The organism is Biostraticola tofi (assembly GCF_004343195.1).
Taxonomy (GTDB): domain Bacteria; phylum Pseudomonadota; class Gammaproteobacteria; order Enterobacterales; family Enterobacteriaceae; genus Biostraticola; species Biostraticola tofi.
The window spans coordinates 362,390-477,732 of sequence record NZ_SMCR01000002.1 but is presented as its reverse complement, the minus strand read 5'-3'; the positions used below and the strand labels follow the sequence as shown (position 1 = coordinate 477,732).

Here is a 115,343-nt window from a genome sequence, read left to right as displayed (position 1 = left end):
CCTTGCCGAGCCGGGTGGCAAGCTGTTCCACCAGCATGCTTTCCGCGCCGTGTTGCAGCAGCAGCAGTGCGCAATCGATACAAAGGCGGGTGATATCCCGTTGCCGTTGCTTTGGCATGATGCTGGTCATACAAACCTGCCTGTAAATGGTCATTGTCCGACAACAGACGACATTATTTTCAGCCAACCGGTGACATCATGTTACGTCAGCCGATGATTTCTTCTGCCAACCGGCGACGGTCAGCGCGCTGCATTATCGCTATATACACTAAACGCAATCCTGTGGCAGATCAGTTTTAGCGCATAAAAAAAGAGCATCGGCGATGCTCTTTCACGGCAGTCAGGCCACAGCGGTCAAGTCATGCGACGCCGGCCCCGTAGGGCCGGCGACCGCACTGGACTCAGTCGCCTTTCAACTGCTGATGCAGTTCCTGCACCGAAATCACCTGGGCGGTTGCATCGGCGGTTAACGACATCGCAGTGGCAAAGCCGCCGTTAAGCGTGGTGTCGTAGTGCACTTTATACTGCAGCGCACTGCGGCGAATCAGCTTGGAGTCTTCAATCGCCTGACGGCCGGCGGTGGTATTGACGATATAGGTGTATTCGCCGTTCTTGATGCGATCCTGGATATGCGGGCGGCCTTCATGCACTTTATTGACCAGTCGCGGGTTGATGCCCGCTTCGCCCAGTATCACGGCGGTACCGTGGGTCGCATCCAGTTCAAAACCATGCTTGAGCAGCTTGGCCGCCAGATCGACGACCCGGTGTTTATCGCCGGCGCGTACCGACAGCAACGCCCGGCCGCTTTTCTTCATTTGCGACTGACTGCCAAGCATCGCCTTGGCAAACGCTTCGGCGAAGGTCCTGCCGACGCCCATAACCTCGCCGGTTGAGCGCATTTCAGGCCCGAGGATCGGATCGACGCCGGGAAATTTATTAAACGGCAGCACCACTTCCTTGACTGAATAATACGGCGGGATGACTTCTGTCAGCATCCCCTGCTGCGTCAACGACTGCCCGGCCATTACCCGGGCCGCCACCTTGGCCAGCGGCACGCCGGTGGCTTTGGAAACGAACGGTACGGTCCGCGCCGCACGGGGGTTAACCTCGATCAGATAGACCTCATTGTCCTTGACCGCAAATTGCACGTTCATCAGGCCCCGCACCTGCAGTTCAAACGCCAGTTTCTCGACCTGCTGGCGCATGACATCCTGAATTTCCTGGCTGAGGGTGTAGGCCGGCAGCGAGCAGGCCGAATCGCCTGAATGGACGCCTGCCTGTTCTATATGCTCCATGATGCCGCCGATAAGCACCCTTTCGCCATCGCAGATGGCATCCACATCGACTTCTACCGCGTCATCCAGGAAGCGATCCAGCAACACTGGCGCATCATTTGACACGCTGACGGCATGCTGGAAGTAGCGCAGCAGATCCACCTCATCGTAAACGATTTCCATTGCCCGGCCGCCCAACACGTATGAGGGACGCACTACCAGCGGGTAGCCGATGGTGGCGGCTTTTTCCACCGCGTGGTCGATAGTCGATACCGTGGCGTTGGCCGGTTGTTTCAGCCCCAGGCGTTCGACCGCCTGCTGGAAGCGTTCCCGGTCTTCTGCCCGGTCGATGGCATCCGGACTGGTGCCGATGATCGGCACGCCGGCGGCTTCAAGCGCCCGTGCCAGTTTCAGCGGCGTCTGGCCGCCGTATTGGACAATGACGCCCTTGGGCTTCTCGATACGCACGATTTCCAGTACATCTTCAAGCGTTACCGGTTCGAAATACAGCCGATCGGAGGTGTCATAATCGGTAGAAACGGTTTCCGGATTGCAGTTGACCATAATGGTCTCGTAGCCGTCTTCGCGCAGCGCCAGGGAGGCATGGACACAACAGTAATCAAACTCGATACCCTGGCCAATCCGGTTAGGACCGCCGCCCAGCACCATGATTTTCTCTTTGTCCTGATGAGGATTTGACTCACATTCTTCATCATAGGTCGAGTACATATAGGCGGTATCAGTGGCAAATTCCGCCGCACAGGTATCCACCCGCTTGTAGACCGGATGCAGGTTAAAGTTCTCACGCAGCTTGCGGATCTCGTTTTCAGCCACCCCGGCCAGCGTCGCCAGCCTGGCGTCGGCGAACCCCTTGCGCTTGAGCTGGCGCAGGAACTCGGCGTCCAGGGCGGTGATGCCGCCCTCAGCTACCTGGGCCTCCAGTTTCACCAATTCTTTAATCTGCACCAGGAACCAGCGGTCGACGTTAGTCAGGTTGAAGACGCCATCCACCGACAGCCCGGCCCTGAAGGCATCGGCGATATACCAGATACGATCGCCGCCGGCGTCTTTCAGCTCGCGGCGGATTTTGGTCAGCGCCTCAGGATCGTCCTGGCTGACTTGCGGGTCAAAGCCGGTGGCGCCGACTTCCAGTCCGCGCAGCGCTTTTTGCAGCGACTCCTGCTGGGTACGGCCAATGGCCATCACTTCGCCCACCGATTTCATCTGCGTGGTCAGACGGTCGTTGGCGCCGGCAAATTTTTCGAAATTGAAGCGGGGTATCTTGGTAACCACATAGTCGATAGAAGGCTCGAACGACGCCGGGGTCCTTCCGCCGGTGATATCATTCATCAGTTCATCAAGGGTGTAACCCACCGCCAGCTTGGCGGCCACCTTGGCTATCGGGAAGCCGGTCGCTTTGGAGGCCAGCGCCGAAGAACGCGATACCCGCGGGTTCATTTCGATAATGATAAGACGGCCGTTTTTCGGGTTGACCGAGAACTGCACGTTCGAGCCGCCGGTTTCAACGCCTATCTCACGCAGCACCGCCATCGAGGCGTTACGCATGATCTGATATTCCTTATCGGTCAGGGTCTGGGCCGGCGCGACCGTTATCGAATCGCCGGTATGGATCCCCATGGCGTCAAAGTTTTCGATCGAACAGACGATGATGCAGTTATCATTTTTATCGCGCACCACCTCCATTTCATACTCTTTCCAGCCAATCAGTGACTCATCGATCAGCAGTTCTTTGGTCGGCGACAGATCCAGGCCACGCTCACAGATTTCTTCAAATTCTTCGCGGTTATAGGCAATGCCGCCGCCAGATCCCCCCATGGTGAAAGAGGGGCGAATGATGCAGGGAAAGCCAACATCAGCGGCGACCGCCAGCGCTTCCTCCATATTATGAGCAATACCGGAGCGGGCGGTGTCCAGGCCGATTTTCTTCATCGCCTTGTCAAAACGCTGGCGATCTTCGGCTTTATCGATGGCGTCCGCGGTGGCACCTATCATGGTAACGCCGAACTCCGCCAGAACGCCGTGGCGTTCGAGTTCCAACGCGCAGTTAAGCGCTGTCTGGCCACCCATGGTCGGCAGCACTGCATCGGGCCGCTCTTTTTCGATGATCTTGCGCACCACTTCCCAATGGATGGGCTCAATATAGGTTGCATCGGCCATCTCAGGGTCAGTCATGATGGTTGCCGGGTTGGAGTTAACCAGAATAACCCGGTAGCCCTCTTCGCGCAGCGCTTTACAGGCTTGTGCGCCTGAGTAGTCAAACTCGCAGGCCTGGCCGATGACGATAGGGCCGGCACCCAGAATCAGGATACTTTTTATATCGGTACGTTTTGGCATTCTTTACTCCTGATTATTTTGCCTGAGAACGGTATGACTTGATCAGTTCGATAAAGTGATCGAACAACGGCGCTGCATCATGGGGGCCGGGGCTGGCTTCCGGATGCCCCTGGAAACTGAACGCCGCCTTATCGGTACGGTGAATGCCCTGCAAAGAGCCATCAAACAAGGAAGTGTGGGTTACCCGCAGGGTGGCGGGCAGCGTGGTTTCATCAACCGCAAAGCCATGGTTCTGAGCCGTGATCATCACCCGGCCGGCATCCAGATCCTTCACCGGATGGTTACCGCCATGATGACCAAACTTCATTTTGACCGTCCTGGCGCCGCTGGCGAGGGCCAGTAGCTGGTGTCCCAGGCAAATGCCGAATACCGGGGTAGCGGTGGCGAGGATTTCCCGGATGGCGGTGATCGCATAATCACAAGGCTCCGGGTCGCCTGGGCCGTTGGCCAGGAACACGCCGTCCGGATTCATCGCCAGTACGGCGGCGGCAGGCGTCTGGGCCGGCACTACCGTCAGGCGGCAGCCGCGGTCTACCAGCATGCGCATGATGTTGCGCTTGATCCCATAATCATAGGCGACCACATGGTAGGGCAGCAGTGCGGCATCCACCGGCTCGGCCAGTTCATTTTCCAGCGTCCAACTGCCCTGGGTCCAACTGTACTGTTCAGCGGTGCTGACTTCTTTGGCCAGGTCCATCCCCTTGAGACCCGGGAACTGGCGAGCTTTTTGCAGCGCCAACGCCGCGTCAGGAGCATCGCCGGCGATGATGCAGCCGTTCTGGGCGCCCTTTTCCCGCAGCAGGCGCGTCAGTTTCCGCGTATCGATGTCGGCTATGCCGACCACATTGCTGGCCTTGAGGTAATCTGCCAGGGAGCCGGTGCTGCGATAATTGCTGGCCAGCAGGGGCAGATCGCGAATGACCAGGCCGGCGGCCTGTACCTGGGAGGATTCTTCATCTGCTGGATTGGTGCCGACATTGCCGATATGAGGATAGGTAAGAGTAACGATTTGGCGGGAATAGGAAGGATCAGTAAGGATTTCTTGATAACCGGTCATCGACGTATTGAAGACCACTTCCCCCACTGCCGTTCCTGTTGCCCCGATGGCCCGACCGTGGAATTGGGTTCCGTCTTCCAGAACCAATAACGCTGACTTTATCAAAACACCCTCCAAGGAATATTCAGTCAAGATATTTGCATATTAATTCAGATTTAACGATCTAAATCAACGCAAAAAACACCTTCAAGGTAGAATTTTGGCAAATTGGGCGCATTTTAATGATGAGTTGCACACTTGTCCACCCCAGTAGCCTTTTTTTTATCATATTATAACGCTTTTAACCGTTCATCCCGCTGAGCCGGCCAAAAACCGCCGAAAAATGGGCCAGCTAATCGTTTGCTATACCAGTTAGCGAACTTTACAGCTCAAGCAACCTGATTTTGCCCCATACCCTACAGATCAGGGCTAAAATGGTGGGAAAATAAGAAGAATTTATGGATTATTGGCTACTTATAGCAATGAACACGGCTAAATGCTCATTTTTGCACTAAATAAAAATCGCCTATATTCACACCTTAATATCAACAAGTTATAAAGAATATTTTTCAAAACGTGATGTGAAAATTTATAAACGTTGCAAATCCAGCACATCGCTCATGTCATAAAGCCCTTTTTCATGGCTCTTTACCCAGACAGCAGCGCGTATGGCGCCTTTTGCAAATGTCATGCGACTGGAGGCTTTATGGGTCAGTTCCAGCCGCTCGCCGATATCAGCAAACATTGCGGTATGCTCACCGACAATATCCCCAGCACGAACGGTAGCAAAACCTATAGTGCCGGGCTGGCGCTCGCCGGTATGGCCTTCGCGGGCATACACCGCGCAGTCATCCAGATTTTTTCCCAGCGCACCGGCTATGGCTTCGCCCATCGCCAAGGCGGTGCCTGATGGGGCATCTACTTTATGGCGATGGTGGGCTTCGACGATTTCTATATCACAATAGTCGCCCATAACAGCGGCGGTTTTTTCCAGCAGTCGCAGCAACACGTTGACGCCAATACTGAAGTTGGCTGCAAAAACGATACCGATATCTTCAGAAGCGGCGGCAATATGCCGTTTTTGCTGCTCATCCAGGCCGGTGGTGCCGATTATCATCGCCTTATGGTGGCGGCGGCAGAAGTCCAGATAGGCAATGGTGCCCTCTGGGCGGGTGAAATCAACCAGTACATCAAACTGGTCCTTGATGGCTTCAAGACTGTCGCTCACCAGGATGTGGCACCGGCCGATGCCGGCCAGCTCGCCGGCATCGGTGCCGGTAAGGCTTGAACCCGGACGCTCGAGGGCCGCCCCCAGCACCGCCTCAGCCGATTCGGCTGTCGCCTGGATAAGTTGCCGGCCCATGCGGCCGCCCGCGCCCGCAATCGCGATGCGAATTGGTTTCATGCTCATAATATCTCTCAGATTATAGCCCGGTGATTATGCTTTCAGGTTAACCGGCACAGTCCCCTGCCGCCAGCATAATTGATAACCGATTAGAAATTAATGCACAGCTGGCGCTGATATCAGCGTTGCCAATAGCCATTGCATAAACGTGCGCTTCGCGGGTTAAAGTTGAATGTTTATTCATTAATGTATTATCAGCTCACTTTTATGTCGTGCTTTATCAGGCTACACTGGGTTTACAGAGCCGGACGGTTTCCTATATCAGAGGACATGATGAGCCATTTTTTGAACACGCCCCTAGAGGCTCTCGGCGATTACCGTGCCGAGTTAGGTGAGACACCCGTTTGGTGCAGCAGAAGCCAATCCCTGCTGTGGGTAGACATCCTGCAGCGCCGCCTGCTGCGCTATTGGCCTGAAACCCAGAAGTTTGAGCAGCGGCAGCTCGATTGCCTGTTCAGTGCGGTGCTGCTGACTGAAGAAGAAGAGCAGTTCCTGGTGGTATCCCAGCAGGGGATCATGCTTTATCACTACGGGGTTGAACATCCCAGCCTTGATCTGATGTGCGAGTATCCAGAAGATCCGGATGCCACGCGTCCTAATGAAGCGGGTATCGCCCCCGACGGTTCGCTGTGGTTCAGCACCATGGACCTGAACGAAAAACTGCCCATCGGCGGCTGGTATCGCTATACCTCCGGGGCATCAGAACCGGAAAAGATGCTGGATAATGTCACTATCCCTAATACCCTGGCCTGGTTTGAAGATATCGTCTGGTTTGCCGACAGCGCAGAACAGCGTTTTTACTGCAGCACCGGTGACCGAATTGATCCCGAGCGGATGCGCAGCCATTCTGCCGATGATAAAACCCCGGACGGCTCGGCCCTGACCATGCGCGGCGAACTGATTACCGCCCGCTTTGGCCATGGCTGCCTGAGCCGCTATCAGATAGCGGCTGGTGAATTGAAACTGCAGGAAGATATTGCGCTGCCGGTGCTGCAGCCAAGCTGCTGCGCCTTCGGCGGACCGCAGTTAAACGAGCTGTTCATTACCTCAGCGAGAAAGCAGCTGGATGAGCCCGGCGAACTGGACGGTGCCGTGCTCCATGCCAAGACTACCGCCACCGGCGTGCCGGAGCGTCGATTCAGACTGTAATGTTTTGGCAAACGCCATAGCCGGTTTGGCGGCTGGAGACTGAAACCGGCGGCTGAAACGGCACTGAATGGCATCTATAGCACTAGGCGACTAACACGATAGTCACTCGGCGCAGCAGGCTGACTGCGTACGGCTGGCCCAAAGCGAGCGGCCAGATCAGTCGACCATTTTAACGTCCACACGTAACTCTTTCGGTACTTCAAACACGATATTTTCTTCACGGCCGATAAGCTCTTCAGCCCCAGCCGCGCCCAGTGACTGCAAACGTTCAATCACCTCGCGCACCAGGATATCCGGTGCCGACGCACCGGCGGTTACGCCGATGTGGTTCACACCCTGCAGCCAGCTTTCCTGGATATCGGTCGCGTTATCGATAAGATACGCCGGCTTACCCACCCGCTGCGCCAACTCGGCCAGGCGGTTAGAGTTGGAGGAATTTTTCGATCCTACCACCAGCACTACATCCGCCTGCGCCGCCAGGTTGCGAACCGCTTCCTGACGATTGGTGGTCGCATAGCAGATATCATCTTTACGCGGGCCGATGATCTTCGGAAAGCGCTCGCGCAGGGCATCGATAACGTCAGAGGTGTCGTCGACCGAAAGCGTAGTCTGGGTCATGAAGCACAGATTACTGTCATTCTTGACGCTGAGCTTCCAGACATCGTCAGGAGACTCGACCAGATACATTCCGCCATTGGGGTTATTATACTGCCCCATGGTCCCTTCTACCTCAGGGTGACCGGTATGTCCGATAAGGATAGCTTCGCTGCCCTTGCGGCTGGCGCGCGCCACTTCCATATGTACTTTGGTCACCAGCGGGCAGGTAGCATCGAATACCGTTAAATCGCGGCTTTTCGCTTCGGCTCTGACCGCCTGGGAGACGCCATGGGCGGAAAAAATCAGTATCGATCCATCGGGCACTTCATCGATCTGTTCAATGAAGATGGCGCCGCTGGCGCGCAGCGTATCCACCACATAGCGATTATGCACCACCTCATGACGGACATAAATCGGCGCGCCGTAGATTTCCAGCGCCCGGTCAACAATGCTGATGGCGCGGTCAACGCCTGCGCAGAATCCTCGGGGATTAGCCAGCAGAATACGCATTTGTGTCCTCCAGCTGGGGATTTATCGCCAAAACATCAATATCAAACCAGACTTTACGGCCGGCCAGCGGATGATTGAAATCGACCGTTACCGATTCTTCCGCCACTTCCCGGATAAGGCCCGGCATCTCGCTGCCATTGATACCGGTAAACAGCATAATGGTGCCTACCTCAGGCACCCCGCCGCTGGCGGCAAAATCCCGCGCTGAGAAAAACTGGATAAGATCAGGATTTACCGGTCCGAACGCGGCGTCCGCTTCCAGGGAAAAGGTTTTTTTATCGCCGGTATGCAGCCCGAGCAATTGCTGCTCGAGCGCCGCGGACAAACTGGTATCACCGAGTCTGAACAGCGCCGGTTTATTCTCGCGCCGGGTGGACTCGGCAAGGGTGCCATCCTCTAGCTTGAGATCAAAATGCAGCAGCACTGCGCTGTCGGATTGCACTTGCTCGGTCATAATTACCCTTTCTATTTTGCCGCCTTGTCGGCTGGACGCACAAAGCCTTCCAGCACCACCAGGATGGCGCCGATACAAATGGCGCAGTCAGCGACGTTAAAGGTCGGCCAATGCCAGTTGCCGACGTAGAAGTCAATGAAATCAATCACCACACCATGAATGAGGCGGTCAGACAGATTGCCGACCGCGCCACCGATAATCAGGCTATAGGCGCAATTGGTCATCTTCTGCTGCGCCGTGGATCGGTACATCATCACCAGCAGCGCAACACAAATAACCAGCGCGATGGCGGAAAAGAACCAGCGCTGCCAGCCGCCTTTGTCCGCCAGAAAGCTGAAGGCGGCGCCATAGTTGTGGGCATAGAAAAAGTTGAAGAACGGCATCACCGATACCGATTCATGCAGCATGAAGGTGTTCATGACCCATTGCTTGGAGCCAAGATCAACCACCAGTACCAGCAGCGCCAGCCAGAGCCAACGCAATCCTGTGGACATCAAAGGTCTACTCATCAGACAAATTTACGCTCTTCACCAGATCCTGCCACATTGGTAGCACAGCGACCACAGATTTCAGGATGCTCAGCATGCTGGCCGATATCCGTCTCGAAATGCCAGCAACGCGGACACTTGCTGCCTTCCGCTTTTGCCAGCCCGATCTTCAGGCCCCGTAGCGCCTCGCTTTGCAGGGCTTCATCAGGGGCGCTGGCATAGTCAGCTACTTTTGCCCGCGAGGTCAGCAGCGCAAAGTGCAGTTCGTCGCCTAGCCCATTCAGCTTCTGCGCCAGTTCGGCATCGGCAAACAGGGTAACGCGGGCCTCCAGCGAACCGCCGATTGTCTTATCGGCACGGGCCTGCTCCAGCACTTTGTTCACTTCACCACGCACCAGCAACAGCGTGTTCCAGTAAGCGTCGTTCATCTGCTGCTTTTCGTCCAGTCCGAACAGACCGTCATACCATTCTTCGGTAAACACAAACTCGGCGCGCTTGCCCGGCATGAAGTTCCAGACTTCATCGGCGGTAAACGACAGAATAGGCGCCATCCAGCGCACCAGGGCTTCGACGATATGGTAAAGCGCAGTCTGGCAGCTGCGTCGCGCAATACTGTCCGCCTTGGTGGTGTACTGGCGATCCTTGATGATATCCAGGTAGAACGAGCCCATTTCAATGGAGCAGAACTGCATCATGCGCTGCACCACATTATGGAAATCATAGCTTTCATAGGCGGCGATGATTTCCGCCTGGGCGGCTTTGGCCCGGCCCACGGCCCAGCGGTCCAGCACCACCATGTCTTCCGGCTTCACGCTGTGGACGGCGGGATCAAAGCCGTTGAGATTAGCCAGCAGGAAACGCGCGGTGTTGCGAATACGGCGGTACGCATCGGCTGAGCGCTTGAGGATTTCGTCCGATACCGCAATCTCGCCGGTATAATCGGTAGAACCCACCCACAGGCGCAGAATATCGCCGCCAAGCTTGTCCATCACCTGCTGCGGGCTGACGGTATTGCCGATAGACTTGGACATCTTGCGGCCGTCGCCATCGACGGTAAAGCCATGGGTAAGCACCTGACGGTAAGGAGCCTTGCCTTTCATCGCGGTGGACAGCATCAGCGAGGACATGAACCAGCCGCGATGCTGGTCGGAACCCTCAAGATACATATCCGGCTGCTGGCCTTCAAACTCCGGCCGTACGTCGACCACCGATGAATGGGTTGAGCCGGAGTCAAACCATACATCAAGCGTATCCGGCACTTTAGTATAGCCGGCGGCCTCTTCGCCCAGAATATCGGCCGGATCCAGATCCCACCACGCCTGGATACCGTCCTGCTCTACCCGCTTGGCCACCTGCTCCATCAATTCAAGGGTGCGCGGGTGCAGTTCTTCAGTATCTTTATGGACAAACAGCGCCATCGGAACGCCCCAGGTGCGCTGACGGGAAATACACCAGTCAGGACGGTTGGCGACCATATTTTCGATACGCGCCTGGCCCCAGCCCGGGATCCACTGCACACTTTTGATCTCTTCCAGCGACTGTTTACGCAGTCCTTGCTGATCCATGCTGATAAACCACTGCGGCGTGGCGCGGAAGATAATCGGCGTCTTGTGGCGCCAGCAGTGGGGATAGCTGTGCTGCAGCTTCTCCAGATGTATCAGGGCGCCGCTGTCGCGCAGCAGTCCCACCACCACGTCATTGGCTTTGAACACCTGCAGGCCGTCCAGCGCCGGGAAAGTGCCCGGCAGATAGCAACCGTCCGGTCCGACCGGGTTGGCCACTTCCAGGCCGTACTGCTGGCCGATAACGTAGTCGTCAGGACCGTGACCAGGAGCGGTATGCACTGCACCGGTACCGGCGTCAAGCGTAACGTGCAGGCCGAGGATCGCCGGCACATCGAAGCCCATGAACGGGTGGGTAAAACGCAGCAGTTCCAGGTCGCGCCCTTTACAGGTGCCCAGAACCCGCCACTCGGCGACGCCGGCGCGCTTCATCACGCTGTCGACCAGTTCAGCCGCCAGGATCCACGCCTGGCCATCCACCGCCACCAGCTGATAGTCAAAATCAGGGTGGACCGAGATAGCCCGGTTGGCCGGCAGCGTCCAGGGAGTCGTGGTCCAGATAACCAGCGACAGCGGGCCATTGAAGTCGCTGACGCCGAATTTGGCCGCCACATCGGCAGGCTGGCTGGCGCGAAAGGCCACATCAATCGACGGCGAGGTACGGTCATAGTATTCGACTTCGGCCTCGGCCAGCGCTGAACGACAGTCAATGCACCAGTGCACCGGCTTGGCGCCTTTATGCAGGTGGCCATTATGGATAACCTTGCCCAAAGCGCGGATAATATTCGCTTCGGTGGCAAAGTCCATCGTCAGATAGGGATGATCCCAATCGCCGAGCACGCCGAGGCGAATGAAGTCTTTCTTCTGCAGGGCAATCTGTTCGGCGGCATAACGGCGACAGGCTTCGCGAAACTGCGCCGGCGTCACCTTCTCGCCCGGCTTGCCGATCAATTGTTCGACTTTGAGTTCGATAGGCAGGCCATGGCAGTCCCAGCCGGGCACATACGGAGAGTCATAACCCGAAAGCCCCTTGGACTTGACGATAATGTCCTTGAGAATCTTGTTAACCGAGTGACCGATATGAATATTGCCATTCGCATAGGGAGGGCCGTCATGCAGAATAAAGGTTTTCCGACCTTTCTTGGCGTTGCGAATAATCCCGTACAGGTCCTGTTCATACCAACGTTGCAGCATGCCAGGCTCGCGCTTGGCGAGATCGCCGCGCATCGGGAACCCTGTGTCCGGCAGGTTCAGGGTATTTTTGTAATCACTCATTCGATTCTCGGTTCCGTTTTCGGTTAGAGCGTTTAAAGGGGTGCCTGCAGCCCGAAGAACTCCCGGGCGTTCACCACATCATTCGCGATTTGCCGTTTTAGCTCGTCAAACGAAGCAAACCGTTGTTCATTGCGCAGTTTGGCGCGGATTACCACCTCGATATGCTGACCATACAGGTCAAGCGTCATATCAAGCAAATGCACTTCCAGTCGCTGCACCGAACCGGCGACCGTCGGCCGGGTGCCCACGTTGGCGACGCCGGCCAATGGCCCTACGCCTATGCCCAGTACCTCGACCGCATAGACGCCGTTTATCGGCGCCGGGCGGCCTTTTAGCGAGACATTGGCGGTGGGAAAACCAATGGTACGCCCCAGGGCCTGGCCATGCTCAACGCGTCCGGAGAGGCGGTAAGGATGGCCCATCAGCATTTCAGCGACCACCAGATGATCGTTATTGAGGGCTTCGCGCACCAGCGTGCTGCTGATGCGTTTGCCGCCTTCGGTATAGGTCGAGGTACTCATCACCTCAAAGCCTGCCGCCTGGCTTGCCTGCTGCAGGAAAGCAAAGTCTCCCTGGCGACCGGCACCGAAGCGAAAGTCATCGCCGACGCAGAGGAATTTGACGCCAAGCTTATCCACCAGCAATTGCGAGACAAACGATTTGGCGTCCATCGCCGCAAAGCGCTGATTAAAAGTGACGCACAGCACAGCGTCGACACCGGCCTCAGCCAGGTATTTAACTTTATCCCGCAGCCGGGTCAGCCGTGCCGGGGCCGCCGCCCCCGCAAAGTGCTCCTGCGGCTGGGGTTCGAAAATCATCACCATCACCGGCAGGCCGCGACGGCGGCCTTCGGTCTGCAATTGAGCAATCAACGCCTGGTGCCCGCGATGAAAACCATCAAAATTGCCTATGGTCAGCACGCACCCTGGGTAATGCGCCTGAAGGTTGTGTATGCCGCGAATAAGCTTCATAGCAGGCCTAAGACAGTGGAAACCGGCGGGATTATACCTTGTACAGCGCCTAAGGTTAACCAGCGATTCTTAACTTTGGCAGTCATGCGCGAGAAAGCCCGGCGGTTTTAATGCCAATCATCGCTTTTTTCACCTTAAGCACTATATTCCGCCGGTCGAAACTGGTAGAATCCTGCGCCATCACATTGTAACAAGCGTTGTGCTTTAGAGCGCCGCTTATTTGCACAAATCCATTGACAAAAGAAGACCGAAAGGGCATATTCCTCGGCCTTTGAATTGTCTCATAGAACACGTTTGGGAGTTGGACCTTGGCTAATATCAAATCAGCTAAGAAACGCGCCGTACAGTCTGAGAAGCGTCGTCAGCACAATGCAAGCCGTCGCTCCATGATGCGTACCTTTGTCAAGAAGGTATACGCGGCTATCGCTGCAGGCGATAAAGAAGCTGCGCAGAATGCATTTTCTGCGATGCAACCTATTCTGGACCGTCAGGCCAGCAAGGGTTTGATCCATAAGAACAAAGCTGCACGTCATAAATCTAATTTAGTCGCGCAAATCAACTCAATGCAGTAATGCTTTAGTTGATGCTTGTTAAAAAAACCGGCTTCGGCCGGTTTTTTTGTTTCATGATGACTCCAGTACCGCAATCCGCTGGACTACGCCAAGGGTAAATAAAGAATTTTTATCAACCACTTAGGCAATTTCAACCTCTGTCGGTATTTCCGAAACTCGACCCGGCTCCCGAGCGACCTGGTCACAACTCACATCGACCGGCGCCCCTGTTCAACCGCTCCCGCTTTAAATTCAGCACTGTATTTCTTGCGTTTCATCACAAACACTCCTTTGCGTCCAGTATGACGCGTTTCTCAAGTGTCCGTCTTAGCGGGGGAGAACCCGGTGGTCGTATCACCGTTGAGACGAAATCTGCTTGGCGCTACGCCGATGATCCGCTTGAATGCGCGGCTAAAAGATGCTTCGGAATCGTATCCAAGCTGGTAGGCCACCTCCGTTATACGCATGCCATCACGCGAAATCCACGCCCGGGCTTGGTGCATACGCACTTCAGCTATATAGCGGGCAGGGGTCTTTCCCACTATCGCCGTGAATTTGTCAGCAAAACTGGAACGTGATGCTCCCATAACCTGGGCCAATTTCACGACATTCCAATCAAGCCCTGGATCCGAATGGATCGCCGCGAGCACCTTTCCGATCTGTGGGTCGCGAACAGCAGCGATCCATCCACCGCTATCGTGGCTACTTCTCTCTATCCATGATCGGATTATTTGTGCCGCCATGACATCAGCAAGTCGCGCAAGCATCCCGCTAGCGCCGACACGACTTAATGTGCATTCTGACATCATGGCATCCATAAGATGTGGGATAACTGGCTCGTTGGTCATCAAATCTGTCGCCCTCATCGCTTGCGGCATCATATCCATGAGTGGGTGGAGGCTATCAAGATTGAAGCGCATGCTGCCGCAGAAGAGCGTGGAAATTTCAGCAGGTCCAGACTCGGGAGCCGAGGCTCCATATATTTTCGCCGGATATGAGATGGGTTTGCGCTGGCGAAATGGAATTGGCGTGAGTTCAGGTGAACTAGCAAGTATGTGAGCCGAACCTCGGGGCAGCAGCACAGCATCACCAGCCGCAAGTTCGCTCCATTCTTCTTCTGTGGAAAACCAACACGTCTTGCCTGCGACAAAGTGGAAGTAGGCATTTTCCTGGGGCGGGTAGTAAAAGCTCCAGTCTCCTGCCAACAGGGATCGCTCGTAAGCGACCCCGTCTAAGCGGAGGCCACATAGGATCTGCGTCAAAGAGTCAATAGTGTCGGCAGGAGAGCGAATGGACGAATAGTCATGCATAGTGGCGTTTTAGCATGTAAACGCCAGTAGCGCAAGGTTAGTATATGGAGATAGATATCTTTTAATCTGTCTGGAGTGTTTTCATGCCACTTACAACCGAACTGGACACACGTACCATGCCCAGAGAGCGTGCTGCATGGCCCGCAGTTTATTCATTGGCGCTGGGCGCTTTTGTACTCGTGACAGCAGAGCTGCTTCCTATCGGCTTGCTGACACCAATGGCAAATGACCTAGAGGTATCGAATGGCGCTATCGGGCAGACCATTACCGCTGTTGGTATCGCCGCCGCTTTGGCGGGCCCACTGCTTATCCTTGCCGCCGGGCGCGTCAACCGCCGGCTAATACTGTGGACTTTGATGGGGGCCTTGGTAGTTTCCAGCATTCTGACAGGTCTATCGACCGACATGGTCATACTTCTTTCTGCTCGCGCACTGTTGGGCTTTGCGATTGGCGGATTTTGGGCAATGTTAACCATGCTGGCGATACGGCTTGTCCCATCTCAGCTCGTACCAAGGGCAATGGCCATAATCCTCATGGGAATATCGGCAGGAATTACCGTGGCGCCGTCTATAGGCGCATTTCTCGGATCATTATTGGGCTGGCGGGAAACATTCTTTCTGTCCGCCGCGCTTGGTCTTGTGACGCTTGTCATTCAGTTTTTTACGCTTCCGTCACTGCCCGCCACGTCCACCTCGGCAATTGAAAAGTTCGCAAAGGTTATTGCGCGCCCCAGCGTTCTTCTAGGAATTGCTACCGTACTGATAGGCATGTCCGGACACATAGCCGCTTTTACGTTCATTCGTCCATTCCTGGAAATCTCACCAGTTCTTCAGGTGTCGACAATATCGTTGGCACTGCTTGTTTTTGGCATTGGTGGGCTGATCGGGAATATGGTTAGCAGCAAAATTGCCGAGCACAGTCCGGCGATTGCAATCGCGAGCTCATCGGCACTAGTTGCACTAAGCATTCTGGTTCTAGCCATTGCAGGAACCCATCCGACTCTAGCCTTGATTGCCACAGCCATTTGGGGTTGCGCCTATGGTGGTTTTCCCGTTGCAACGACCATCTGGAATGCGCGCGCAGCTGCCGAAGCTGACCTTGCGGAGCCTGCCGGCGCACTTCACTCCACCGCCTTCCAAGTCGCCATAGCCTGCGGAGGCATCCTGGGAGGCCTGCTGATTGACGGAGTAGGCCTGACAGGCCTCTTTATCTATTCCTCAATAACCATGGCAATTGGAGCAGTGATCATGTTTTCGTTGGGGCGCTCCTTTGAGCGCAGGGAAGTCGCTGCAAGCGAATGACGCGCGCGGGAAAACTGTTTCTGGAACACAGGCCACGTGTGTTCACCGCCTTGCAGCAGGCTCAAGAGGAGAAGAGATCGCCGCCGAAGCTAGCTGATGATGCCGATTTTCGCTGGTGGTCATCCCTCGAACGCGCGGCCCAAGGTTGCGCGTTCTTCGTTCTGGAGAGCTGCGGCCCGAAATAGAGCTAAACCCGTGCCCCATATAGACTTCCGGCCATAAGGCTGTTTTCATAAAACGCATGACACCAAAACTTTTTTGTGTCCGCAAACTGCCTCTCACCCTTTTGACCGATCGCCTGGATTACCGAGGACCGCCTGAGTCAGGGGCAGCGCCAGGCGCAGCAGCACATATCCCAGCACTGCGGCAATCAGCGAGCCACCGAGTATCCCCATTTTGGCAAGAATGATCATTTCAGGATCGGCGCGACCAAACGCCAGGGTAGCGATAAAGATCGACATGGTAAAGCCGATACCGCACAGCACTGCCGCCGCCGCTATCTGGCGGAAATTAACCCCGGTAGGCAAACCGGCTAAACCGAGCTTGATTGCTCCCCAGGTGAATAAAAGAATGCCAATCGGTTTACCCAGCACCAGCCCGGCGGCAATGCCCACCGGCAGCACAGAGACCAGATGGGACGGCGTCACCCCGAGCAGCGATATGCCGGCATTGGCGAAGGCGAACAGCGGCAGCACCGCATAGCTGACCCAGGGCTGCAGTCGATGCTCAAGCGCACGTCCTGGAGAATGATCGGTACCTGGCAATGATAACGGGATCAGTGCCCCAACCACTACGCCGGCCAGGGTGGCATGTATGCCCGACATCAGCACACAAACCCACAGCACCAGCCCGACCAGCAGATAGAGGCCTACCGGACGGACATTGCTGCGGTTCATCACCAGCAGTACGCCGATAGCCACCGCCGCGCCGGCCAGCGCCATCAGGTTGAGGTCATGGCTATAGAACAGCGCAATGATCACAATAGCGCCCAGATCGTCGATGATCGCCAGCGCCAGCAGAAACACCTTGAGGCTGGTAGGCACCCGCTTACCCAGCAACGCCAGTACGCCCAGCGCAAAGGCGATATCGGTCGCAGCGGGAATCGCCCAGCCATCATGGTTGGCCGGTTCGCTGTGATTAATCAGCATATAGATAAGTGCAGGTGCAACCATGCCGCCCAATGCCGCGATAGCCGGAAATGCGGCTTTGGTGCGGCTGGCCAATGCTCCTTTCAGCAGTTCATATTTGACTTCCAGACCGACCATCAGAAAGAACACGGCCATCAGGGCGTCATTGATGACATACAGCAGAGAAAAATGAGACGGTGCCGAGGCCGCGGGATCCTGTGGAAAATGGATAATCGCGGCGTAAAGCGGCGCGGCGGGGGTATTGGCCATAATCAGCGCCACCAGCGCTGCCATGATCAGTAATACGCCGCTGGACGCCTCATGATCGAGGAATCGACGAAAAAATGACATCGGGAATACCGTCCTGGTTTTTGTAAATTTCCTGCATTGTGCGCGATGACGATCGACAGGTAAACAAAAAAGGGCGGTGGACGGAATGTATTAATTAACTTTACAAACCACACCACAAAAATAAAAAATCCCCGGTGGATAACACCGGGGATCTGCGGACGAATCAGCAATTACATAGTGGAATCAGCGTGTCAAATCGTCAAAGAATTTCTTCACGCCATCGAGGAAGCTCTTCGATCGGGGGCTATTCTGATCACCGCTCGGTCCACCAAAGCTTTCTTCCAGTTCTCGCAGCAGCTGTTTCTGCTTTTCATTAAGCTTGACCGGCGTTTCAACCACCACCCGGCAAAGCAGATCGCCCTGGCTGCCGCCGCGGACCGATTTGACGCCTTTGCCGCGCATGCGGAACAGCTTGCCGGTCTGGGTTTCAGCCGGTACTTTCAGCTTGACCCTGCCATCAAGCGTCGGCACTTCGATTTCTCCGCCCAGGGCTGCCATGGCAAAGTTAATCGGCACTTCACAATAGAGGTTGTTCTCTTCACGCTCAAAGATCGGATGCTTGCGCACCTGGACTTGAACATACAGATCGCCTGCCGACGCGCCCTGCTCGCCCGCTTCGCCTTCACCCGCCAGACGGATGCGATCGCCGGTATCCACCCCTGCAGGGATTTTGACCGACAGCGTCTTGGACTTCTCTACCCGGCCATGGCCGTGGCATTTGGTGCAGGGATCCTTGATGATCTTGCCTTTACCGTGGCAAGTCGGACAGGCCTGCTGAACGGCAAAGAAGCCCTGCCGCATTTGCACCTGGCCGGCACCATGGCAGGTAGGACAGGTGGCTGCTGATGTGCCTGGACGAGCACCGCTGCCGTGGCAGATATCACACTCTTCAAGTGTAGGAATACGGATTTCCCGCGTGACCCCGCGAACCGCTTCTTCCAGGGAGAGTTCCATATTGTAGCGCAGGTCGGAACCTCGGCTGGCGCGCTGACGGCGGCTACCGCCAAATATATCGCCGAACACGTCGCCAAAGATATCGCTGAAATCCGCACCGCCGGCACCGCCGCCGCCGCCTCCCTGTTCAAAGGCGGCATGGCCATATTGATCATAGGCCGCACGTTTTTGCGCGTCGGTCAGGATTTCATAAGCTTCTTTGATTTCTTTGAATTTGGCTTCGGCTTCTGCATTGCCTGGGTTGCGATCCGGGTGGAATTTCATCGCCAGGCGTTTATAGGCCTTTTTGATTTCGCGCTCTTCCGCTTCCCGGGAAACGCCCAAAATCTCGTAATAGTCTGCTTTCGCCATTGTTTTTTCCTACCCCTCAACATGCTTGCACGGGCGAAGGGTTTCCCCCGCGCCCGTGCCAGTAGCCAGCGGCGATAGTCATGACCGCCGCCGTGCCCGATCAAGGGCGATTATTTTTTATCTTTAACTTCTTCGAACTCGGCATCAACCACATCGTCATCTTTGCCGGCTTCGTTACCCGCGGCGCCTGCGTCGCCGGCCGCCTGCTGCTGAGCAGCTTCCATCAGCTTGCCGGAAACCTGAATCAGCGCCTGCATCTTAGCTTCGATTTCAGCTTTGTCTTCGCCTTTCAGCGCAGTATCCAGACCTTTCAGCGCTTCATCGATAGCGGTCTTGTCTTCTGCCGGCAGTGTGTCGCCAGCTTCTTCCAACTGCTTGCGGGTGCTGTGCAGCAGGTGATCCGCCTGGTTGCGGGTCTGTACCAGCTCTTCGAACTTGCGGTCAGATTCCGCATTGGCTTCTGCCTCGCGCACCATCTTCTGGATTTCTTCCTCGTTCAGACCGGAAGAAGCCTTGATAGTGATTTTCTGCTCGCGCCCGCTGTTTTTGTCTTTGGCGGATACGTGCAGAATACCGTCGGCATCAATATCAAAAGTGACTTCGATTTGCGGCGTACCGCGCATCGCGGGAGAAATACCGTCCAGGTTGAACTGTCCTAACGATTTATTATCGTTGGCGCGTTTACGTTCGCCCTGCAACACATGAATCGTTACGGCAGACTGGTTATCTTCCGCAGTGGAGAACACCTGGCTGTGCTTGGTCGGAATGGTGGTGTTCTTGCTGATAAGCGCAGTCATCACGCCGCCCATGGTTTCAATACCCAGCGACAGCGGGGTCACGTCCAGCAGCAATACATCTTTCACATCACCGGCCAGCACGCCGCCCTGTACCGCAGCGCCGATAGCCACTGCTTCATCGGGGTTGACGTCTTTACGCGGCTCTTTGCCAAAGAAGTCGGTGACCTTCTTCTGCACCAGCGGCATGCGGGTCTGCCCCCCGACCAGAATAACGTCTTTGATGTCGGATACGGAAAGGCCAGCGTCCTTCAGCGCGACTTTAAGCGGTTCCATGGTGCGGTTGACCAGGTCTTCTACCAGCGACTCAAGCTTGGCGCGGGTCACTTTCAGGTTCATATGCTTGGGACCGGTGGCATCTGCGGTGATATACGGCAGGTTCACGTCGGTCTGCTGAGCCGAAGACAGTTCGATCTTGGCTTTTTCCGCAGCTTCTTTCAGGCGCTGCATGGCCAGCGGATCGTTGCGCAGGTCAATACCCTGATCTTTCTTGAATTCATCAACCAGGTAGTTGATCAGACGACTGTCGAAGTCTTCACCACCCAAATGCGTGTCACCGTTGGTCGCCAGCACTTCAAAGGTTTTTTCGCCGTCAACATCATCGATTTCGATGATGGAGATATCGAATGTACCGCCGCCCAGGTCATAGACAGCGATAGTGCGGTTGCCGACTTCTTTGTCGAGGCCATAGGCCAGCGCAGCCGCTGTCGGTTCGTTGATGATACGCTTGACTTCAAGACCGGCGATACGACCGGCATCTTTAGTCGCCTGGCGCTGCGTGTCGTTGAAGTAAGCCGGAACGGTAATAACCGCTTCGGTAACCGGCTCGCCCAGGTAATCTTCGGCGGTCTTCTTCATCTTTTTCAGGATTTCAGCGGAAATCTGCGGCGGCGCCATTTTCTGGCCTTTGATATCCAGCCAGGCATCGCCATTGTCGGCACCGACGATTTTATAGGGCATGATGCTGACATCACGCTGCACTTCTTCATCCTGAAAACGGCGGCCAATCAAACGCTTGATGGCGAACAGGGTGTTTTGCGGGTTAGTGACGGACTGACGTTTAGCCGGCTGGCCAACCAGAATCTCGCCATCCTGCGTGTAAGCAATAATTGAAGGAGTGGTACGATCACCTTCACTGTTTTCAAGCACGCGCGGTTTGGTGCCTTCAATGATTGCGATACAAGAGTTGGTCGTACCCAAGTCGATACCAATGATTTTACCCATCTAAACATCTCCACTAAAAGGTCATTTTTCGTTGTGGTCGTATACCTGATATGCGTCCGGTAAGCTTGTTTTCAAGTCTCCCGGCGCTCGATTGTCTGCAGGTTAAACAACGTTGGTTGCAAATAAGATGGGGTCGCCAAGCTCTGCATCAAGGGGCGGCGTAAAAAAAAATCCACATTACTGATGCCGTTAAATCCCCCACTTCCTGATTAATATGGATATTAATTTGTAGCTCATTGATTTTAAATCTTTTTATTCGGCGGTCCGAACGCGGATGATCGGTTGGGGCGGTTGTTTTTTTTATTAAAAAAATTCCCGCCGGTCTGCGGTCTGCATTCCGGCGAGACCGGGAATCAACCGCCTGTCTATCGGCTGGCGGGTTTTCAGCCTGGAAGCTCACCCGCTTTGACCTGGGCCTCTAGAGCAGCACGTTGGCGCAGCGATGAAGGCAGGCACAGGCCAAGCACCATGCCCATCAGCGCCAGCCCAAGCACATACCAGGCCGGCGCCATTGGCGTGACCTTCATGATCATGGTGACCATTACCGGCGTCAGGCCACCAAAAATGGCATAAGCCACATTGTAGGAAAACGAGATACCGCTGAAGCGTACCGCCGCCGGGAATGCATGGACCATGACGTATGGCACGCCGCCAACCACACCAACACTGAATCCCGCCAAGCCGTAGGCCAGGAATAACTGTGCGGTATTGGATGTATCGCAGTGGTAGAACAGCCAGCTGAAGAGCGCCAGCAGCCCACAGCCGACGATGAAGGTTTTCCCTGCGCCAAAGCGATCAATCAGCAGGCCAGTGATAATGCAGCCTACCGCCAGGGCAATGGTCGCCAGGCTGTTGGCCTGCAGCGACACCGCCGGCGTTACCCCAGCCTGCTGCTGCAGCCATAGCGGGGCCATCAGGATCACCACCACAATCCCGGCCGACAGCAGCCAGGTGAGCAACATGGAAACCATGACCGCCATTTTATGATTGACGACCACTGACTTGAGCGGCAGTTCCTGCGCCAGGGTTTTACGGGCCTGCATCTCGATAAAGATCGGTGTTTCACTGAGCCAGCGCCGCAGGTACATTGCTCCGAGGCCAAATATGCCGCCCAGCAGGAACGGAATACGCCAGCCGCCATCGGCAATGGCCTGCTGACTGAGAAAGGTGTTAAGCAGCGTAGCGATAAACGACCCGAGAAGGATGCCGACCGTCAGTCCGGCGGTCAGCGTGCCGCAAGCGAAACCGATTCGTCTGGCGGGCACGTGTTCTGAAACAAATACCCATGCGCCCGGCACTTCGCCGCCGATGGCCGCGCCCTGCAGTATGCGCAGCAGCAACAGCAGCACCGGGGCCGTAATGCCAATGCTGGCGTAGGTCGGCAGTAGCCCCATGGCAAGGGTCGGCACCGCCATCAGCAGGATAGACAGGCTGAACATCTTCTTGCGTCCAACCTTGTCGCCAAAATGTGCCAGGATGATGCCGCCCAGCGGCCTGGCCAGATAGCCGGCGGCAAAAATGCCGAAAGTCTGCATCTGGCGAAGCCATTCAGGCATATCCGCCGGGAAAAATAATTTGCCCATCACGCCGGCAAAAAAAACAAAAATGATAAAATCGTAGAATTCCAGTGCACCGCCCAATGCCGCAAGCGAAAGCGTTTTGTAATCCTGCCGGTTTAACCGGCGATGTTTTTCGCCTTTCATAGTGGTTCGCGCTTAGCCAGATGAAGAGGGAAAAAATATATCATAGCTTGTAAATTTTTCCTTACTGAGACGGAAATATATTTGCACGGAAGGAAAGGATATTTTACTGGCGGCGGGCGCTTTTCGGCCTGAAGGCGCTTATCACCTCGGGGTGAGTTTCAATGTAAGGTCCCTCAAGCAATTGAATGCAATAAGGGACGCTGGCAAAAAGCCCAGCTGCCACCACCGCGCCGCTGCTGTCCTTCACTCCCTCCAGTGTTTCCTTGATCGATTTCGGCTGGCCGGGCAAGTTGATAATAAGCGCCTGTTTGCGAATGACGGCCGTCTGACGCGACAGGATGGCGGTGGGCACGAAGTGCAGGCTAATCTGTCGCATCTGCTCCCCAAAGCCCGGCATTTCACGGTCCGCGATGGCGAGGGTCGCATCCGGGGTGACATCCCGCCGTGCCGGTCCGGTGCCGCCGGTAGTCAATATCAAATGGCAGTCCAACTGATCTACCAGTTCACAAAGCACCTGCTCAATCAGCGGCTGCTCATCCGGCACCAGGCGGCTTTCAACTACGTAAGGCGTGGCTAAAGCGCTGCTGAGCCAGTCTTCAAGCGCTGGGATCCCTTGGTCAGGATAAACCCCTTGCGTGGCGCGATCCGATACCGACACCAGGCCTATGCGGCAGGTATTCATATTTAATTACTCGTCAGAAACAGGGCGGCATCAAGCGTTAATAGCTTATTAACCGCCCTGGGCAAGCCAAGGGCAAGAGCAGCCGGCCCGATGACCGGCCACCTCTGTCACGCGTTTTACAGCAGTTCGCTTATCATCGCTTCCAGCTTTTCCTGGTCTACGGCGAATTTTCGAATGCCGTCGGCCAGTTTATCGACCGCCATAGGATCCAGATTATGCTGCCAGTAAAATTCCGCTTCGGTCATTGTTTCCGGACGGGACTTCACCTGGCCTGTAAAAGATAGTTTACGTTCAACATTGCCCTGGGTTTCGGCCAGTTCTTTAAGCAGCGCAGGGGCGATGGTCAGGCGATCGCAGCCGGCCAGCGCCAGGATTTCACCGCTGTTGCGGAAACTGGCGCCCATGACCACGGTTTCATAGCCATGCTGTTTGTAATAGTGATAGATTTCGGTCACTGAAATCACGCCCGGATCTTCCTGAGGCGCAAATTCCTGCTGTTTGCCGTTGGCTTTATGCCAATCCAGGATACGGCCGACAAAAGGAGATATCAGATAGGCGCCTGCTTCGGCGCAGGCGCGAGCCTGGGCGAAAGAAAACAGCAGCGTCAGATTACAGTTGATACCGGCTTTTTCCAGTTGCTCGGCAGCGCGGATGCCTTGCCAGGTGGACGCCAGCTTGATAAGGATCCGGTCATTGCTGATGCCGGCATCGTTATACAGTTTGATAAGGCTCTTGGCCTTGGCGACGCTGGCTTCGGTATCGTAGGAGAGACGCGCATCGACTTCAGTAGATACCCGGCCCGGCACCAGTTTGAGGATCTCCAGACCGATGGTGACCGCCAGCTTATCGGCGGCATATTTTATCTGCTCGTCCTTGTCGCTGCTTTGGGAACGGGCCCAGCTGACCGCATCTTCAATATACTGGCGGTACTCAGGCAATTGAGCGGCATTGAGAATAAGCGAGGGATTGGTCGTGGCGTCCTGGGGCTGGTAGAGTTTAATGGCTGTGATATCACCGGTGTCGGCAACCACAGTGGTCATGTTACGCAGGGTACTCAGTTGATTACTCATATGGGCATTTTCTCATTGTTAATGATGTGTAATGCCGACGGCATTACAGCGCCTGTTTCGATAATACCACGGGGTATCGCCGCTGCAAGGGAACGGCAACTGTTCCTGACTGTTAATGCCATAGATAATCTCTTCGCCTAATTCGGAGCCATCGCAGCTACAATAGGCATAACAAACGGAGCCGGATGCAATGACAGGGACGAGGGAACCATGGCTGACCTGCTGGATTTTATAAATAACCTGATGTGGGATTCAGTGCTGGTTTATCTGTTGCTCGGCACCGGTATCTGGTTCACTGCCCGTTCCGGGTTTATCCAGTTCAGACATTTTACCCATCTGTTTACCATTCTCCACGGCGCGGCAGCGGAAGACCGGTCAGGTATATCGCCCTTCCAGGCATTATGCATTTCTCTGGCTGCACGCATCGGCTGCGGCAACCTGATGGGTGTCGCCCTGGCACTGACGCTGGGCGGCCCGGGCGCGATTGTATGGATGTGGCTGGCGGCCATGGCCGGCATGGCTACGGCATTTGCGGAAAGCACCCTGGCCCAGTTGTACAAGGTACGCGATGCCGATGGCAACTACCGTGGCGGGCCTGCCTGGTATATGGCCCATGGCCTGGGGCTACGCTGGATGGGGGTGATATTCACCCTGTTTATGCTGTGCGGCTACGGCGGTGTCTTCAGCTCGCTGCAGGCCAACGCCATTGCTCAGTCAATGGAATCTCTGATGGGTATCAGTCGGCCGGTCACGGGCCTGGCATTGCTGGCCCTGAGTGCGCTGCTGTTTATTTCCGGCATGCGTTTTATCTCGCGGTTATGCCAATGGCTGGTACCGGCAATGGCGATGCTGTATGTGCTGCTGGCCCTTTGGGTGATGGCCGCTCATGCAGAACGGCTGCCTGACGTCGCGGTTCTGGTGTTGACCAGCGCTTTCGGCTTTGAGCCGGCCGCCTCCGGAATCGCCGGCTTTGCCGTTGCCCAGGCGGTTTTTCAGGGCATTCAGCGCGGTTTGTTTTCCAATGGTGCCGGCATGGGTTCGATATCCAATATCAGCGCCGCCGCCAGGGCATGGCCTCCCCACCCTGCATCGCACGGCTATATCCAGATGCTGTCGGTATTTATCGATACGCTGGTTATCTGCGGCGCGACTGCCGCTATTATTCTGACCTCCGGCAGCCTGGACCGGGCCGGTGCCGATATGCAAGGCTTCAGGCTTATCCAGCAGTCCCTATTATCAGTCAGCGGCCACTGGAGCGTGCTGTTCGTTACCCTGGCGGTTTTTGTATTTTCATTTGCCTCGATAATCGGCAATTATGTCTGCGCCGAAAGCTGCCTGCATTTTTTCAGACTTCATCCCCGGCGGCTGGTGCCGATGCTTCGTTTGACCACGCTTGCGATGATCATGTACGGCTGCCTTGAGGAGATCCCGGTGCTGTGGCAACTGGCCAACCTGACGATGGGGTTGATGAGCCTGACCAACCTGATTGCATTATTGCTGCTGTCGCACACGGTATTGATGCTGGCTCGCGACTATAACAGCCAGCGCGGCGTCGGCAAGCTGCCGACCTTTTACCGGGCTAATTTTCCCGGTATCGCCGCACAGCTTTCTCCCGGAATGTGGGAAAAACCGGTAATCACCAAATAATCCTACCCCGCAGATACGGCTTGCTGTATCCGGGTGAATTACTGACAGGACATGAATACTATGTTGATGGTTGTCTCCCCGGCTAAAACGCTGGATTACCAAACTCCGCTGGCCACCCGCCGCTATACCCAGCCGGAGCTGCTGGCGCAGTCTGAAAAACTGATTGACCTCTGCCGCAAAATGACGCCGGCGCACTTATCTCGCCTGATGGGCATCAGCGATAAGCTGGCGGACCTCAACGCAGCCCGATTTCAGTCATGGCAAGCTGATTTCACACCGGACAATGCCCGCCAGGCCATTCTGGCCTTCAAGGGCGATGTTTACACCGGCATGGCGGCCGAAAGCTTCAGCGAGCAGGATTTTGATTTTGCCCAGACCCATCTGCGCATGCTTTCCGGGCTCTACGGCATCCTGCGCCCGCTGGACCTCATGCAGCCTTACCGTCTGGAAATGGGTATACGCCTGGCCAATCCCGCTGGCCCGGACTTATATCATTTCTGGGGAGAACGGTTGACAGAAATGCTTAACCAGGCACTGGCGGTCCAGGGCGACGATATTTTGCTGAACCTGGCCTCGCAGGAGTATTTCAAGGCGGTGAAGACCCGTCGACTGTCCGGTCGGATTATTACCCCGGTGTTCCTGGATGAAAAAAACGGCAAATATAAAATCATCAGCTTTAATGCGAAAAAAGCGCGCGGCATGATGAGTCGGTTTGTGATTAAACAGCGCCTGACCCGGCCAGAGCAATTGCGGGATTTTACCGAGGGTGGCTATCGGTTCCATGGCGAAGAGTCCAGCGACAGCGAATGGATATTCAAGCGTGCCGAACAACGCTAGTCCCATGAAAGGCCCGCCCCAGTGGGCGGGCTCACAGAGTTACTGCGGCAGGTCTAGCAGCACTTGGCGCAGTTGGCTGAAATCGGCCGATAACTCCCTGGAGAGCAGCGGCAGCGAGGCACGGATAGCCAATGGTTGCGGCAACGGCAGCGTCTGGCCGAGGATCTGATCCACCGATTCTTTGAACTTGGCCGGATGGGCGGTGCCCAGGAACAGACCGTACTCGCCGGGCTGCAACTGGTCGCGCAGCAAACGATAGGCAATGGCGGCATGAGGTTCGGAAATATACCCCAGCCCGGCCAGTTCGCGCAGGGTCGAGCGGGTGGTTTCGTCATCTACCGCACCATAGGCCAGGCTGTCCAAACGCCAGTTCTTGCGGCGGAACAGTTCTTCCACCCGCGGCCAGTTATTCGGCTGGCTGACGTCCATGGCATTGGACAATGTGGCGACCGTCACGTTGGGCAGCCAATCGCCGGCCGCCAGAAAACGCGGCACGGTATCATTGGCATTGGTGGCGGCGATAAAACGCTTTATCGGCAGACCCAGTGATTTAGCCAGCAGGCCGGCGGTCAGGTCGCCGAAATTACCGCTCGGTACCGAGACCACCAGCTGATTGCGCTGCTGCTGAGACAGCTGTGCTACCGCTTCGAAATAATAACAAATCTGCGCCAGCAGTCGGCTGATATTGATGGAGTTGGCGGAATTAAGCCCCAGTTGCTTTTTCAGCGGCTCATCATCAAACGCCTGCTTCACCAGCGCCTGGCACGCGTCAAAATCGCCTTCAATCGCCACCGTGTGGATATTGCCTCCCAAGGTGCAGAACAGCTTTTCCTGCAGCGGGCTGATTTTGCCCTTGGGATAAAGGATGACCACCCGCACGTTTTCCAGGCCATAGAACGCATGAGCTACGGCTGCGCCGGTATCGCCGGACGTCGCGGTCAGGATAGTGACCGGCTGGCCTTTAGCCACCTCAGTCAGCATCTGGGCCATAAACCGTGCGCCGAAGTCCTTGAACGCCAGGGTCGGGCCATGGAACAGCTCCAGTGCCGCGATATCTTCGCTGACGCCGACCACCGGTGCCGGGAATTCGAAAGCGGCGTTGACACGTTTCTCAATGACCTCAAGCGGGATCTCATCGCCAATAAAAGCCGACAGAATCCGCGCACTGCGCGTCACCAGGTCCAGTTCAAGCAACTGGTCGATTTCAGTCAGGCTGAATTCAGGTAAGTCCAGCGGAAAAAACAGTCCCTGCTGACGTCCCAGCCCCTGCTTGATGGCCTGGGCAAAGCTGACCTGCTCGTTGTGATCCTTGATATTATAAAGTTTCATAAGTTATCCCATCACTCGCGCGCCGGTGGTATCCAGGCGGCAGATATGAACAAAACCTTCATCATTTTGCAGGTAATGCTGTGAAAGCCAGTCGGCAGTGCGCCTGGCGGTGTCTTCCTGATCGCAGACCGCGAACAGGGTGGGGCCGGAGCCGGAAATGCCGCAGGCCAGCGCACCGATATCGGCGACCGCTTGGCGGGCCTGGGCGAAGCCAGGCAACAAGCGGGTGCGGTAAGGCTCGGCAATCACATCTTGCATCAGAGCCGCGGCCAGCGCCGGCTGCTGGCTATGGCAGGCATGGATAAAACCGGCAAGGTAGCGACCGTGGCTGATACAATCCTGACGGCGATATTGAGCCGGTAGAATAGCCCTCGCCTCGGCGGTAGAGACCTTGATGCCCGGATAAGCCATGACCCATAACCAGTCGGCAAAACCCGGCACCTGCTGGCTGATGATATCCTGCTGTTCCAGAATCAGTTGCATACCCCCCAGAAAACAGGGCGCCACATTATCGTAATGCACGCCGCCGGAAATGCGGCCTTCCATTTCTCCCATCAACGCCAGCATCTGGTTTTCGGACAGCGGATGCTCGCAGAACGTATTCATCGCGACCAATGCCGCCACCACCGAGCACGCGCTTGACCCCAGGCCGGAGCCGATAGGCATGTTTTTCTCAAGCCGCATGGCCACCGGAATGGTTTTTCCGATGGTTTGGCAAAAGCGCTCCCAGCATTGAAAAACAATATTCTCCCGCTCTTCGGCGGGCAATTTATCAACGAAACGCCCTTCATTCGCCAAACTGAAGGTCGCCGCTGCTTCAACCGACACGCAGTCGCCCAGCAGCGTGCCGTCAACCGGCGTCACCGCCGCGCCCAGAACATCAAATCCTACGCTTACATTGCCTATTGAAGCCGGTGCATACACCTTAACCATTTTATACTCCCAACTTCCATGACAGTGTGCGCAATAAATCGGCGAATACCCCTGCGGCAGTAACATCGTTACCGGCGCCGTAACCACGTAGCACCAGCGGCAGCGGCTGATAGTAGCGAGTGTAGAATGCCAACGCGTTCTCACCGTCTTTCACTTTATATAATGGGTTGTTGCCGTCCACCGCCTCGATTTTCACCGCACAACGGCCGTTATCTATGCTTCCCACGTAACGCAGCACCTTGCCGGCATCCCTTGCCTGGGCAACGTGGGTGGAAAAAGCATCATCCAGCCTGGGCAGGTTGGCCAGGAAATCGTTCACATCGCCATTGGCGGTGAATTCCGCCGGCAGCACAGGCTGGACGTCGATATCGTCTAACTCCAACTGATAGCCCGCTTCCCGCGCCAGGATAAGCAGCTTGCGCGCGACATCCATTCCGCTGAGGTCGTCTCGCGGATCAGGCTCGGTATAGCCCAGGGCCTTGGCGGCCAGTGTCGCCTCGGACAGGGAAACCCCTTCATCCAGTTTACCGAAAATGAACGACAGCGACCCGGAAAGAATACCGGAAAAGCGAACCAGTTCATCACCGGCATTCAGTAAATTCTGCAGGTTTTCAATGACGGGCAAACCGGCGCCCACATTGGTGTCATACAGGAATTTGCGCCTGGAGGAGGCGGCGGCGGCCCGCATCTGCTGGTAATAATGCATTGAGCCAGTGTTGGCCTTTTTGTTCGGTGTCACCACATGGAAGCCGTCGGACAGAAAATCAGCATACTGACTGGCCACCGCTTCATTGCTGGTACAATCGACAATAACCGGATTCAGCAAGTGATATTCTTTGACCAGTCGAATCAGCCGGCCGAGATTAAAGGGCTCGCGGGCATCAGCCAGCTCTTGGCGCCAGCTATCAAGAGCAATGCCGTGAACATTGGTCAGCATGGCGCGCGAGTTGGCCACGCCGCAGACGCGAAGATCGATATGTTTATCTTTCAGCCACTGGCGCTGGCGATGGATTTGTTCAATCAGCGCCCCGCCGACACCACCGGAGCCGATAACAAATACTTCGATAACCTGACACGTGTTAAACAGCATCTGATGCGCCACCCGGACTCCGGTTGTGGTGCAGTCGTTATCCACTACCACCGATATGGATCGTTCGGAAGATCCCTGGGCAATAGCGACGATATTGATATTGGCGCGCGCCAGGGCGGCGAAGAGTTTGGCGGACAGGCCGCGATGGGTACGCATGCCATCGCCGACCACTGAAATGACCGCCAATTGGCTGATCACATCCAGCGGTTCCAGCAAGCCATCTTTGAGTTCAAGATAAAACTCTTCCTCCAGCGCCTTGCTCGCAGCGTTCAGCTCATGGAAATGCACGCAAAAACTGATGCTGTACTCGGAAGAGGACTGAGTTATCAGCACCACCGAACACCCCGCGCGCGACATGGCGGCAAACACCCTGGCTGCCATGCCGATCATCCCCTTCATCCCCGGGCCGGAGACATTGATCATCGCCATATTATTCAGATGGGTGATGCCTTTGACCGGATTATCATTGTCCAGGCTGGCTTGGCTTATCAGCGTGCCCGGCGCCTGGGGATTAGACGTGTTTTTTATCAGGCAAGGGATTTGGAACTGGGCAATCGGAGCGATGGTACGGGGATGCAGGACTTTGGCGCCGAAATAGGAAAGCTCCATCGCCTCCTGATAAGACATCGACTTCAGCAGTCGGGCATCAGGTACCTGCCGGGGATCGCAGGTATAGACGCCATCCACATCGGTCCAGATTTCACAGCAATCAGCCCGCAGGCAGGCGGCCAGCACGGCGGCAGAATAATCAGAACCGTTGCGCCCCAGGACCACCAGTTCGCCTCGGTCATTACCGGCGGTAAATCCGGCCATCAAGATAAGCTGGTCCTCTGCAATAGCGGCATCATTAATCCGTCGGGTCGATTCGGCGATATCGACGGCAGACTCGAGGTAATGTCCGTGGGCCAGCAGTTTTTCGACCGGATTGATAACCGCTACCTGGTAACCGCGCGCCTGCAACACCGCCTCCATGATGGCAATTGACAACTTTTCACCCAGGCAGATAATGGCCGCGTTTACGCTGTCCGGGCACTGTTTCAGCAGACTGATACCGTGCAACAGTTGTTTGAGCTGGGCAAACTCCTGCGCGATAAACAGCTGCAGTTCCTGATAGGCAAAGCCTGGTTGAGCGTCTTTAAGCCCCTGTAGTAATGAAGTAAAGATGATTTCAGCATCGTTCATTGTCGGCTGGATATCCATGCCGGTCAGGGTCTTGTCAATCATTGACACCAGATGGTTAGTAATTCTGGCGGGTGCGGAAAGCACGGTGGCTACCTGTCCCTGGCGAGCATTACTTTCAATTATGTCCGCAACGCGTAAGAAACGTTCCGCGTTGGCGACTGACGTGCCACCGAATTTCAGTACTCGCATTTCTGGTTTTCTCCTGGATTAGCGCTTAAAAAAAAGCCCGCACTGGTTAGGTGCGGGCTTTTTTCTGTTTATCCTTTACGCGTCAGCCCGCACCGTAACCAGTAGTTTCGGTGATGGTGATAATAATGGTGGTCAGGCTAAGTAGACGCATGTGTTCCGGTATGTTTTACATTTTTTGATGCCTATTGGATTAAAGCAATCTGACCATCAAGTCAATGAATTTCTGATTTCAGCCCGCCATCCCCGCCCAAGACAAGCAGTGTTTATCACCGGAAGACACTGCATCCACCATAAACATAGCAAGAATTAGGGAAAAATACAGATTTAAATGTCACTAACAAAACACTATGCAACATATTAAACTAGTGAGGGTTTTTTAGGTTTTATCGGACTGAAAAAGGGCCATACACCACAGGCCTTATCTGTTGAAACCGGCATGATCGAGTGGTTAAGCTTATTAAAAAGGAAATTGCGGTTCTTTTTTGCAGCATATAAAAGGCCGTCTACTGCAGCATTTAACCCGACAAAAGATAATGTCCAGCCAAATGCAGATGTGACAATAGTTAATCGCCGGCTCACAAAGTATTAACAGCCCATTTCCAGGCAGGGTTATAAGAAAATGTTATTTAAACCGTACTTTCAACCCGGTTTTCTGTGGCAAAGTCATATATATATCAACTGCCTTGCCCTAGGGCTAACATCCCTCGATAAACCCGATGCCCCAAGATGAGTTCAGCCATCTTCAGGCCGGTCGTCGCGATACCAAAGCCGGTTAATAAGCCTGTAAGCCGATAGTGGTGTTAATGTTTTTATCCAAATGCGCACCTTGTTCGTCTCAATTTTGATATATGTCAGCAAAATGAAATTTTATGGGGTGGCAAATCCGGTTGGCGCTGTTATATTGTTGTTAATAAGGGTAAGCTATGCGGCATTTGAGCCTGAGAAAAGCCGGCCCTGAATTAAGATTAATCATATCGGGATAGCCGCAGATTAATCTGAGCAGGCCACGTTTACGTACATTAGCCTCAAAGATTTGGGAAACCGACTTTATTCCTGAAGCAATGTTAGGGACGACAACGGCTGTGTACTTCCTCTTTCAATTTTTGTTGGTCATTTTAGGTAGCAAACATGCAGACCCCGCACATTCTTATCGTTGAAGACGAGTCCGTTACCCGCAACACCCTCAAAAGTATTTTTGAAGCTGAGGGCTACATGGTACATGAAGCCACTGATGGTGCTGAAATGCATCAGATCCTGTCGGAAAACGACATCAACCTGGTCATCATGGATATCAACCTGCCGGGTAAGAATGGACTGTTGCTGGCCCGTGAATTGCGGGAGCATGCGAGCGTAGCGCTGATGTTTTTGACCGGGCGTGATAATGAAGTAGACAAAATCCTTGGCCTGGAAATCGGCGCTGATGACTATATTACCAAACCCTTCAATCCCCGTGAGCTGACCATTCGGGCCCGTAATCTGCTGTCGCGTACCATGAACCTGGGAAGCGCGCCCGAAGAGCGCAAATTGGTTGAAAGCTACAAATTCAACGGCTGGGAGCTGGATATCAACAGCCGCTCGCTGATAAGCCCCACCGGCGAACAGTACAAGCTGCCGCGCAGCGAATTCCGCGCCATGCTGCACTTTTGCGAAAACCCCGGCAAAATCCAGTCCCGTGCCGAGCTGCTGAAGAAAATGACCGGCCGCGAGCTTAAAGCCCATGACCGCACCGTTGATGTGACGATTCGTCGTATCCGTAAACATTTCGAATCTACACCTGATACGCCGGAAATCATCGCCACCATTCATGGCGAGGGTTATCGTTTTTGTGGTGATCTTGAAGGCTGAAGGGCCCTTGTATCGCCCGGTTGCCGTTTAACCGGCGAGATCGCAGCTTGACTAGCGAAAGTGAAACGGGGGCCAGCTGGGCCCCCGTTCTGTATGCGGGTTATCTGTTCCAAGGCATGATTGGCACGGCGCTCAGGGCATTTTTAGGTGATCCGTCAACCACGCGGTCTGAGTAGGAAAGATAAATCAGCGCGTTACGGTCAGCATCATAAAAACGCACGACCTGCAGCCGTTTGAACACCAGCGAGGTGCGCTTTTGAAACACCACGCTGCCGCTTTGTTTGCCATTTTTGATTTTATCGGTCAGCGTAATGGGTCCGACCTGCTGACAGGAAATCGCGGCATCGGCAGTATCTTCAGCTAGCCCCAATCCCCCCTTGATGCCACCGGTTTTAGCCCGACTGAGATAACAGGTCACGTTTTTCACATCGGGATCGTCAAAGGCTTCAACCACGATTTTATGGTCTGGTCCAAAAAACTTGAACACCGTGTCTACCGATCCTACTTGTTCAGCTTGTGCAATACCCGCCAGGGTGAGGCTCAGCAGCAGCGCAGCGAAGATTTTGTTTTTCATAGAGTTTATGGAATGTTTCCGGTTAATGATGCGACGTTTTATCAGGCTTATCCGCTTTATAGCATATCAGCAGACAGTGGCAATAATTACCTAATAAATCTTTGGCGAACTCTTTACCAAAAAATTGCTATGATGCGTCAACAAAAAAAACGCATCGTGCACCACATGTTTCCAGAGGAAGATCTATGGATCAAGCCGCTATTATTCGCGACCTGTTGAGTTGGCTGGAAAGACATCTTGACCAACCGCTCTCGCTGGACAATGTTGCCGCCAAAGCCGGATATTCCAAATGGCACCTGCAACGTATGTTCAAAGAAGTGACCGGCCAGGCGATCGGCGCGTATATCCGCGCGCGACGTCTCTCCAAAGCAGCGGTCGCGCTGCGCCTTACCAGCCGACCGATTCTCGATATCGCCCTGCAGTATCGTTTTGACTCGCAGCAGACGTTTACCCGGGCGTTTAAAAAACAGTTTGCCCAGACCCCGGCGCTGTACCGCCGTTCACTGGAATGGGATGCCAACGGAATCCGCCCGCCGATTTCGCTGGAGCAACATGCATTGCCGCAGCCGATTTTAATCACGCTCCCGGCCCGGCGATTGATAGGCATTACCCAGAGCTACTCCTGCACCCTGGAAGAGATCGGCAATTTTCGCATGGAAATGCGCGTCCATTTCTGGCGCCAGTATCTGGGCGAAGCGGATACCATACCGCCTCTGCTGTTTGGCCTCAACGACTCCCGGCCAAGCCAGGAGAAGGACGATGAACAGGAGATGTTTTACACCACCGCCCTAGACCCGCAGCACGCGCCGAATAATATTCAGACCAGCCAGTCCATTGAGCTAGAAGGTGGCGATTATGCCCAGTTTATTTATGAGGGGCCGCCTGATGGTCTGCAAAGCTTTATCATGACCCTGTACGGTACCTGCCTACCGTCAATGAAGATGATAAGACGCAGCGGCCCGGACATTGAGCAGTTCGCTCCGCCGGCCGATGCCGAGCGCGATGGCCCCTTACCTGAAAAGATCCGCTGCGAATATCTGATTCCGGTACGTCGTTAGCGCTGGAGTTCGTCCAGAGCGGGCATATCCAGGTGTGAGGTATCGCCTGCGGTTTCCACCACCCAGCCTGACGCCAGCCAAGGACTTTCCTGATAATCCATGCGCGACAGTGAACAGTTGCGCAAGCGCAGACGACGTTCCGCATAGGCAGGCAATCCCAGCACGGTGCTGATAAGGCAGCCCAGCGCCATACCGTGGCTGACCAGCAGCGGCCGGCTGCCATCAGGGAGGTTGCGGCAGTCATCCAGTGCCGCCTGCATCCGTGCGGCAAGCTCGGTCATCGACTCGCCTTCAGGGATGCGCCCTTCCGGCGTGCCGTCCACCAGCTGCTTGCGCCACTGTTCTTCCTGGCGGGTCAGGGTCGCAATGTCGCGCATTTCCAGCACGCCCATGCTCAGCTCACGCAATCGGGGGTCGAGCGTTAGCTCGCAGCCGCAGGCATCAGCGATAAATCCGGCGGTCTGTCGTGTACGGCCGAGGTCGCTGCTGATAACATGGGTAATACCTATGGATTTAACACGATCCGCGACCTGTTGCGCCTGACGTTCACCTTTAGCGGTCAATGCACTGTCGGTTTGCCCCTGAATGCGACGAAGTGCATTCCACTCTGTCTCGCCATGGCGAACAAGATAGACCTGTAACATGTTGGTTTTCCGTTATACTGCGTGAAAATGACTGGAGTAATGAATACGTTATGTATCATGTAATAGCTGCAACTACCAATCCGGCAAAGATAGACGCCATCAGGCAAGCCTTTAACGATACTTTCGGCCCGGACAGCTGTCGGCTTGAAGGCATCGACGTCGATAGCGGCGTTCCGTCCCAGCCGCTGGGCGACCACCAGACGCGCAGCGGTGCCCGCAACCGGGTCATGGCGGCCCGGCAGGTATGCCCCGAAGCTGATTTCTGGGTCGGCGTGGAGGCCGGTGTCGAAGGCAACATGACCTTTGCCTGGATGGTTGTCGAGAATACCCATTTACGGGGAGAATCGCGCTCTGCCAGTTTGATGTTACCAGACAGTATATTACAAGGTATCGCCCAGGGCCGCGAATTAGGTCATGAAATGGCAAGATTAACCGGGATTGACAACATTAAGCACCAAGGCGGCGCCATTGGGGTATTCACTGCCGGCATACTGACCCGCACCAGCGTCTACCACCAGGCGCTTTGTCTGGCACTGGTCCCCTTTTGCAACGCCATTTACCAGACTCCGAGGCGCAACGGCGCCTGAAAGCAAGGCCGGAAAAGCCTAGGGTGCCAGGCCGCTGTTTTTTGCTGAATCAAGCAGTTGCTGTTCAAGCCATTGCCGCAACTGAGGAGAGGCGGTTTTCAGGCTGTTCGAGCCTCGGGTGATTGTCGCAATCCCGGTCCCCAGCGCGTTTTTTAATTCCCGCTGGCTCATTTCACCTTTCAGTAAAGCCTGAATAATGTGGATGCGAGTGCCTAGCGCCTCTCGCTCATCGGCGGTAAGCATCAATTCGAGCAGTGGGCCGTGCTGCCGGTCTGTATAGGCTTGGCCGAGCAGCGCGACAAACTGATCCCAGGCCAGATCGCTCTCGGCGCGGTCGCTGGGATTTACATCGGACGGTGAGAGTGAATTGGTCATTGATAAACTGCCATACCATCAAACTAGTACGGCAGTTTAACACATTTTCCGCGGCTCAGTAACGCCGTTGCCATTCAGCATCGGTCAGCACCTTGGCCGGCTGGCGCAGGAAATAGCGATAGAACACATCATAGGCCAGCACATTTTTAACGTAGCCCCGGGTCTCTGAGAACGGGATGCTTTCGATAAACGCGACTGCGTCAATGCGTCCGGCACTGTTGCCAAGCCAGGTATTCACCCGGCCAGGGCCGGCGTTATAGGCAACGCTTGACAGGATGCGGTTACGGCCGAACATCTGATACACATATTCCAGGTAAGCGGTCCCGAGAGTAATGTTGGTCTGCGGATCCAGCAACTGGCTGGAATTGCTGTAGTTACTCACGCCGAACATTTGCGCCGTTTGCTGGGCAGTCGCCGGCATCAGCTGCATCAGGCCGGCGGCGCCTACCGGGGACCGTACCTTGGGATTCCAGGCGCTTTCCTGGCGGGCTATCGCCATGGCGTAGCTTTGGGAAATGCCTTTCTCGTCGGTTGCCTGGCGGAATTCACGATGCCAGGCCAAAGGGAAGCGTTCTTCCAAATGGTCCCACAGCTTACCGCTGATGGTTGCCTGCACGCTCAGGTCCGGCCACTTCTGCTCAAAAGCATAACGGGCCAACGCTTCCTGCTCAGGCTTGCTGCGGCTCAGAATCAGTCCGCTCCATTCACTGCGCGCCAGGTTATCCATATTCCAGTACATCAATTCCCGGACTCGGGCTATCTCGGGACTTTTGCCCAGGCTGGGGCTGGGTTTCACCGCCTGGGCCACATTGATCGGATAACTGACGCCCAGCTTTTGCGCCGCCACCATCGGATAGAAACCACGCTCTTTCATCAACTCACGTAATATCGGTTCACCCTGCGATTTGCGGCCATTGTCGATCATCAGCGCAGCGCGCCAATAGCGCCATTCATCTTTCTGACGCGCATCGTCAGGCAGGCGATCAAGCCAGGCCTGAACAGCGCCCATATCGCCCTGCCCCAGCGAAGAGCGTATCCGCCGCTCCAGCAGCGCCGTTGAATGTCCGCGTAAAATAACAGCATCACGCCACCTGATCTGTTCAGCAGTCGCGTCGGGCCCCATCAATTGCCAGGCAACGCTTTCGTCCATGGCCAGGCGCTGGTCCGGGCTCATTTTCTGCAGTCTGGCCAGAGTGGGAATCATGTCGCGGGCATTTTCGACGTTCTGCCGCGCCAGCCTTGCCAGCGCCATGCCGGTGGCGTCACGCGTCAGATCTGTCGGCCCGACGCTTCTGGCGAAGCCTTCCACCATCGCCGGGTTATCCTGCAGTGCCGCCAGCGCATTACCCATGGTCTGGTACTCATTGGGTAACTGCTTGGACAAATAGTTTACCAGGCTGGTATTGCCCTCTTTCATTGCCAGACGAATGCGCTCAAGGGTCGCCAGCGGACTACGTTCGCCGGCCTGATCCCAGACACCAAACAGTTTATTGCAGCTTTCAGGCAATGAGTGACCATTGAGCCACAGGTTCCTGGCCCCTTCCCAGGCGACCTGTTGATTGCCGGTTGCCCATTGAGCGTAATAATAGTTACAGCGAGCGGCCATCGGTTTGGGCGGTTCCGGGCTGAAGACCAGCAAACTTTGCCAGTCTTGACGCCTGGCCAGCTCGTTGATAAACCTTGCCGGCAGCGAACGTGCCGGCGGCAGCGTGGGATGAGCGGCGGTAAACGCCTTGATCTGTCCTATATCGGCCTGACCGAGATCTGCGGACAAAGCCCGGTATTCAAGATAGGGATAGAGCGGGTAGTCGCCCAGAGAGGGCATCAATTGATTGACCACCTCCATCTGGTTATTGTCCCAGGCCTGTTTTACCTGGAGATAGCGCTGACGCTGTGCCTCTATCGAGTCTGCCTTCGCAGATCCAGCCATCACTATCAGGCAGGCCGTTGCCGCCAGAAATCGCCGTTTGTCCACCTTGACTATCATCAAAACCAATCCTCAGCGTATGTCTTTCTTATCGGTGCGATATTTACAGGCACTGACCGGTATGCCCCTGCCATTGGGTTCAGGTTTACTCTGACCATGCTAGCCGTGGGGCCTGATGTATGCCATCGATTGTATTAACTATTACCTATATTTTCATTTTTAATGATAATTAATGTGTAAACAGCTTATTAGTGCCGCACCGGCTGCGGGTAATGCCGCAGATTTATCTGCCGACATCGCCGGCTGGATGCTCAGGCTGTGATAACGCGACGAAAACCGCTAAACTGCATATCAATAAACCGGACAGAACCCGAGGTGCCAGCGAGAGCATGTCTTGGCTTACCCCGGCGCACCCTTTGCATGCCCCGTTTCGGGCGGGGCATACCTAAAACAGAAATAAAAAGAGGCTCTTTCCAACGTGGCTCAATACGTCTATACCATGCATCGCGTCGGCAAAATCGTTCCGCCGAAACGCCATATTCTGAAAGATATCTCCCTGAGTTTTTTCCCGGGAGCCAAAATCGGCGTTCTGGGCCTGAATGGTTCCGGTAAATCTACGCTGCTGCGCATCATGGCCGGCATTGACACCGACATTGAAGGTGAAGCCCGTCCGCAGGCCGGCCTCAAAATCGGTTATCTGCCGCAGGAACCGCAGCTGAATCTTGAACAAACGGTGCGTGAGTCAATCGAAGAGGCCGTGTCCGAGGTCAAACAGGCGTTGACCCGCCTGGATGAAGTGTATGCCGCCTATGCCGAAGCTGACGCCGATTTTGACAAGCTGGCGAAAGAACAGGGCGAGCTTGAAGCCGTTATCCAGGCCCAGGACGGACATAATCTGGATAACCAGCTTGAGCGGGCTGCCGATGCCCTGCGCCTGCCGCCTTGGGATGCCAAAATCGCCACGTTGTCCGGTGGTGAACGCCGGCGGGTGGCGATTTGCCGCCTGCTGCTTGAAAAACCCGATATGCTGCTGCTTGATGAACCGACCAACCACCTTGACGCCGAATCCGTCGCCTGGCTGGAGCGCTTCCTGCACGACTATGAAGGTACCGTGGTCGCTATTACCCATGACCGCTACTTCCTGGACAACGTTGCCGGCTGGATCCTCGAGCTTGACCGCGGTGAAGGCATTCCCTGGGAAGGCAACTACTCTTCCTGGCTTGAGCAGAAAGACCAGCGTCTTTCCCAGGAAGCCTCCTCTGAAGCGGCGCGTCGCAAATCGATCCAGAAAGAGCTGGAGTGGGTACGCAGCAATGCCAAAGGCCGTCAATCAAAAGGCAAGGCCCGTCTGGCGCGCTTCGAGGAACTCAACAGCGTCGAATATCAGAAACGTAACGAGACCAGTGAGCTGTTTATTCCGCCCGGCGCCCGTCTTGGCGATAAAGTGCTGGAGGTCAACGGCCTGCGTAAGTCATATGGCGATCGCGTGTTGATTGAAGATCTGACTTTCGCGGTGCCGAAAGGCGCCATCGTCGGCATCATCGGTCCCAACGGCGCCGGTAAGTCGACGCTGTTCCGCCTGCTGTCGGATAAGGAGCAGCCCGACAGCGGCAGTATCAGCCTGGGGGATACCGTCCAACTGGCATCGGTCGATCAGTTCCGCGATAACATGGACAACAGCAAAACGGTGTGGGAAGAGATTTCCGGCGGCCAGGACATCATGCGCATTGGCTCATTTGAATTACCGAGCCGCGCTTATGTCGGGCGTTTCAACTTCAAAGGGGTCGATCAAGGCAAGCGTATCGGCGAACTGTCCGGTGGCGAACGAGGTCGTGTCCATCTGGCCAAGCTGCTGCAGGTTGGCGGCAATATGCTGCTGCTCGATGAACCGACCAACGATCTGGACGTGGAAACACTGCGCGCGCTGGAAAACGCCCTGCTGGAGTTCCCGGGCTGCGCCATGGTCATCTCCCATGACCGCTGGTTCCTGGACCGTATCGCTACCCACATTATCGACTATCAGGATGAAGGCAAAATCGAATTCTTTGAAGGCAACTTCACCGAATACGAAGAGTGGAAAAAGAAAACGCTGGGTGCTGAAGCCCTACAGCCTCACCGAATCAAATATAAAAAGATATCGTAACGCCGAGTAACCTGCCGGCCAGGTCTGAGAGCAATCATTTCAGACCCGGCCCACCGGTCGCAGGCGGTTAATTTAGCCGCCGGCAGTGGCTCGTACTAACGCTCACCCAGCAGATCGCGCACCAGCTCGATTGACTGCAGGAAACGCTGGTCGTAGTCCGCCACGTCGATACGCACATACGGAATATCATTTTTGATCAGCAAGGATTCGAGCAGTTGTTGAAAATCATTGCGATCCCCCGGCGCACCCAGGCTGCGCAGGCCATCGGCCACCCAGGGCGTGTTATTCTTGAGCAGGATGACCAGATCAAAGCGGTATTCATCGATCATCGCCTGTACAAAGGCATGTTCCCGCCCATGGTATTTTATGCAAAATGCCTGGCTGGTGACGAAATCAGTGTCGATAAATGCCACTTTATTGGCATATTTTACCGCGAAATCAATATATTGCGCCTGACCCAGGGCGATTTTGTCATAGTCTGAATACTGCAAGGCCATTTCATCGCCGCCCAGATGTGAGAACACATATTCACGGCCGTATTCCCACGCGCTGGTCGTATTGAAGATATTGGCCAGCTTGTTGACCATGGTGGATTTACCGCTGGATTCGCCGCCGATAAGCGCCACGGTACGGACAAAAAACGGTTTCACCTCGGTGGGGATATAGTCCCAGTAGTGGAACGGATTCTGACGGATCTGCTCGCCGCTTATCGCCATGAATGAACGGTCCGGATCCACCAGCAGCGTTTCGATGCCTAGGTGTTCACGGTACAGAGCAACATCCTGGGCCTCGCTTGAGTAGATAAGGTCAGGCTCGATGCCCTTTTCTGCCATGAATGACTTTACCCCCTGGCTCCAGACGTCCCAACCATGGGGATAGGGCTCCATGCCTTGCTCGTTAAAGGCGTGAATGCGGATATTCTTCTGGTATTTGAAGGTCTGCAGCAGCCAGCGCAGGCGATCGCTCACCGTTGGCTGCCCAGACATGGCGCTGTCTTCAAACAGTTTCCTGTCACGCAGCTCATCGTAGTTGAGCACGACATGCAGCTCATCCACCTGGCTGCAGGCACGCTGGATAAGATAAATATGCCCGGTGTGCAGCGGATAGAATTTACCGAATACCACCCCGGTTTTCTTCGGCCGGCGCGGGAAATCCAGGTTCAGAAAACGATGAATCGCCTCAAGCTTCTGGGCGCTGGGGCTTTTTATCTTGGCATTGAGCAACTGACTCAGGTAGCCCTTGGTCATGCCGCAGGCCTGAGCGACCTGTTGCAGCGTACATCCCTGTTGTTTTATCGCACTCTTGAGATAATCGAATGACGACATACCCCTCCCGCAGGTTTAAAGCTTAATAAGGGTTAATCCGTGGCCGCCGGGCCAGCCAGGCAATGCCGCGCTTAATCCAGTTCTTCCAGGATAGACAGCGCATCGGACAGCTTTTTCACTCCGAAGATTTGCATATTCTCCTGAGGTTTTTTCGGCACATTGGCCTGAGGTACGATGGCGCGGCGAAAACCGTGTTTTGCCGCTTCGGTAATACGTTCCTGCCCACTGGGCACCGGGCGTATTTCGCCGGCCAGCCCCACCTCGCCAAACACCACCAGATCGCGCGGCAACGGCCGATCGCGCAGGCTCGACACCATTGCCAGCATCAACGCCAGATCGGCGCTGGTTTCACTGACCTTAACACCGCCAACAACATTGACAAACACGTCCTGATCGGCCATCTGAAGGCCGCCGTGGCGGTGCAGCACCGCCAGCAGGATCGCTAGCCGATTCTGCTCCAGTCCGACCGCCACACGCCGTGGATTGGACATCATCGAGTGATCGACCAACGCCTGAATCTCGACCAGCAGCGGTCGAGTGCCTTCCCAGACCACCATCACGCTGCTGCCGGGGGTCATTTCTTCGCCACGGCTGAGGAAAATGGCCGATGGGTTGCTGACCTCTCGCAAGCCCTGCTCCGTCATGGCGAACACCCCCAGCTCATTGACGGCGCCGAAGCGGTTCTTATGGCTGCGTAAGGTACGAAAACGCGAGTCGCCGTCGCCATCCAGCATGATAGAGCAATCGATGCAGTGCTCCAGCACTTTTGGTCCGGCCAGCGCGCCGTCTTTGGTGACGTGGCCGACCATGATGATCGCCACCCCCTGGGTTTTGGCAAAACGGGTCAGCCAGGCGGCAGATTCGCGCACCTGGGCCACACTGCCCGGCGACGACTGGATATCGGACAGGTGCATCACCTGGATGGAATCGATGACCATCAGGCGGGGTTTCTCTTCAGAGGCGATCAGGCAGATTTGCTCAATGCTGGTTTCAGACAGCATATTAAGTCCGCCGGTCGGGAGACCGAGCCGATGCGCACGCATGGCAACCTGCTGCAATGACTCCTCGCCGGTGACATACAGCGTTTTCATCTGCTCAGACAGCTTGCACAGCGTCTGCAGCAGCAGGGTACTTTTACCGGCCCCGGGGCTGCCGCCGATGAGGATAGCACTGCCGGGCACCACCCCGCCGCCCAGCACCCGGTCAAATTCCTTGAAGCCGGTAGTGAAGCGCGGCACTTCCTCCAGACTGATATCAGATAGCCTGCGCACCTTGCTGACGCCGGTTTCCCCGGCATAGCCGCTGAACCGGTCATTGCGCGCCTCGGCCGGGCTTGACGCTAACCGGACCTCCGTAATGGTGTTCCACGCCTGGCAGGCGCTGCACTGCCCTTGCCAGCGCGGATAATCCGCCCCGCATTCATTACAGACGAAGGCGCGTTTTACCGCTTTTGCCACGAATACCTCTGGAGTTCAGTTAGTTTAGAAAGGCGTCTGCCGCAGCAGTCAGGCGAGCCGCGGCCTATCTCTCTTCGTTTTTAAGATTGCCGGTCAGGATGCACAGCACCCCCATCAGATCGGCATGACGGATAGTCACCTTGCTCAGATCATTCACCTTCGGTTTGGCATGATAGGCGATGCCCAGCCCGGCCGATTGTATCATCAACAGATCATTGGCACCGTCGCCAATCGCAACCGTCTGGGTAAGTGGTATGCCAAGCTTATTGGTCAGGACCTTGAGCTGATTGGCTTTAAAAGCGGCATCGACGATAGGGCCGACCACCTCCCCGGTCAGCCGGCCGTCACGGATCTCCAGCTCATTAGCCACCACGGAGGCCAGCCGCAGTCTGTCGCGCAGATATTCAGCATAGTAAGTAAAGCCGCCGGAAGCGATAGCCACCTGCCAGCCCATGCTTTGCAGTTTTCGCACCAGCTCGGTCAAGCCTGGCATCAGCGGCAGCTGGTCGCGCACCTGTCGCAGAATTTGCGCATCCGCTCCTTTGAGGGTCGCCACGCGAAAACGCAGGCTTTGGGCGAAATCGAGCTCCCCGCGCATCGCCCGTTCAGTCACGGCGGCCACCTGTTCGCCGACGCCCGCCAGTTTGGCGATTTCATCAATGCACTCTATCTGGATGGCGGTAGAGTCCATATCCATGATAAGCAGGCCCGGTGCGCGTAAATGCGGCGTTTTATCAAACGGCGCCACATCAAGGCACAGCTCATGGGCCAGTTTGGTGGCGCGTGGCGTCAGGGAGCCGGCCAGGCGGATCACCTGATACTCGCCGACATGCCAGGCGAAAACAATCACCATCGCCGCGCCCAGCTTCTGCTGGAAGCGAGCGAGCATCAACTTATCGAGCGTTTTGCCGTATAATAACCAACCGGTATGGCCGGCCCGGTAATCAAGGGGCATGACTTCATCACCGCTTAACGATAGCGGCAGTCCCGGCCATAGCGAAATCTCGCTGGGGAGATCACAGTAGGTCAGACTAATAGGCATCAATTACTCCTGTAGCATTAATGGTTCTATACGGTAAAACGACGCGCATCAAGCTATCCTATCGCTGGCGCTTCTGGCAACATAAAGCGATAAATTAGAGAAGGTACTCCATGGCCCGCGCTAAACTTACGTTTCGGTTACACCGGACCGCCATTGTCCTTATCTGCGTCACGCTGCTGGTCGCCCTGATGCAGGGGGCAAGTTATTTCAGCCTCAGTCACCAGGTGGCGCGTTCGGCGCAGGTTGATGAACTGGCCAGCACGCTGGTACGTCAGTTGGCCGGACAGCTGTCGCCGCTGATGGGCCTTGGCGACACCAGCAGCGCGCCGGTGCAGGCGATACTTGACCAGTTAACACACCAGAGCCGCATTCTGGATGCCAGCGTTTACGGCATTGACGGCGCACTGATTGCCAGGGCCGGGGAAAATGTCAGCGTGCGCGACCGGCTGGCGATTGATAAGCCCCGCGCCGGCAGCTATTTCAATCATCAACTGGTCCATGCCATTATCTCGAAAGAGGGAGCGCCCAGCGGATTCGTACGCCTGACGCTTGATACCCATGTGCTGGAAACCGATGCCAAGCAGGTCGATAACACCACTAACCTGCTGCGCCTGATGATCCTGCTGGCATTGGCCATCGGTATCATCCTGGCGCGCACCCTGCTGCAGAATCGCCGTAGTCGATGGCAGCAGTCTCCGTATCTGCTGACGGCAGGCAGGCCGCTGGCGGAGCGGCGCAACGAGCAGCAGGATAACCCTTCCTCCCCGAATGGCCCCTCCTCGCCTGACCGCTAGGCTTTATCGCGCAGTACCGATTCCAGCGCCACTTCAATCATCTCGTTAAAGGTGGTCTGACGATCGGCGGCGCTTAAGGCAGCGCCGGTGCGAATGTGATCCGATACGGTGCAAATGGCCATGGCCCGGGCGCCGAATTCAGCTGCAACGCCGTAGATGCCCGCCGCCTCCATCTCCACGCCGAGAATGCCGTATTTTTCCATGACGTCAAACATCTGCGGATCAGGGGTATAGAACAGATCAGCGGAAAAAAGGTTGCCGACTCGCACCTTCACACCCAGCGTGTTGGCCGCCTCTACCGCATTATGTACCATGTGGTAATCGGCAATAGCGGCGAAGTCATGGTCTTTGAAGCGCATGCGGTTCACCTTGGAATCAGTGCAGGCTCCCAGGCCAATCACCACATCGCGCAAGTCGACATCACTGCGTACCGCCCCGCATGAGCCGACGCGAATAATCTGCTTTACATCAAATTCGGTAATCAGCTCTTTGGTATAGATCGAGCAGGAAGGGATACCCATGCCGTGCCCCATCACCGAAACACGGCGGCCTTTATAGTCACCGGTATAGCCCAGCATGCCGCGCACGTTGTTCACTTCCCGGGCGCCGGCGAGGAATGTGTCGGCGATGTATTTGGCCCTGAGCGGATCGCCGGGCATCAGTACAACGTCTGCAAAATCACCTTTTTCGGCGTTGATATGTGGCGTGGCCATAATGTAATCGTTCCTTTTCATTGTACATAGTGGGCAGGGACCCCCTGCCCAGGGCGGTCAAAGTATCGCAGTACCATAATCCATCGGACTCAAGCCGAAATAGTGCGCTACCGTCTGGCCGATATCGGCAAACGTTTCCCTATGGCCATAATTGCCGGGCTTGATATTCAGCCCGTAAATCAGTACCGGTACATATTCACGGGTATGGTCAGTTCCCGACCAGGTGGGATCGCAACCGTGGTCTGCGGTCAGGATCAGCATGTCATCCGGCGCCAACAGAGCGATAAGCTCCGGCAGGCGGCGATCAAACAGTTCGAGCGCGGCGGCGTAGCCGGCAACGTCCCGGCGGTGTCCGTAGGCGGAATCGAAGTCAACAAAATTGGTGAACACGATAGTCTGGTCGCGCGCCTGACGCATTTCTGCAATAGTGGCGTCAAACAACGCATCCAGACCGGTCGCTTTTACCTTGCGGGTAATGCCGACCTGGGCATAGATATCGGCAATCTTACCGACGGAAACGACTTGGCCGCCCTTCTCATCCACCAATTTTTTTAACATGGTCGGCGAGGGGGGTTCAACCGCCAGATCGTGACGGTTGCCGGTGCGTTCGAAATGCCCGGCCTGGCTGCCGATAAAGGGCCGGGCAATCACCCGGCCGATGTTATATCCACCGTCGGTCAGGATCTGTCGCGCTGTTTCGCACAGGCTGTACAGCCGATCCAGGCCAAAAGTCTCTTCATGACAGGCAATCTGGAACACCGAGTCCGCCGAAGTATAGAAAATCGGCTTGCCGGTACGCATATGTTCTTCGCCGAGTTTATCGAGAATCACCGTCCCCGAAGAATGACAGTTGCCCAGGTAGCCCGGCAGATTAGCGCTTGCGACTAATTCATCCAGCAGCGCCTGGGGGAAGCTGTTCTCAATATCGGCAAAATAGCCCCAGTCGAACAGCACCGGTACGCCGGCGATTTCCCAATGTCCCGAGGGAGTATCTTTGCCTGACGAAATTTCGCTGGCCCAGGCCCAGGCGCCGGTCACCTCTGCGTTGGCATCCAGCCCGGCCGGAAAACGCCCGGTGGCGCCCTCTGCCGCTTTCCCCAGCCCAAGACGGGTGAGGTTCGGCAGCGTCAATGGGCCGCCGCGTCCCTGGTTCGCTTCTCCCTGCTGGCATTTTTCAGCTATGTGTCCCAGCGTATCGGCGCCGCTGTCGCCGAATTTCTCCGCATCGTGGGCGGAGCCGATGCCGAACGAGTCAAGCATCATGATAAAAGCACGTTTCATTGTATTCTCCTGGCTACTGCCAATAATAACTCTGCCGGCCATGAGTCCCTTTACCGCCGCTGATGTCTGCTTAAAGATCATGCCGAGGGCAAAATGCGTTTGTAGATCACCTCGCCAGGGGCCGCAGGACGGGTCGACAGTCGGACCGAGGCACGGACTCGCTCAGCCGCCTGTTGCCAGCTGTCCTCACTGGCAGCATGGATAACCGCCAGCGGACGCATGCCATCGACCGCTTCGCCCAGCCGCACCATGGAGGTCAGACCGACGCTGTAGTCGATACTGTCGCCGGGACGTCGCCGGCCACCGCCCAAAGACACCACCGCCATGCCCAGCTCGCGGGTATCCATGGCGCTGACGTATCCTTCACCATCAGCAAACACCGGTTTACTGAGTGTGGCTTCCGGCAGATAGCGGTCGTAGCGACTGATAAAATCATTTGGTCCGCCCTGGGCGGCGATCATCCTGCCGAAGCGCTCTGCCGCCTCGCCATTGTCCAGCACCTTTTGCAAAGCTGCCCGCGCCTCGGCATCGCCGGCAGCCAGACCGGATGTCACCAGCATTTCACTGCACAGGGCCAGCGTCACCGACAGCAGACGCGGGTTACGCTCATCACCGGTTAGGAAACGCACCGCTTCGCGTACTTCCAGCGCATTGCCGGCGCTGGAGGCCAGTACCTGATTCATGTCGGTAAGCAGAGCCGTGGTCTTGCATCCGGCGCCATTAGCCACGCTGACGATAGACTGGGCCAGCGCTTCTGATTGCTCCAATGTCGCCATCAGCGCCCCGGACCCGACCTTCACATCCATCACTAACGCATCCAGCCCTTCGGCCAGCTTCTTCGCCAGAATCGATGCGGTAATAAGGGCGATCGAATCGACGGTCGCGGTGGTATCCCTGGTCGCATAGAAACGCTTGTCCGCCGGCGCCAGAGAGTTGGTCTGGCCGATAATCGCCACCCCGACATCCTTGATAATGTCTTTCAGTCGCCGTTCATCAGGGAATATATCCATGCCGGGGATAGACTCGAGCTTGTCCAGCGTTCCCCCGGTATGCCCGAGCCCCCGGCCTGAAATCATCGGCACAAAACCGCCGCAGGCCGCGACCATCGGACCCAGCATCAGCGAGGTGACATCGCCTACCCCGCCAGTGGAATGTTTATCGACCACCGGACCGTTGAGGCCGCAAGTTGCCCATTGCAACTGATGACCGGAGTCGCGCATCGCCAGCGTCAACGCCACTCGCTCGTCAATATTCATATCATGATAAAAAACCGTCATGGCAAATGCGGCGATTTGACCTTCGGAAACGGTATTGTCACGAATTCCGTTTATGAAAAATCGGATTTCCTGTTCGCTCAGTACGCCGCCATCGCGTTTTTTTCGAATTATTTCCTGTGTCAGGAACATGGCATCCTCTACCTGCTGCGTAGTGCGGACTCGGGTCCGCAAGAAAAAAGCCGATTATCCAACCTTGATTACCCGCCGACTTAATAACTGCCGCTACTGCTGCGGGTTTCCTGGCCCAATGCGGTCAGCAGGCTAGCGAGCAAGCTGGAGGCGCCAAAGCGGAAATGGCGGACATCTGCCCACTCCGGACCCAGTATCCGATCCGCCAGCGCCAGGTATTCCGCCGCCTCCTCGGCGGTGCGTACGCCGCCCGCCGCCTTAAAGCCGACGGTATCGCCGACGCCCAGATCGGCAATCACCCCAAGCATTATTTCCGCGCTTTCAAGCGTTGCATTGACCGGCACTTTGCCTGTCGAGGTTTTGATAAAATCGGCGCCGCCGGCAATGGCCAGTTCCGAAGCGCGGCGAATCAGCTCAGGCCGGCGCAGTTCGCCGCTTTCGATAATGACCTTCAGCGTGACGCCGGCTGCTGCGCATAACGCCTTGCATTCCTGCACCAGCGTCAATCCCACCTGTTCGTTACCGGCGATAAGAGCCCGATAGGGAAACACCACATCCACTTCATCGGCACCGTAGGCAATGGCGGCACCGGTCTCGGCTACGGCGATCTCCACATCATCATCGCCATGGGGGAAATTGGTGACGGTAGCAATGAGCACGTCGCTGGCCCCCGCCTGCTGCAGAGCTTTGCGGGCCACCGGAACAAAGCGGGGATAGACGCACACCGCCGCCGTTTTGCCGGCCGGGCTGTTAGCCAGTCGGCAAAGGGCGATGACCTTTTCACGGGTATCGTCATCATTCAGGGTAGTCAGGTCCATCAGGCCCAGGGCGCGTTGCGCTGCAACGGTTATATCATTCATAGTACTCTCCAACTTACGATGACTTCAGCGCGCATTACCTGTAAACCGGGGGATGCCCGGTAAGGCAGCGTCACGCTGACAAGGTTGGCGAGCGGACTTGGTTCCATGAAGAGAGTCCCGCAAAGCGCGGGGTATCAGAGTTCCTTCTCACCGCAAATGCCGGTAATAAGGGCAAACGTTCCGTTTTGCCCGCTGTCGAATTCACCCTTATTTTTCCATATCTGAGTCAAATAAGCTGTATCAGCTTAACGAATTAGACAATCAGAGACGAATATTTACCGACTTAGCCGCTCAAGTCGGCAGGATGTTCATTTTTAAGGCACCTGATCGAGACGGAACAGCCGCAGGCTGTTTTGATAGAGCGCTTCGGCTAGCTGCTCCGGCGTTTCACTGCGCAGTCCGCACAGCGCCCTGAACGTCAAGACCGCTCTCTCAGGCCGGTTAGGCTGGCCCTGAAACCCGGCCAACGGCATATCGGGCGCATCAGTCTCCAGCAGCAGTCGGTCGAGCGGCAGCCGGGCCATTACCGTGCGGGTCTTGGCGGCACGCTCATAGGTAATGGTACCGCCGACGCCAATGTAATATCCCAGCCGGATAAAAGCCTGGGCCTGCTGGTAACTGCCGGCAAAACCATGCACCACACCGGTACGCGCCACCGGCTGACGCCGCAGCACCGCCGCCAGCCGATCATGCGTGCGCCTGGAGTGCAGTATCACCGGCAGGTCATAGCGGTCAGCCAGTTTCAGTTGGCTGAGCAAAACATCCTGTTGCCGTTCTGACATCGGGTTAGCCCGATACTCGTCCAGGCCGATTTCACCAATCGCCACCAGCCGGGGATGGCCAGCCTGCAGGTAATGTTCCAGCAGCGCCAGTCCGGCTTCATCATGCTGTTCTATGACAATAGGATGCATGCCCAGGGCAGCGTAAAGACCGTTAAAGCGATCAACCAGCGTCATGATACGTTCGAAATATTCTGCCGCAACCGCAGGCACGATGATGCCATTGACGCCGGCTGCCGTTGCCTGAGCCAGGCTTTGACTTTCCTGGTCCTTGAAGGGTGGGAAGTCAAAGTGGCAGTGTGTATCGATAAACCGCAGTCTGGACATATCCCCTCCTGGATATCGGTTCAGCCCGGCACTACGCCCTGAGGAATAGGCGCCATAGCTTGCAGGCTCCCGTCAATTTAAGGCTTTGGTAAACAAGGCGACAATACCAGCAATCAACAGGGCGTTTTAATTAATGCCCAGTGAAATACGATGAATACGCTCTCCTGTAGGGTCACGCATTGCATATGCTCATGCTACAGCATACGGGTAAACCTACATGTGAAGGCAGGTTAGAGGGAATTCAAATTAAAGAGAAATAAATGCAGACGATGACGATGACGATGACGATGAATGTTAACGCGGCAGCAAAGAATGTTGCTACAGATGACGTGGATAAAACGTAAAGCTGATACTCCTCACTACAGTGCGGCCAGCGCTTTAATTAATGGCAGAGGGGGGGTACCTACGTTTTCATCAGTGGCCGAGGGGGTATCTGCGCTTTCATCAGTGGCAGAGGGGGATATCTGCGTTTTACCGGTCAACAGTATGCTGCTTACAGCAGGCAGGCTCGGTTTTACCATAATCTTCCTGCAGAACGCCGGAGAGATAGTCATTGCTCCCTGCTACCCAGGCACAATCGTTATCAAACCACTCTGCCCACAATAACAACATCTGGCTTTTCACTTGTTTCAATTTGCCCACTACGACGTCGCTATTCATGACTCACTCTCCGGGATATAGCCTTGCAGCACTCCTGAACGGATCTCGATATTTCGAGATCCGCTGTCGAATTTACGTGCTACCTGCCGCGACGGCCGGTGAACAAGCTTACCAGGAACAGGATAATACCCACGACGAAGACAATTTTAGCTGCCCACGCTGCAGTACCCGCCAAGCCACCAAACCCTAATGCAGCTGCAATCAAGGCAACAACCAGAAAAATAATGCCCCAACGAAACATACGCTTCTCCTTACCCAAATGATGGAAGTACTACTCTCGTATTACCGGAGGAGGGGAAGTTGGCTTCCCTTCCTGTGAAATCACCGGTTTGTTTTATTGCTTACGCCTACATCGCCAGTCTTGAAAGAAATCGTTATTATTTCACGATCTTCAGATCATTCTTGACGCTTTTAACCCCTTCAACAGCCTTGGACACGCTTTCGGCGCGGGTAGACTGCTGATCGTTTTCGACATCACCGCTTAGTTGAACGATGCCATCGGTGGTTTCGACTTTAATCTTGCGCGAGGGAACCGCATCATCAGCCAGCAGCTTGGCTTTCACTTCGCTGGTAATAGCGGTATCGCTGGCATAGGTTTTAACCGATGCTTTGTTATTTTCTTTCACGTGCAGCTTATCACTGACCGATTTAACACCCTCGACTTTACCGGCAGTGGCAACTGCCTGTTCAGCCTGCTGTTGATTGGCGACAAAGCCGCTCAGCGTGACGACACCGTGGCTGGTTTCGACTGAAATATCATTGCTGTTAATCGCGTCATTGCCGACCAGAGCGCTTTTTACTTTGGCAGTGACGGCGCTATCGCCCATATAATTCGACGCGTTTTTCATTGAATTATCGATTTTGGCACCGGTGGTGCTGGCCGCAGACTTCGCATCCTGAGTCACGGTGGTGTCTGCCATTGCCGTAGCGCTGGCCAGAACCGATCCAAGAACAATAGCGGTAAGCGACTTTGCAATTTTGGTCTTATTCATCGATTATTTCCTTTAGTCTGTCCACCCGATAATACGGGTGTTATCGCCACAACGGTGGCCTGTCTGAATACGCACGGGGAATAAAGCATCCGGCAATACAGTGAAAAATAGTAGAGAGCTGCAGCCTGGCAGTACCCTATTCAATCGAAATTTTAATCTTTTATCGTAACGGCATTAGCCATTGAGTTATTTTCCGAAGAACGATAGTGCTTAATTCCCTGCCAGAAAGGCCGACCCGAGAGTGAAAGTTGATCACGAACGCCTGAATAAGTAGCGTATCACTCTGAATTCGTCGAAATTACCAGCGTAATTGACCATTCCGGAAGAGACAATTTAACTATAGACCAGAAATAACAAATTGCATGGCGGTCAGAGAAAAAATCATCGATTTTGAAGTATAAGCAACGATTTAAGAACTTTCCGTAGCCGAAATAGAATGACGCATTAGAGTGGAAAAGGCAGGTTCTGCGCGGCCTCGGCTGGGAATGGCCGCCAAATGGCAATGGGGTCGAATCCGCCCGGGCAGTAAAGCAGCAGGCTCGACAAACCGTCGAGCCTGCTGACGTTAACGCTTGAACACCCTAGCATCCAGTCGAATCAATGCTCACGGGTTTTATGCAGTTGGACGTCGGGATAACGCTCGCGAGTCAGGTTAAGGTTAACCATGCTCGGGGCGATATAAGACAGATTATCGCCGCCATCCAGTGCCAGATTGAGCTCATTCTTACGCTTGAACTCTTCAAGTTTTTTGGCATCGGCACACTCTACCCACCGAGCGGTGGAGACATTGACCGACTCATACAACGCCTCAACGTTGTACTCGCTCTTCAATCGGGCAACCACCACTTCAAACTGCAGCACCCCGACCGCGCCAACGATAAGATCATTATTGCTCAGCGGGCGGAATACCTGCACGGCGCCCTCTTCCGACAGTTGGACCAGTCCTTTAAGCAACTGCTTCTGCTTGAGCGGATCGCGCAGACGGATGCGGCGGAACATCTCAGGGGCAAAGTTGGGGATACCGGTAAACTTCAGATCTTCGCCCTGGGTAAAGGTATCGCCAATCTGGATAGTACCGTGGTTATGCAAACCGATAATATCGCCCGGGTAGGCTTCTTCAATATGAGAGCGATCGCCCGCCATAAAGGTCAGCGCATCGGCAATTACCACGTCTTTGCCGGTGCGGACCTGACGCAGTTTCATCCCTTTTTCGTAGCGCCCGGAAACCACGCGCATGAACGCCACCCGGTCACGGTGCTTGGGATCCATATTGGCCTGAATCTTGAAGACAAAGCCGGTAAATTTTTCTTCGTCAGCACTGACCACCCGCGCATGAGTGCTGCGCGGCATCGGTGGCGGTGCCCACTCAACCAGGCCGTCCAGCATATGATCGACGCCAAAGTTGCCCAGGGCTGTGCCGAAAAATACCGGCGTCAGCTCACCGGCGAGAAAAGCGTCTTTCTCAAACGGATGGGAGGCACCCTGTACCAGTTCCAGTTCTTCACGCAACTGAGCCGCCAGTTCTTCGCCGACCGCTGTATCCAGTTCGGGGTTATTGAGCCCTTTCACTACCCTCAATTCCTGAATAGTATGGCCTTTGCCGGTTTGGTAAAGATAGGTTTCATCTTTATAGAGATGGTAGACCCCTTTGAACAGCTTGCCGCAGCCGATAGGCCAGGTAATGGGCGCACAGGCGATACGCAATTCGCTTTCAACCTCGTCCAGCAGTTCGGTAGGATCGCGGATGTCGCGGTCGACCTTGTTCATGAACGTCAAGATTGGCGTATCGCGCAGGCGCGTCACTTCCATCAGCTTACGGGTGCGGTCCTCAACGCCCTTGGCGGCATCAATCACCATCAGACAGCAGTCCACCGCGGTCAGCGTTCGGTAGGTATCCTCAGAGAAGTCTTCATGCCCCGGGGTATCCAGCAGATTGACCAGGGCATGGCGATAAGGGAATTGCATCACCGATGTGGTGATGGAAATACCGCGCTGCTTTTCCATTTCCATCCAGTCGGACTTGGCGTGATGGCTTGAACCACGCCCTTTGACGGTACCCGCGGTCTGGATGGCCTGTCCGAACAGCAGGACTTTTTCGGTGATGGTGGTTTTACCGGCGTCGGGGTGCGATATGATCGCAAAAGTGCGCCGGGCCGCAACTTCTGCAGCGTAGGAGGCATTCTTCATCATTTGTTTCTCGATGGTACGTCGTGATGGTCAACAATAGCGATAATGGTGCTTTATGCCGAGATTCTACATGGAGTAGGAAAGCATTGATAGCGTGCAGATAAGCCGCTAACCCAGCGGCAGCGCCATCAAAATGGCATCTTCACGCCCCGCCGCCGCCGGATAATAGTCACGGCGCACCGAGACTTCATTAAACCCCAGCGAAGCGTACAGCGCGATGGCGGCCCGATTGGACCGGCGCACTTCAAGCCACAGCGTCAGTATATCCCGCGCGTCGAGCGCCGAAATCAGATGCTCAAGCAGCTGGCGGCCGACGCCGCGACGCTGAAAATCCGGGTGAACCGCGATATTAAACAGCGAGGCTTCATCAAGCACTACCTGGGTAATGGCGAATCCGGCCATCACCCCATCGCGGGTTAATTTGAAGTTCAGATAGCGGTCGCCCTGATTGCTGGCAAGAGTCTTGGCCGTCCAGGGAAAGGCATGGCTGGCCTGCTCGATATGCCAGGCTTCGGTCAGGTCGGTCGGATCAAGCGGAGAAATCATGTTCATGTTGACAAATTTGCTGCCAGAGTTCGCGTTTAGCGCTGGCATTATCCATAAGCGTCGCCAGTGACGGCGAACTGAGTGAGATACCCACCAGGCTTCTGGTGGCCGAGCTACCCTGCCACCAACTGTGGCACCGGGTGTCATCCGGCAGCATCAGCACCTGGTCTGAGGTAAGCGGATAACTGTCTTTTACCGCCAGGCCAAGGCTTTGCAGGACATCCCTGACCAGAGGATGGGCCAAATCCGGCAGGGTCTGGGCTATGACCACCAGCTTGATACCTGTTGGTATCGCCACCGCGACTTCGCCCTGAAGCACCGCCGGGCGCCTGAGCGACCATTGTGTGATACCCAGCTGTTGTAACATTCTGTCGCGTCGTGAAGTCATTTGCTGTCCTGTAGGCGGCAGTGGATTGTGCGCCGCTATGCTACCAAACACATCGAACCGGCGGCAATAAACCACTATACTCCCCACTGGATTATTTAGGAGCCTTAGCCGCATGTCTGCATTAACACCCGCCAGTGAAGTGATACTTCGTCATCAAGACCGTTTTTTGGATAAGCAGGTGCTATTTGCCGGCGATATACAGGATACGTTACCGGCCGAGTTCGAGGCCAATGTGGTGCGTGTCCATACCGCCTGGTATCACCACGCCAAGACCCTGCGCGCCAGAATGGCTGAGGAAACGGTCGGGTACGGGCTGGTCGCCAGCAGCGACATGGTCGGCCAGTGCGATACGTTAATCTATTTCTGGCCTAAAAATAAGCCTGAGGCGCAATTTCAACTGATGAATTTATTGTCGCTGATGCCATTGGGCAGCGATATCTTTATTGTTGGAGAAAACCGCAGCGGCGTGCGCAGCGCCGAAGGGATGCTTACCGACTACAGCAGCCTGGGCAAGATTGACAGCGCCCGTCGCTGTGGTCTTTATCACGGGACTCTGTCAACCCAACCCTCATTTGACGCCGATGAATTCTGGAACGGCTATCAGGTGGATGACGTGGTAGTCAAAACGCTGCCGGGCGTTTTCAGCCGCGATGGTCTGGACAGCGGCACGCAGTTGCTGCTCTCCACCTTCACCGAACCGGTCAAAGGCGCAGTGGCCGATATTGGCTGCGGCACCGGCGTACTGTCTGCGGTGCTTGCCGCCCGATCCCCGGGCATCAAGCTTACGCTCACTGATGCGCATGCCCCAGCCCTGGCCGCAGCCGAAGCTACTCTTGCGGCTAACGGACTGACCGGAACCGTGGTGGTCAGCGATGTCTATTCCGACCTGTCTGGCCGATTCGACATGATCATTTCCAATCCGCCGTTCCACGACGGTATGCATACCAATCTCCAGGCTGCCGAGAGCCTTATTCGCGGTGCCCTTGCCCATTTACGGATAGGTGGCCAGCTGCGAATCGTGGCTAATGCCTTTCTGCCGTATCCGGACCTGCTGGATGCGGTATTCGGCAACCATCAGGTATTGGCGCAGAATGGACGATTCAAGGTTTATCTTTCCACACATCAGGTAAGCCGTGGCAAAGATAAAAAACGTTAATCGCCCGCAGGCGCGGTAAAACGCACCGATGGAAATGATGCTCGCCCCTCCATCGGCTGCGTATCGACAGACAGGGGTGTTTTTTTCGTCAAATGCCGATCAAAGCTCAAATAATCATTGACCTTGACGCTAAAACCTCTAGAATTCGCCTCCGTAGTGATAGGGCTTCGGCCTTATCGATGTCATGCGAAGGTGGCGGAATTGGTAGACGCGCTAGCTTCAGGTGTTAGTGTCTTAACGGACGTGAGGGTTCAAGTCCCTCTCTTCGCACCATCATCACTACACGCAGTATTTTTGTTACCGAATTGAACGCGAAGGTGGCGGAATTGGTAGACGCGCTAGCTTCAGGTGTTAGTGTTCTAACGGACGTGAGGGTTCAAGTCCCTCTCTTCGCACCAATCGGTTAACGGCATCGGTACTGTAAGCTTCAAAAAATGAATTTGGCTGAGCGAAGGTGGCGGAATTGGTAGACGCGCTAGCTTCAGGTGTTAGTGTCTTAACGGACGTGAGGGTTCAAGTCCCTCTCTTCGCACCAAAATTCATGAATCCCTGCCCAAGATCGCCCTCTGTTGCTTGCCTCTGCTATTGCTTGTATTGCTTGCCTCTACTTTTGCTTGCCTCTAGTGTAGCTTACCTCTACTATCGCCCACTTCTCCAGTTGCCCTCCTCTACTATCGCCCTCCTCTACAGTTGCTTTCATCTGATACTGCTTTTCTCTATCGTTGCTTGGCTATTGCTTGCCCTTGATTTTATTACCCGCGCCTGTTGCCGCACGACCTAGAATTCGTCTCGGCAACCGCCAGACATCCCCTTTTCAGCCTGAAACACCTTTGCCTGATACGCGTTGGGTGATTTTTTCTCGGCGAGTGACATCAGTAATTAAAACTGTTAAATTACAGGAAGTAGATCTAATAATTGATTGGAAATAATAATAACCGAAATCCTTATTTGTTATTATTGAGTCATTATTTCGCATTGCTTTGCCATTGACTTCTCGGGGCTGAATTCCTAACAGATGATGAATAATATTAGCTATGACGAACTTCGCCGAAGCCGACAGCGATTATCTTTGTTATTATTTTTATTCATAAATATTTTATTTTCAATATTTTACGTCGCTACTGCGTTCAATACTACTCGAACCCCGACCATCCCTTCTATCTTGGTTGCACTGGCGAGTCCTATTCTGTTGATAATCAGCTATTTCAGAATGAAAAATTATGCCCACCAGCTGAATATTTTCTCACTTATTATCGGATTATTATGGGCATGGCATATCAGCACCCGCTTTCACTCGATGGTCCCCCTGGATAAAAACGTCTTGCTGTTCAGCCTGATGATGGTCTTTTTCATCAGCGCGATTTCGCTAACCGGTAACTTCCAGGCTTTTTGCCTGCACAGTCTGCCTTCGGCCGTGACGGTAGTGGTGCTGGACGATTTCACCCATGCGCCCATGCTGGCATTAGCCATCGTCTTGCCACTGCTCAGCTTTTCCCTGCATTACCTGATGCATAAACGGGCTGATGTGTTTACTCATGAACTGGTCAATCGGCTAAGCCACGAGCGTGAGCGGTTCAGTGATTTAAGCATGATTGACCCGCTCACCGGCCTCTTCAATCGGCGCGGGATGAATAACAAGCTGGAAAACCTGGCGCTCGATAAAGGTAACAGCCACTATATTCTGCTGCTCGATATTGATCACTTCAAAGCCTATAACGATAACTATGGCCATACCATGGGGGACAAAGCTCTGGTGGCAGTGGCTGTAGCCATACGCGATGCCGTGCGTTCCAGGGATGTTGTGGTGCGCTACGGCGGGGAGGAATTTCTGGTGCTGCTTATCGACGTTGACCAGCACCAGGCCATGGAAAGGGCGGAAAGCGTGCGCCAGGCCGTATTGGATCTGAAGATACCCCATGTGTACAGCGAAAATGAACCCACCACCGTCACCCTGAGCGCGGGTATCGCGATGCTGTCCGGCGACAATATCATCGAATCCCTGAGCATGGCCGATGTCGCATTATATCAGGCCAAAAAAAGCGGAAGAAATGTGGTTCAACTCGCCGTGGAGGATAATCCGATTAACACCGGATCGGTTAATGCCGTCCAGTAATTTTGAATTACTTACCTGTCTTGAATAAATTACTTTATAGTTAAATCAAAAGACGCCCCGCTGTATATTCTGAGTATTATCTTAATTTAAGATATTATACCTTTGAAGCTTAACGATTACTTACTCCGCCGGCACTGATCATCAGCATTGCCGAAAATCCCCCTACTTTAAATAGCCGCCAAAAAGCGTAAAAGAAAAGGTCAAAAATGCAACCAGGGAGCCACCGAAATAACACAGTGTTAATTATCACTGCTGTTATGATCAAAAAAATAGACATTTAAATATATTTATTCCCATGCTTATAAAATTTAGCAATGACTGTCATTCTCATTTAGAATGCACGTTTACCCTTTGGATCGGTCCAGCAGATGACAGCCAGCGTCAATAAGAAGGCATGCAACATCGGCAATCAACGCAATGACCGTCATGCCGGTGCTGCGCATGCCGGCGAACTGAGGGCGCTGTTCTCGGCAAATGAGGCTTTTTTTCTCAACGCCCTCAGGCTTGCAGAACCGACGCCGTCAACCGCTCACACCCTTGAGAGCTGGTCTGAACCGGCGGTACTGGCAGCATGGCTACAGCGCTATGGCGATGATATCTATCGCGAACATGCCGGCGTAAAACGCGATGACAAGCCGCTGTTATCATTATGGGCGCAGTGGTATTTCGGCCTGTTGATCCCGCCTTTGATGCTGGCGTTGCTCAAACATCCCCAAGGGGTTGACTGCAGCGCCTCCGCCTATCTGCTCGATATTCATGAAACCGGCCGACCTGCAGGGTTTTATCTCGCCCCGGCCCCTCTGCCCGGCTATCAGGACGCCAGTGCCTGCCAACGCATCGAGCATCTGATAACCGCCCATCTGCGGCCGGTGGTCGATAAGCTGGAAGCGCTGGGAGCATTGAACGGCAAGCTGATATGGAACAACAATGGCTACCTGATGTACTGGTATTTGACCCAGCTTAGGCCCGGTATGGACAGCCGTGTGCTGGATGCTCTCGATACAGCGCTGTTTGACTGCGAAACCCTGAGTGATGGCAGCGATAATCCGTTGTATCGCACCGTCATCACCCGCCAGGCTAAAAGACAGCGACGCAGTTGCTGCCAGCGCTATAAATTACCCGGCGTGGAAATGTGCACCACCTGTACGCTGGCGCCTTGAACCGGAGCAGCCGTCATCTGAGCAAATGGCTTAAGCAAGGGCTGATTATTCTGGCCATCATCAGCCTGGCCCTGCTGGGGTGACGTATTTATCAATCCCAGCAGAGACCCCCTTTGATGTTGTGGCATACCCAGGTGCCCGATGAGTGACCAGCCGCCAAGCTGGACCAAAGCGACTGGCGCGGCTGGATGATCCATGAAAACGGCCAACCCCGGCGAATCGGGTATTGCCCTGGGCCAGTTGGCGGCACGCGGCGAGCAAGCCGCCTTGAGCATTTCGGCTGCAACCCTGACGCGTGTTACCTACAACCCATTCTTTCAACTGATGCTGGATAAAATTGACAGCACACGGAAACCTGCCGACGGAATTGCGCAGAAATAACCTTACATCAAAGGGTTATAAGCAGGATTTGCTCTTAGAGAAGATCGCCACTAGTCTTAGTGGACGCCATCATTCAACCTCAGGAGCACAGGATGAGCAAGAAAATAGCGGTATTGATAACCGATGAATTTGAAGATTCCGAATTCACGTCGCCTGCCAAGACCTATCAGCAAGCGGGCCATCAGGTCATCACGATTGAAGAACAGGCGGGTAAAATCGTCACCGGCAAAAAAGGTGAAGCCAAGGTGACTATCGACAAGTCGATTGACGATGTCAGCGTCGATGATTTCGATGCGCTGTTGCTACCCGGTGGCCATTCACCCGACAGTCTGCGCGGCGATGACCGCTTTGTCGACTTTACCCGGGCATTTGTGCAAAGCGGTAAGCCGGTCTTTGCCATCTGTCATGGGCCCCAACTGCTTATCAGCGCCGATGGCGTGCGCGGCAAGAAAATGACCACTGTTAAAGCCATCGTGGTGGATTTGAAAAATGCCGGAGCCGACTTTTTCGATAAAGAAGTGGTGGTCGATAATGACATCCTGGTGACCAGCAGAACGCCGGATGACTTGCCCGCGTTCAACCGTGAATCACTGCGGATCCTCAACAAGAAATAATTAACCGCCGGCAGAAGCTATCTGCCGGCGCTGTTCATCAGCTCGCCGCCAGTAAATCTTGGTGCCAAAACCGCGCCGATTATCAGTCATTTTGATTTCATCCAGACGGATTTGCCACACCGGTGTGCTGAAAGCTGCTGCCTGGGGGATTTGCGCCAGATAAAGCGCCCTGGCATTATTCAGCGCTTCGCCCGCCAGCTGCCGGCACTGCCCCTGATACTGCACACCCTGTAACTGGCTGACCTCAGGCTGCTGATCGTTAACCGTACCGGCGACAAAACGGCAATGCTGTAACATGGCCCCATGGCGGGTATCACTGTCGGTCATGATAATAAAAGCCATCGCCTTCACATCCAGTACATAGAAACAGTTGGCGCACCAGAGGGTGCCGCTGGTGCTGTCGCCGGTGCACAGCGTCAGCACATGCTGGCCATAGAGATAGCCAATCAACGCATCAAAAGATTCTGCTCTATTCATGGCAACCGCTTTATTTTCAATAACGATGATGAGAATATCAGACTGTCGGCGGACGACAGCCGCTGAAGGGTTTTACGGCTGCGCTGGCCGCCTGGCTCACCCGATTTGGACCGTAACGAGGAACGCGACAATTTATCATGACCACTTGCTGGTACCTTTATCTGGTCCGCACCCGCAGCGGCATACTCTACACCGGCATCACCACTGATGTCATTCGGCGTGTGGAACAGCACCGGCTTGGTACCGGAGCCAAAGCGCTGAGAGGAAAAGGCCCGTTGACGCTTGAATTCTGTCGCCCGGCCGGCGATCGCCCCAGCGCTTCCCGGTGGGAATACCGGGTCAAGCAACTGAGCCGGACGCAAAAAGAACGCCTGATAAACCAGCCCGAGATACTATTGGACGATCTGTGGCAAAGCCTGGCGACCGTGGCGCCACGGGGACGGCAAGACGCGCCGGTTTGAGGCCGCCTCGCCTATCAGGATAAGGCATTGAAGTGTTCAGCGAACTCCACCTGGCCGCTGAGGCCGACCAGCGCCTCATCCGACAGGCTGAACATCTGTAACGCAACCTCACTGCCAGGCCAGCGACACTCCAGCGGCAGTTCAGCTGCGGCCCTGAAGCCAAAGCGGCTATACCAGTCTGGACTGCCCAGCACTACCACACCGTGGTAGCCAAATTCATTCAGCGTATCCAGACCGGTGTACAGCAGTTGCCCACCGATACCCTGTCCACGGAACGGTTGGTCTACCGCCAGCGGCGCCAAAGCGACCCATTGCCGGTCTTCCCCGTCGATAAGCACCGGGCTGAATGCCGCATAGCCGATGACGCCGCCGTCATCGTCAGTGGCGACAATGCCAAGCGTCAGTAGCCCATCCTCACGTAATTTGTGCACCAGACAGGCTTCGTCATCTCGATTGAATGCCCGACGCAACAGCGCAGTGATCCCCTGGGCATCGACCGGGATTTCTATCCGAATCAACACGGCAGGCTGGCGCGGGTGGCTTTCACCGGCGCGCTCTCTTTGACTCCGGCGGCAATAAACTCCGCCAACTGCAGCAGGGTGATGCGCAACGCCTTGGGCATACTCTCCAGATCAATGGCATCCATCAGATTTTTAACCTGCAAACCCAGCTCGGTATCCCCCTCGATCGTCAGGCGTCGCTGGAAAAACAGCGTATCCGGATCTTCTTTGCGGGCGGCGATAAGCACCAGGTCATTAGCGTTTCCGACAAAACTGACATCGGCAATCCCCTCGCTTTTGACCGACAGCCGATCGTCAATCACCGTCATAAACCAGGTCAGGTCCAGATCGTTGACCTCGATTTTCAACCAGCGACCGTTCAGAAAATCCAGTTCGCCTTCAGCCAGGGCTTGGCGAAATTGCCAGTGCAGCACCTGTTCAATCACTCTTTGCTTGAGCGCAAACGGCATCATACTGATAGGCAGACGCAAAAGCGCAGGCCCTTGACGCACCAGCTGTGTGCGTAGTTTATCCAACACGGCATCTACTCCTATGTATCAATCAGGCACTATTTTGCCACAGTGAATAAAAGCGTTAGGGGGCTGCATCAATGTTTGTTGAACAAACATCAGCAATTTCACGCCATTCGATCGGCGACTAATCGACCTCAATACGCCATAAACTGCCTCAAATCAACATCCGTTTATTCAACCTTAATTAAAATCGCCGATTAAACCCATTGTTAACTGCCTGACGCTTTGGGCGTCACGGCACAGCCTAGCCAGGAGCTTTATGGAATTGCTCTGTCCCGCCGGAAACCTGCCGGCCCTGAAGGCGGCTATCGACCATGGTGCCGATGCAGTTTATATCGGCCTCAAGGATGATACCAATGCCCGTCACTTCGCCGGCCTGAATTTTACCGATAAACGGCTGCAGGAAGCCAGGGAGTACGTTCACCGCTATCGGCGAAAACTGCATATCGCTATCAATACCTTTGCCCATCCAGACGGATTTTCACGCTGGCAGCGCGCGGTGGATATGGCGGCGCAAAGTGGTGCCGATGCCTTGATCCTGGCCGACCCGGCGATGCTTGAGTATGCTGCCAGCCGTTATCCCGACATCGAACGTCACGTTTCAGTCCAGGCCTCTGCCACCAACGAAGCGGCTATTCGTTTCTACCAGCAGAACTTTGATGTGGCGCGCGTGGTCTTGCCCCGCGTTCTGTCTATGCACCAGGTCAAACAGCTGGCCCGCGTAAGTCCGGTACCGCTGGAAGTGTTCGCCTTCGGTAGCCTGTGCATCATGGCTGAGGGACGCTGCTATCTGTCTTCATACCTGACCGGGGAATCACCCAACACCGTCGGAGCCTGTTCGCCGGCGCGCTTTGTCCGCTGGCAGAAAACGGAGGCCGGTTTGGAGTCCAGATTAAACAATGTGCTGATTGATCGTTATTCCGAGCATGAAAACGCTGGCTACCCAACTCTGTGCAAAGGCCGATACCACGTTGACGGCCAACGTTATCATGCCCTAGAAGAACCGACCAGCCTCAACACACTCTCGCTGCTGCCGGAGTTATTGGCTGCCAACATCGCGTCGGTAAAGATCGAAGGTCGTCAACGCAGTCCAGCCTATGTCAGCCAGGTGACTAAAGTCTGGCGGCAGGCAATAGATCTTTGCCGTGCCGACCCGGAAAACTTTAGCCCGCAGGATGCCTGGGTCGAGGCGCTCGGCGCGGTCGCAGAAGGCACCCAGACCACCCTGGGCGCCTATCATCGGCAATGGCAGTAACAGGAGAATATTCATGAAATACGCACTTGGACCGTTACTTTATTACTGGCCCAAACAGGAAACCGAAACCTTCTACCTGGCCGCCCGAGACAGCAGCGCCGATATCATTTACCTTGGCGAAAATGTCTGCAGCAAACGCCGCGCCATGAAAACCGGCGACTGGCTTGCATTGGCCAAAAGTCTGTCGACCTCGGGTAAGCAAATCGTTATCAGCACCCTGGCGCTTATCCAGGCCCCTTCGGAGCTTAGCGAACTCAAACGCTATATCGACAACGGCGAGTTTCTGATCGAAGCCAACGACCTTGGCATGGTCCAGCTTGCGGCAGAACACCACCTGCCGTTCGTCGGCGGCCCGGCGCTCAACTGCTACAACGCCTACACCCTGCGCATCCTGCACCGCCAGGGCATGATGCGCTGGTGCATGCCGGTCGAGCTATCGCGCGAATGGCTGCAAAATACCCTGCAGCAATGCGACGAACTGGGCTTTCGCCACCGGTTCGACGTCGAACTGTTCAGTTACGGCCACCTGCCGCTGGCCTGGTCAGCCCGCTGTTTCACCGCGCGCTCCGAAAACCGCGCCCGGGACGAATGCGAAACCTGCTGCATCAACTACCCCACCGGCCGTCCGGTGCTGACCCAGGAACAGCAGAAGGTCTTCGTCCTCAACGGCATCCAGACCCAGAGCGGCTACTGCTATAACCTGATTAATGAGCAGCCCTCGATGGCAGGCTTGGTCGATGTGGTGCGGCTTTCACCTCAGAGCCTTGATACCCTGCCGCTTATCGACGACTTCAGAAACAATCTCCAGGGCAGCCATCCCTACCCGCTCGCCCGCCAGCACGACTGCAACGGCTACTGGAAACGCATCGCCGGCCTCGAACTGGTCGAATAACCCAACGCACAGCCAAACCGATCAACTGTAAAAGGGAGACCACCCCGAATGGGATGAATTGGCGAAAGCCAAGAGCATCCATCGGGGGGACGATCCGCTAACCGCGTACTCGCTGGCAACACCTCGCCATCTGCCAGAGTGAACTCAGGTTAACGGGAGACCACCCCGGATGGGATGAATTGACGTAAGCCAAATTACCCGAATACACACTTTTAGGTAATACTCATACTCACCATTAGCCGACACTTAAAGTCTACGACTGACAGTGAGCTCATTATGCAAAAACAACAGCCGATCGCCTTCTCCGTACTCGACCTCTCTCCGGTACCGCTCGGAGCCAACCCCCGCCAGGCCTTTGACAACTCCCTCGATCTTGCCCGCCACGCCGAGCAATGGGGCTACCACCGCTACTGGATGGCCGAACACCACAACATGACCGGCATCGCCAGCGCCGCCACCTCAGTACTGCTCGGCTACATTGCCGGCGGCACCCGTACCCTGCGTATCGGTTCCGGAGGCGTCATGCTGCCTAACCACTCCCCGCTGGTCATAGCAGAACAGTTCGGCACCCTTGAAACCCTGTATCCGGGACGGGTAGACCTTGGACTCGGACGCGCACCCGGTACCGACCAGCGCACCATGATCGCCCTGCGTAGACATCTGTCCGGCGATGTCGACAGCTTCCCCAACGACGTAAAAGAACTGCTGGCCTACTTTGACGACGTCAAACCCGGCCAACCGGTGCAGGCGGTGCCTGGCCAAGGACTGCACATCCCCATCTGGCTGCTCGGATCCAGCCTCTACAGCGCCCAACTGGCGGCGGCCCTCGGCCTACCCTTCGCCTTTGCCTCCCATTTCGCGCCAGATCTGTTGTGGCAGGCCCTTAAAATCTATCGGGAAAAATTCACCCCGTCGCCCTACCTCGACCAGCCCTATGCCATGGTCTGCATCAACGTGGTCGCAGCGCAAAGCGAACGTGATGCGCGCTACCATTTCACCTCGATGCAGCAGCAGTTCATTAACCTGCGCCGCGGCAGACCGGGCCCCTTGCCGGCCCCGGTCGAAGATATAGCAGCCCTCTGGTCGCCGGGCGAGCAATACGGTGTCGAGCAAGCCCTCAGCCTCTCGGTAGTCGGTGACCGGGCTACGGTGAGAAAAGGCCTGCAATCGATAATCGACCAGACCGGCGCCGACGAACTGATGATCAATGGCCAGATCTTCGACCATCAGGCTCGCCTGGCCTCGTTTGACATCGCCATGGATGTCCGCGCCGAGTTGCAATCGGCATCCTGAAGCGGCAGCCAAAAAAAAGCCCCATCCGGAGATGGGGCTCTATTAATCAGCAGCGTTAGGCCGGTTGATTATGAATCGCCGAAACGACGACGGCCGGCAGGAGCGGCGGTATCACCCTCGCGACGCGGGGCGCGCGGAGTATCACTGCGATTGGAGAAACGACGTTCGCCGGAAGCATTACCGCCTTCACGACGATCGCTGAAGCTACGCCGGGCCGGAGCAGCGCCATCACGACGTTCGCCAGCGGAACCACCACGGCCTGCACCGCCGCCGCGACGTTCACCGCGCGGCTGCGCTACTGCTTCACCGACAAACTGCATGTTCATCGGTTTGTTAAGGATACGGGTACGGGTAAAATGCGAAAGCATATCACCCGGCATACCTTTGGGCAGCTCAATGGTCGAATGTGAGGCGAACAGCTTGATGTTACCGATATAACGGCTGCTGATATCGCCTTCGTTAGCGATAGCACCAACAATATGACGAACTTCAACGCCATCATCGCGACCCACTTCAATCCGATAAAGATCCATCTCGCCAACATCACGACGCTCGCGACGGGCAGGACGTTCACCTCCGGCTTCAGGACGGCGTTCGTCACGTTCACGGAATTCACGACGTGGACGACGATCGATAACCGGATCAGGCGGCAGGATAAGCGGACGCTCACCCTGAGCCATTTTCAGCAGCGCGGCGGCCAGGGTTTCCATATCCAGCTCATCAGCAGGCTGAAGCTTGGCCAGCAATGCACGATACATATCCAGATCGCTGCTTTCCAACTGCGCCTGAACTTTAGCGGCAAATTTGGTCAGACGACGGGCGCCCAGTACATCGGCAGTCGGCAGTTCAACTTCAGGAATAGCCAGCTTCATGATGCGTTCAATGTTGCGCAGCAGGCGACGTTCGCGGTTTTCAACGAACAGCAGAGCGCGACCGGCACGACCGGCACGACCGGTACGGCCGATGCGATGAACGTAAGATTCCGAGTCCATCGGGATGTCGTAGTTAACGACCAGGCTGATACGATCAACGTCCAGACCGCGGGCAGCCACATCGGTGGCGATCAGAATGTCCAGACGCCCGTCTTTAAGGCGATCCAGCGTCTGCTCACGCAGCGCCTGGTTCATATCACCGTTCAGCGCCGCACTGTTATAGCCGCTGCGTTCCAGCGCTTCGGCCACTTCCAGGGTCGCGTTTTTGGTACGAACGAAAATAATCGCCGCATCAAAATCTTCAGCTTCAAGGAAACGTACCAGCGCTTCGTTCTTGCGCATGCCCTGCACTGTCCAATAACTCTGGCTGATGTCGGGACGGGTGGTGACGCTTGACTGAATGCGCACTTCCTGCGGTTCATTCATGAAGCGGCGAGTAATACGACGAATGGCTTCCGGCATGGTTGCCGAGAACAGCGCTGTCTGATGTTTGGCCGGGATCTGCGCCATGATGGTTTCAACGTCTTCGATGAACCCCATACGCAGCATTTCATCAGCTTCGTCCAGCACCAGGCCGCTCAGGCGGGAAAGATCGAGGGTACCGCGCTTCAGATGGTCAAGCAGACGGCCCGGAGTACCGACAACCACCTGCGGCCCCTGGCGCAGCGCGCGCAGCTGGACGTCATAACGCTGGCCGCCGTAAAGGGCAACCACATTCAGGCCTTTCATGTGTTTGGAAAACTCTGAACATGCTTCGGCCACCTGCACAGCCAATTCACGAGTAGGCGCCAGAACCAGCACCTGAGGCGCAGCCAGTTCGGGATTGATATTATGTAAAAGCGGAACTGCGAACGCCGCAGTTTTGCCACTGCCGGTCTGTGCCATACCCAGTACGTCACGACCCGCCAGCAGATGGGGGATACATTCAGCCTGGATAGGTGATGGCTTTTCATAGCCAAGATCGCTCAGGGCGTTAAGAATAGGAGTAGAAAGTCCCAGATCAGCAAAGGAGATTTCAAGTTCAGACATGTATACGTGCCTCATTCATTATGGCGGCCAGTCTACATACCTCGTCGTGAAAACTATCAGTCATTTTCATCAAAAAGTGTGAACCGGCTCAAATTGGATTTAAAACGAACAAACAAACCCTCACCTTCACAGGCGAAAAAAAAAGAAAATTCAGGTTAAGGATGTTTAGTTCGTCAGCTATTGCTGGTCCGATTCTGATAGGTCGTCTTGCCCTTGGCCCAATAGCGCCAATTCCAACAATGCATAGCGGTGCTCAACAAAATTGTGAACGTTGTTAGCGACCGTCAGTTTGAACAACGCCGAAGCGGAGTTCTTGTCCCCCAGACTCAGGTAATGTTTACCTAAATAGAAGTCAGTTTCACTGAGATGCTCGGCGAGCGAAGTGTTATCCGTTGCGTCCGCCTTAAGGCGCTCCATCAGTGTCTTTTCACTGATGTCCCCCAGGTAGAACTCGACAATATTCCATCCCCATTGCCCTCGGTTCGCTTTCTGATAACGCTTGGTAAGCGCCGTTTTAGCTTTGTCGGTGTCGATTTCTTTCTCGACCAGATAAAGCCACAGAGAGCGGAAGGGATCATTTGGGTCGTCGCGATAAAACGCCTGCAGATCATCCTGCGCTAAACGGTAGCGACCGCCATAATACAGGGCGATGCCACGGTTAAAAAACGCGTAGTTATAAGTTGGATCAAGCTCTAGTACAGAATCAAACGCTTCATAGGCAGCATCATAATTGCCTGCCTGCGTTAAGTATATGCCGAGATAGTTAAACACTTCCGGCATATCGGGTCGAATAGCCAGCGCTTGTGAAAAATCATTTCGCGCTAAAGCCCTCAGACCCAGACTATCATACAGCACTCCGCGCTCATATAATAGCTGTGCTCGTTCATCATCGGTGAGTGCCCTACTGGCAAGGATTTGTTCCATCCGCGCCAGAATGACTTCCTGCTGCAACGTAGGCTGCAATGGAACGGCCAATACGTCGTCTTTACGCCAATCAATGTTGCTGCATCCTGCCAGCATAAACGCCATTGCAACGAACCACCAGCGCAAGTAAGGCCTCATTTCCCACTCCCGAAGAAAAACATTGGATGAACGTCCTGTCCCCCATCGGCTCAACACAGGGCATCCCGCCCTGGTGATAGGACAGCCCCCGTCGCCGGGAGCTGTTTCATGCACTCGACCGTTTTATTCTACTTCAGGTACTACCTGGTCCTGGGACGGTGCGCTGGCTTCTTTAATGCTCAGACGGACACGGCCCTGGCGATCAACTTCCAGTACCTTGACCGGCACTTCCTGACCCATTTCCAGGTAATCGGCCACCTTCTCAACGCGCTTGTCGGCGATTTGAGAAATATGCACCAAGCCTTCTTTACCGCCGCCGATGGCCACAAAGGCGCCAAAATCAACGATACGGGTTACTTTACCATTATAGATGCGGCCCACTTCAATTTCAGCGGTGATTTCTTCAATGCGACGAATAGCATGACGCGCTTTATCACCGTCGGTTGCAGCAACCTTCACCGTACCATCGTCTTCGATTTCAATCGTCGTGCCGGTTTCTTCGGTCAAGGCACGGATCACCGAGCCACCTTTACCGATAACGTCCTTGATCTTGTCGGGACTGATTTTGATGGTATGGATACGCGGGGCGAACTGGGAAATATCGCCACGCGGAGTACTGATTGCCTGTTCCATCACGCCCAGGATGTGCAGACGCGCGCCTTTGGCCTGATTCAGTGCAACCTGCATGATTTCGCGGGTGATACCTTCAATCTTGATATCCATCTGCAGCGCGGTGACGCCTTCACGGCTACCGGCAACTTTAAAGTCCATATCACCCAGATGATCTTCATCACCCAGAATATCGGACAGCACGACAAAATTGTCGCCTTCTTTAACCAGGCCCATGGCGATACCGGCGACAGCGGCTTTGATCGGTACGCCTGCATCCATCAGCGCCAATGAAGCGCCGCAGACGGAAGCCATCGAAGAAGAGCCATTGGATTCGGTAATTTCCGACACCACACGTACGGTGTAAGGGAATTCGTTAGCCTTTGGCATCACCGCCAGTACGCCACGCTTCGCCAAACGGCCATGGCCGATTTCACGACGCTTGGGTGAGCCGACCATGCCGGTTTCACCTACGCAATACGGAGGGAAGTTATAGTGTAGCAGGAAACGGTCAGTACGATCGCCTGTCAGCTCATCAATATTCTGGGCGTCACGTTCAGTACCCAGCGTAGCCGTGACCAGCGCCTGAGTCTCACCCCGGGTGAACAGCGCCGAACCATGGGTGCGGGGCAATACGCCGGTGCGAACGTCCAGGCCGCGGATCATGTCTTTTTCACGGCCATCGATACGCGGCTCGCCACGCAGAACACGGCTGCGAACCACCTCTTTTTCCAGACTGCCCAGCAATTCCTTGATGTCGGCCGGATTCAGGGTGTCATTCTGCTCGAGCAGGGCGGCAACCACCTCTTCTTTGATGACGTTGACCTGAGCGTAACGCTGTTGTTTTTCGGTGATGCGATAGGCATCGCCAATACGGCTTTCAGCAAGCGTTGCGACCTGGCTTTGCAGCGCGGCATCAACTGCCGGTGCGGCCCATTCCCATTTCGGTTTACCGGCTTCTGCAACCAGGGCATTGATATTTTCAATCACCACCTGCTGCTGATCGTGGCCGAACACCACGGCGCCAAGCATTTCGTCTTCGCTTAACAGTTGCGCTTCGGATTCTACCATCAGCACGGCGTTAGCCGTACCGGCAACCACCAGATCAAGCTTGCTTTCAGCCAGCTCAGCCATGGTCGGGTTGAGCACGTACTGATTATTGATATAACCGACGCGGGCCGAACCGATTGGGCCGCTAAAAGGGATACCGGACAGGCTCAGTGCGGCGGATGCGCCGATCATCGCCACGATGTCCGGGCTCACCTGCGGGTTTACCGATACCACGGTGGCAATGACCTGTACTTCGTTCAGGAAACCTTCCGGGAACAGAGGACGGATAGGACGGTCAATCAGACGGGAGATCAGGGTCTCGCCTTCGCTGGGACGTCCTTCACGACGGAAGAAGCCGCCCGGGAAACGACCGGCTGCATAGGTACGTTCCTGGTAGTTGACCGTCAACGGGAAAAACCCCTGGCCTGGCTTAGCCTGCCTGGCACCGACAACCGTCACGAATACCGCCGTGTCGTCCATGCTTACCATTACGGCGGCTGTTGCCTGACGCGCCATCATACCGGTTTCGATGGTCACGGTATGTTGGCCATATTGGAACTTGCGTACTATCGGATTTAGCAAAATTATATCCTTTTACAGGGCAGGAACATTTTCACGCTGCTCCCGCCATTGATAGTCAATTTCTCATTGCATCCTCGCGACTAATGACAATCCTTATCCCTCGGATAAAGCCTCTCATTAGCCGCGCGAACCTCAGCAATGGAATAATTTACTTCAGCAATAGCTGATGATCATCAATTACTATTGCACCCTAGAAGAAAGGGGCCACAAAAGGCCCCTTTCTACCAACACTGTCTGGCTTAGCGACGCAGACCAAGGCGCTCGATGAGGCTGGTGTAGCGCGCGACATCCTTGCCTTTCAGGTAGTCGAGCAGCTTACGACGCTGTGAAACCATGCGCAGCAGACCGCGACGGCTGTGGTGGTCTTTTTTATGCTCTGCAAAATGGCCTTGCAAGTGGCTGATTTGTGCAGTTAAAAGAGCAACCTGAACCTCGGTGGAACCGCTGTCGTTGGCATCACGGCCGAAATCAGTAACAATTTTAGCTTTCGCTTCAACACTTAGAGACATGATGATACTCCAGATTATAGTGTAAATAACAAGGGCGCCGATCTCTAATTCAGCAACCCAATTCATAAGCCGCGCTATTCTACTCTTAGCCCGGGACAATCGCAAGGTGCACAGATGACTAGGTTCGGCTTTCAGCGACCAGTCGACGCGGGGCAACGCGGCCGGCTTCAATGATTTCGCCGATACCGAAAAAGCGGCGCTCGGCACCCTCGGTCAGGCGAACCAGTCCGCCGACTGGCAGGGCGGCGGCATCAACCGTCTGTCCTAGCCTGACACAGCCTGCAGCGGCTGTCGTCAGGTTGACTTCAGGCAGATTGGCCACCGCACTGTCCATCGGCAGCAGCAGCGCATCAAGCGATTGAAGGGTCTGAGGCTCAATCGGCGCTTCAGCGGTCATGGCGCGCAGGGTATCGAGCGTGACCATTTTATCCGCCGGATAATTAGCCACCGCCAGGCGCCGCAGCACGATAACATGGGCGCCACAGCCCAGCCTCTCACCCAAATCATCGATAATGGTGCGGATGTAGGTGCCTTTGGAACAGTGGATCTCCAGCTCGAGGGTATGCTGGTCGTAATGAACAAGCTGCAATTCATACACGGTGATGCTACGGGCTTCCCGCGGCACCTCGATGCCCTGGCGAGCATATTCATACAGCGGACGGCCCTGATACTTGAGGGCTGAATACATTGACGGCACCTGCTGGGTCTCGCCACGAAAGCGCTCCAGTGATGCCTGCAGATCATCAAATGTAACGTTCACCGGGCGTTCGCTTATCACTTGCCCTTCAGCATCGGAGGTATCGGTACGCTGGCCAAGTTTCGCCACCACCCGATAACGTTTGTCCGCATCCAGCAGGTGCTGTGAAAACTTGGTAGCCTCGCCCAGGCAAATCGGCAGCATACCGGTCGCCAGCGGATCCAATGCGCCGGTATGGCCCGCCTTGTTGGCATGAAAAAGGCGCTTCACCTTTTGCAGCAGGTCGTTCGAGGATAGCCCTAGGGGCTTATCGAGCAGCACGATACCATCGATATCGCGTCCGCGGCGGCTTGGGCGACCCATCAGTCCTCTTTACCTTCTTCCGGCTCAGCCTCATTGCGGCGGGCCTTGTCATTTTGCACAATCTGGCTGACCAGATTGGACATTCGCATCCCTTCAACCAGCGAGTTGTCGTAGGCGAAGGTCAGTTCAGGCACCACACGCAGACGCATGGCCTTGCCGAGCAGGCTGCGGATGAAACCGGACGCATCCTGCAGCGCTTTGACACCGGCTTTGACCTGGGCAGGCTCGTTGTCATTGAGGAAAGTGACGAAAACCTTGGCATACGCCAGATCCCGCGACACTTCCACGCCGGATACGGTAGCCATGCCCACGCGGGGATCTTTGATTTCGCGCTGCAGGATCAGGGCGATTTCTTTTTGCATTTCCTGCGCTACGCGCTGAGTTCGGCTGTATTCTTTGGCCATGATAAATTCTCCAGACAAGTCGGGGGGCCTTAAGCCCCCCGAAGATGTTCTCAGCCTGAGGCTGTGAATTAAGCGATAGTTCGTTGAATTTCGATAGTTTCGAATACTTCAATCACATCGCCTGAACGAACATCGTTGTAGTTCTTAACGCCGATACCACATTCCATGCCGTTACGAACTTCATTGACGTCATCTTTAAAGCGACGCAGTGATTCCAGTTCGCCTTCGTAAATCACCACGTTTTCACGCAGTACACGGATGCGGTTATGACGTTTAACAATCCCTTCAGTCACCATACAGCCGGCGATAGCGCCGAACTTCGGTGAACGGAATACATCACGGACCTCGGCCAGGCCGATGATTTCCTGTTTGTATTCCGGCGCCAACATACCGCTCATCGCCTGTTTGACTTCGTCAATCAAGTCATAGATGACGGAATAGTAGCGCAGATCCAGGCTCTCCGCTTCGACTACGCGACGTGCAGATGCATCAGCACGGACGTTGAAGCCCAGGATGATGGCGTTGGACGCGGCGGCCAGGGTAGCATCGGTTTCGGTAATCCCACCCACGCCGGAACCCACGATCTTCACTTTCACTTCGTCGGTAGACAGCTTCTCGAGGGAATCGCAGATGGCTTCGGTAGACCCCTGCACATCGGCCTTCAGGACAATGTTCAGTTCCGACACTTCGCCTTCGGTCATGTTGGCAAACATGTTCTCCAGCTTGGACTTCTGCTGGCGAGCCAGTTTGACTTCGCGGAATTTGCCCTGGCGATAGAGAGCAACTTCACGCGCTTTCTTCTCGTCACGCACCACGGTAGCTTCATCACCGGCAGCAGGAACCCCTGACAGACCGAGAATTTCAACCGGGATGGAAGGACCCGCCGAGGAGACATCGCGGCCCACTTCGTCACGCATGGCACGTACGCGGCCGTATTCGAATCCACACAGGACGATATCACCCTTGTTCAGGGTACCTTCACGCACCAATACGGTGGCGACCGGACCGCGGCCCTTGTCGAGGAAGGATTCAATCACCGCACCGCTGGCCATGCCGTTACGGATGGCTTTCAGCTCAAGGACTTCCGCCTGCAGCAGGATAGCGTCAAGCAGATCGTCAATGCCGGTGCCTGATTTGGCGGACACATTGACGAACTGGCTTTCGCCGCCCCATTCTTCAGGAATCACGCCGTACTGGGTCAGTTCATTCTTGACGCGGTCCGGATCAGCCTCGGGCTTGTCAATCTTGTTCACTGCAACCACAACCGGCACTTTCGCCGCTTTGGCATGCTGAATAGCTTCGATGGTCTGCGGCATTACGCCGTCATCAGCCGCCACTACCAGCACCACGATATCCGTTGCCTGAGCGCCACGGGCACGCATAGCGGTAAACGCGGCATGTCCAGGGGTATCAAGGAAAGTAATCATGCCGTTATCGGTTTCTACATGGTAGGCGCCGATATGCTGGGTAATGCCACCGGCTTCGCCTGCCGCCACTTTGGTGGAGCGGATATAGTCCAGCAGTGAGGTTTTACCGTGATCGACGTGGCCCATGATGGTCACGACAGGCGCACGCGGCTCGGCCTGAACGCCGGTATCGCGGTCGCTCATTACCGATTCTTCCAGCTCGTTTTCACGACGCAGGATAACCTTGTGACCCATTTCTTCCGCAACCAGCTGAGCCGTTTCCTGATCGATAACCTGGTTGATGGTCGCCATAGCGCCCAACTTCATCATCGCCTTGATCACCTGAGAACCTTTCACCGCCATTTTATTGGCCAGTTCAGCCACGGTGACGGTTTCGCCGATCACCACATCGCGGTTAACCGCCTGAGCCGGCTTGTTAAAGCTCTGCTGCAGGGTGCTTGGCTTACGCTTACCTTTACGGGTAACGGCGCGGGCCTCTTCGCGATCGGCTTTGGACTCGGACAACCGGCTGGTTTTCTTCTGCTTGGTCGCTTTGCCGCCACGAGTGCGTGCGCGACGCTCGCCTTCGACCTTGCGGTCGTTCTCATCTTCCGCTTCGCGGGCATGGGCAGAGGTCGTGACATGATAATCACTGGTGTCTTCTTCAGCAGGTTCCGGAGTCGCAACCCAGGTACCGCCGTTCTCTTCGGCCATGCGGCGGGCTTCTTCTGCAACGAGGCGAGCCTGTTCTTCGACCTTGCGACGCGTTTCCTCTTCCGCTTTGCGTCTAAGCTCAGCGGCCTCGGCTTCACGGCGAGCTTTTTCGGCCGCCTGTGGTGACTTGGTCATATTATTGGTCTGCTGGTTGGTCAATTTTTCACTTTCCGCTGCTACACGCTTCGCTTGTTCAGCGGCCTCACGTTTAGCTTTGTCTTCGGCTACCCGTTTTGCTTTTTCTTCCGCTTCGCGCTTGGCTTTCTCAGCGGCTTCGCGCTGTGCCAGTTGCTCGGCTTCCTGAAGAGCCCGTTCTTCCGCTTCACGCTTCGCCTGCTCTTCCGCTTCAGCCTGTTCTTCAGCCTGCGGATCTCGCTGCACATACGTACGTTTCTTGCGGACTTCTATCTGTACCGACTTACTTTTACCGCCGGTGCTGGGAATATTCAAGGTGCTGCGTGTTTTACGCTGTAAAGTTAATTTGCCTGGCGCGTTGCCCCGTTCACGGTTCAGGTGCGCCAGTAAGGTCTCTTTCTCATGCTGGGTCACAGAATCAACTTCGGTTTTATCGATCCCAGCATCAGCAAACTGCTGTACCAGGCGATCGACCGGAGTTTGAATTTCTGCGGCGAGCGATTTTACGGTTACATCTGTCATGCTGTTCCTTTCCTGCTACAGTTTATTACGCGTTGTCGCCAAACCAACAGATATTACGGGCGGCCATAATAAGCTCACCGGCTTTTTCACTGCTAAGCCCTTCAATATCTGATAAATCGTCGACACCCTGTTCGGCAAGATCTTCCAGCGTACAAACGCCACGCGCCGCCAGCTTGAACGCCATCTCTTGCTCAAGCTCCGGCAGACCCAACAGATCTTCAGCCGGCTTGCCCCCGCCGCGATTCTCTTCCTGCGCCAGGGCCAGCGTGGTCAGGGCATTTTTTGCCCGTTCACGCAGCGCTTCTACCATATCTTCATCAAGCCCATCAATCTCAAGCAACTCTTTCATCGGGACGTAAGCCAGTTCTTCCAGGGAAGAGAAGCCTTCCTCGACCAGAACCAGGGCAAACTCCTCATCGATATCCAGGTGTTTCATAAAGATATCGATAGCCGCATGCGCTTCGGCCTGATGTTTTTCCTGCAAATCTTCTACCGTCATTACATTGAGTTCCCAGCCGCTGAGCTGGGAAGCCAGTCGGACATTCTGTCCGTTGCGGCCGATAGCCTGGGCAAGGTTGCCCGACTCCACCGCGATATCCATGGTGTGTTTGTCTTCGTCGACCACAATAGAGGCAACGTCGGCAGGCGCCATGGCGTTGATAACGAACTGCGCGGGATTGTCGTCCCACAGGACGATATCAATACGTTCGCCGCCCAGCTCGCTGGAAACCGCCTGGACACGCGCACCGCGCATGCCAACACAGGCGCCGACCGGATCGATGCGCTTATCGTTGGTCTTCACGGCTATTTTGGCACGTGACCCCGGATCGCGGGCGGCGGCTTTGATTTCGATGACTTCTTCACCGATTTCCGGCACTTCGATGCGGAACAGCTCGATCAGCATTTCGGGACGCGAACGGCTGACAAACAGCTGAGCGCCGCGGGCTTCGGGACGCACCGAGTAAAGCACGCCGCGGATCCGGTCGCCGGGACGAAAGTTTTCACGTGGCAACATGTCTTCGCGGCCGATAACGGCTTCGGCATTGCTGCCCAGATCCAGACTGATGTTGTCGCGGTTAACTTTTTTCACCACGCCGGTGACGATCTCGCCTTCGTGGGTGCGGAACTGCTCTACCACCATGGCGCGCTCAGCTTCACGCACCTTCTGCACGATAACTTGCTTGGCGGTCTGAGTGGTGATGCGGTCAAAGACCACTGACTCGATCTCATCTTCCACATAACCGCCGACCTGCAGGGCGGGATCTTCGAATTGAGCGGCTTCGAGTGTAATTTCACGCGTGGGTTGCGTCACTTCCTCGACGATAACCCAGCGACGGAAGGTGTCGAAATCGCCGGTTTTACGGTCGATATTGACACGAACCTCGATCTCCTGCTCGTATTTTTTCTTTGTTGCCGTAGCCAGTGCAGTTTCCAGCGCTTCAAATATTTTTTCACGAGGAACCGCTTTCTCATTAGACACTGCTTCAACAACAGCCAGAATCTCTTTATTCATCCTAGTTGCCTCATTAAAACGTTAAAAGTGGGGTACCAGGTTCGCTTTCTGGATGTTGCTCAAAGCGAACACTTCATCTTTGCCGTCCACAGTCACCGTAATCATTTCGCCGTCTATCGTTTTAATGATTCCCTGCCACTTGCGACGGTTTTGCATTGCAATGCGCAAAACCACACTCGCTTCTTCGCCGGCGAACTGTTCAAAGTGCGCGGTGGTAAAGAGCGGGCGATCAAGTCCCGGTGAGGAGACTTCCAGGCTGTAGGCTACGGTAATAGGCTCTTCGACGTCCAGCACCGCGCTTACCTGATGGCTTACATCAGCACAATCATCAACCGTGATACCATCTTCACTATCAATGTAGATACGTAGCGTTGATTGACGGCCCCGAATAAATTCGATACCGACCAGTTCATAGCCGAGAGCTTCAACTGGCGCAGTAATCATCTCTGTCAATTTTTGTTCTAATGTGGACAAAGCCACCCCCGAGACATAAAAAAAGGGCTAAATAGCCCAGTAGTTCTGTAGTTAAATAACAAAAAACCCCGAAAATTCGGGGCTTTAAGTCACTGGACCCTGTAAACCGCACTGCGGTTTTTACAACATTCCAATAAAATCTTTTTCAAAACCGCATCTGGTAATTAAGTATACGCTAAAGACAGTATATTTGAAAAATGACTCTACAGGAAAGTGGTTGCGGGGGCCGGATTTGAACCGACGACCTTCGGGTTATGAGCCCGACGAGCTACCAGGCTGCTCCACCCCGCGTCCGAAAACGTTGCGAATACTACGCCGATAACAGCAAAAAAGCAAGTTATCTATTTTGGATTGGTACCGAGGACGGGACTTGAACCCGTAAGCCCAATCGGGCACTACCACCTCAAGGTAGCGTGTCTACCAATTCCACCACCTCGGCACTTCTGATGCTGTTGTACTTTACTGCGCTGTTACTTTACTAAGGTATTGCCTTACTGCGGGATATCGTTGTTCGGCTTCAATGGCGCATCGGATGGTGCTTTATCCGCCTGCTGTGGCTGGTTCAGATTATCCCACTCACTGCCTTTCTGACCGTGGTTACTGCTCATGTTGCCCAACACCAGGCTCAGGATAAAAAACAGGGTCGCGAGCACGGCCGTCATACGGGTCATGAAGTTACCGGAACCACTCGAACCGAACAGTGTGCCAGAGGCGCCTGCACCGAAAGAGGCTCCCATATCAGCACCTTTACCTTGCTGCAGCATGATCAGCGCAACAAGCACGACAGCTACCAACAGGAATATGACTAACAGAGCTTCGTACATGATATTTTCAGTATCCTTGCGGCTGTACCGCGTGTTGAGCTATTACCCCAATTCGGCCAAAACAGACTCCGACTGAAGCGGGTGTGAATACTAACCAAAGCCAAAGCGGTGCGCAAGGGCATTTTAACGCTGGCGTTCCGTTTGCGGAAAAAAACGCCAGCCGGTAGCATATTTTACCCTGCCCGCCTTAGCCGGCGGCTTTTACCGCATCGGCAATGCAGTGGGCCAAGCGCGTCACCTGCTCTTCGTCTTCGCCTTCGACCATGACCCTTATCAGCGGCTCGGTGCCCGACTTGCGCAGCAAGACTCTGCCGCGGCCGGCCAGCGCCGTTTCCACTTCCCGGCAGGCGTTGACCACCGCGTCTGACTCCAGCGGATTACCGGCGCCGCTGAATCTTACATTCACCAGTATCTGCGGCAGCAGTTTCATGCCGCTGCAAAGGTCATGAAGCGACATATTGTTGCCGACCATGGCTGACAATACCTGCAGACCGGCAATGATGCCGTCGCCGGTGGTGGTTTTATCGAGCAGGATCACATGCCCGGAATTCTCGGCGCCCATGCGCCAGCCTTTTTCCTGCATTTTTTCCAGTACGTAGCGGTCGCCGACCCGCGCTCGCTCGAACGGGATGCCAAGCTGCTTGAGCGCCAGCTCCAGCCCGATATTGCTCATCAGGGTGCCGACCACCCCGCCGCTGAGCCGTCCCTGACGCAGTTGCTCGCGGGCGATGATATACAGAATCTGATCGCCATCGACCTTGTTGCCAAGATGATCGACCATAATGATGCGATCGCCGTCACCATCGTAAGCAATGCCCAGTGCCGCCTTCTCTTGCAGCACCCGCTCGGTGAGCTGACGCACATCGGTGGCGCCGCACTCTTTGTTGATATTCATGCCATCCGGTTGGCAGCCGATGGTTACAACCGTCGCGCCCAGTTCACGCAGCACGCTGGGAGCGATGTGATAGGTGGCGCCATTGGCGCAGTCGACCACAATCTTCAGGCCACGCACGCTCAGATTGCTGGGAAAGGTGCCCTTGCAGAATTCGATATAGCGGCCGGCGGCGTCAACAATCCGGCTGGCTTTGCCCAGTTCGCTGGACTCAACGCAGGTAATGGTTTTTTCAAGCTCGGCTTCGATGGCCTCTTCTACCTCGTCTGGCAGCTTGGTGCCGTCGATGGAGAAAAATTTGATGCCGTTGTCATCATAAGGATTATGCGAGGCGGAAATGACTATCCCCGCTTCGGCGCGAAAGGTGCGGGTCAGGTAGGCGATGGCCGGCGTCGGCATCGGGCCGGTAAACGCCGCCGACAGTCCGGCGGCGGCAAGCCCTGCCTCCAGGGCAGACTCCAGCATATAGCCGGAAATCCGCGTGTCCTTGCCGATGATGATTTTCCGCGAACCATGACGGGCCAGCACCTTGCCGGCCGCCCAGCCCAGCTTGAGCACAAAATCGGGAGTAATGGGACTTTCGCCGACCTTGCCGCGAATGCCGTCGGTGCCGAAGTATTTATGGTTACTCATACAGATTTTTCTTCCTTCGCTGAAAGCGTTGCTTCGACGATCCGCATCGCCTCGACAGTTTCTCTGACATCGTGGACACGGATGATGTGCGCCCCCTGCATGGCGGCGATCACTGCACAGGCTATGCTGCCGGTCATGCGCTGGTCCGCCGGGGCCTGGGTAAGTTGTCCTATCATCGATTTCCTCGACATGCCGACCAGCAGCGGCAAACCGAAATGGTGAAACGCCGACAGTCGCGCCAGCAGGCGGTAATTATGCTGCAGAGTCTTGCCAAAACCGAAGCCCGGATCGATGATTAATCGGTTTTTTGCGATCCCTGCCGCTTCACAGCGCGCAATCTGCCGGACGAAATAGGCGTCGACCTCGGCAACCACATCGTCGTAATGCGGGTCAAGCTGCATGTTTTGCGGACCATCGCCCTGCATATGCATCAGGCAGACCGGTAATCCGCTGGCTCTGGCCGCTGCCAGCGCCCCAGGAAGCGCCAGAGAGCGGATATCATTAATCAGATGCGCCCCGGCCGCGGCGCTGTCACGTATCACTCCGGCTTTTGACGTATCGACCGAGATAAACACATCAAAGCGCGCCGCCAGCGCCTCGACTACCGGTACCACCCGGGCTATTTCCTCCTGCTCGCTGACCTCGGCCGCGCCGGGCCGAGTGGACTCGCCGCCAATATCGATAAGCGTCGCCCCGGCAGCAATCATATCGGCGGCATGGGAAAGCGCTGCCGACAGGGTGGCATGCCGACCGCCGTCGGAAAAAGAGTCAGGGGTGACATTGAGGATACCCATCACCTGGGGCGTCGCCAGATTGAGGCTTTGCTGTTTAACCTGGAGTTTCACCGGCGTCATTCCTTTGGCACTGAAATACAGGCCACTATCTTAGCATCGACCCGGATAATAATAATCCCAAAAATCCATCCGTCTGGCGATTGCCGAGTTGGCGCCAGTGAGACCACACCGAGGGGCAAAAAATAAAACCCCGACGGCGGAGAGTCTTTCCAACGGCAGGAAATAAAAAACCCCTGTCGACCGACAGGGGTTTGCTTGATAACGATGTTCGAAAAGCGGCGTCAACATTGCCGCCTTCCGGACACATTGCCTTAGCGGTTGCCGAACTGTTCGGACATGGTGTTGCCCGGGTTCGGGGTACGGGGCTCATCCACTGGCGTAGGTGCCTGCGGAGTCCCGCCGTTATCAGAATTGCTATTGGTGGTGTCGTCCCATCCAGCTGGCGGACGAACGGTCTTACGGCCCATCAGGTCATCGATTTGCGGCGCATCGATAGTTTCATATTTCATCAACGCATCCTTCATCGAATGCAGGATATCCATATTTTCCATCAGCAGCGAACGAGCACGTACATAGTTGCGTTCGATAAGGGATTTAACTTCCTGATCGATAATGCGCGCAGTCTCATCAGACATATGTTTGGCCTTGGCCACTGAACGCCCAAGGAACACTTCTCCCTCTTCTTCGGCGTAGAGCAGCGGACCCAGCTTTTCCGAAAAGCCCCACTGGGTAACCATGTTACGCGCAATAGAGGTTGCCACTTTGATGTCGTTCGACGCACCGGTGGATACTTTGGCCGGGCCGTAAATGATTTCTTCGGCCAGACGACCGCCGTACAGCGTGGAAATCTGACTTTCCAGCTTCTGGCGGCTGGCGCTGATAGCATCACCCTCCGGCAGGAAGAACGTTACGCCGAGCGCGCGGCCACGAGGAATGATCGTCACCTTGTGCACCGGGTCATGTTCAGGCACCAGACGGCCAATGATGGCATGGCCAGCTTCGTGGTAAGCGGTAGATTCTTTCTGGGCTTCGGTCATCACCATTGAACGGCGCTCGGCGCCCATCATGATTTTGTCCTTGGCTTTTTCAAATTCCACCATCGAAACCACGCGCTTGCTGCCGCGGGCGGCGAACAGCGCCGCTTCGTTTACCAGGTTGGCCAGATCGGCACCGGAGAAGCCTGGCGTACCGCGGGCAATCACTGACGGATCCATATCGGTCGACAGTGGTACGCGACGCATATGGACTTTCAGGATTTGTTCACGGCCACGTACGTCGGGCAGTCCTACCACCACCTGGCGGTCAAAACGGCCCGGACGCAGCAGAGCCGGGTCAAGCACATCGGGGCGGTTGGTTGCGGCGATGACGATGATGCCTTCATTGCCTTCAAAACCATCCATTTCAACCAGCATCTGGTTCAGGGTCTGTTCACGTTCGTCATGACCTCCTCCCAGACCTGCGCCACGCTGACGGCCAACGGCATCGATTTCATCGATGAAGATGATACACGGGGCGGCTTTCTTTGCCTGTTCGAACATGTCACGCACACGGGATGCGCCGACACCGACAAACATTTCGACAAAGTCGGAGCCTGAAATGGTAAAGAATGGCACCTTGGCCTCGCCGGCAATCGCTTTCGCCAGCAGTGTCTTACCGGTACCAGGAGGGCCGACCATCAATACCCCTTTCGGGATCTTGCCGCCCAACTTCTGGAAACGACTTGGTTCACGCAGGTAATCAACCAGTTCGCTGACTTCCTCTTTCGCTTCGTCGCAGCCGGCAACATCGGCGAAAGTGGTTTTGATCTGATCTTCAGTCAGCATTCGGGCTTTACTCTTGCCGAAGGACATCGCGCCCTTGCCGCCGCCGCCCTGCATCTGCCGCATGAAGAATATCCACACGCCAATCAGCAACAGCATCGGGAACCAGGAAATGAAGATCGACGCCAGCAGGCTCGGCTCTTCAGGGGGTTCACCCACCACCTTGACGTTCTTGGTCAACAGGATATCCAGTAATTTAGGATCGTTGACCGGGATATACGTGGTGTAACGGTTGCTGTCTTTTTTAGTTACGGTTATTTCGCGCCCGTTAATACGTGCGTCACGAATCTGGTCCTGATTCAATTCCGACATAAAGGTGGAATAATCCACACGTCGGGCGTTTGACTCGCTGGGCCCGAAACTCTGGAATACAGACATCAGCACAACTGCGATGACTAACCAGAGAATCAGGTTTTTCGCCATGTCACTCAAGGTATTAACCTCATATTACAAAGGTGTTAACAATTAGCGTAGGGTACTATAATTTGCGCCCTGTCGCCACAATGTACACTTCACGGGATCTTAAGCGTGAAGCGTCTGGCTTACGAATCTTTACCTTCGTAAATAGGGAGCGAATTTCCCGCAGGTATTCATCAAAACCTTCTCCCTGAAAGACTTTAACCAGAAAACTACCGCCTGGTGCCAGCACATCCCGACACATTTCCAATGCCAATTCCACTAAATACATGGATTTGGGAATATCCACAGCCGGCGTCCCACTCATGTTAGGGGCCATATCTGACATGACCACCTGTACTTTACTTTCGCCTACTCTCGCGAGCAGGGCGTTTAAAACCAGCGGATCTCGAAAGTCCCCCTGGAGGAAATCGACTCCGACGATCGGGTCCATCGGCAGGAGATCACAGGCTATGATACGCCCTTTCCCGCCAATCTGCGTCACCGCGAACTGTGACCAGCCACCGGGTGCTGCGCCTAAATCAACTACCGTCATACCCGGTTTGAACAACTTGTCGCCCTGCTGTATTTCATCAAGTTTAAACCAGGCACGAGAACGCAGTCCCTTTTTTTGCGCCTGCAATACATATTTATCGCTAAAGTGTTCCTGTAGCCATCGACTTGAGCTTGCAGAACGCTTTTTGGTCGCCATCTTATTTTCCAACTATCATGATACGGTGCAGGAGATGAGATTGTCGTTTGGTGATAACCATCACATGGCGGTAGAATGTACCGTTTTCAATCCCAACGTAAGCAAAAAAGACAAATGAATCTGAATAACAAGCAAAAACAGCACCTGAAAGGCCTTGCTCATCCATTAAAGCCCGTGGTCATGCTCGGCAACAACGGCCTGACGGAAGGCGTGCTGGCGGAAATTGAACAGGCTCTTGAGCATCACGAGCTGATTAAGGTGAAAATTGCCGCTGAAGAACGTGAGACAAAAACGCTTATCGCTGATGCCATCGTGCGGGAAACCGGTGCCGTCAATGTGCAGGTGATCGGAAATATACTGGTACTTTTCCGACCCACTAAAGAGCGCAAGATAACCTTACCTCGCTAACAGCGCTTTTTCTGATGAAAAGGTGCCATTCTCTGACCTGGAGTAAAAGGCCGTTACCGGCCTTTTTCTTTTCTTTACAAAAAAAACAGAACGATTAGCGCGATATATCTTAAATATATTCCACTTTGAGGATTTCGAATTCCACCTCGCCGCCTGGCGTGCGGATAACCACGATATCCCCTTCTGATTTGCCCACCAGCCCGCGGGCTATTGGCGAGTTGATTGAAATCAGATTTTGTTTAAAGTCAGCCTCATCGTCGCCGACAATACGATAAGTCTGCTCTTCTTCAGTATCCAGATTCTGGACGGAAACCGTTGAGCCAAATATTACCCTGCCATTCGCTGCCAATTTTGTGACATCGATCACTTGAGCGTTAGAGAGTTTAGCTTCGATTTCCTGAATACGGCCTTCACAGAACCCCTGCTGTTCACGGGCTGCATGATATTCGGCGTTTTCTTTCAGATCACCATGCTCCCGCGCATCGGCAATCGCCGTGATTATTTCCGGGCGACGAACGCTCTTCAGGTAATCAAGTTCTTCCCGTAGTTTTTCTGCACCACGCAATGTCATCGGAATCTGGTTCATATAAATACCTCTGAAAAATTCATCCTGCTTAAATATTTGCCGTCCTGACGATAGCGCAAGCAGCGGCTAAAGCTGTCGTGCGCCTCTGCTTGAGCGAAAAACAAAAAAAAACCGGACCCGCGTAATAAGCTCGGGTCAGGGTAGGTTTTTCATTTTGAGTTGTATTTTAACCCAGAGTTGCATGTGGGTCATCGTTTACTTTGACCCTGTTTGCGCCGTAGTATGGCGGCATGATTATCTGCTGCTGTTTAAAATTATGCGCTTCAAACATATTATTACTGGGTTAATACCTTTTTTTATGCTTTCCGCCCAGGCGGCCCCGGTAGAAAACTATACCGAACTGCTGCCTGACGGCGCCAATCTGGCGCTGGTTGTTCAGAAAATTGGCTCATCGACACCGGTTGTTGATTATCACAGCCAGCAGATGGCGCTGCCGGCGAGTACCCAGAAAGTGATTACCGCTTTGGCCGCACTGCTGCAGCTGGGCCCGGACTGGCGTTTTATCACCCGGTTCGAGACCAGCGGCAGCGTCGCCAACGGCGTGCTTAATGGCAATCTGGTCGCGCGTTTCAGCGGCGATCCGACCCTGACGCGCCAGCAGATCCGCAATATGGTCACTGAACTTAAAAAACAGGGGATCCGCCAAGTTACCGGCAATGTGCTGATTGATACCTCGGTGTTCGCCAGTCATGACAAGGCGCCGGGCTGGCCATGGAACGATATGACCCAATGCTTCAGCGCGCCGCCCTCCGCCGCCATCATCGATCGCAACTGTTTTTCCGTTTCGCTGTACAGTGCCCCCAAGGCCGGCGACACCGCTTTTATCCGGGTGGCCTCTTATTACCCGGTCAATATGTTCAGCCAGGTGCGCACTCTGGCCAGAGGTTCCTCCGAGGCGCAATATTGTGAGCTGGACGTAGTGCCCGGTGAACTGAATCGGTTTACTCTGACCGGCTGCATGATGCAGCGTGCCGAGCCGCTGCCGCTGGCATTCGCTATCCAGGACGGGGCCAGCTATGTCGGCGCCATTCTGAAGAATGAACTCAAGCAGGCCGATATTTCAGTCAGCGGCGCGCTGCTGCGCCAGACCCTCCCCAGTGCGACCGGCACGGTACTGGCTCAGACTCAGTCTGCCCCGCTGCGCGATTTGCTTAAAATCATGCTGAAAAAATCCGACAACATGATTGCCGATACCCTATTCAGAACCATTGGCCATGAGCATTTCAATGTGCCCGGTACCTGGCGCGCCGGCGCGGATGCGGTTCGTCAGATTTTACGTAAACAGGCTGGCGTCGATTTAGGCAACAGTATCGTGGTCGACGGTTCCGGCCTGTCACGCCACGACCTGATTTCTCCGGCGACTATGCTGCAAGTATTACAGTATATCGGCCAGAATGATCAGACCCTGAATATTATCTCCATGCTGCCGCTGGCGGGCTATGACGGCACCTTGATGTACCGGGCCGGTCTGCATGAAGCTGGCGTGGACGGCAAGGTTTCGGCCAAGACCGGCTCGCTGCAGGGCGTCTATAATCTGGCTGGCTTTATCACTACCGCCAGCGGCCAGCGCATGGCTTTCGTCCAGTACCTTTCAGGTTATGCGGTGCCGCCGGAGGATCAGCGTTCACGGCGTATTCCTCTGGTCAGATTTGAAAGCAGGCTTTATAAAGACATCTACCAAAACAATTGATAGCATAAAAAAAGCGGCCGTCCTGGCCGCTTTTTTTATCGCGTCTGACGACTGCGCTCGATTCATCCAGTCGCTGCCGCCAGGTTCATCGCCCGCTGTGGGGCTTTTATTCAGCGCTTGTAGATAAACTCCACGCCGTCATCATCATCCTCGTCCCAGTCGTCATCGTCCAGATCGTCTTCGTTTTCTTCAACCGGATTGGCCAGTTGTTCGCGATGATAGTCATCCCACATGAATTCGACTTTCTCTGGCGCCGCTTCCTCGGCTGGCTGCTCTTTGGGCTGGGTGTTGATAAACGACATGACATCCCAGCAGAGGGCCTTGACGCCGTCGCGATTGGCAGCGGAGATAATGTAGTAATCGCCTTCCCATCCCAACGCTTTGGCAATGGATTCAGCGCGGCTGGCGGCTTCTTCAGCGCCCAGCAAATCAAGCTTGTTGAATACCAGCCAGCGCGGTTTACCCGCCAGTTTTTCACTGTAACGCTCAAGCTCTTTGATAATGATCCTGGCGTTTTCCACCGGATCCGATTCGTCGATCGGCGCCAGGTCGATAAGGTGCAGCAGCACCCGGCAGCGTTCCAGATGCTTAAGGAAACGGATACCAAGGCCAGCGCCATCGGCAGCGCCTTCAATCAGTCCTGGGATATCCGCCACCACAAAGCTCTGCTCGTTATCCATTCGCACCACGCCAAGGCTGGGTACCAGAGTGGTGAAGGGATAATCAGCAACTTTAGGCTTGGCGGCGGATACCGCGCGGATAAAGGTCGATTTGCCCGCATTGGGCAGCCCCAACATGCCGACATCGGCCAGCAGCATCAGCTCAAGCTGTAAATCGCGCGTTTCACCGGCTGTGCCGTCGGTCCGCTGACGCGGCGCACGATTTACCGATGACTTGAAGCGGGTATTGCCGAGGCCGTGAAAGCCGCCTTTGGCGACCATCAACACCTGCTGATGCCGGGTCATATCGCCCATCACCTCGCCGGTCCCCTGATCGAGGATGCGAGTGCCGACCGGTACCTTGATGGTAATATCCTTGCCGCGTTTGCCGGTACAGTCACGGCTCTGGCCATTCTGGCCTCTTTCAGCACGGAAGGACTTTTCGAAACGATAGTCGATAAGCGTATTCAGGTTTTCATCGGCCAGCAGATAGACATCGCCGCCATCGCCACCGTCACCGCCGTCCGGACCACCGCGGGGGATATATTTTTCCCGGCGGAAACTGACGCAACCATTGCCGCCGTCTCCGGCAACCACCACAATAGCGGCTTCATCTACAAACTTCATGATAACTCTCCGTAACTCATTTGCCGGGTGGTTTAGCTGAACCTACCGGCCCTGTTTTAGACTGCCCCGGCCACCAGCGATGGCCTATGGCAGAAAACATCGCACCCGCTACCACGACAAATGCGCCCAGGTAGCCAATGGCATTCAGCACCGGCGGAGCAAAATAATTCGGCCAGACCAGTGCCAGCAAATCCGAAAAAAATAAGGTGAACAACGGTGTCAGGGTCACAATGGCGCTGACCTGCGCCGCCTGCCAGCGCGCCATGGCTTCAGCCAGCGCGCCGTATCCCACCAGGGTGTTCACCCCGCAAAACAGCAGACAGGCAATTTGCCAGCCGCTGAGATTCATCACCGCTGAAGGCTTGGTGACCCCGGTCAGCGCTATTGTACATAAAACATACAGCAAAAACAGGATCTGCTGTGATGCCAGGCGTCGCAGCAACACTTTTTGCGCCACACCATAACTGACCCAGACCATTGCAGCACACACGCCCAGGATCACGCCCAGCGTGTAATCGGTCAACCGCGTGAAAATCTCTATCAGGCTGGTGTTGAAAAACATTAGCAGACCGAAGACCAACATCCCCGCGCCGATGACCTGGGTGATGCGCATGCGCTCTTTAAGAATAAAGACGCTGGCAAGCATCATTCCCACCGGCGACAGCTGACCGATAACCTGAGAAGCGGTAGGACTCAGATACTGTAGCGATGAGCTGAAAAAGATGAAATTGCCCAGTAAGCCGGCGGTGGCGATGACCAGCAGCAGCAGCCATCTCCAGCCTGCGAATAACCTCAGGCGAGGCAACTGCCCGCGTGGAGCCAGAATTAACAGCAAACCGATGCTGGCCATCAAAAAGCGAAACCAGACCACGGTATAGGGCTCCATATCGGTAAGCACCTGTTTCATGGCAATCGGCAACGCACCCCAGCACATTGCTGTGGTCAGTGCCAGGAGGATGCCTGTACCCGCTTGTTGTCCCGCCTGCTGATGAGTTTTCATGGTCCCTGAACGCTACATTTACCCCAAGGTGAAAATAAAAAGCCCCGCAACGAATTGCGGGGCTTAACTCTGTTATTGGAAAACGAAAAATTTATTCAGCAACGATGCTGACATACTTACGATTTTTCGGTCCTTTAACTTCGAACTGGATTTTACCAGTGGCCAAAGCAAACAGAGTATGGTCTTTACCGCAACCCACATTGGTTCCCGGGTGGAATTTGGTTCCACGCTGACGAACAATGATGCTGCCTGCTAAAACTGCTTCGCCGCCGAAACGTTTTACGCCCAGACGTTTACTTTCTGAGTCGCGACCGTTACGTGTGGAGCCGCCAGCCTTTTTGTGTGCCATGAGTGTGCTCTCCTGTTAAGCGCCAATACCGGTGATTTTCACGTCAGTGAACCACTGACGATGGCCTTGTTGTTTACGGTAGTGCTTACGGCGACGAAATTTAACGATCATCACTTTGTCACCACGACCGTGAGCCACAACTTCAGCTTTGATCTTTCCGCCATTGACGAAAGGAACACCAATCTGAATGTCATCACCGTTAGCGATCATCATAACCTGGTCAAATTCAACAGTTTCACCTGTTGCGATGTCCAGTTTCTCCAGACGCACTGTCTGGCCTTCGCTAACCCGGTGTTGTTTACCACCACTTTGGAAAACCGCGTACATAAAAAACTCCGCTTTCCGCGCACTCAACTTTTATTCGTCCAGAGTGCGCTATAAAATATTCACAATAGGGCGCGAATTCTACGCAAAAAACCTGACTATGACAAGTGCATAATACATACAGGAAGCGAAAAAACAGCAGTTTCTTCACCGGCATTTATCTATCTCATTTTTCAAGTACAATCAGTAACACAGTTTCTGCCATCTGGCCCCATGTGCAGCGTTACTATTTTAACGGTATAAATAAAAGCCGAAACCCATAATGAACCTTGATCAAATTACAGACCTCACCGCGCAGGATATGGCGGACGTGAATGCAGCGATTCTTGAGCAACTGAACTCCGAGGTGGTGCTTATCAACCAGCTTGGACATTACATTATCAGCGGCGGTGGCAAGCGTATCAGACCGATGATTGCGGTTCTGGCGGCGCGCGCGCTGCATTACGAAGGCGCCAAGCATGTCAAAGTGGCTGCCCTGATAGAGTTTATCCATACCGCAACGCTGTTGCATGATGACGTCGTCGACGAATCAGACATGCGGCGAGGCAAGGCGACAGCCAATGCGGCATACGGCAACGCGGCCAGCGTGTTGGTCGGCGACTTTATCTACACCCGCGCCTTTCAGATGATGACATCGCTCGAATCATTGCGGGTGCTGGCGCTGATGTCGGAAGCGGTCAATGTGATCGCGGAAGGAGAAGTGCTGCAGCTGATGAACTGCAACGATCCGGATATCACCGTAGAAAGCTATATGCGGGTTATTTACAGCAAAACCGCACGGTTGTTCGAGGCAGCATCCCAGTCCTCCGCTATTCTTGCCGGCGCCAACCCGGAACAGGAACAGGCGCTGAAAGATTATGGACGCTATCTCGGCACCGCGTTCCAGCTTATCGATGATCTGCTGGACTACAGCTCTGACGGCAAAACGCTGGGCAAAAATACCGGCGACGACCTTAACGAGGGTAAGCCGACGCTGCCGCTGCTGCACGCAATGCATAACGGCAACCCCCAGCAGGTACAGATGATACGCCAGGCGATTGAGCAGGGTAATGGACGTCATTTGCTGGAAGAGGTGCTGGAGGCGATGCATCAGTGCCGGTCGCTGGACTACACCCGCCAGTGCGCCGAGGCAGAAGCGGATAAAGCGATAGCCAGCCTGGCCTGCCTGCAGCCGACGCCTTACCGCGATGCCCTGGAAAGTCTGGCCCATCTGGCTGTACAGCGGCAGTTCTGATTCATCTTGCTGGATAATCTCCGGGCGGGCCAGCACACTGGCCTTATCCCGGAGCTACTCGTTGATATCCAGCCGGGTGAGAAAATGTCCGATCCCTTCGCGCATCACCAGCCTGATGACTTTCTCCCGCTCCAGGGGTGAAAACTGGTGATAGACGGCAATCCAGGCCTCTAGCGAGGTCCCGCCAGCATTGGCTATTACCGGCTCAGTCGTCCAGACGGCTGCCTCATCGTGCATATGCGTGGCGGTGAGCGCCTGCTGTACTGTTGCCGGCAGGCTGTGAAAGGCGAATTCCAGCCCTCTGCCCTGTCGCCCTTTCAGTCGGCGGCGTTCCCATTTTTCACGTCTGGCGCGATCGCATAGTCCCTGCCGGGTTCCCGGCAATCCGGCGACAGCAATCAGTTCACCGGTCGTGAACCAGGCTTTTTTCATAAAATTTCATTCCAATAATGGACGGGTTTATCGAAAATTGACTTTTTTTGGAAAAAAGTAGGAATATTTTAGGAAATTTAATGCTATAAAATTTCCAAATAGCGTAACCACTTAACTGGCGCTTTACTAAAACCCGTTAGTTATAGCATTAACTCTCCTCAACGACAGCAAAGGAATGAACAAATGGATACAAGGAATAATGATTGGCACCCTGCGGACATCATTGCAGCACTTCGTAAACGCGGTACGTCGCTGGCAGCGGTCTCTCGAGCTGCGGGATTAAGCTCTTCAACCCTCGCCAATGCGCTGACAAGACCCTGGCCAAAAGGAGAATGGCTTATTGCCGATGCTCTGGAGATCCATGCTTCCGAGATATGGCCTGGACGCTATATCGACCCAAAAACTAATGAACTGCTCGACAGAAAGAGCCTGATCCGCTCCCGTTGATCGCAAGTGAGGTAATACCCGGAGAGAATGTGCTCTCTCCGGGCACCTGCGCCTACATCAGCTGCTGCTGTGCGCCGCCATTTCCTTTTCAGGAAAATCCAGACGCTTCAGCAATTGCAGCACACCTTCACGCACGATAAACGCGACGATGAAATTACGCTCAGTATCAGATAGCTGACGATGAATCTCATTCCAGGTTGCGCAGGGTTCCTGTGCAGTCAGCGTGTATTCCGCCTGCGTAGTCCTCAGTGAAAGCGTTTTTTTTACCGAGTCGGGCAGGCTTTGCCAGGCATATTCAACTGCTTTACCGCGCGCGCCTTCCCTGCGCCTTTTTTGCCATCCTTCTTCTCTGGCCTTGCGATTTAACCCTTGACGTGTTTTCGGTAAGCCACCTATTCCGATTAGTTCATGGGTTGCAATCCATTCCTTTTTTAGTTCCATCACGTCCCTCCTTGTCATGGCGATATCCTTGCGCTATCCCCATTACGAAGCTTCAAGCCAACTGGATTCAAAAAAAAATGGTCAAGCTTGCACCATGGGGCAGCTATTCATGCGTTCTATTATGTATAACATTTAAGCCTTGCCGTTACATCAATTACAACATAAAAAAGTGTAAAACGTTAAAGGTGGATGAATAATTGAGAGCCCGGACAGATATTTTCCAATGAATCAGCACCTAGTTTAATTACCATTAATTTTCAATGAAATAGATATATTCAATAAGCAATAAAAAACACATAAAAAAGGTATTGAAAAAATCAAAATTAAGAAAAATATAAGCACCTCCGCTGTGGCGTCAGCCAATAAATACAGGGGAAGTAAAAGGATAATGTAGAGAAATTTAATTCAGGGATTGTAGACGTGAAATGAATTCCCCTGCCAGGCGACAGGGGAACGGCCGGGACTTATTGATTGATGAAATTCACACCCAGTTCTATGTCCTGTTTCAAAACAGACAGCATATTATGCAGCGATTGTTGCTCAAACTCACTGAGGGTACCTAGCGGCAGGCGCTGTTCCAGCCCATTCCTACCCAGCAGCAAGGGTTGGGCAAAGAAACGGCTAAGGTTGCCGTCGCTTTCGACATAGGCACATTCAATGACATTGGCTTCGCCCTGCAGAGCCCGTACCAATGAGAGGCCAAACCTGGCGGCGGCCTGCCCCATGGATAAGGTGGCGGAGCCTCCTCCAGCCTTGGCCTCGACCACCTCCGTTCCGGCGTTCTGTATTCGGCGGGTCAACTCGGTAACTTCCTGCTCGCTGAAGCTGACGCCTTTCACCTGCGACAGCAATGGCAGAATGGTTACCCCTGAGTGGCCGCCAATAACAGGAACCTCCAGCGAATCGGGTTCCAACCCTTTAAGTTCAGCCACAAAGGTGTTGGAACGGATGATATCCAGAGTGGTGACGCCAAAAAGCTTGGCGGGGTGATAAACTCCGGCTTTTTTCAGCGCTTCGGCGGCGATGGCGACGGTGGTGTTGACCGGATTGGTGATGATGCCGATAAGCGCTTCCGGGGCCGTTTTCGCCACCTGGTTGACCAGGTTGCGCACAATCCCGGCATTAACGTTGAATAAATCAGAACGATCCATGCCGGGTTTGCGCGCTACGCCGGCCGAAATCAATACGATATCCGCCCCTTCAAGCGCGGGTGAGGCATCTTCGCCGCAAAAACCTTTTGTTACCACCGCCGTCGGGATATGACTGAGATCCACCGCAACACCCGGCGTCACCGGGGCAATGTCGTATAGAGAGAGTTCTGAGCCTGAAGGAAGCTGTGTTTTGAGTAATAAGGCGAGCGCCTGGCCAATTCCGCCTGCTGCACCGAGAACTGCAACTTTCATTCTACACTCCTTATAATCGGATAATTAACTGCCCCGCATCGATCCTGCTAAGATCATAGTGATACAAGTCAGCAAAAACAAACTTGAGATGTTGAGTTTGAGAGATAACGCAACCTGCCAATTCCCTGTTGAAATGCCTGCTTCCTTGAACAGGGCGTACCAATAAAGATACTGCCGGGCGAACAAGATCTAATCGATTATGCCGGTTACCTTACACCGGTAAGATTGCTCAAAACAACATCAATCTCATAACATTTCCTTTACGATTTCGGCGGTATTTTATGCGATCGACTTCATATCGATGAACGAATTTTGTTGGTAAAATAGCCGATTGATTTTTGCCCGAGTGCTCACCGATTGCTGTGGATTTTGATTGCATAAAAATTCATAAATCTGCATAATAATCGCTCCACATCCTGCAAATCCGGAAAACCAATGCGTAACCCATCAAAACAAGAAGAACTTGTGAAAGCATTCAGGGCATTGTTGAAAGAAGAGAAATTCAGTTCGCAAGGCGAAATTGTCAGCGCATTGCAGGAAGATGGATTCGAGAATATCAATCAATCGAAAGTATCGCGTATGTTGACCAAATTCGGCGCAGTGCGTACGCGCAATGCCAAAATGGAAATGGTCTACTGCCTGCCGGCAGAGCTGGGGGTTCCCACCACCAGCAGTCCACTGAAAAATCTGGTGCTGGACGTAGATTACAACGATGCGCTGGTTATCATTCACACCAGCCCCGGTGCGGCTCAACTGATTGCGCGCATGCTGGATTCGCTGGGTAAATCAGAGGGCATACTAGGCACCATCGCCGGTGACGATACTATATTTACGACGCCTGCTCGGGGGTTCAGCGTCAGACAATTGTATGAGGCCATTCTGGTGCTGTTTGAGCAGGAGCTTTGAAGGCCAAGGGCCTGATTATGTACCGATCTTAAGCCTATGCCGGCCCTACGTGCCACGGCGTTATCTCCTGATGTTAAGCTCTCCTTCCCCACTATATCCCTGCATAAACGCCTGCTAGCAGTACGATACGTACCTGCAAGCCTGAAGCTTAAGCACGATTAGCTAAATCGTTTAACTTCATGTTTTATAAACCAATTGATAACAAGTGATTATTATTTGACCACTTTTAATAACTTTCGCTTATATCTATAGATGGCAAGAGCACAAAGTTTCATATTAAATTATGTGCCTTCTATTAATACCTATGGTTATTAGTGTATACTCTTTTTCGTGATGTCTATCACAGATTCATGACTTGAAGAAGACAAGAGGCTAAAATAATGAAAATCAAAACAACCGTTTCCCTGCTAGCAGTAATGTCCGTGCTCTCATTTGGCGCTTTTGCGGCTGAATCTTTATCCCTTGAGCAGACCAGCGGTCTGAGCCCGGCAGGCACCATCACTCTGTCTGGTAAAGCTGGCGCCCCGGCCGATATCCGTCAGGCCATAAACGCCGCGGCCGATGCTAAAGGCGCTAAAGCGTATCGGGTCACCGAGGCTTACAACAATGACACCTGGCACGCTACTGCGCGTCTGTATAACTAAGCGTACAAGAGAAGATTAACAAGAAGAGTTCACTGTAAGGTGATCCAGAAGGTCGTTACCGTTATCGCGCTTTATTATTCCTGTGTCGCAGCGTAATAAACCCTCGTTAACGTTATGCTTTCCCTCGTCGTCCTATCCGACGATCCTTGCCCCCGATCCCGGGGGCTTTTTTTTGGCTGGTTACTTGGCTAGAGTCGCTTTGCGGGCCAGCTCAGCCAGCAACTTCTGGTGAATGCCGCCGAAACCGCCATTACTCATTACCAGAATGAAATCTCCCGGCTGGGCCGTTCTGGTAATCATATCCACCAGTGTATCCACATCAGCGTTCCAGTGAGCAGGCTGCACGCAGGCGTCAGCGACTTCACTTACCTGCCAGGGAATGTGCTGTGGCTGTAACAGGAATACTTCATCCGCGCGCCCCAGAGAAGGCGCCAGCTCGTTTTTGCTTAGCCCCATTTTCATGGTATTGGAGCGAGGCTCAAGCACGGCGATAATCCGCGCCGTCCCGCCGACCTTACTGCGCAGCGCGGCAAGGGTGGCCAAAATAGCGGTTGGATGATGGGCAAAATCGTCATACACCGTTACGCCATTCGCGCTGCCTTTGAGCTCCAGTCGACGACGGGCATTGATGAAGCTTGCCAATGCTTTACAGGCATCCGTCGGCAAAACCCCCACATGGCGCGCTGCAGCGATAGCCATCAGCCCATTATGCATATTATGTTCGCCTACCAGATCCCACTCGACTTCACCCACCAGGTCATCATTCAGGTAAACCTGCCACTTGCCGGCATCGGCTGCGGTTTTTCTGGCGCGCCACATTCCTTCTTCTCCGGCGTACTCAAGCTCGCTCCAGCAGCCCATGGCCAGCGTATGTTTCAAATTGGCATCGTTATCAGGCAGGATAATTCGCCCTTGCCCCGGTACCAGGCGTATCAGGTGATGAAACTGTTTTTCGATGGCTTTCAGATCATCGAAGATATCGGCATGGTCGAACTCAAGATTATTGAGTATCAGCGTGCGTGGGCAATAATGCAGAAATTTGGAACGCTTGTCGAAGAACGCGCAGTCATATTCATCAGCCTCTACGACAAAGAACGATCCTGCGCCAAGCCTGGCGGATACGCTGAAATTCCCCGGAACGCCGCCGATAACAAAACCCGGCTGATAGCCGCACTGCTCGAGGATCCAGGTCACCATACCTGCCGTAGTGGTTTTGCCATGGGTGCCGGCGACGGCGATGACCCAGCGTTGCTGCAGTACGTGGTCATGCAGCCACTGAGGACCGGAGACATAGGGAATTCCTCGTTCAAGCACCGCTTCAACGCAAGGATTACCGCGGCTCATGGCATTACCGATAATCACCAGGTCCGGCGCCGGCATCAACTGAGCGGGTGAGTAGCCGCTCATCAGTTCAATCCCCTGGTCCTGGAGCAGGGTGCTCATTGGTGGATAGACATTATCGTCAGAGCCGGTCACCTCATGTCCGAGGGATCGTGCCAGCATCGCCAGTCCGCCCATGAACGTGCCACAGATACCAAGAATATGAATGCGCATAATTTTTCCATTTTCAGCTGCGTATTACCGTCCATTCTAACGCCAGGACCTTTTGATAGAAACGGATTTGATGATGTACTCATAAACTGTTTGAGCTAAACTGCTAGGACAAACGTGTGTGGTAAAGTCTTTTTACCGCTGCTCATCCTTAGGTTTAGGGTCCTCTTTATCTTCAGGGAAAGTGTCATGAAAACGTTAGGCGAATTTATTGTTGAGAAACAGCACGAATTTCCACATGCCACAGGTGAGCTGACCGCCTTGCTTTCTGCCATCAAACTTGGCGCCAAAATCATCCATCGTGATATCAATAAAGCGGGACTGGTGGATATTCTGGGAACCAGCGGCGTGTCTAATGTTCAGGGCGAAGTTCAGATGAAGCTCGACCTGTTTGCCAATGAAAAACTGAAGGCAGCGCTCAAGGCCCGCGGTCAGGTAGCAGGCATTGCCTCGGAAGAAGAAGATGAAATTGTCGTCTTTGATGGAGAGGGTTCTGAAAACGGTAAATATGTGGTGCTGATGGATCCGCTGGACGGCTCATCGAATATCGATGTGAATGTTTCAGTTGGCACTATTTTCTCGATTTATCGCCGTATCACGCCAGTAGGTACACCGGTGACTGAAGAAGATTTCCTTCAGCCGGGCAGCAAGCAGGTAGCTGCAGGGTACGTAGTGTATGGCTCTTCAACCATGCTGGTATACACCACCGGCTGCGGCGTGCATGCTTTTACCTATGATCCTTCTCTGGGGGTATTCTGTCTGTCACATGAAAGCGTGCATTTCCCTGAGAGCGGACAGATGTACTCGATCAATGAAGGCAACTACATCAAGTTCCCCAACGGCGTTAAAAAGTACATCAAGTATTGCCAGGAAATGGACGAAGCGACTAACCGTCCCTATACCTCGCGCTACATTGGTTCTTTGGTTTCGGATTTCCATCGTAATCTGCTCAAGGGCGGCATCTATCTTTATCCCAGCACGGCGACCCACCCGGAGGGTAAACTACGTCTGGCTTATGAATGCAATCCGATGGCGTTTCTGGCTGAGCAGGCTGGCGGCAAAGCCAGCGATGGCAAGAACCGGATCCTGGATATCGTGCCGCAAAAATTGCATCAGCGTTCACCCTTCTTCGTCGGCACCCAGTCGATGGTGGAAGACGCCGAGAGATTTCTGCGCGATTACCCCGAAGAGCAATAATCGATAATTACGTTAAAACTCATTACAATGTGCGGTAACGCTTTATCGCACAGTTAAAGGAAACTGACATGAGCTTGAATCTGGTACCGGCAGGAAAAGATCTTCCTGAAGACATTTATGTAGTAATCGAAATTCCGGCGAATGCCACTCCGATCAAATATGAAGTCGACAAGGAAACCGGCACGCTGTTTGTCGATCGTTTCATGTCCACCGCCATGTTCTATCCGTGTAACTATGGTTACATCAACCATACTCTGTCACTTGATGGCGATCCGGTTGACGTGCTGGTCCCGACCCCGTACCCGCTTCAGCCAGGTTCAGTGGTTCGTTGCCGTCCGGTCGGCGTGTTGAAAATGACTGACGAAGCCGGTGAAGATGCTAAAGTTGTTGCCGTTCCCCACACCAAGCTGTCTAAAGAATACGATCACATCAAAGATGTTAACGACCTTCCGGAATTACTGCGCGGTCAGATCACCCACTTCTTTGAGCAATATAAAGCGCTGGAAAAAGGTAAATGGGTCAAGGTTGATGGTTGGGAAAATGCGGAAGCGGCCAAGGCCGAAATCCTCACGTCTTTCGAACGTGCCAAAAACAAATAACGTTGCTTGTAACGGAAAAAAAACACCGCTCAGGCGGTGTTTTTTTTGTTCATGCAGGCAGAAAGGAGCATCGCCGGTCAGGGTTCCTGGTCCCGCTTGAGCCAGTCGCCGCTTTTCAGCAGGCGCAAACCATCGACCGGACGCTGATAGACATACATCCAGGCAGTACCATAAGGGGTACCAATCAGTACCCGCTTATATTCACCACTCTTGGTGCGCAGCGCATCCAGTTCGCCGAGGGTCGAAGAATCGATACGATATACTTCGCAATAGACCTTGCCGCTGCCGGGAATAACAGCAGGGTAATGGCCCAGATCATACAGATCGTATCCCACTATTTCATAATCGCCCAGCCACTGACCGTTTGTCATCCAGTGGCTGTTGCCCTGCTTTCGTCGCAGGCTACCATAGACAATAATTCGCATTGTTAAAACTCAAACTGATAGAGCAAGTCTAACGCCTGATCGAGACCAGACACGGCTTCCAGATAAAGTTTAGGCATTAAACGGTAACGTAAAGTTAGCGTTGCCAGTGAATCAAAAATACCGACGCCATATTTAACCTGCAGGCCCGGTGCGACATAACCACTCACGACGACTTGAGAACTGTCGCCAACGCCCTGTGTATCCAGAGCTAAATGACTAACGCCAAAGGCTTCGCCAATCTTGCCGACCAGTTGGCCGCTTTGTGCGACCCCCATACCGACCAGCATCGATGTCATCATATTGCTGTCGCCGCCTGAAGCATCCAGCCCCTGACCGCGCAGCAGATAAGACAGCGCCTCCTGCTGGGATTTCACCGGATCCGAGAATACGTCCAGCTTCGGCTGATCTGCCAGGCCTGTAACCCTGACGCCTGCCGTCACCCCATCTTCAGTCGAATCTGGATTACGGATGGCTTCAATGTTCAGCAGGGGCTGATCCGGCGGACCGGAGAACAGCAATTGCCCTTTGTTGACGATCAAATCCTGTCCATAGGCATGGAAGCGGCCGGAAGGGATATCGATCTGGCCGTTAAGGCCTAATCCCCGGTGATCCTGCACCATTTTCAGATCGCCCTGCAACCGGGCTTTAAGACCGAATGCATCCAGCCGGACATCCTTCCCTACATGAATCGTCAGATTGCTGTTTATCGGCACAGCCGGCGCCCGGGCAGGGGCGATTGGCTTAAGCTGTTCATCCAGCAGCACTTGATCAGACGATACGCCGACCGCGCTCTCAGGCAGTTCCTGTACCACGATGCGCGCCCAGGGAATATCGACCGTGCCGTTCAGTGCAAACTGCGTTGGCGATGCGTCAAACACCACATCCGGCGACACGTCCAACCGTACCATGGGCGGCACGGTAATTCTCACTTTATCTCCCTTGGCGGCGATCCGTGCACGCCAGGCATCAATCTGGCTCCAGTCGGCGTTGCCGGCCAGGTTGATCTGGCCGCGGGTGGTCTGCACCAGCCCCTGCAGCACCGAACGTGTCCCTGAGAAATCTAGCGCCAGTCGACTGCTTTGCATAGCGAACGGCATCCAGTTGCCTTTAATGATCACCTTTTCCAGCCCTAACTGACCGAAAATCAGCGGCTGGCGGCTATTGCCGCCAATGCGCAGATTTGCATTCAGCTGACCGTTGGCGCTTTCCCCGCGTGACAGGATGGGATTGATGATCGCCAGAGAGATGTCGCGGATATTCAGGTTACCGGTAAGATTGCGCCTGCCCTGGGGATCGGCAATCCGTAATTGTCCATCGGTCTGGCCGTTGCCGGCGATTTTGACCAGCCAGTCCAGATTGGCATTGCCTTTGTCCAGCGCGGCATTGACATTCAGGGTATCAAACGCCACCGGCAGCGATCGGCTGTCAACGTTTTGGCGGATGTTCACGCCTTTACCCACCAGAGAGACTTTTGCCTGCGGCAGTGAGTCGCCCTGCTTCCAACTGACATCCGCCCGGCCGCTGAATACGCCCGCCAACTGGGTATCATCGGTGAGGAACGGTTTAATCATCGCCAGATCAAAACGATTTAGCAGCAGGCTGCCCTGGCCGCCTTGCGGGCTGGCGACAATATTGGTCGGCACGCACAGATTGGCATTCGGGTTCTGCCAGCAATGAGGGCCCACGGTAATTTTCTGACCGGCATTCAGGTAGTCCAGCGTCATATCCCGACTAAGACGCCATTCACCGACCGGCGTCTCAAAACGGGTCTGTGACAGCCGCCCCTGCCAGCGCTGTTGCTGCCGGTCAAAACCGCCGTCCAGGCTCAATTGGCCGGCGACCGGGTCGCCAGTGAGGCTGACGCGAAGCTGATGCTGCTTTTCATTGCCTTTGGCCGTCAGCAACAGTGTGCTTATTTTAAAACTGTCCTGCTGCAATTGACTGACCCGCAACGTCAAGTTGCCTTTGATCTGGTCGCTTGAGCTCAGATCGCCCTTCAGGTTTACCTGGCGGACGCTCAGAGCCTGGAACCGCAGACCGGAAGCGGTCAGGTCAGCCAGCAGTTGCGGCGCCATCAGGCTGCCGCGCACGTTAATCTTGCCCTTGGCGGTGCCGCCGAGTCCTGGCAGAGCACCATCCAGCCGGGGCGCATCTATAGTCGCATCCAGGGCAAGTTTCTCATCCAATTGGCCCTTGATATCCAGGCTATTGCGTCCCAGCGCCAGCTGGATACCGGGGATATTCCACTGATTGGCGGCATTGCCGGACAGACTGCCTTTGGCTGACAGTTTATTCTGTTTGATATTGCCGTCGAGTTTCAATTCGGGCACCCGCAGTTGCCAGCTGCCGCCATAAAGACTGCCCTTAGTGGTCATTTTTCCAGCCACTCTGGCCGGCCAGTCAGGCCATTGCCGGGCGGTATTGATGCCGGTCAACGTCAGTTCACTGCGCCAGCTTATCGCCTTGCTCCAGTCGATAACCGCGGTTAAATCGGTATGCCCCTGGAGGGCATCCACTCTCAGTCGGGACAGGGTAAACTGCGAAGGGGTGCCATTGCCCTGTATCGCCAGCGTGGCGGGCGGCATGCCCTCGCCGCTGAGAGCGGCCCCCACGGCCAGGCGGTAGTCCGTTGCCCGGCCAGCCAGATGCATTGACACATTTCTGGCCTGATAGTGGGGCGTGCCGGTGAGCGGCCATTGCAAATTATCGCTGACTATCCGCAGGTCCAACGGCAATCCCGTCTCGGCAAGGCGGGTTTTCAGGCTCAGCCCGGCCCCCAGCGGGCCGGAAAGATTGATGTTGCCCTTCAGTTCCTGGCGCAGTTCACCGTTAACGGTCAACTTTACCCGTTCGCCTTTCAACGGCGCTACATTCACTTTTGAGTTAACCGTCAGATTAACGGGCCAGTTGTCCCTCAGGCTGGCCTCGCCACTGGCATTAAGCAGTCCCTGGGGAGAGTCGATATCCAGCTTAGTCAGTGACAGATGCTGATCCTGCATTGCCATCCGCAGCGCCAGCGAGGTAACCAGGATATCGACATCCCCGGTCAGCCGCAGGTTTTCAGCCCTCAGGTCCTCTAGAGTGATATTCAACGGTAGCTGGATATTCGGTATCGACGGCAGCAAAGGCTTGGCAAAAAGCGCAGCCAGCGTCTCTCCCAGCGGCGGCGCCTGGCGCAGCGCGGCTTTCTCGGCATCCGCGCGGGTGGCGGCCTCTTTCTTTTCCTGCTCGGTCTGGATCACTGCATCTATCGCCTGGTCAGTGATGATTTCTGCCGCCTTGGGCAGTTTTACCAGCAAACCTTCAATATGGGTCGGTGACACTACCAAGTTGTTGTCGCTAAAGGTGATGCCACTGGTGAACTGGTTCAGTGAGACGGCGGTGCCGTCGACCTGTACGCTGACGTTATTTATCGCCAGGCGCTTCAGGATAACCGGATAAGGCGTGCTGATGGAGGATGCCGGCTGTTCGACTGCCGGCTCCTGTTCAGGCGTTGGCGTCATTTCCGCGGTTCTGATGCTGACGGCTACTTCGCTCAGGGACAGATCATCAAGGCACAGCTGCCGCTGGCGCAGGCAGGCGGTATTGACGGAGAGGTGGAATTGGCCGGCACGCACGGTGACGCCCGGCATCTGCCAACTGACGCCGTTAAGCGAGAGGTCTCGCCAGCCGCCGCTGACGCTGGCGATATCCAGCCCTGGTACCCAGCGGGAGGCTCCGTTCAATATCAGGTGCAGACCACTGGTGGTGCCGAGCAGGTAGGCTACGGTCGCCAGCAGTAGGATAATGAAGATGAATATTCCCAGGCTGATCTTTTTTATCAGACTCATAATTCAGGCCCTAATCCTATATAAAACTGGAGCCCATGCTCATCCTTATCGCCGACCGGGGCGGCGATATCAAGTTTGATCGGACCGACCGGCGACTGCCATCTGACCCCCACGCCGGCGCCGGTTTTAACATTACTCTGCTTGATATCATTGACCGCTTCACCCGCGTCGATAAAAGCGGCGCCCCACCACTTGCCGCTGACGTTGTATTGGTACTCCAGCGAACCGGTAGCCAGTTTCGACGCCCCGGTAAGCTTGTCTTTATCATCTTTTGGCGACAGTGATTTGTATTTGTAGCCACGAATACTGCGATCGCCGCCGGCGAAGAAACGCAAAGAGGGCGGTACACGTTCGAAATCATTGGTCTCGATCCAGCCCAGATTGCCGCGGGCAACAAAGCGGTGCTTGTCGGCCAGCGTACGAATCCAGACGTTCTGGGCCTGGATAACGAAGAAGTCGATATCCGATCCCCAGGTGGTGTCGGAGACATCGAACGAATAGCGCTGGGAGTCGCCCCACGTCGGCATCAGGCCGCCCCGCTGCCGGGTACGGTTAATGCTTACCCCTGGATACAGCAGCATGGTGGTGTTGGTGACATCGGCCTGGGTAAAGTGATCAAGGCTCCAGCGCAGGTTCACCGAACGCTGCCAGCCACTGGACATATCCCAGTAGCGAGCCACATTCACTGAAGTGGAATTAGACTGGGTATCGTTGAGATCTTCGCGCTTGAAGCCGGACTGCACCAGATAATATTGTTCCAAAGGGTTTTTCAACAGCGGGATCTTGTAACTGAAATCCAGCGCCTGCTCAGGGGCAGACAGACTGAGGCTGGTCTCCAGACTGTGACCGCGGGAATTTATCCATGGTCGGCTCCAACTGGTTTTTACCCTCGGACCAACATCGGTGGCATAGCCTACCCCGGTTTCAATGGTGTTACGGGTGCGCGGTGTCACCACCGCATCCAGCGGCAGCGTTTTGTTGGTTTTGCTCTGTTCGAAATCCGGCGAAATCACCACCGAGTTGAACCAGTTGGTCGCCGCTAATCGTCGGTTGAGTTCAGCCAGTGAGTCGGCGCTGTATTCCTCACCTTCACGGATGGACGACAGATTCTGCAGGTAATCTTCCCTTATCTGGGCGCCGTGAAAGCGTATTTTGCCAAACCGGTAGCGCTGGCCGCTGTCAAAGTCGATGTCCCAGAAGGCCTGATAGCGCGTTGGCGACACGCCGAGCTGGCTCTTGCGAAACTCGGCGTCGAAATACCCTTTGCGCAACGCCAGGCTGGACAAGCCATTTTTGAAGTTGGTGTAATCAGCATGATTAAGCACCGTGCCCAGCGCCGGCTTACCGTCCTTTACCCGCTGCCGATAATCAGGGTCCTGACGGGCATCGCCACGCAATATCACATCGACCCCGGCGATAAGCACCGGCTTGCCTGGATTGATACGGGTGACCAGGACCTCACGGCCGCCATTGACCGCCGGCCGGAACTGGAAATCGATTACCGGCGAGTAATAGCCCAGGGCACTGAGTCCCTCGCGGACCGCTTCATTGACTCGCGCCTGGAAGCGGGCATCCGCGGTGATTTCATCGGTTGAGATAGTGGACAGCCGCGCACGCACATTGCGCTGCAGTTCGCCACTGATGCCCTCTACCTGCAACCGGATACTGGCCCCCTGTGAAACCGGTGTCAGCACCAGGGTGCCGAGCAGGCATAACAGCCGAAGATATCGCATGCGCGGGTGGCTCCTGAGTTTGTTCTTCCTGATACAGCCTGGGTCGCGGTAATGAACCACCGTCATTCCTATCATCTTGTAATGGCAGAAGGCGCTTTAATTTTTATTACCTGCTTCTAAGCAGTGTAAATACATCTTAACGTAGTATCGTCGTATGATGTTTGTAAAAATTATGTTTTAAAACAGACTATGATTTGATACTGAGAGCCTTAGTCTAAACAGGAGTCAACTGTGGCGCAAAATTTTGATAAAACCCGACTTGTTTCACAAAGCGACGCTTTGCCGGGACGCACGCCCCCCATGCCGGTCGCGACCACTCATCTGTTCAACGGGCATTCGATGACCCACGTTCCGGAAGGGATGGCTGTCGCCCTGTTCGCCATGGGATGCTTCTGGGGCGTAGAACGCCTTTTCTGGCAGACGGAAGGGATATACAGTACCGCCGCCGGCTATAGCGGGGGCTTTACCCCCAACCCCACTTACCGCGAAGTCTGCAGCGGCCAGACCGCGCACGCCGAAGCGGTAAGGGTGGTATACGATCCGTCAGTGGTCAGCTATCGCCAACTGCTGCAACTATTTTGGGAAAACCACGACCCTGCCCAGGGGATGCGCCAGGGCGGCGATATCGGTTCGCAGTACCGTTCGGCTATCTATCCGCTGACGCCGGAGCAGCAAACCGAGGCCGTTGAAAGCCTGCAGGTGTTCCAGGATGCGATGGCCCAGGCCGGCGATACCCGCGAGGTGACAACTGAAATTGCCGCAGCCGGTCCGTTTTATTATGCAGAGGATGAACATCAGCAATACTTGTACAAAAATCCACATGGCTACTGTAATCTGGGCGGCATCGGCGTTTGCATGCCGCCACGGACCTGAAATCCGGCGGTCAGCAACGGGCATGAACCTTATACTGACCGCTGTTTCCACCTGATAACAACGATATACTGTTATCATTCACAACCTATATAGCCTTTTGAAGGCGTGCCGGCCAGAGGTCGGCCCGACGTGGCCAGATTATGCTGAACAGTATTTTGCTCATCTTGTTACTCATTGCCGTGAGTGCCTTTTTTTCAATTTCAGAGATTTCCCTCGCCGCATCGCGCAAGATCAAGCTGAAACTCCTCGCTGATGAAGGCAACATCAATGCCCAGCGGGTGCTGAAACTGCAGGAAACGCCGGGCGTATTTTTCACTGTTATCCAGATTGGCCTGAATGCGGTGGCCATACTCGGCGGTATCGTCGGCGATGCCGCTTTTTCCCCCTCGTTCTTCGGCATTTTTATTCGTTTCATGTCGCCGGAACTGGCTGAGCAGCTAAGCTTTATCTGTTCCTTTACCCTTGTCACCAGTCTTTTCATCCTGATCGCCGATTTGACCCCGAAACGTATTGCGTTGATTTCACCTGAGGCTTATGCCGTTCGGATAATCAACCCAATGCGCTTGTGCCTGCTGGTATTCCGCCCCCTGGTGTGGCTGTTTAACGGCATGGCCAACATGATTTTCAGAATGCTGAAGCTGCCGATGGTGAGAAAGGATGACATAACCTCGGACGACATTTATGCCGTGGTCGAAGCAGGGGCGCTGGCCGGGGTGCTGCGTAAGCAGGAGCATGAGCTGATAGAAAACGTCTTTGAGCTGGAATCACGCACCGTCCCCTCGTCGATGACCTCCAGGGAGAGCATTATCTATTTCGATCTGCATGAGTCGGAAGAGAGCATCAAAACCAAAATTTCGACGCATCCCCACTCCAAATTTTTGGTATGCGATGCCAACATCGACCATATCCTGGGTTATGTCGACTCTAAGGATTTGCTTAACCGGGTGCTGGGCAATCAGAGCCTGGCGCTCAGCAGCGGCGTGCAGATTCGCTCGGCGCTTATCGTGCCCGATACCCTTACTCTCTCGGAAGCGCTGGAGAGCTTCAAAACGGCAGGCGAGGACTTTGCGGTAATTCTGAATGAATATGCGTTGGTGGTAGGCATCATTACCTTGAACGATGTGATGACGACACTGATGGGCGATCTGGTTGGACAGGGGCTGGAAGAACAGATTGTCGCTCGGGATGAGAACTCCTGGCTCATAGAAGGCGGTACACCGATTGATGATGTGATGAGGGTGCTGCACATCGATGAGTTTCCGCAGGCGGGCAATTATGAAACTATTGGCGGCTTTATGATGTTTATGCTGCGCAAAATCCCCAAGCGAACTGATTTTGTCCGCTTTTCAGGCTACAAATTTGAAGTGGTGGATATCGACAGCTACAAAATTGACCAACTGCTGGTCACCCGCATTGAGGAAAAAACCTCAATGCTGCTCGCGCCTTCCACAGATAGCACCACGGTACTCTGAAGGTTGCAACGAGTGACGGCGCCGATATTCACCGGCGCCGTCACTTTATCCTCCTCTGGCGAGGAGAAGACAGGACCGCATCGCGGAGCGAACGGTATTACGATCAGCCCATTTCCGCCTGCAGACGCATGACTTGCCGATTCACTTCGGACATTACGCTGAAATGCTGTTTGTCCCGTACCCGGGGCATCAGTATCTTGCCTTTGTCAAACTCAAAGGCACCGATGCCTTTGATATAAATTCTGCCGCGGAAAAGGGTCTTCACATAAGTGGCAACTTTCACTGCGTTATAGCGATGGAAGATTCTCATTGTTCAACTTTCTCCCTTGGTTTACTTCGTCCTGCCGTATGCCTGGAAGAATAGCGCAGGCATAAATCGGTCGGTGTTCATTATATAAGCATCAGCTAATGCAATTAATCTGAGTCGCCCGAACGTAATTAGTTCCGGGCGTTACAGTATTGCTAACGGGTTTTACACTATTTGACAGTATGCTGCTGGTACATCGTCGGTTTGTACAGGACAAACGCCCTAGAGCCGCCAGTGACATTGCCTTAAGGGCGCACGATTGAGACAGCAGCAATCCGTGTAGTCAGCATGGGAAAAATAGCCTGCGCCAAAGGAATATATTTATTCTCCCGGCAATGACCCGCTGCAGACGAGCTACTCTAGCGCAGCAATATGACTGAATGAAGACAGGGACAGGGGGCAGGCAGGAATAACCATCGGCGTCGGCGGGTGGCGTCGGCGGGTGGCGGGTGGCGTCGGCGGGTGGCCGGGGGCCGGGGGCCGGGCAGCGATAGGTTGCCGGCCCTGCTGAAATCAAATAGGAAAAACGCTCGGCCAGCCTGTATCAGAAGAGCGAAACGCGAAAGCCAGGGTTAAGGAAAGATTCTCGAGGGTGGTAATCCAGTGGACGCCCCTGCCAGTCATTCACTACCGCGCCGGCGGCGCTGGCTATCGCATGACCTGCGGCGGTATCCCAGACGCTGGTAGGTGCAAAGCGGGGATAAAGTTGAGCCGAACCTTCAGCCACCAAGCAGAACTTCAGCGACGAACCGACAGTGACGGTCTGATGCTCACCCAGTTGGGCCAGATAATCACGCAACTCCTGGTTATCGCCATGAGAGCGGCTGACCACGACCAGCGGAGGACGGGCTTCCTTGCAGTGTATAGCCAATGTGTTACCGCCGCTATCGACCTTCCAGGCCTGCCCATGGCTGGCGGCATACAATACACCGGTTACCGGCGCGTAGACCACGCCAAGCACGGCGATACCGTTTTCAATCAAGGCGATATTTACGGTGAACTCACCGTTGCGGCGCAGAAATTCTTTGGTTCCGTCCAGCGGATCCACCAGCCAGAATCGGGTCCAGTGCTGACGCACCTCCCATGAGGGCGGATCTTCTTCGGACAAAACCGGGATATCGGGCGCCAGCGCAAGCAAGCCGTCGGCAATAACCCGGTGCGCGGCCAGATCGGCAGCGGTTACCGGGGAATCATCGGTTTTCTGGTTCAGTTCCAGCGGCTTGTCGCCATCATACACCTGCATGATCGCTTTACCCGCGTCACGGGATAACTGGCTAATCTGTTCAATCATGACACACCTCTGAATGTTACCGCCGGCTACCGATACGGTAACGGCAGTTCGCTGGGGTCACAGCCCTGAACGGCCGGCCGGTAGTCTCTAGATCATAATAGTCCAGACCGGTTAACAGTTCGACATCCGGGCCGTAGAAGTTTGACCTGCCGTGGCCCGGCGGAAATAAAAATATCGCCGGACCGCTTTGCCTCTATCAGCGGTATCTCAGAGAATTTCCAGCAGTTCCACTTCAAAAATCAGCGCGCTGAAAGGAGGAATCGATGCACCAGCGCCACGCTCGCCATAAGCCAGGTTGTGGGGAATATACAGCTCCCATTTGGAACCCACCGGCATCAGGGTTAATGCTTCGATCCAGCCAGGGATAACGCCGCTGACCGGAAACTCGGCCGGCTGGCCGCGCTGCACTGAACTATCGAATACCGAACCGTCCAGCAAACGACCGGTATAATGTACCTTAACCCGATCCTGCCGAGAAGGAATGGATCCGTCACCCTGTTCGAGCACTTTGAACTGAAGGCCGGACTCGATCAGATTGACGCCTTCTTTAGCGGCATTGGCTTCCAGGAATTGCTGCCCTTCCACCGCCAGATGCTGCTGGCGCTCAAGACGGACCGCATCGGCACGCTCATGGATAGTGCGCAGCGCACGATGAATCACATCAACCGGTACCGCAGGCGCATTGCCCGCCAGCGCGTCAGTCAGTCCTGCCAGCAGAGCTTCAGGCAACAGTCCCTGCAGACCTGATTCTTCAAGCTGCTGTCCTACCTGTAAACCAATGCCGTAACTTGCCTGAGCTTCAACGCTGTCTAGAGAAAGGGTAGTCATTAAATATCCTTGTTTATATAAAACCGAAAGGCGAAGCATAACAGCGCCAGCCGACCGGGTAAAATCTTCATCAATGAATATTATTCCTGCAACCGATGCAGTCGGCAGCGCCAATGGCGAATTAACCTTGGTGGTTCCGGGCACAGCGCTTTATACTTCAAATGATTAACGCATAACCATGGCAAGAGAGGTCATCATGGGCAGAATCGCGCCCAGGAAAAACAAACAGTCCCGTTTTTCCGGTTCGATTTTTGATGTATTCAAAAAAGAGCCGCGTCATAACCTGCGCCCTAATGATGAGGATGAGGGTGACATCACGTCAGAAACCGGACTAAGAGCCCGGCTGACACAGTGCTGGCATCTGCCTGACCGCTTTGACTGGCTGGCTCCGCTGCCTGCGGTGCATCGCCGTTGGCTGTGCGTCGCGTTGCTGGTGGTGATCGTGGCCTTTATCTGGCCCTCTGCTCCCGAAACGCCGGCCGTCTCCCAATCCGCATCAGACAGCCGCACCGCGGCACTGCAGGCCGAGCTGGTTGATAACAGCGCAGACAGTCAGCCCGATGGCAACTGGCGGCAATATCAGATTAGCGAAGGGCAAACGCTGGCGCAGTTATTCCGTCAGCATGGTTTGCCGGTAGCGGATGTTTTTGCCATGGCTCAGGTGGAGGGTGGCAGTAAGCCGCTGAGCAATCTGCAGGCGGGTCAGCAGGTGAGAGTCATGCAAAACGAGCGCGGGCTGGTGACCGCCCTGGAGATTGAAACGTCGACCGGCAAAGTACGCTTCGATCGTCAATCAGACGGCAGCTACCAGGTCAGATAACATGATGTGTGAAAAGCAAAACGCCGGCACAGGGCCGGCGTTTTTTTTACTACTGCTTAGTCTTTCGATTAAGCTTCAGCAACAACGATAACATTCAGGGTAGCGAAAACATCGCTGTGAACCTGGATGCTGACATCGTGATCACCGATGGTACGCAGAACGCCATTCGGCAGACGCACTTCGCTTTTGGCAACAGAAACGCCGGCAGCGGTGATGGCATCAGCGATATCGCGGGTACCGATAGAACCGAACAGTTTGCCTTCGTCGCCTGCTTTAGACGCGATGGTGACGCTGCCCAGTTCGTTGATTTTCGCGGCGCGTGCTTCAGCGGCATTCTGATCGGCAGCCAGTTTGGCTTCACGTTCAGCGCGGTTCGCTTCGAAATATTCAACGTTTTTCTTGGTTGCCGGAACGGCTTTACCTTGCGGTACCAGGAAGTTACGAGCATAGCCCGCTTTAACATTAACCTGGTCGCCTAAGCTGCCAAGGTTGGCTACTTTATCAAGCAAAATAACTTGCATTACCTTATCCTCTCAAAGTCTTATTGGACAGTGACCGATTACTGATGACGATCAGTGTACGGCAACAGAGACAGGTAGCGCGCACGCTTGATCGCACGTGCCAACTGACGTTGGTATTTTGCACGAGTACCGGTAATACGGCTCGGGACAATTTTGCCGCTTTCGGTGATGTAGTTTTTCAGCGTAGCGATGTCTTTGTAGTCGATCTCAACAACGCCTTCCGCGGTGAAACGGCAGAACTTGCGACGACGGAAATAACGTGCCATATGGCTAGTCTCCAGAATCTATCAATTCAATCTGCTCGGCATGCAATACCACTTTACTGATTCCATTGCGGCCCTGATGGCAACAAATGAAACCCTGCACCGTGAGTTGCGTACCGACCGTTATACTGCGAGTAATATCGGTTGACTGTTTCCCACTGACCACCACGGGCATTCTGCACCATGCTTGTCGTGAAAAACCGGCTTCCTGCTGCTGCGAGCGGTGCTCAAGCACAAACTGGCAGTGCGGAATACCTGACGGGCTAACCTTGCGAATCGGTGTCTTGCACACAGTGCCCGACAACGCCAGACGGTTGGCCGTCATCATCAATTACTCTTCAGAATCCCCAGCATCAGTGTCATCGTTGGCTTCAGTGGCGAAATCTTCACGGCGCTCACGGCGTTCGTCTTTCGCTTTAACCATCGGTGAAGCTTCAGTGACCGCATGCTTAACGCGCATGATCATGCTGCGGATAACGGCGTCGTTGAAGCGGAAGTTTGTTTCCAGCTCATCGATCGCTTCCTGCGGAGCTTCTACGTTCAGCAGAACATAGTGAGCCTTGTGCAGTTTGTTGATCGGGTAAGCCAGCTGACGGCGGCCCCAGTCTTCCAGGCGATGAATCTGACCTTCCGCATTGGTGATAGCGGTGGTGTAGCGTTCAATCATGCCCGCAACCTGTTCGCTTTGGTCAGGATGGACCATAAAAACGATTTCGTAATGACGCATAGAATTGCTCCTTACGGATTATTCAGCCTCCTGTCAGGGTCAACCGCGGCCCATGGAAGCAAGGAACGTGATAATTGTGCGGTCGAAAAATGACGCGCAATAGTACATTTCTACAAGGCGTAATACAAGGATTTAGTGGGTTCTTGCGGGAATTAAAAAGGTCAGATAACTGGCAGGCCAAATACTTTTATGAAAAATAATATCAAAAATAAATTCTTGATTCAAAATTACTGAATGATTGCATCAATAAACTCTGGTTTTTCCTTAGCGCAAGGCTGCTTATAATGTAATCAATCCAGTAAGCAAGGCTTAGCAAAGAAACCCAGCACCAGGGAATATAAGAAGAAGAGTCATCTTGCATTTAGGCCCCGTATATGGGGCTTTTTTTTTGCCGGTCCTACCTCCTCCCTACAGATGGTGTTTGAAGAACTCACAGCCTGCAGCCAGCGCAGAAACTGTGATCTTATGACCGATGCCCGCTTCTGTCAGGTAGGTGACCTGGTGATGTCCCTCAGTATTTCGCAGCGCCTGATAGAGTTCGGCGCTCTCCTCGGGCGGCACCAGCGGGTCAGCTTCGCCATGCCATAGCAGCAGCGGCCTGCCAGCCAGCCGATCCAGACGATGATAAACATCATACTCCGCCAGAGGCGCCCAGCCAGGTGCCGACGCATTGTCGCCGTCCTGCGCCTCCTGGGGAAACAGTCGCGATGATAATGAGAGGTAGCCCCCCGACCCCATAAAACAGGCTGTGGCCTTCAGCCAGGAATAGCGAGCCATTGCCCCCAACGCTGTCATGCCGCCCATCGACGCGCCGCAAATGCCGACCCTGTCCTCTTCAATCAGACCCTTTTGACGGTAAAAATGATAGAGGCCAGGTACTTCATCAATATTGTTGCGCAGGATGTCCCAGAAATGATTGAAGCGGTATGCCTCATTGCCGTCAAAACGCGCGCCGTGCATCAGAGCATCGGGCAAAATCACGCGAAACCCGGCCTTGGCCAGCGCATAACCGAAATAGGAATACACTTCTTTGGAAGAGGTGTAGCCATGATAAAAGAACAGGGTCGGCAGAGGCTGGTTGTATGCCCCGGCTGGCACTGCATGGATGACGTCGATGCCGTCAACCGACTCCTGATGCATTTCTACCATTTGATTCCCCGCTTATTCAACGTACTGCTTTAACAGCTTTGTTCACCCTACCTTAATCATCGGCAGTCATTTCCGCTATACTGTTGACTCTTTAATTTGTTTTATCGGGGAATAGTTATGAAACAGATCGCCGCCGTTATCATTCCGCTGAGCCTGCTTTTGGCGGGCTGCAGCCTGATGAACAGCGAATCCGAATCCACCCCAGCCTCCGCCGCTGCGACCTCCTCGGGCAATGCTGAACCAGCAGTTCAGATAAGCCGCAATCAGGTGGGCTCACTGGTCAAGTCCGGCAATATTACCGTCAGCGAACGTGGCAGCCCAATGGATGCCGAACAGGCTTTGCAACAAAAGGCCAATGAAAACGGCGCCCGATACTATCAGGTCATTTACATTTCTGAGACCGTAACGCCTGGCGTCTGGCGTGGTGAGGCCATCATCTACCGCTGATATAATAGGCGTGCGGACGTCAGGGGCAGGATGTCCGAACACCCCGGCGGCATGCCGGGGCAGATAAGGTGGTTAAATCGTTATGGCAGTCGTTTTATAACCGACGACGCCACAGTGGCTCACGTTATTACAGACGCTGCCTGACGGCCTCAAACAGGCATACACCTGCTGCCACAGAAACATTAAGCGAGGTAACTGTGCCAGCCATCGGAATACTGATAAGCTCGTCACAGTGCTCTCGCGTAAGCCGACGCATACCCTCGCCTTCAGCCCCCATCACCAGCGCCAGCGGTCCGGTCAGTTTGCTTTGATAAAGATGGTGGTCCGCTTCACCGGCAGTGCCGACAATCCAGACATTGTGCTCTTTGAGTAATCGCAGAGTCCGTGCAAGGTTGGTCACCCGGATAAGCGGTACCGTTTCGGCTGCGCCACTGGCGACCTTTTTAGCGGTTGCGTTAAGCTGGGCCGAACGATCCCGCGGAACAATAACCGCATGTACCCCGGCGGCATCCGCATTACGCAGGCAGGCGCCAAGGTTATGCGGGTCTGTCACGCCATCAAGTATCAGCAGTAGCGGCGCCGTATGCTGCTGCAGCAGGGATTCCAAATCACTCTCCTGATATTGCCGTCCTTCCTGTACCCGGGCCACGATCCCCTGATGTACCGCCCCTTCCACCTTTTCATCCAGCCACTGGCGGTTGGCGACCTGTATGGTCAGCCCGGCTGCCTCCAGTTCCAGCAGCAGCGGATGCAGGCGGCGGTCGTCCCGCCCTTTGAGGATCCAGACATCCAGAAACCGTTGCGGATCGCGTTCAAGTAATGCTTTAACGGCATGAATACCGTAAATAATTTCGCTCATGTTCTTTCTTAATGTAAATGGGCCATTAAGGCCCATGCGTTAAATCATACAGATAAATCCAGTCGAGACACTCCAACCAGGCGTTATTCGCCAGTCTTAGTGGACCCTGCCGGTTTTTTGCTGCGTTTAGGTTTCGCCGTTTCACTGCGGTCCACGCTTGCTGCAGGCGCTTTAGGCGCGGCCTTTTTGCTACGAGCAGCAGGTTTGGCCTGTTCTGCCGTCGCCGGCTGCGCGGCGGCGGCTGGGCTTAGCGATGCGGGCGCTGCCGTTGCTGCTTTAGACGTCGCTTTGGGCGTTGCCTTTTTGCTGCGAGCAGCAGGTTTGGCTGTTTCAGCCGCTGGCTTGGCGGTGCTTGACGCTGGCCTGGCCTTTTCTGCCGTCGCCGGCTGCGCGGCGGGTGCCGGGCTTACCGATGCGGGCGCTGTAGAGGCAGGCTTGGATGTCGCTTTGGACGTCGCTTTGGATGTCGCTTTAGACGTCGCTTTGGGCGTTGCTTTTTTGCTGCGAGCAGCAGGTTTGGCTGTTTCAGCCGCTGGCTTGGCGGTACTTGACGCTGGCCTGGCCTTATCTGCCGTCGCCGGCTGCGCGGCGGGTGCCGGGCTTACCGATGCAGGCGCTGTAGAGGCAGGCTTGGATGTCGCTTTGGGCGTCGCTTTGGGCGTTGCCTTTCTGCTGCGAGCAGCAGGTTTGGCTGTTTCAGCCGCTGGCTTGGCGGTGCTTGCCGCTGGCTTGGCCTTATCTGCCGTCGCCGGCTGCGCGGCGGGTGCCGGGCTTACCGATGCA

The 115,343-nt window shown here is 54.7% G+C and carries 108 protein-coding genes, 5 tRNA genes and 1 other annotated feature (1 of these 114 cut by a window edge); of the genes, 34 read left to right on the top strand and 79 right to left on the bottom strand.

The window, feature by feature from the left end; genetic code table 11:
* The 4 genes from EDC52_RS06390 to dapB form a co-directional block, all read right to left on the bottom strand.
* A protein-coding gene (locus EDC52_RS06390; RefSeq protein ID WP_407924196.1) for a threonine/serine exporter family protein crosses the window boundary here: on the bottom strand, positions 1–130 show its 5' portion. Its footprint begins 653 nt before the window's first position; 130 of the gene's 783 nt are visible here — the first part of the coding sequence; the start codon lies at positions 128–130; its stop codon lies off the left edge, out of view.
* A 271-nt stretch (positions 131–401) separates the two neighbouring features.
* Positions 402–3,629 carry a carbamoyl-phosphate synthase large subunit gene (carB, locus tag EDC52_RS06385; protein WP_131864483.1) on the bottom strand — a complete coding sequence of 1,076 codons (3,228 nt, stop codon included), beginning with the start codon at positions 3,627–3,629 and terminating at the stop codon, positions 402–404.
* A 13-nt stretch (positions 3,630–3,642) separates the two neighbouring features.
* Complete coding sequence (gene carA / locus EDC52_RS06380; RefSeq protein WP_165911668.1) at positions 3,643–4,791, bottom strand: glutamine-hydrolyzing carbamoyl-phosphate synthase small subunit; 1,149 nt, start codon at positions 4,789–4,791, stop codon at positions 3,643–3,645.
* 463 nt (positions 4,792–5,254) lie between these two features.
* Entirely contained in the window at positions 5,255–6,076 is an 822-nt protein-coding gene (dapB, locus tag EDC52_RS06375; protein WP_131864481.1) for a 4-hydroxy-tetrahydrodipicolinate reductase, read from the bottom strand.
* A gap of 279 nt (positions 6,077–6,355) precedes the next feature.
* Here dapB and EDC52_RS06370 point away from each other — a divergent pair, with 279 nt between their 5' ends.
* The gene (locus EDC52_RS06370) at positions 6,356–7,219 is read left to right on the top strand and encodes an SMP-30/gluconolactonase/LRE family protein (protein WP_230467966.1); all 864 of its coding nucleotides are present in this window, start codon (positions 6,356–6,358) and stop codon (positions 7,217–7,219) included.
* Positions 7,220–7,375: 156 nt separating this feature from the next.
* Here the strand turns inward: EDC52_RS06370 and ispH are convergent, their stop codons facing one another.
* From ispH to ribF, 5 genes are read right to left on the bottom strand one after another with little or no spacing between them, the layout of a single operon-like run.
* A complete protein-coding gene (gene ispH / locus EDC52_RS06365; RefSeq protein ID WP_131864480.1) occupies positions 7,376–8,326 on the bottom strand; it encodes a 4-hydroxy-3-methylbut-2-enyl diphosphate reductase in 951 nt (316 codons plus the stop codon).
* Positions 8,307–8,780: an FKBP-type peptidyl-prolyl cis-trans isomerase gene (gene fkpB / locus EDC52_RS06360; protein ID WP_131864479.1), complete on the bottom strand. Its 474-nt coding sequence runs from the start codon at positions 8,778–8,780 to the stop codon at positions 8,307–8,309. Before fkpB ends, ispH begins: the two co-directional genes overlap by 20 nt.
* Positions 8,781–8,791: 11 nt before the next feature.
* On the bottom strand, positions 8,792–9,289 hold the full coding sequence (gene lspA / locus EDC52_RS06355; RefSeq protein WP_131864478.1) for a signal peptidase II: 498 nt from the start codon (positions 9,287–9,289) through the stop codon (positions 8,792–8,794).
* Complete coding sequence (gene ileS / locus EDC52_RS06350; RefSeq protein ID WP_131864477.1) at positions 9,289–12,105, bottom strand: isoleucine--tRNA ligase; 2,817 nt, start codon at positions 12,103–12,105, stop codon at positions 9,289–9,291. The genes lspA and ileS overlap by 1 nt, the downstream gene beginning before the upstream one ends.
* A 32-nt stretch (positions 12,106–12,137) precedes the next feature.
* A complete protein-coding gene (gene ribF / locus EDC52_RS06345) occupies positions 12,138–13,076 on the bottom strand; it encodes a bifunctional riboflavin kinase/FAD synthetase (protein WP_131864476.1) in 939 nt (312 codons plus the stop codon).
* A gap of 308 nt (positions 13,077–13,384) precedes the next feature.
* Here ribF and rpsT point away from each other — a divergent pair, with 308 nt between their 5' ends.
* Positions 13,385–13,648: a 30S ribosomal protein S20 gene (gene rpsT, locus EDC52_RS06340; RefSeq protein WP_131864475.1), complete on the top strand. Its 264-nt coding sequence runs from the start codon at positions 13,385–13,387 to the stop codon at positions 13,646–13,648.
* Positions 13,649–13,941: 293 nt separating this feature from the next.
* Here the strand turns inward: rpsT and EDC52_RS06335 are convergent, their stop codons facing one another.
* Complete coding sequence (locus tag EDC52_RS06335) at positions 13,942–14,937, bottom strand: AraC family transcriptional regulator (RefSeq protein ID WP_131864474.1); 996 nt, start codon at positions 14,935–14,937, stop codon at positions 13,942–13,944.
* A gap of 83 nt (positions 14,938–15,020) precedes the next feature.
* On the opposite strand from EDC52_RS06335, the gene EDC52_RS06330 reads away from it, so the two are divergent.
* Positions 15,021–16,238, top strand: a complete 1,218-nt coding sequence (locus tag EDC52_RS06330) for an MFS transporter (RefSeq protein ID WP_196237746.1) — start codon at positions 15,021–15,023, stop codon at positions 16,236–16,238.
* A gap of 278 nt (positions 16,239–16,516) precedes the next feature.
* Here the strand turns inward: EDC52_RS06330 and nhaA are convergent, their stop codons facing one another.
* The 6 genes from nhaA to tal form a co-directional block, all read right to left on the bottom strand.
* Complete coding sequence (gene nhaA / locus EDC52_RS06325) at positions 16,517–17,716, bottom strand: Na+/H+ antiporter NhaA (RefSeq protein WP_131864473.1); 1,200 nt, start codon at positions 17,714–17,716, stop codon at positions 16,517–16,519.
* Between the two features lie 183 nt (positions 17,717–17,899).
* Positions 17,900–19,021: a molecular chaperone DnaJ gene (gene dnaJ, locus EDC52_RS06320; RefSeq protein ID WP_131864472.1), complete on the bottom strand. Its 1,122-nt coding sequence runs from the start codon at positions 19,019–19,021 to the stop codon at positions 17,900–17,902.
* Between the two features lie 110 nt (positions 19,022–19,131).
* Positions 19,132–21,039 carry a molecular chaperone DnaK gene (gene dnaK / locus EDC52_RS06315; RefSeq protein WP_131864471.1) on the bottom strand — a complete coding sequence of 636 codons (1,908 nt, stop codon included), beginning with the start codon at positions 21,037–21,039 and terminating at the stop codon, positions 19,132–19,134.
* A 383-nt stretch (positions 21,040–21,422) separates the two neighbouring features.
* The gene (locus EDC52_RS06310; protein WP_131864470.1) at positions 21,423–22,742 is read right to left on the bottom strand and encodes an MFS transporter; all 1,320 of its coding nucleotides are present in this window, start codon (positions 22,740–22,742) and stop codon (positions 21,423–21,425) included.
* Between the two features lie 103 nt (positions 22,743–22,845).
* A complete protein-coding gene (gene mog / locus EDC52_RS06305; RefSeq protein ID WP_131864469.1) occupies positions 22,846–23,424 on the bottom strand; it encodes a molybdopterin adenylyltransferase in 579 nt (192 codons plus the stop codon).
* Positions 23,425–23,540: 116 nt separating this feature from the next.
* Positions 23,541–24,494 (bottom strand): transaldolase, encoded by a 954-nt coding sequence (gene tal, locus EDC52_RS06300; protein WP_131864468.1) that lies wholly within the window; start codon positions 24,492–24,494, stop codon positions 23,541–23,543.
* Positions 24,495–24,704: 210 nt separating this feature from the next.
* On the opposite strand from tal, the gene EDC52_RS06295 reads away from it, so the two are divergent.
* Together EDC52_RS06295 and yaaA are read left to right on the top strand one after the other, a co-directional pair.
* Positions 24,705–26,141, top strand: a complete 1,437-nt coding sequence (locus EDC52_RS06295) for an alanine/glycine:cation symporter family protein (RefSeq protein ID WP_131864467.1) — start codon at positions 24,705–24,707, stop codon at positions 26,139–26,141.
* Between the two features lie 60 nt (positions 26,142–26,201).
* Complete coding sequence (gene yaaA, locus EDC52_RS06290; RefSeq protein ID WP_131864466.1) at positions 26,202–26,978, top strand: peroxide stress protein YaaA; 777 nt, start codon at positions 26,202–26,204, stop codon at positions 26,976–26,978.
* 39 nt (positions 26,979–27,017) lie between these two features.
* On the opposite strand, the gene thrC is transcribed toward yaaA, so the two are convergent.
* The 4 genes from thrC to thrL all read right to left on the bottom strand — a co-directional run bounded on the left by thrC (position 27,018) and on the right by thrL (position 31,852).
* The gene (gene thrC, locus EDC52_RS06285; RefSeq protein WP_131864465.1) at positions 27,018–28,307 is read right to left on the bottom strand and encodes a threonine synthase; all 1,290 of its coding nucleotides are present in this window, start codon (positions 28,305–28,307) and stop codon (positions 27,018–27,020) included.
* Between the two features lie 3 nt (positions 28,308–28,310).
* A complete protein-coding gene (thrB, locus tag EDC52_RS06280; RefSeq protein ID WP_131864464.1) occupies positions 28,311–29,240 on the bottom strand; it encodes a homoserine kinase in 930 nt (309 codons plus the stop codon).
* Position 29,241: 1 nt separating this feature from the next.
* On the bottom strand, positions 29,242–31,701 hold the full coding sequence (thrA, locus tag EDC52_RS06275) for a bifunctional aspartate kinase/homoserine dehydrogenase I (protein ID WP_131864463.1): 2,460 nt from the start codon (positions 31,699–31,701) through the stop codon (positions 29,242–29,244).
* Positions 31,702–31,727: 26 nt separating this feature from the next.
* Positions 31,728–31,845: a sequence feature (Thr leader region), on the bottom strand.
* Complete coding sequence (gene thrL, locus EDC52_RS20410) at positions 31,784–31,852, bottom strand: thr operon leader peptide (RefSeq protein ID WP_131864687.1); 69 nt, start codon at positions 31,850–31,852, stop codon at positions 31,784–31,786. It overlaps the preceding feature by 62 nt.
* A 977-nt stretch (positions 31,853–32,829) precedes the next feature.
* Here thrL and arcA point away from each other — a divergent pair.
* Complete coding sequence (gene arcA, locus EDC52_RS06265; RefSeq protein ID WP_131864462.1) at positions 32,830–33,546, top strand: two-component system response regulator ArcA; 717 nt, start codon at positions 32,830–32,832, stop codon at positions 33,544–33,546.
* A 100-nt stretch (positions 33,547–33,646) separates the two neighbouring features.
* Here arcA and creA read toward each other — a convergent pair whose 3' ends face one another.
* Positions 33,647–34,120 (bottom strand): protein CreA, encoded by a 474-nt coding sequence (gene creA, locus EDC52_RS06260; protein WP_131864461.1) that lies wholly within the window; start codon positions 34,118–34,120, stop codon positions 33,647–33,649.
* A 185-nt stretch (positions 34,121–34,305) separates the two neighbouring features.
* Between creA and robA the strand changes: the two genes are divergently transcribed.
* Positions 34,306–35,178 carry an MDR efflux pump AcrAB transcriptional activator RobA gene (gene robA / locus EDC52_RS06255; protein ID WP_131864460.1) on the top strand — a complete coding sequence of 291 codons (873 nt, stop codon included), beginning with the start codon at positions 34,306–34,308 and terminating at the stop codon, positions 35,176–35,178.
* On the opposite strand, the gene gpmB is transcribed toward robA, so the two are convergent.
* Positions 35,175–35,822, bottom strand: a complete 648-nt coding sequence (gene gpmB, locus EDC52_RS06250) for a 2,3-diphosphoglycerate-dependent phosphoglycerate mutase GpmB (protein WP_131864459.1) — start codon at positions 35,820–35,822, stop codon at positions 35,175–35,177. The two genes, robA and gpmB, sit on opposite strands and share 4 nt — an antisense overlap.
* Positions 35,823–35,872: 50 nt before the next feature.
* On the opposite strand from gpmB, the gene yjjX reads away from it, so the two are divergent.
* Positions 35,873–36,409, top strand: coding sequence for an inosine/xanthosine triphosphatase (yjjX, locus tag EDC52_RS06245; RefSeq protein ID WP_131864458.1), 537 nt, complete (start codon positions 35,873–35,875; stop codon positions 36,407–36,409).
* 18 nt (positions 36,410–36,427) lie between these two features.
* On the opposite strand, the gene trpR is transcribed toward yjjX, so the two are convergent.
* Both trpR and sltY read right to left on the bottom strand, forming a co-directional pair.
* Entirely contained in the window at positions 36,428–36,784 is a 357-nt protein-coding gene (trpR, locus tag EDC52_RS06240; RefSeq protein WP_131864457.1) for a trp operon repressor, read from the bottom strand.
* 55 nt (positions 36,785–36,839) lie between these two features.
* On the bottom strand, positions 36,840–38,759 hold the full coding sequence (sltY, locus tag EDC52_RS06235; RefSeq protein WP_131864686.1) for a murein transglycosylase: 1,920 nt from the start codon (positions 38,757–38,759) through the stop codon (positions 36,840–36,842).
* A 430-nt stretch (positions 38,760–39,189) separates the two neighbouring features.
* On the opposite strand from sltY, the gene ettA reads away from it, so the two are divergent.
* Positions 39,190–40,854 (top strand): energy-dependent translational throttle protein EttA, encoded by a 1,665-nt coding sequence (gene ettA, locus EDC52_RS06230; RefSeq protein WP_131864456.1) that lies wholly within the window; start codon positions 39,190–39,192, stop codon positions 40,852–40,854.
* A 95-nt stretch (positions 40,855–40,949) separates the two neighbouring features.
* Here ettA and nadR read toward each other — a convergent pair whose 3' ends face one another.
* The 3 genes from nadR to serB form a co-directional block, all read right to left on the bottom strand.
* Positions 40,950–42,179, bottom strand: a complete 1,230-nt coding sequence (gene nadR / locus EDC52_RS06225; protein WP_131864455.1) for a multifunctional transcriptional regulator/nicotinamide-nucleotide adenylyltransferase/ribosylnicotinamide kinase NadR — start codon at positions 42,177–42,179, stop codon at positions 40,950–40,952.
* A gap of 71 nt (positions 42,180–42,250) precedes the next feature.
* On the bottom strand, positions 42,251–43,636 hold the full coding sequence (radA, locus tag EDC52_RS06220) for a DNA repair protein RadA (protein ID WP_131864454.1): 1,386 nt from the start codon (positions 43,634–43,636) through the stop codon (positions 42,251–42,253).
* Between the two features lie 64 nt (positions 43,637–43,700).
* Positions 43,701–44,678, bottom strand: a complete 978-nt coding sequence (gene serB / locus EDC52_RS06215) for a phosphoserine phosphatase (protein ID WP_131864453.1) — start codon at positions 44,676–44,678, stop codon at positions 43,701–43,703.
* 110 nt (positions 44,679–44,788) lie between these two features.
* Here serB and EDC52_RS06210 point away from each other — a divergent pair, with 110 nt between their 5' ends.
* Positions 44,789–45,472, top strand: coding sequence for a YtjB family periplasmic protein (locus tag EDC52_RS06210; RefSeq protein WP_131864452.1), 684 nt, complete (start codon positions 44,789–44,791; stop codon positions 45,470–45,472).
* On the opposite strand, the gene deoD is transcribed toward EDC52_RS06210, so the two are convergent.
* The 11 genes from deoD to EDC52_RS06155 form a co-directional block, all read right to left on the bottom strand.
* Complete coding sequence (gene deoD / locus EDC52_RS06205) at positions 45,469–46,185, bottom strand: purine-nucleoside phosphorylase (protein WP_131864451.1); 717 nt, start codon at positions 46,183–46,185, stop codon at positions 45,469–45,471. The genes EDC52_RS06210 and deoD overlap by 4 nt on opposite strands.
* A gap of 57 nt (positions 46,186–46,242) precedes the next feature.
* Entirely contained in the window at positions 46,243–47,466 is a 1,224-nt protein-coding gene (deoB, locus tag EDC52_RS06200; RefSeq protein ID WP_131864450.1) for a phosphopentomutase, read from the bottom strand.
* 77 nt (positions 47,467–47,543) lie between these two features.
* On the bottom strand, positions 47,544–48,872 hold the full coding sequence (gene deoA / locus EDC52_RS06195) for a thymidine phosphorylase (protein WP_131864449.1): 1,329 nt from the start codon (positions 48,870–48,872) through the stop codon (positions 47,544–47,546).
* A gap of 80 nt (positions 48,873–48,952) precedes the next feature.
* On the bottom strand, positions 48,953–49,732 hold the full coding sequence (deoC, locus tag EDC52_RS06190) for a deoxyribose-phosphate aldolase (protein WP_131864448.1): 780 nt from the start codon (positions 49,730–49,732) through the stop codon (positions 48,953–48,955).
* Between the two features lie 314 nt (positions 49,733–50,046).
* Positions 50,047–50,838: a TatD family hydrolase gene (locus tag EDC52_RS06185; RefSeq protein WP_131864447.1), complete on the bottom strand. Its 792-nt coding sequence runs from the start codon at positions 50,836–50,838 to the stop codon at positions 50,047–50,049.
* A 471-nt stretch (positions 50,839–51,309) separates the two neighbouring features.
* Positions 51,310–51,498 carry a CsbD family protein gene (locus EDC52_RS06180; RefSeq protein WP_131864446.1) on the bottom strand — a complete coding sequence of 63 codons (189 nt, stop codon included), beginning with the start codon at positions 51,496–51,498 and terminating at the stop codon, positions 51,310–51,312.
* A gap of 79 nt (positions 51,499–51,577) precedes the next feature.
* Positions 51,578–51,739 carry a DUF1328 domain-containing protein gene (locus EDC52_RS06175; RefSeq protein WP_131864445.1) on the bottom strand — a complete coding sequence of 54 codons (162 nt, stop codon included), beginning with the start codon at positions 51,737–51,739 and terminating at the stop codon, positions 51,578–51,580.
* A gap of 136 nt (positions 51,740–51,875) precedes the next feature.
* Positions 51,876–52,490, bottom strand: a complete 615-nt coding sequence (osmY, locus tag EDC52_RS06170) for a molecular chaperone OsmY (RefSeq protein WP_131864444.1) — start codon at positions 52,488–52,490, stop codon at positions 51,876–51,878.
* Positions 52,491–53,087: 597 nt separating this feature from the next.
* Complete coding sequence (gene prfC, locus EDC52_RS06165) at positions 53,088–54,677, bottom strand: peptide chain release factor 3 (RefSeq protein ID WP_131864685.1); 1,590 nt, start codon at positions 54,675–54,677, stop codon at positions 53,088–53,090.
* A 108-nt stretch (positions 54,678–54,785) separates the two neighbouring features.
* Complete coding sequence (gene rimI, locus EDC52_RS06160) at positions 54,786–55,229, bottom strand: ribosomal protein S18-alanine N-acetyltransferase (protein WP_131864443.1); 444 nt, start codon at positions 55,227–55,229, stop codon at positions 54,786–54,788.
* On the bottom strand, positions 55,207–55,611 hold the full coding sequence (locus tag EDC52_RS06155) for a DNA polymerase III subunit psi (RefSeq protein ID WP_131864442.1): 405 nt from the start codon (positions 55,609–55,611) through the stop codon (positions 55,207–55,209). Before EDC52_RS06155 ends, rimI begins: the two co-directional genes overlap by 23 nt.
* Positions 55,612–55,723: 112 nt before the next feature.
* On the opposite strand from EDC52_RS06155, the gene rsmC reads away from it, so the two are divergent.
* From rsmC to EDC52_RS06115, 8 genes are all read left to right on the top strand, one after another.
* Positions 55,724–56,767 (top strand): 16S rRNA (guanine(1207)-N(2))-methyltransferase RsmC, encoded by a 1,044-nt coding sequence (gene rsmC / locus EDC52_RS06150; protein WP_131864441.1) that lies wholly within the window; start codon positions 55,724–55,726, stop codon positions 56,765–56,767.
* 186 nt (positions 56,768–56,953) lie between these two features.
* Positions 56,954–57,040 (top strand) — tRNA-Leu (locus EDC52_RS06145).
* Between the two features lie 38 nt (positions 57,041–57,078).
* Positions 57,079–57,165, top strand: a tRNA-Leu gene (locus tag EDC52_RS06140).
* A 50-nt stretch (positions 57,166–57,215) separates the two neighbouring features.
* Positions 57,216–57,302, top strand: a tRNA-Leu gene (locus tag EDC52_RS06135).
* Between the two features lie 483 nt (positions 57,303–57,785).
* Complete coding sequence (locus tag EDC52_RS06130) at positions 57,786–58,880, top strand: GGDEF domain-containing protein (protein WP_131864684.1); 1,095 nt, start codon at positions 57,786–57,788, stop codon at positions 58,878–58,880.
* A 368-nt stretch (positions 58,881–59,248) separates the two neighbouring features.
* The gene (gene fhuF, locus EDC52_RS06125) at positions 59,249–60,040 is read left to right on the top strand and encodes a siderophore-iron reductase FhuF (RefSeq protein ID WP_131864440.1); all 792 of its coding nucleotides are present in this window, start codon (positions 59,249–59,251) and stop codon (positions 60,038–60,040) included.
* Between the two features lie 195 nt (positions 60,041–60,235).
* A complete protein-coding gene (locus tag EDC52_RS06120) occupies positions 60,236–60,421 on the top strand; it encodes a hypothetical protein (RefSeq protein WP_131864439.1) in 186 nt (61 codons plus the stop codon).
* 92 nt (positions 60,422–60,513) lie between these two features.
* Positions 60,514–61,035, top strand: coding sequence for a type 1 glutamine amidotransferase domain-containing protein (locus tag EDC52_RS06115; RefSeq protein WP_131864438.1), 522 nt, complete (start codon positions 60,514–60,516; stop codon positions 61,033–61,035).
* Here EDC52_RS06115 and EDC52_RS06110 read toward each other — a convergent pair whose 3' ends face one another.
* Positions 61,036–61,512, bottom strand: coding sequence for a YhbP family protein (locus tag EDC52_RS06110; protein WP_131864437.1), 477 nt, complete (start codon positions 61,510–61,512; stop codon positions 61,036–61,038).
* Positions 61,513–61,649: 137 nt separating this feature from the next.
* On the opposite strand from EDC52_RS06110, the gene EDC52_RS06105 reads away from it, so the two are divergent.
* Positions 61,650–61,973 carry a GIY-YIG nuclease family protein gene (locus tag EDC52_RS06105; RefSeq protein ID WP_131864436.1) on the top strand — a complete coding sequence of 108 codons (324 nt, stop codon included), beginning with the start codon at positions 61,650–61,652 and terminating at the stop codon, positions 61,971–61,973.
* Between the two features lie 14 nt (positions 61,974–61,987).
* On the opposite strand, the gene EDC52_RS06100 is transcribed toward EDC52_RS06105, so the two are convergent.
* Positions 61,988–62,494, bottom strand: coding sequence for a GNAT family N-acetyltransferase (locus EDC52_RS06100; protein ID WP_131864435.1), 507 nt, complete (start codon positions 62,492–62,494; stop codon positions 61,988–61,990).
* Positions 62,488–63,012, bottom strand: a complete 525-nt coding sequence (ubiT, locus tag EDC52_RS06095) for a ubiquinone anaerobic biosynthesis accessory factor UbiT (RefSeq protein ID WP_131864434.1) — start codon at positions 63,010–63,012, stop codon at positions 62,488–62,490. Before ubiT ends, EDC52_RS06100 begins: the two co-directional genes overlap by 7 nt.
* A 253-nt stretch (positions 63,013–63,265) precedes the next feature.
* Between ubiT and ubiU the strand changes: the two genes are divergently transcribed.
* The 3 genes from ubiU to EDC52_RS06080 all read left to right on the top strand — a co-directional run bounded on the left by ubiU (position 63,266) and on the right by EDC52_RS06080 (position 66,446).
* A complete protein-coding gene (gene ubiU / locus EDC52_RS06090) occupies positions 63,266–64,261 on the top strand; it encodes a ubiquinone anaerobic biosynthesis protein UbiU (protein WP_131864433.1) in 996 nt (331 codons plus the stop codon).
* A 13-nt stretch (positions 64,262–64,274) separates the two neighbouring features.
* Positions 64,275–65,153, top strand: a complete 879-nt coding sequence (locus EDC52_RS06085) for a U32 family peptidase (RefSeq protein ID WP_131864432.1) — start codon at positions 64,275–64,277, stop codon at positions 65,151–65,153.
* Positions 65,154–65,429: 276 nt separating this feature from the next.
* Positions 65,430–66,446: a luciferase-like monooxygenase gene (locus tag EDC52_RS06080; RefSeq protein WP_131864431.1), complete on the top strand. Its 1,017-nt coding sequence runs from the start codon at positions 65,430–65,432 to the stop codon at positions 66,444–66,446.
* Positions 66,447–66,514: 68 nt separating this feature from the next.
* Here the strand turns inward: EDC52_RS06080 and EDC52_RS06075 are convergent, their stop codons facing one another.
* From EDC52_RS06075 to rlmE, 17 genes are all read right to left on the bottom strand, one after another.
* Positions 66,515–68,407 carry a DEAD/DEAH family ATP-dependent RNA helicase gene (locus tag EDC52_RS06075; protein WP_131864430.1) on the bottom strand — a complete coding sequence of 631 codons (1,893 nt, stop codon included), beginning with the start codon at positions 68,405–68,407 and terminating at the stop codon, positions 66,515–66,517.
* Positions 68,400–68,471, bottom strand: coding sequence for a protein YrbN (gene yrbN / locus EDC52_RS20405; RefSeq protein ID WP_407924205.1), 72 nt, complete (start codon positions 68,469–68,471; stop codon positions 68,400–68,402). The genes EDC52_RS06075 and yrbN overlap by 8 nt, the downstream gene beginning before the upstream one ends.
* Before the next feature lie 113 nt (positions 68,472–68,584).
* The gene (gene nlpI, locus EDC52_RS06065; RefSeq protein ID WP_131864429.1) at positions 68,585–69,469 is read right to left on the bottom strand and encodes a lipoprotein NlpI; all 885 of its coding nucleotides are present in this window, start codon (positions 69,467–69,469) and stop codon (positions 68,585–68,587) included.
* A gap of 123 nt (positions 69,470–69,592) precedes the next feature.
* Positions 69,593–71,710 carry a polyribonucleotide nucleotidyltransferase gene (pnp, locus tag EDC52_RS06060; RefSeq protein WP_131864428.1) on the bottom strand — a complete coding sequence of 706 codons (2,118 nt, stop codon included), beginning with the start codon at positions 71,708–71,710 and terminating at the stop codon, positions 69,593–69,595.
* Positions 71,711–71,949: 239 nt separating this feature from the next.
* Positions 71,950–72,219, bottom strand: a complete 270-nt coding sequence (gene rpsO, locus EDC52_RS06055) for a 30S ribosomal protein S15 (protein ID WP_131864682.1) — start codon at positions 72,217–72,219, stop codon at positions 71,950–71,952.
* Between the two features lie 118 nt (positions 72,220–72,337).
* Entirely contained in the window at positions 72,338–73,279 is a 942-nt protein-coding gene (gene truB / locus EDC52_RS06050) for a tRNA pseudouridine(55) synthase TruB (protein ID WP_131864427.1), read from the bottom strand.
* Positions 73,279–73,683: a 30S ribosome-binding factor RbfA gene (gene rbfA, locus EDC52_RS06045; protein ID WP_131864426.1), complete on the bottom strand. Its 405-nt coding sequence runs from the start codon at positions 73,681–73,683 to the stop codon at positions 73,279–73,281. The genes truB and rbfA overlap by 1 nt, the downstream gene beginning before the upstream one ends.
* A 68-nt stretch (positions 73,684–73,751) precedes the next feature.
* Entirely contained in the window at positions 73,752–76,460 is a 2,709-nt protein-coding gene (gene infB, locus EDC52_RS06040) for a translation initiation factor IF-2 (RefSeq protein ID WP_131864425.1), read from the bottom strand.
* 25 nt (positions 76,461–76,485) lie between these two features.
* Entirely contained in the window at positions 76,486–77,973 is a 1,488-nt protein-coding gene (gene nusA, locus EDC52_RS06035) for a transcription termination factor NusA (RefSeq protein ID WP_131864424.1), read from the bottom strand.
* 21 nt (positions 77,974–77,994) lie between these two features.
* Positions 77,995–78,447 (bottom strand): ribosome maturation factor RimP, encoded by a 453-nt coding sequence (gene rimP, locus EDC52_RS06030; RefSeq protein ID WP_165911666.1) that lies wholly within the window; start codon positions 78,445–78,447, stop codon positions 77,995–77,997.
* 214 nt (positions 78,448–78,661) lie between these two features.
* Positions 78,662–78,738 (bottom strand) — tRNA-Met (locus EDC52_RS06025).
* A 61-nt stretch (positions 78,739–78,799) separates the two neighbouring features.
* Positions 78,800–78,886, bottom strand: a tRNA-Leu gene (locus EDC52_RS06020).
* Between the two features lie 52 nt (positions 78,887–78,938).
* Entirely contained in the window at positions 78,939–79,271 is a 333-nt protein-coding gene (secG, locus tag EDC52_RS06015) for a preprotein translocase subunit SecG (protein WP_131864423.1), read from the bottom strand.
* Between the two features lie 187 nt (positions 79,272–79,458).
* Positions 79,459–80,796, bottom strand: coding sequence for a phosphoglucosamine mutase (gene glmM / locus EDC52_RS06005; RefSeq protein WP_131864421.1), 1,338 nt, complete (start codon positions 80,794–80,796; stop codon positions 79,459–79,461).
* Positions 80,793–81,641 (bottom strand): dihydropteroate synthase, encoded by an 849-nt coding sequence (gene folP, locus EDC52_RS06000; RefSeq protein ID WP_131864420.1) that lies wholly within the window; start codon positions 81,639–81,641, stop codon positions 80,793–80,795. The genes glmM and folP overlap by 4 nt, the downstream gene beginning before the upstream one ends.
* A gap of 260 nt (positions 81,642–81,901) precedes the next feature.
* Positions 81,902–83,833: an ATP-dependent zinc metalloprotease FtsH gene (gene ftsH / locus EDC52_RS05995; RefSeq protein ID WP_131864419.1), complete on the bottom strand. Its 1,932-nt coding sequence runs from the start codon at positions 83,831–83,833 to the stop codon at positions 81,902–81,904.
* A 55-nt stretch (positions 83,834–83,888) separates the two neighbouring features.
* Positions 83,889–84,518: a 23S rRNA (uridine(2552)-2'-O)-methyltransferase RlmE gene (gene rlmE, locus EDC52_RS05990; RefSeq protein ID WP_131864418.1), complete on the bottom strand. Its 630-nt coding sequence runs from the start codon at positions 84,516–84,518 to the stop codon at positions 83,889–83,891.
* A gap of 114 nt (positions 84,519–84,632) precedes the next feature.
* On the opposite strand from rlmE, the gene yhbY reads away from it, so the two are divergent.
* Positions 84,633–84,926 carry a ribosome assembly RNA-binding protein YhbY gene (yhbY, locus tag EDC52_RS05985; RefSeq protein ID WP_131864417.1) on the top strand — a complete coding sequence of 98 codons (294 nt, stop codon included), beginning with the start codon at positions 84,633–84,635 and terminating at the stop codon, positions 84,924–84,926.
* 109 nt (positions 84,927–85,035) lie between these two features.
* Here the strand turns inward: yhbY and greA are convergent, their stop codons facing one another.
* Positions 85,036–85,512: a transcription elongation factor GreA gene (greA, locus tag EDC52_RS05980; protein WP_131864416.1), complete on the bottom strand. Its 477-nt coding sequence runs from the start codon at positions 85,510–85,512 to the stop codon at positions 85,036–85,038.
* Positions 85,513–85,768: 256 nt separating this feature from the next.
* On the opposite strand from greA, the gene dacB reads away from it, so the two are divergent.
* The gene (dacB, locus tag EDC52_RS05975; RefSeq protein ID WP_131864680.1) at positions 85,769–87,202 is read left to right on the top strand and encodes a serine-type D-Ala-D-Ala carboxypeptidase; all 1,434 of its coding nucleotides are present in this window, start codon (positions 85,769–85,771) and stop codon (positions 87,200–87,202) included.
* 110 nt (positions 87,203–87,312) lie between these two features.
* Here dacB and cgtA read toward each other — a convergent pair whose 3' ends face one another.
* From cgtA to rplU, 4 genes are all read right to left on the bottom strand, one after another.
* Positions 87,313–88,488, bottom strand: a complete 1,176-nt coding sequence (cgtA, locus tag EDC52_RS05970) for an Obg family GTPase CgtA (protein ID WP_131864415.1) — start codon at positions 88,486–88,488, stop codon at positions 87,313–87,315.
* A gap of 16 nt (positions 88,489–88,504) precedes the next feature.
* Entirely contained in the window at positions 88,505–89,488 is a 984-nt protein-coding gene (locus EDC52_RS05965; RefSeq protein ID WP_131864414.1) for a DMT family transporter, read from the bottom strand.
* Between the two features lie 91 nt (positions 89,489–89,579).
* Complete coding sequence (gene rpmA / locus EDC52_RS05960; protein WP_131864413.1) at positions 89,580–89,837, bottom strand: 50S ribosomal protein L27; 258 nt, start codon at positions 89,835–89,837, stop codon at positions 89,580–89,582.
* Positions 89,838–89,852: 15 nt separating this feature from the next.
* A complete protein-coding gene (rplU, locus tag EDC52_RS05955) occupies positions 89,853–90,164 on the bottom strand; it encodes a 50S ribosomal protein L21 (protein ID WP_131864412.1) in 312 nt (103 codons plus the stop codon).
* Positions 90,165–90,423: 259 nt separating this feature from the next.
* On the opposite strand from rplU, the gene ispB reads away from it, so the two are divergent.
* The gene (gene ispB, locus EDC52_RS05950; RefSeq protein WP_131864411.1) at positions 90,424–91,395 is read left to right on the top strand and encodes an octaprenyl diphosphate synthase; all 972 of its coding nucleotides are present in this window, start codon (positions 90,424–90,426) and stop codon (positions 91,393–91,395) included.
* Between the two features lie 54 nt (positions 91,396–91,449).
* Here ispB and EDC52_RS05945 read toward each other — a convergent pair whose 3' ends face one another.
* Positions 91,450–91,827, bottom strand: coding sequence for a DNA-binding protein (locus tag EDC52_RS05945; protein ID WP_131864410.1), 378 nt, complete (start codon positions 91,825–91,827; stop codon positions 91,450–91,452).
* 183 nt (positions 91,828–92,010) lie between these two features.
* Between EDC52_RS05945 and EDC52_RS05940 the strand changes: the two genes are divergently transcribed.
* Positions 92,011–92,274, top strand: coding sequence for a helix-turn-helix domain-containing protein (locus tag EDC52_RS05940; protein WP_131864409.1), 264 nt, complete (start codon positions 92,011–92,013; stop codon positions 92,272–92,274).
* Between the two features lie 57 nt (positions 92,275–92,331).
* On the opposite strand, the gene EDC52_RS05935 is transcribed toward EDC52_RS05940, so the two are convergent.
* On the bottom strand, positions 92,332–92,715 hold the full coding sequence (locus EDC52_RS05935) for a DNA-binding protein (RefSeq protein ID WP_131864408.1): 384 nt from the start codon (positions 92,713–92,715) through the stop codon (positions 92,332–92,334).
* A 464-nt stretch (positions 92,716–93,179) separates the two neighbouring features.
* The gene (gene mdh, locus EDC52_RS05930; RefSeq protein ID WP_131864407.1) at positions 93,180–94,118 is read right to left on the bottom strand and encodes a malate dehydrogenase; all 939 of its coding nucleotides are present in this window, start codon (positions 94,116–94,118) and stop codon (positions 93,180–93,182) included.
* A gap of 435 nt (positions 94,119–94,553) precedes the next feature.
* Between mdh and argR the strand changes: the two genes are divergently transcribed.
* Both argR and EDC52_RS05920 read left to right on the top strand, forming a co-directional pair.
* Positions 94,554–95,024 (top strand): transcriptional regulator ArgR, encoded by a 471-nt coding sequence (argR, locus tag EDC52_RS05925; protein WP_131864406.1) that lies wholly within the window; start codon positions 94,554–94,556, stop codon positions 95,022–95,024.
* A 380-nt stretch (positions 95,025–95,404) separates the two neighbouring features.
* Complete coding sequence (locus tag EDC52_RS05920; protein WP_131864405.1) at positions 95,405–95,668, top strand: YdgH/BhsA/McbA-like domain containing protein; 264 nt, start codon at positions 95,405–95,407, stop codon at positions 95,666–95,668.
* 180 nt (positions 95,669–95,848) lie between these two features.
* Here the strand turns inward: EDC52_RS05920 and mpl are convergent, their stop codons facing one another.
* A complete protein-coding gene (gene mpl / locus EDC52_RS05915) occupies positions 95,849–97,222 on the bottom strand; it encodes a UDP-N-acetylmuramate:L-alanyl-gamma-D-glutamyl-meso-diaminopimelate ligase (protein WP_131864404.1) in 1,374 nt (457 codons plus the stop codon).
* A 186-nt stretch (positions 97,223–97,408) separates the two neighbouring features.
* Between mpl and fbp the strand changes: the two genes are divergently transcribed.
* Together fbp and ppa are read left to right on the top strand one after the other, a co-directional pair.
* Positions 97,409–98,416, top strand: a complete 1,008-nt coding sequence (gene fbp, locus EDC52_RS05910; protein ID WP_131864403.1) for a class 1 fructose-bisphosphatase — start codon at positions 97,409–97,411, stop codon at positions 98,414–98,416.
* Between the two features lie 68 nt (positions 98,417–98,484).
* On the top strand, positions 98,485–99,015 hold the full coding sequence (ppa, locus tag EDC52_RS05905; RefSeq protein ID WP_131864402.1) for an inorganic diphosphatase: 531 nt from the start codon (positions 98,485–98,487) through the stop codon (positions 99,013–99,015).
* Positions 99,016–99,092: 77 nt separating this feature from the next.
* On the opposite strand, the gene EDC52_RS05900 is transcribed toward ppa, so the two are convergent.
* Genes EDC52_RS05900 through tamA form a run of 3 tightly spaced genes read right to left on the bottom strand, consistent with a single transcriptional unit; the run spans position 99,093 to position 105,003 of the window.
* Positions 99,093–99,440, bottom strand: coding sequence for a gamma-glutamylcyclotransferase family protein (locus EDC52_RS05900; protein WP_131864401.1), 348 nt, complete (start codon positions 99,438–99,440; stop codon positions 99,093–99,095).
* A gap of 2 nt (positions 99,441–99,442) precedes the next feature.
* Positions 99,443–103,270: an autotransporter assembly complex protein TamB gene (gene tamB, locus EDC52_RS05895; protein WP_131864400.1), complete on the bottom strand. Its 3,828-nt coding sequence runs from the start codon at positions 103,268–103,270 to the stop codon at positions 99,443–99,445.
* Entirely contained in the window at positions 103,267–105,003 is a 1,737-nt protein-coding gene (gene tamA / locus EDC52_RS05890; protein ID WP_131864399.1) for an autotransporter assembly complex protein TamA, read from the bottom strand. The genes tamB and tamA overlap by 4 nt, the downstream gene beginning before the upstream one ends.
* Before the next feature lie 231 nt (positions 105,004–105,234).
* Here tamA and msrA point away from each other — a divergent pair, with 231 nt between their 5' ends.
* Both msrA and EDC52_RS05880 read left to right on the top strand, forming a co-directional pair.
* Complete coding sequence (msrA, locus tag EDC52_RS05885) at positions 105,235–105,876, top strand: peptide-methionine (S)-S-oxide reductase MsrA (RefSeq protein WP_131864398.1); 642 nt, start codon at positions 105,235–105,237, stop codon at positions 105,874–105,876.
* Positions 105,877–106,016: 140 nt separating this feature from the next.
* A complete protein-coding gene (locus tag EDC52_RS05880; RefSeq protein ID WP_131864397.1) occupies positions 106,017–107,348 on the top strand; it encodes a hemolysin family protein in 1,332 nt (443 codons plus the stop codon).
* Between the two features lie 103 nt (positions 107,349–107,451).
* Here the strand turns inward: EDC52_RS05880 and EDC52_RS05875 are convergent, their stop codons facing one another.
* The 3 genes from EDC52_RS05875 to EDC52_RS05865 form a co-directional block, all read right to left on the bottom strand.
* Positions 107,452–107,658 carry a DUF1107 domain-containing protein gene (locus tag EDC52_RS05875; RefSeq protein ID WP_131864396.1) on the bottom strand — a complete coding sequence of 69 codons (207 nt, stop codon included), beginning with the start codon at positions 107,656–107,658 and terminating at the stop codon, positions 107,452–107,454.
* Between the two features lie 541 nt (positions 107,659–108,199).
* Positions 108,200–108,946, bottom strand: a complete 747-nt coding sequence (cysQ, locus tag EDC52_RS05870; protein WP_131864395.1) for a 3'(2'),5'-bisphosphate nucleotidase CysQ — start codon at positions 108,944–108,946, stop codon at positions 108,200–108,202.
* 207 nt (positions 108,947–109,153) lie between these two features.
* Positions 109,154–109,774 (bottom strand): peptidylprolyl isomerase, encoded by a 621-nt coding sequence (locus tag EDC52_RS05865; RefSeq protein ID WP_131864394.1) that lies wholly within the window; start codon positions 109,772–109,774, stop codon positions 109,154–109,156.
* A 178-nt stretch (positions 109,775–109,952) separates the two neighbouring features.
* Here EDC52_RS05865 and EDC52_RS05860 point away from each other — a divergent pair, with 178 nt between their 5' ends.
* Positions 109,953–110,594, top strand: coding sequence for an OapA family protein (locus EDC52_RS05860; protein ID WP_165911665.1), 642 nt, complete (start codon positions 109,953–109,955; stop codon positions 110,592–110,594).
* Between the two features lie 68 nt (positions 110,595–110,662).
* Here the strand turns inward: EDC52_RS05860 and rplI are convergent, their stop codons facing one another.
* The 5 genes from rplI to yjfP form a co-directional block, all read right to left on the bottom strand.
* Entirely contained in the window at positions 110,663–111,115 is a 453-nt protein-coding gene (gene rplI / locus EDC52_RS05855; protein WP_131864393.1) for a 50S ribosomal protein L9, read from the bottom strand.
* A gap of 38 nt (positions 111,116–111,153) precedes the next feature.
* Positions 111,154–111,381, bottom strand: coding sequence for a 30S ribosomal protein S18 (gene rpsR / locus EDC52_RS05850; RefSeq protein WP_005974788.1), 228 nt, complete (start codon positions 111,379–111,381; stop codon positions 111,154–111,156).
* A 4-nt stretch (positions 111,382–111,385) separates the two neighbouring features.
* Entirely contained in the window at positions 111,386–111,703 is a 318-nt protein-coding gene (gene priB, locus EDC52_RS05845; RefSeq protein WP_165911674.1) for a primosomal replication protein N, read from the bottom strand.
* A gap of 6 nt (positions 111,704–111,709) precedes the next feature.
* A complete protein-coding gene (gene rpsF, locus EDC52_RS05840) occupies positions 111,710–112,105 on the bottom strand; it encodes a 30S ribosomal protein S6 (protein WP_131864391.1) in 396 nt (131 codons plus the stop codon).
* A gap of 408 nt (positions 112,106–112,513) precedes the next feature.
* On the bottom strand, positions 112,514–113,254 hold the full coding sequence (gene yjfP / locus EDC52_RS05835; protein WP_131864390.1) for an esterase: 741 nt from the start codon (positions 113,252–113,254) through the stop codon (positions 112,514–112,516).
* Between the two features lie 117 nt (positions 113,255–113,371).
* On the opposite strand from yjfP, the gene EDC52_RS05830 reads away from it, so the two are divergent.
* Entirely contained in the window at positions 113,372–113,701 is a 330-nt protein-coding gene (locus tag EDC52_RS05830; protein ID WP_131864389.1) for a YdgH/BhsA/McbA-like domain containing protein, read from the top strand.
* A gap of 127 nt (positions 113,702–113,828) precedes the next feature.
* Here EDC52_RS05830 and rlmB read toward each other — a convergent pair whose 3' ends face one another.
* Positions 113,829–114,560 (bottom strand): 23S rRNA (guanosine(2251)-2'-O)-methyltransferase RlmB, encoded by a 732-nt coding sequence (gene rlmB, locus EDC52_RS05825; protein WP_131864388.1) that lies wholly within the window; start codon positions 114,558–114,560, stop codon positions 113,829–113,831.
* Positions 114,561–115,343: the final 783 nt, after the last annotated feature.

Coding starts and splice junctions, on each gene's coding strand:
- priB (WP_165911674.1), bottom strand. CDS start 111,703: ATGACGGCCAACCGTCTGGCGTTGTCGGGCACTGTGTGCAAGACACCG.
- thrB (WP_131864464.1), bottom strand. CDS start 29,240: ATGGTTAAGGTGTATGCACCGGCTTCAATAGGCAATGTAAGCGTAGGA.
- ispH (WP_131864480.1), bottom strand. CDS start 8,326: ATGCGTATTCTGCTGGCTAATCCCCGAGGATTCTGCGCAGGCGTTGAC.
- nadR (WP_131864455.1), bottom strand. CDS start 42,179: ATGTCGTCATTCGATTATCTCAAGAGTGCGATAAAACAACAGGGATGT.
- nlpI (WP_131864429.1), bottom strand. CDS start 69,469: ATGAGGCCTTACTTGCGCTGGTGGTTCGTTGCAATGGCGTTTATGCTG.
- yaaA (WP_131864466.1), top strand. CDS start 26,202: ATGTTGATGGTTGTCTCCCCGGCTAAAACGCTGGATTACCAAACTCCG.
- fkpB (WP_131864479.1), bottom strand. CDS start 8,780: ATGACCGAGCAAGTGCAATCCGACAGCGCAGTGCTGCTGCATTTTGAT.
- EDC52_RS06120 (WP_131864439.1), top strand. CDS start 60,236: ATGAAAACGGCCAACCCCGGCGAATCGGGTATTGCCCTGGGCCAGTTG.
- greA (WP_131864416.1), bottom strand. CDS start 85,512: ATGAACCAGATTCCGATGACATTGCGTGGTGCAGAAAAACTACGGGAA.
- tamA (WP_131864399.1), bottom strand. CDS start 105,003: ATGCGATATCTTCGGCTGTTATGCCTGCTCGGCACCCTGGTGCTGACA.
- secG (WP_131864423.1), bottom strand. CDS start 79,271: ATGTACGAAGCTCTGTTAGTCATATTCCTGTTGGTAGCTGTCGTGCTT.
- EDC52_RS06080 (WP_131864431.1), top strand. CDS start 65,430: ATGCAAAAACAACAGCCGATCGCCTTCTCCGTACTCGACCTCTCTCCG.
- ileS (WP_131864477.1), bottom strand. CDS start 12,105: ATGAGTGATTACAAAAATACCCTGAACCTGCCGGACACAGGGTTCCCG.
- rlmB (WP_131864388.1), bottom strand. CDS start 114,560: ATGAGCGAAATTATTTACGGTATTCATGCCGTTAAAGCATTACTTGAA.
- dacB (WP_131864680.1), top strand. CDS start 85,769: ATGCGCTTCAAACATATTATTACTGGGTTAATACCTTTTTTTATGCTT.
- deoC (WP_131864448.1), bottom strand. CDS start 49,732: ATGAATGATATAACCGTTGCAGCGCAACGCGCCCTGGGCCTGATGGAC.
- glmM (WP_131864421.1), bottom strand. CDS start 80,796: ATGAGTAACCATAAATACTTCGGCACCGACGGCATTCGCGGCAAGGTC.
- rpsF (WP_131864391.1), bottom strand. CDS start 112,105: ATGCGTCATTACGAAATCGTTTTTATGGTCCATCCTGACCAAAGCGAA.
- robA (WP_131864460.1), top strand. CDS start 34,306: ATGGATCAAGCCGCTATTATTCGCGACCTGTTGAGTTGGCTGGAAAGA.
- EDC52_RS05920 (WP_131864405.1), top strand. CDS start 95,405: ATGAAAATCAAAACAACCGTTTCCCTGCTAGCAGTAATGTCCGTGCTC.
- rpsO (WP_131864682.1), bottom strand. CDS start 72,219: ATGTCTCTAAGTGTTGAAGCGAAAGCTAAAATTGTTACTGATTTCGGC.
- EDC52_RS05935 (WP_131864408.1), bottom strand. CDS start 92,715: ATGGAACTAAAAAAGGAATGGATTGCAACCCATGAACTAATCGGAATA.
- rpmA (WP_131864413.1), bottom strand. CDS start 89,837: ATGGCACACAAAAAGGCTGGCGGCTCCACACGTAACGGTCGCGACTCA.
- prfC (WP_131864685.1), bottom strand. CDS start 54,677: ATGAAGAATGCCTCCTACGCTGCAGAAGTTGCGGCCCGGCGCACTTTT.
- rbfA (WP_131864426.1), bottom strand. CDS start 73,683: ATGGCCAAAGAATACAGCCGAACTCAGCGCGTAGCGCAGGAAATGCAA.
- rplI (WP_131864393.1), bottom strand. CDS start 111,115: ATGCAAGTTATTTTGCTTGATAAAGTAGCCAACCTTGGCAGCTTAGGC.
- dapB (WP_131864481.1), bottom strand. CDS start 6,076: ATGAGCATGAAACCAATTCGCATCGCGATTGCGGGCGCGGGCGGCCGC.
- EDC52_RS06085 (WP_131864432.1), top strand. CDS start 64,275: ATGAAATACGCACTTGGACCGTTACTTTATTACTGGCCCAAACAGGAA.
- dnaJ (WP_131864472.1), bottom strand. CDS start 19,021: ATGGCGAAAGCAGACTATTACGAGATTTTGGGCGTTTCCCGGGAAGCG.
- deoB (WP_131864450.1), bottom strand. CDS start 47,466: ATGAAACGTGCTTTTATCATGATGCTTGACTCGTTCGGCATCGGCTCC.
- cgtA (WP_131864415.1), bottom strand. CDS start 88,488: ATGAAGTTTGTAGATGAAGCCGCTATTGTGGTGGTTGCCGGAGACGGC.
- ppa (WP_131864402.1), top strand. CDS start 98,485: ATGAGCTTGAATCTGGTACCGGCAGGAAAAGATCTTCCTGAAGACATT.
- EDC52_RS06110 (WP_131864437.1), bottom strand. CDS start 61,512: ATGAATAGAGCAGAATCTTTTGATGCGTTGATTGGCTATCTCTATGGC.
- yjjX (WP_131864458.1), top strand. CDS start 35,873: ATGTATCATGTAATAGCTGCAACTACCAATCCGGCAAAGATAGACGCC.
- EDC52_RS05965 (WP_131864414.1), bottom strand. CDS start 89,488: ATGAAAACTCATCAGCAGGCGGGACAACAAGCGGGTACAGGCATCCTC.
- yhbY (WP_131864417.1), top strand. CDS start 84,633: ATGAATCTGAATAACAAGCAAAAACAGCACCTGAAAGGCCTTGCTCAT.
- EDC52_RS06310 (WP_131864470.1), bottom strand. CDS start 22,742: ATGAAAGGCGAAAAACATCGCCGGTTAAACCGGCAGGATTACAAAACG.
- ftsH (WP_131864419.1), bottom strand. CDS start 83,833: ATGGCGAAAAACCTGATTCTCTGGTTAGTCATCGCAGTTGTGCTGATG.
- mpl (WP_131864404.1), bottom strand. CDS start 97,222: ATGCGCATTCATATTCTTGGTATCTGTGGCACGTTCATGGGCGGACTG.
- osmY (WP_131864444.1), bottom strand. CDS start 52,490: ATGAATAAGACCAAAATTGCAAAGTCGCTTACCGCTATTGTTCTTGGA.
- EDC52_RS05945 (WP_131864410.1), bottom strand. CDS start 91,827: ATGAAAAAAGCCTGGTTCACGACCGGTGAACTGATTGCTGTCGCCGGA.
- EDC52_RS06180 (WP_131864446.1), bottom strand. CDS start 51,498: ATGAATAGCGACGTCGTAGTGGGCAAATTGAAACAAGTGAAAAGCCAG.
- EDC52_RS06130 (WP_131864684.1), top strand. CDS start 57,786: ATGAATAATATTAGCTATGACGAACTTCGCCGAAGCCGACAGCGATTA.
- ubiU (WP_131864433.1), top strand. CDS start 63,266: ATGGAATTGCTCTGTCCCGCCGGAAACCTGCCGGCCCTGAAGGCGGCT.
- EDC52_RS06175 (WP_131864445.1), bottom strand. CDS start 51,739: ATGTTTCGTTGGGGCATTATTTTTCTGGTTGTTGCCTTGATTGCAGCT.
- gpmB (WP_131864459.1), bottom strand. CDS start 35,822: ATGTTACAGGTCTATCTTGTTCGCCATGGCGAGACAGAGTGGAATGCA.
- serB (WP_131864453.1), bottom strand. CDS start 44,678: ATGCCTATTAGTCTGACCTACTGTGATCTCCCCAGCGAGATTTCGCTA.
- EDC52_RS06105 (WP_131864436.1), top strand. CDS start 61,650: ATGACCACTTGCTGGTACCTTTATCTGGTCCGCACCCGCAGCGGCATA.
- mdh (WP_131864407.1), bottom strand. CDS start 94,118: ATGAAAGTTGCAGTTCTCGGTGCAGCAGGCGGAATTGGCCAGGCGCTC.
- fbp (WP_131864403.1), top strand. CDS start 97,409: ATGAAAACGTTAGGCGAATTTATTGTTGAGAAACAGCACGAATTTCCA.
- nusA (WP_131864424.1), bottom strand. CDS start 77,973: ATGAATAAAGAGATTCTGGCTGTTGTTGAAGCAGTGTCTAATGAGAAA.
- mog (WP_131864469.1), bottom strand. CDS start 23,424: ATGAATACCTGCCGCATAGGCCTGGTGTCGGTATCGGATCGCGCCACG.
- EDC52_RS06330 (WP_196237746.1), top strand. CDS start 15,021: ATGCCACTTACAACCGAACTGGACACACGTACCATGCCCAGAGAGCGT.
- EDC52_RS06155 (WP_131864442.1), bottom strand. CDS start 55,611: ATGACTTCACGACGCGACAGAATGTTACAACAGCTGGGTATCACACAA.
- ispB (WP_131864411.1), top strand. CDS start 90,424: ATGAACCTTGATCAAATTACAGACCTCACCGCGCAGGATATGGCGGAC.
- rlmE (WP_131864418.1), bottom strand. CDS start 84,518: ATGGCGACCAAAAAGCGTTCTGCAAGCTCAAGTCGATGGCTACAGGAA.
- EDC52_RS06210 (WP_131864452.1), top strand. CDS start 44,789: ATGGCCCGCGCTAAACTTACGTTTCGGTTACACCGGACCGCCATTGTC.
- nhaA (WP_131864473.1), bottom strand. CDS start 17,716: ATGTCATTTTTTCGTCGATTCCTCGATCATGAGGCGTCCAGCGGCGTA.
- yjfP (WP_131864390.1), bottom strand. CDS start 113,254: ATGGTAGAAATGCATCAGGAGTCGGTTGACGGCATCGACGTCATCCAT.
- thrA (WP_131864463.1), bottom strand. CDS start 31,701: ATGCGAGTACTGAAATTCGGTGGCACGTCAGTCGCCAACGCGGAACGT.
- truB (WP_131864427.1), bottom strand. CDS start 73,279: ATGGGTCGCCCAAGCCGCCGCGGACGCGATATCGATGGTATCGTGCTG.
- rimI (WP_131864443.1), bottom strand. CDS start 55,229: ATGAACATGATTTCTCCGCTTGATCCGACCGACCTGACCGAAGCCTGG.
- EDC52_RS05880 (WP_131864397.1), top strand. CDS start 106,017: ATGCTGAACAGTATTTTGCTCATCTTGTTACTCATTGCCGTGAGTGCC.
- ribF (WP_131864476.1), bottom strand. CDS start 13,076: ATGAAGCTTATTCGCGGCATACACAACCTTCAGGCGCATTACCCAGGG.
- infB (WP_131864425.1), bottom strand. CDS start 76,460: ATGACAGATGTAACCGTAAAATCGCTCGCCGCAGAAATTCAAACTCCG.
- trpR (WP_131864457.1), bottom strand. CDS start 36,784: ATGACCAATTCACTCTCACCGTCCGATGTAAATCCCAGCGACCGCGCC.
- EDC52_RS05940 (WP_131864409.1), top strand. CDS start 92,011: ATGGATACAAGGAATAATGATTGGCACCCTGCGGACATCATTGCAGCA.
- EDC52_RS06075 (WP_131864430.1), bottom strand. CDS start 68,407: ATGTCTGAACTTGAAATCTCCTTTGCTGATCTGGGACTTTCTACTCCT.
- EDC52_RS05860 (WP_165911665.1), top strand. CDS start 109,953: ATGGCAAGAGAGGTCATCATGGGCAGAATCGCGCCCAGGAAAAACAAA.
- EDC52_RS06115 (WP_131864438.1), top strand. CDS start 60,514: ATGAGCAAGAAAATAGCGGTATTGATAACCGATGAATTTGAAGATTCC.
- EDC52_RS06335 (WP_131864474.1), bottom strand. CDS start 14,937: ATGCATGACTATTCGTCCATTCGCTCTCCTGCCGACACTATTGACTCT.
- argR (WP_131864406.1), top strand. CDS start 94,554: ATGCGTAACCCATCAAAACAAGAAGAACTTGTGAAAGCATTCAGGGCA.
- deoD (WP_131864451.1), bottom strand. CDS start 46,185: ATGGCCACGCCACATATCAACGCCGAAAAAGGTGATTTTGCAGACGTT.
- tal (WP_131864468.1), bottom strand. CDS start 24,494: ATGAGTAATCAACTGAGTACCCTGCGTAACATGACCACTGTGGTTGCC.
- deoA (WP_131864449.1), bottom strand. CDS start 48,872: ATGTTCCTGACACAGGAAATAATTCGAAAAAAACGCGATGGCGGCGTA.
- arcA (WP_131864462.1), top strand. CDS start 32,830: ATGCAGACCCCGCACATTCTTATCGTTGAAGACGAGTCCGTTACCCGC.
- rplU (WP_131864412.1), bottom strand. CDS start 90,164: ATGTACGCGGTTTTCCAAAGTGGTGGTAAACAACACCGGGTTAGCGAA.
- EDC52_RS05900 (WP_131864401.1), bottom strand. CDS start 99,440: ATGCGAATTATTGTCTATGGTAGCCTGCGACGAAAGCAGGGCAACAGC.
- EDC52_RS05830 (WP_131864389.1), top strand. CDS start 113,372: ATGAAACAGATCGCCGCCGTTATCATTCCGCTGAGCCTGCTTTTGGCG.
- tamB (WP_131864400.1), bottom strand. CDS start 103,270: ATGAGTCTGATAAAAAAGATCAGCCTGGGAATATTCATCTTCATTATC.
- fhuF (WP_131864440.1), top strand. CDS start 59,249: ATGACAGCCAGCGTCAATAAGAAGGCATGCAACATCGGCAATCAACGC.
- cysQ (WP_131864395.1), bottom strand. CDS start 108,946: ATGATTGAACAGATTAGCCAGTTATCCCGTGACGCGGGTAAAGCGATC.
- EDC52_RS05865 (WP_131864394.1), bottom strand. CDS start 109,774: ATGACTACCCTTTCTCTAGACAGCGTTGAAGCTCAGGCAAGTTACGGC.
- dnaK (WP_131864471.1), bottom strand. CDS start 21,039: ATGGGTAAAATCATTGGTATCGACTTGGGTACGACCAACTCTTGTATC.
- lspA (WP_131864478.1), bottom strand. CDS start 9,289: ATGAGTAGACCTTTGATGTCCACAGGATTGCGTTGGCTCTGGCTGGCG.
- EDC52_RS05875 (WP_131864396.1), bottom strand. CDS start 107,658: ATGAGAATCTTCCATCGCTATAACGCAGTGAAAGTTGCCACTTATGTG.
- thrC (WP_131864465.1), bottom strand. CDS start 28,307: ATGAAACTTTATAATATCAAGGATCACAACGAGCAGGTCAGCTTTGCC.
- rpsR (WP_005974788.1), bottom strand. CDS start 111,381: ATGGCACGTTATTTCCGTCGTCGCAAGTTCTGCCGTTTCACCGCGGAA.
- EDC52_RS06295 (WP_131864467.1), top strand. CDS start 24,705: ATGGCTGACCTGCTGGATTTTATAAATAACCTGATGTGGGATTCAGTG.
- carB (WP_131864483.1), bottom strand. CDS start 3,629: ATGCCAAAACGTACCGATATAAAAAGTATCCTGATTCTGGGTGCCGGC.
- creA (WP_131864461.1), bottom strand. CDS start 34,120: ATGAAAAACAAAATCTTCGCTGCGCTGCTGCTGAGCCTCACCCTGGCG.
- EDC52_RS06185 (WP_131864447.1), bottom strand. CDS start 50,838: ATGTCCAGACTGCGGTTTATCGATACACACTGCCACTTTGACTTCCCA.
- rsmC (WP_131864441.1), top strand. CDS start 55,724: ATGTCTGCATTAACACCCGCCAGTGAAGTGATACTTCGTCATCAAGAC.